We start from the raw sequence: 115343 nt of genomic DNA on the forward strand, positions 1-115343 counted from the left end.
TCTTGTCATTGAACACCTCAGGTCATGGTGGCGACTGTACCACCTAAAATGGTGTCCGGGATGATTAGACCACTACAAAATCATCAGCAACAAACTCAGCCCACGCATCCATCATGGGCCGACGCTGGTCTAGCAAGTCTGTGCGGTGGTATGCAGCTTCTACCTTGTTTTTCACTGTGTGGGCTAACGCTCGTTCAGCGAGATCCCTCGCATAGCCTTGCTCGCTGCACCAGTCCCGAAAGCTGGAACGAAAGCCATGTGCCGTTGCCAGACGGCACGGCAAGCCGTCAGGATCAAGAACTCCAGCATTAAGCGAGTTACATCGTAACGTTGTGTTGTCCTCAGATGTTGCTGAACAAAGGCTGGAATGTCACGCCAAGGCATGGCAGGTTGATGCTCGGTACGAATGGCTTTACTGGGTTGTAGTGGGTGCAAGTGATTTACCACATCGACCGGGTTTGCTTGGCAGTGACCATGCGCCCAGGCCCAAGCCATGACCGCATGCAACCGTTGTTTCACACGGCTGGCAGTTTCAGGGATCTCCAACCAGATAGGCATTAAGACCTCAGCGATCTGTGCAGGAGTGATGGCAGAGATTGAGTACTGGCCAATCATGGGAAATGCGTACTGCTCGAGTGTCGAGATCCATTGTTTGCCGTGTTTGGGATTTTTCCATCCAGGTAGCAGTTTGGAATGAACTTCTCGAGCAGCTGCCTCGAAAGTTGGGATAGAGGGTTTACTCTCTTCAGCACGTTTTAGTTCGAGTGGGTCAAGGCCATTGGCAAGCTGCTCTCGCATCTTCTGTCCTTGCTTGGTGGCATCGGCTATGGATATCTCGGGGTACGAGCCAAGTCCTGTATTTCTGCGTTTACCGGTTACTGGGCTGACATAGCGAAGCACCCAGTTGCCACGACCTTTCGTCGTTGACGGATGAAGTGCAAGGCCAGTCACGCCACCATGTGCAATCGCTTTGTCATCTGGCTTGAGATTACGTGCTTTAGTATCGGTAATAAGTGCCATTGGGAAGATTCCTTGAGAATGTGGCATGCCATGGACTATGCCATCCATCGTGCCATTTAGTGCTGGGTGGCGTCACTTCAAATTGGACGTTGTTGGATGAGTGTTGATGTAACTATATGATTTAAAGTGAAGTTTTTGGGGGTTGTTGGATTTTTCTGGATTTGATTCAGGCGGTCTGTCTCTCCGCCACATACCAAGCCCGACCTGTTTAGCAGGTTGGGCTTTTTCTTTTGGTGATGTGCTGAGGGACTATCCGGCCGCCTGTGTATCTGTGGTCATCGAGCCGGGTTAATGCTGTTGGATGCTCGCCGTGCCTGCCAGGAGTGCAGGCGCTGCTGCGCCCCGATGATGAAGACAAAAAAGACCGGTACGAAGAAGATGGCCAGCAGGGTGCCGCTGATCATGCCGCCAAACACGCCGGTGCCGATGGCGTGCTGGGTCTCCGCGCTGGCGCCACTGGCGAGCATCAAGGGCACCACCCCGAGGGTGAAGGCCAGCGACGTCATCAGAATGGGGCGCAGGCGCAGGCGGGCAGCAGTAACAGCCGCATCAAGCAGTGAGCGCCCTTCGCAGTGCAACTGGCGTGCAAACTCCACGATGAGGATGGCGTTCTTGGCCGACAGACCGATGATGGTGATCATGCCTACTTTAAAGAAGACGTCGTTGGGCATACCGCGCAGCATCACGGCCGCGACAGCACCGAGCAGGCCCAGCGGCACCACCAGCATCACCGAGAGCGGGATCGACCAGCTTTCATAGAGTGCTGCCAGAACCAGGAAGACCACCAGCGCCGACAATAGCATCAGCAGGGGGGCCTGCTCGGCCGACTGGCGCTCTTGCAACGACTGTCCCGTCCAGGCCAATGTGAAGCCTGGCGGCAATTGCGCCACCAGACGCTCAATCTCCGCCATCGCCGCTCCGCTGGAGATGCCGGGCGCGGCCCCCCCGACAATACGCACGGCAGGGAAGCCATCGAAGCGCATCATCTGTTGCGGCGATTCGCGCCATTCCGGTGTCACCACCTCCCGCAGGGGGACCATGCCGCCGCTGGCATTGCGCACCCGCAGGCCGAGCACATCATCGAGCTGCATGCGCGCCGACGCGTCGGCCTGCAGAATGACCTGCTGCATGTGTCCGCCGTTGGGGAAGTCGTTGACGTAGAGCGACCCCATTGCGGCCGACAGGGTACTGCTCACGCTGGCGAACGAGAGTCCCATGGCTTCGGCCTTCTGTCGGTTGATCTCGAGGTGAATGCTCTGGCCGGGAGGCAGATTGTCGGGATACACATCACTGACTACCTGGCTTTTGGCGGCCAGTTCCAGCAGTTGTGCCTGGGCGGCCAGCAGCGCGGCTTCCCCCCGGTTGGCTCTGTCTTGCAGGAAAAGGGTGAAGCCGGAGGCGGTACCCAGCTCGTCGATGGCGGGCGGCAGCAGGCTCATTACCGTGCCTTCAGGAATATTTGCCATAGCCGCTTGTGCCAGATCTGCCTCTTCGGCTGCCGTGGCGCCATGACGCTGATCCCAATCTTTGAGCATGGTGAAGGCCATGGCGGCATTGGGGCCTGCGCCGGAGAAGCTGAAGCCCTGCACCACCAGGTTGGTGTCCAGCGCCTCGCGAGAGGCGACGTGAGCCTCGAAGGCCTTGACCACCTCAAGAGTACGCTCGCTGGTGGCGCCGGTCGGTAGCTGGATGGAGGTCATGAAGTAACCCTGGTCCTCGTCCGGCAGAAAAGAGGAGGGCAGCTGGGCGGCGGCGAGGGCCAGCACGGTGCAGAGGGCGGCAAAGGTTGCCATCATCCGTCCGCTGCGCCCGACCAGCCGGGTTACCCACGCACCGTAGCCTGCCGTGAACCGCTCGAAACCCCGGTTGAAGGCACCGAAGAAGCCGTGCTTCTCATGATGATCCGGACTGACCGGACGCAGCAAGGTGGCGCAGAGCGCAGGCGTCAGGGTCAGGGCGAGGAAGGCCGAAATGAGGATCGACACCGCCATCGACAGGGTGAACTGCTGGTAGATGACCCCCACCGAGCCGCTGCCAAACGCCATGGGGAGGAACACCGCCGTGAGCACCAGGGTGATGCCGATCACCGCCCCGGTGATCTCTTTCATGGCCTGCGACGTCGCCTCCCGGGGCGAGAGCCCCCGGCTGGCCATCAGGCGCTCGACGTTCTCCACCACCACGATGGCGTCGTCGACTATGATGCCGATGGCCAGCACCATGCCGAACATGGTGAGGGAGTTGATCGAAAAACCGGCCAGCAGCATCACCGCGAAGGTGCCAAGCAGAGCGATGGGGGCGACGATGGCCGGGATCAGGGTGTAGCGCAGGTTTTGCAGGAAGAGAAACATCACCAGAAACACCAGCACCATGGCTTCCAGCAAGGTATGGATCACCTTTTCGATGGAGACCTTGACGAAAGGGGCCGAGTCAAAGGGGATCGAATAGGCCATGCCCGCTGGCAGGGTGGGAGCGAGCTGGGCGAGACGGGTGCGCACCGCATCGGCGGTACGCACGGCGTTGGCGCCGGGGGAGAGCTGGATGGCGGCGCTGGTGGCGGCCACCCCGTTCTCCCGGTTGGAAAAGGCGTAGGATTGCGCCCCCAGCTCGACCCGGGCGACATCACCCAGCACCAGCTTGGCGCCATCACCACCGGCTCGCAGCACGATGGCGGCGAATGCCTCGGGGGTCGTCAGTTGGCCTTGAACCGTGAGGGGAACCGTCAGGCGTTGCCCCGGCAGGGCGGGTTCATCACCGAGGCGTCCCGGTGCAATCTGGATATTCTGCTGCTCGATGGCCTGTGCCACCTCGCTGATAGTCAGCCCGTAGGCGGCGAGTTTGGCCGGATCTACCCAGATGCGCATGGCCTGCTCGGCGCCGAACAGCTGCACTCGTCCTACCCCGTCGATGCGGCGCAGCTCCTGCACAATATTGCGTGCCATGTAGTCGTTGAGGGCAACCTCATCGAAGCGGCCATCCGGTGAGGTCATGCCGACCATCATCAGAAAGCCGGATGAGGCGGACTCTACCTGCAGGCCGGTTTGCCGCACCGCTTGTGGCAAGCGAGGTTCGACCGCCTTGATGCGGTTTTGCACGTCCATCTGGGCAAGCTCCGGATCGGTGCCCGGCTTGAAGGTGGCAGTGATCTGCGCGCTGCCCGAGGCGTCCACAGAGGACTCGAAGTAGAGCAGGTTCTTCACTCCCGACAGCTCGCGCTCGATAAGGCTCACCACCGCATCATTCAGGGTCTGCGGTGTGGCGCCCGGATAGGTGGCATAGAGGGTCACCGACACCGGCGCCACCGAGGGATAGCGGGAGATGGGGAGCTTGGGGATGGCGATGACCCCTGCCAGTACGATGAACAGGGCGATCACCCAGGCAAACACCGGGCGATGGATAAAAAACTGCGGCATGGATAACTCTCCGATTCAGCGAATGCCACTGTCAGCCGGTTGGCTGACAGCGGGTGGTTGCCAGGGGGACGCTGTGACCTGAACCCCCAGGGTCAGACGGTCGATCCCTTCGATCACCACCTGTTGCCCGGCACTGAGCCCGGACGCGATGCGGTACTGGCTATTCACCAGTTCAGCGGTATTGACCGGAACCAGCTGTGCCTGCCCCTGGCCATCCACCACCCACACGCTGGTCTGACCCGATGTGCGCACTACCGCCTGCTGGGGCACGGTCAGGGCGTTGGCATAGCGGGCACGGGGGATGCGCGCCTGCACATAGAGGCCGGGCAACAGCCGCCGCTCGGGATTGTCCACCAGCACCCGCAGCAGCACGTCGCCGGTCCCGGCATCGACCTCTATGCCGGAGAAGAGGATGTGCCCCTGCATCCCCAGCGGTGTGCCATTGCTGCCGAGGATCTCCACCGCCAGTTCCGGTGCCGTTGAGCCAGCCTGTTGGCGCAGGGATTCCAGCACCGAGGCCGGTTGGCGCACATCGACGTAGACCTGATCAATCTGCTGGATCCGGGCCATGGGTGTGGCATCGGTGGGAGACACCAGGGCCCCTTCACTCACCAGCGCCTGATCGATGCGTCCGGCGATGGGGGCCTCCACGCTGGCAAATTGCAGGTTCAGCTGGTGCCGGGCCAGAGTCGCCCTGGCCTGGGCTACATCGGCGGCCGCCTGATCCCGCTGGGAGATCGCATCGTCATAGGTCTGGCGGCTGATGGCGTCGGTGCGCAGCAGCGGCTTCAGGCGGTCAATCTGGATGCGGGCGCGGGCCAGCACGGCCTCGGCCCGTTGCAATGCGGCGGCGGCGCTGTCGACATCAGCCTTGAAGGGGGCCGGGTTTATCTGGAACAGCACTGTGCCTGCGCTGATCTCGGCGCCCTGCTCGAACAGGCGGCGCTGCACGATACCGCTGATCTGGGCGCGAATGTCGGCGCTGCGCAGTGCCGCCACCCGGGCGGGCAGATCCTCGCTGATGACAAGCTCCCGACCAGTCAATGTCAGCACCGACACTTGAGGAAGGGCGGGTGCCTCCTGCTCTTGCGGCGCGACATCGCAACCCGCCAACCCGAATGCGGCAATGACGGCGAGCAGGGCGCCCGCATACCGCTGTTTGACAAACATCATCCACTCACCTCGTTAAACCGTCTCTCCGGTGTGATGTGACCGAAGAGTGCATCGAGCGGCTATTATGGCGAGGGGCTATTGCGAATGATTCGAGGCTTTGTGGAGAATCCATGGAGGCGATGATAAAGTTCAACGCCACCTTTTTTCGAGTCCGACCATGTCCCATCTCAATGCTTCCGCCAGCTCGGCGGGCCAGTCACTGGTACTGATTGCAGAGGATGAAGCCGAGATCGCCGACATCCTCGCCGCTTACCTGCAACGTCATGGCTTGCGCTCCCTGCACGCCGCCGATGGCCGTGAAGCACTGGCCATGCATCAGGCATTCAAACCCGATCTCCTGCTGCTGGATGTGCAGATGCCGCAGCTGGATGGCTGGCAGGTACTCAGCGAGATCCGGGCGCGTGGCGATACGCCGGTGATCATGCTGACCGCCCTCGATCAGGATCTCGACAAGTTGATGGGGCTGCGCATGGGGGCGGATGACTATGTGGTCAAACCCTTCAATCCGGCCGAAGTGGTGGCGCGAGTGCAGGCCGTGCTCAGGCGCACCCGGGCCGTAAAGCCTGCCACGGCGAACGTGTTGCGGGTCGGCCAGTTTCAGATCGATCTGGAGAGCCACGAGGCCAGCATTTTCCGCGATGACCAGCAGCAGGTGCTGGAGCTGACCCTGACCGAGTTCAAGTTGCTCGCCTCTTTGATGCGGGCGCCGAAACGGGCGTTCAGTCGCGCCGAACTGCTGACTCACTGCTTGCCGGAGGGGGATACCCAGGAGCGTACGGTGGATAGCCACATCAGCAAGTTGCGCAAAAAACTGGAGACACACGGCATTCAGGGGGTCCCCGCCAGTGTCTGGGGCGTTGGCTATCGCTTCGGGGGCGATGCATGAAATCGGCGCCCGGCCTTCGCAGGCAGATCATCCGTTCTCTGGGCTTGATGACGCTTGGTATCATCTCCCTCGCGGTGATCGGCACCTATGTGTTTTATGGCATAGCCGTGGCGTTTGTGCCGGGCAGCATCTCCGAGACCTGGGTGCCCTCCAGAGTCGAGATGATCTGGATCGGCTCCACCATTCTCATCGCATTGGGGATGGCGCTGTACGTGGCGGTGCGCCTCTCTCGCCGCATCCTGACTCCCCTCAACTCGGTGGCAACCAGCCTGCGCGAGGTGGCCGAGGGCAAACTCGATGCCCGCGTGCCGGAGGATGAGCAGGCGATCGGGGAGACGGCGCAACTGGTGCGCGACTTCAACACCATGGCCGAGCGGCTGCAGAGCATGACCCGCGAGCGGGAGTTCTGGAATGCCGCCATCGCCCACGAATTGCGCACTCCGGTGACCATTTTGCGTGGCCGCTTGCAGGGGCTGGCCGAAGGGGTATTTCCTCCCAGCAGCGAACTCTTCGAGGGGTTGCTGCGTCAGGTGGAGGGGCTCAATCACCTGATCGAGGATTTGCGGGTATTGAGCCTCAACGACAGCGGCCATCTGGAGTTGCAGCGGACCGAGGTCAGGCTGGCCGACGAGCTTGCCGTGGTGCTTGAGGCATTTGCCAGCTCTCTGGCGGCGAGCGGATTTGTGTTGCAGCGGGAGCTCGATAGCGAACTTCATGTCTGCTGCGATCTGTTTCGCATCCGTCAGGCTCTGATGGCGCTGTTGGAAAATGCCCAGAAGCACGCGCTGCCGGGCCTGCTGACCGTGCGGCTGTATCGCTCGGAGAGTGTGTGCGTCCTGAGTGTGGAAGATGAGGGGCCAGGCATCAGCGAGGAGATCGCCGCCTGTATCTTCGATGCGTTTCGTCGCGGAGATCCGTCACGCTCGCGCAAGAGCGGCGGTAGCGGACTCGGACTCGCCGTGGTCAAGGCGATTGCAGAGGCCCACGGCGGCAGCGCAGTTTGCCAATCTACCGGACGGGGAGGGAGCCGATTCGTGCTCTCCTGGCCCATCTCAGCCATGCCCGGTTGCCCTGAAATTTAGCCTGCGGGCGGCAGGTTATAGTGAAGCTATACAGCTGCCAGCACAGGGGCGTTCGACAAGCGACTGCCATAAGGGTTTTCGCCGCTTGTGCCGGGTGAGCAGGAGGGATTGGGACATGGTTCATTTGGCGCGAAATCATGGTTTTTTGCTGTCAAAAATTGAAACCGTTTTCAGAAATCCTTTTCAACTGTGATCCGCTTCAAAGCTTTTTCGGGCGCCAACCTCTAGCATTGGCTCCACGAATTAGGGGCTAGCGCTCCCGATTTTCCCGCTGTGGGAGGTAACCGGATGATCCGGCTATTTCCTTCGTTACTTTCGACGGTCATCATGGATGGCCGTTTTTTTTTGAGTTATTTCACGGTAAAGGGTCGAGCCGCTGGCGCTTTACCGTTAAAATTCCGCTTTTGCACTTGCCCGTGAGTCTTGATGTCTGCGTCCACCCTCTCTTCGGATAGTTATGCCCTGCTCGCCACCCTGCAATTGCAGCGCGTTGCCAGTACCCGTTTGCTGCAAGATCAACTGGCGATGGGCCATGCCCTGATCGATAAACTGACCCGACTGCAGGATGCGGGGCTGGTCAGATTGCGCGGGGAGCAGCAGTGGAGCCTGACCGCCGAGGGGACGCTGGCGCTGATCCTGGGGGTGCGTGCCGGTCTCTGCCCGGAGCCGGACTGGAGCCGGGTGCCCTCATTGACCGGGCAGGATCTCACCCACGCGGTGGTGCGCGAGCTCTGCCGCGGCAAGGCGGGGGAGATCCCGACCTATTTCTCGGCCAGCGATCTGCTGACCCTGCTCGATACCCCGGGCGCTCACCAGTTGCTGGCGGGCTCCAGCCCCGCCTGGCAGCAAATGTTGCTGGAGCACTTCTCGCTGCAACTCTTGCTCGATGCCCCCTATGAAGAGCGCTGGCCGCTGGCCAATGCGCTGGTGCGCTGCGCTCCCGAGGTGCAGGCCCGGGCCAAAGCGTTCGAGGCGGAGTGGCGCTGGCTCTGCGGGGATGGCGAGAGCACATCGCCAACCGGCGAGGACAAGGATGCCGCCCCCGGCTGGCTAGCCCTGCAGGCGCTGGCCCAGCAGAGCCAGAGCGGCCCGCTTGGCGAGCGGCTGCTCACCGCGCTGGGCCAGTGGCAGGAAACCGATGAGGGTGAAGCGGGCCAGTGGCCCCGTTCATTCAGCGCCCTGCTCTGGCTTGGCTGGTTGCAGCAGGCCGATCCCGTCATCGCCAGCGAACAGCGCAAGAAGTGGCAGCGCAGCCTGATCGGTCAGTTTCCCCTGCTTGCCGATCTGCTCAGCCAGTGGGCGGGCGATCGCCACGGTCAGGCGGTCGGCCTGTTCGATACCCTGCAGTTGCCTGTGGAGGAGCTCCACTGGGGCTATCTCTGGCTCGATCTCTGCGCGCTGGCCCGTCACGGTGCCCAGAGCCCGCAGGTGGCCATGTTGCACAAGTGGGACCTCTCCCACCTGCTCGATGCCGAGCCCCATCATCGCCTGATGGCATTTTGTCAGGATCTGCTGCGCATCTTGTTGGGCGAGGCGGCCAAAGGGGCGCCCCTGTGCCAACTGCGCGGCAGTGAGGAGAGTGCGCAAGAGAGCAGTGATGAGCAGGATGATGACGGGGATGAGGATAAAACCGCGGCCTCTGCCAGCTGGCTCAACTGGCTGCAGGGGCTGGGACGCTCCAGTGGCGTGCGCAAGCCGCAGGAGCGGTTGGTGTGGCTGCTCCATGCCGAGGGGCCCGAGCTGGAGTGCAAGATCCAGAAACTGAGCACCAAGGGGGAGTGGACCGCCGGTCGCCGGGTCGATCCGGCCCTGCTCTCTACCCAATATGCCGCCATGCTCGATGAGCATGACTGGGCACTGGTTCGCACCCTGCCACGGGTGATAGGACGGCTGCCGCGGGATGTCTGGGCGCCGCTGGCCGATCACCCCCGCTTGTTCAACGCCAAGGGGCAGAAGCTGCAACTGGCCATCAGCGCCCCCCTGCTGCAGGTGGTGGCCACCGAACAGGGGATGAGTGCGCAGCTCTGCCCCGATGCGGCCGCTCGCGGGGCCCATATCATGCCGCTGGCGCAGGATCTGTGGCAGCTGATCCTCACCCCGCAGCCGCTGCTCGACCGCTTGCCTGCGCTCGAATCCATCCCGCTGCTGCCCGCCGAGGGGCTGGCCGAGCTGCAACGCACCCTGGACGCCATTCCCGAGCTGCCCTGGCACAGTCAGGTTGCGGGGCTTAGCGGCAACGCCGAACTGGCTCCCTGGCCGGGCATTCCTTCGGTGCAACTGGATTGGCAGGATGGTCAGCTGTCGGTCAAGCTGGTGACCCGATTTGAGGATCTGCCGCCCCAGCCCCTTGGCAAGGGGGAGTCGATCGTGCGGCAGGGGATCAAGGCGTATCACTACTGGCAGCGGGATCTCGGGGCCGAGAAGGGGCAGGCCCAGTTGCTGCGCAATCAATTGCCCATCGGCCTGCCCGGCAGCGAGTGGCTGCTGCAGGGGGAACAGGCGCTGGCGCTGGTCAATGCCCTGCCCGAGCTGGTGGATGCCGGTGTGGTCATTCACTGGCATCAGGACAGCGCTCGCCTCAAGAGCCTCGATGAAGCGGCTCTGAGCCTGCGCATCGAGCGGCGGCAGGACTGGTTCCAGGTCGAAGGGGCACTGGCCCTTGATGAGCACCAGATCCTCGACCTGCGCCTTATTTTGCGCCAGATGACCCCGGGCCAGCGCACCGTTCAGCTCGATGAGAAGACCAGCCTGATGCTGAGCGACAAGCTGGTGGAGCGGCTCACCATGCTGGGGGCCATGCTCGATGAAGAGCAGCGCATCAACAACAAGCTGGCCTATCCGCTCACTCGTCTGCTCTCGGTCATTACCACCGAAGGGGATGCAGCGTGGCAATCCCTGCAGCAGGAGTGGCAGCAGGAGGTCGATTGCCCGGACGAGCTGCTTACCTCCCTGCGGGACTATCAGAAGGAGGGGGTGCGCTGGATGGCGACCCTGGCCCATCACGGTTTTGGTGCCTGTCTGGCCGATGACATGGGTTTGGGCAAGACACTGCAGGCGCTTATCGTGCTGCGGATGCGCCAGCACCTTGGCCCTGCGCTGGTGGTGGTGCCCAAGTCAGTGGTCACCAACTGGCAGGAGGAGGTGACCCGTTTCGCCCCCGAGCTGGATGTGGTGGTGTTCGAGAACCCGGCCGAGCGGGAGGGGATCATTCGCGAGGCCAAGGCCGGTCAGGTGATCCTCATCAACTACGGCATGCTTGGCAGCCTGGCGGAGGCGCTCAAGTCCCGCCGCTGGTCCTCCATGGTGCTTGATGAGGCCCAGCAGATCAAAAACGCCGGTACCCAGCGTGCCAAGCTGTTGTTCCAGCTCGACGGCGATTTTCGCCTCGCCCTCTCCGGCACCCCCATCGAGAACCATCTGGGGGAGCTGTGGAGCCTCTTCACCTTTATCAACCCGGGGCTGCTCGGCAGCCTTGGCGAGTTCAAGCGTCGCTTTGGCAAGGCGGTCAAGGATCCCCAGCACATGGCGCTGCTGCGGGCGGTGATCAGCCCCTTCATCCTGCGCCGTCTCAAGCAGCAGGTGCTGACCGAGCTGCCGGACAAGACCGAGATCATCCACCACATCAGCCTCTCCCCCGAAGAGCGCCAGCTCTACGAGGCGACCCGGCGGGAAGTGGTGCAGCAGGTGCAAAGCGCCGATGGTCGCGCCCTGATGCATGTGCTGAGTGGCCTGACCCGGCTGCGCCGTCTATGCTGCTCACCGGAGCTGGTGATGCCCGAGTGGTCGCAAACTAGCAGCAAGCTGGACGAGGCGATGGCCCTGCTGGAAGAGGCGATCGACGGTGGTCATCGGGTGCTGGTGTTCAGCCAGTTTGTCGATCTGCTGAGCCTGCTGCGGGCCCGCATCGAGCAGAAGTCCTGGGATTACTGCTATTTGGATGGGGGCTGCTCCGCCAAGTCCCGTCAGGACTCCATCCTGCGTTTTCGTCATGAGGAGGTGCCGCTGTTCCTCATCAGCCTCAAGGCAGGGGGGACCGGCCTCAACCTCACCCAGGCCGATACCGTGCTGCACCTCGATCCCTGGTGGAACCCGGCGGTGGAAGATCAGGCGAGCGATCGGGCGCACCGGATGGGCCAGACCCAGCCGGTGACCGTGTACCGGCTGGTGTGCGAGCAGACGGTGGAGGAGAAGATTGTCGCCCTGCACGACGAGAAGCGGGCGCTGGCCGATGGGTTGCTGAGCGGCCAGTCCGAGGTGCGCGGGCTGGATGTGGAGAGCCTGCGTGCCCTGCTGATGGGCTGATTGGCGACGCCGCCTTCCACACCACCTATCGATACAGACAAGGGGAGAACATCCAGGATGTTCTCCCCTTTCTTATTTGGGGTGCTGATGCGGGATACATCGTTTATCGCGGCAAGGCGGCCCAGCTATTCCTGATCCAGTCACCCCTGATAGAGATAGAGGTGCAGCCGCTCGATGATGGGCTCGCCGCCAATCTTGCGATCTCGCCGCGCCTGCCGGCTCTTGGGGGGATAGTTGCTCAGATGGGTGACTGCAGGCGGGGTATCCGAGCAGAGCAGCAGGGGCAGGCTCGCCTTGATCTGCTGCTTGCGCGGGGTGCGCTCCAGCCAGAGCAGGTTGATCATCGGGTGGGTCTTGACCGGGCGGCGGATCCGCAGCTCGGCATCGGCGGGCAGACGGCGAATGTCGTACACCTCCTGATCCACCATCTTGCTCCACTCCTCGTTGTTGGAGAGGGCCGGTATGTAGCGGCGGCTGCGCTCCAGCATCTCAAGCACCTGCTCGCGACTGAGGCGATTGATGGTCTGCTTGTCAGCCCAGGTAAAGCCGAGGGATTGCAGCTCCCCCGCCAACAGGGTCAGTTTGCGGTAGACCTGCAGGGTGATCACCCCGGGCAGGGCGGTATGTACCAGCTCGAACTTCTCGTCACGTCCCCCCGCCTGCTGCACCAGCGCCTTGAAATCGAGCTTGTGCTGGTTGATTTGGTCGATCAGCGGTTGCAGCAAGGGGGCTGCGGCGGCAGGAAAGCGCAACCAGCCGGGCAGCCGATGAGTCGCCTTGGTGGAGCAGCCGGGACGGGCGCTGTGATCCCGATAGGCTGCGAGGGTGGCCGCCAGCGCGGCTTCACCGTTGAGATAGCCCACCTCAATTTGCTCGATCGGGTCGTGCTCTTCCCCCTGTGGCACCGGGGGGAGGGGATAGACATGGGCCTCCTGCAGATCGAGCTGGCCAAGCAGATCGGCCAGCTGGTTGAGAGAGGCTTCAATGGCGGCCATCTGTTGACGCAGGGCGGCGGTCGGGGTAAAGGTATCCATCGATGATCCTGTGGTCTGACCCGCTGTTGACGACATCAGGTATGACATCGCTGCGGGTAGCAAAACTACTGTATAAATAAACATACCAGCATGCGGTTGGAGTGCCAAGAGGCACTTTGAGGAGGGGGCAATGTGCGCCTCTGAATGGGGATGTGGTGATGGTTTTATTTATGTTTCAGTGTGTTAAATAAAGATCGCCACAAGATCACTAAATTAACAATCACGTGTAACTCCGCTGTTGCCAGCTGTTCACACCCTGTCCATCCCTGCATATGTAAAGCAGTAAAATGCATATATAGATGGGTGCCATGCAGCACAATATGCTGTGCGACTCTGCTGGCCAACCGTAAAAATAATTATTTGTTTAAAATCAAAGGATTAAAATTAAATCCTGCCGTTTTTAGACATTAGATTTACTAATGTAACGTATCAAAATTCGTCAATTGAGTCGGCCCTGCTCCCTGACTAAGCTTTGCGCATCAAATAAAGCCCAGTGCGTAAACAAATATTTAGAGGAGCCACATCATGGCCAACATGACTTATACCGAAACCGGTTACCAGCATTCCAGCCAATTGAATCTGGTTGCTCGCGTTAAAATGACCGTTCTGACCTGGCTGGAGCGCAGCCGCAGCCGTCGCCAGCTCTCCGAGCTGCCCGAGTACCTGCTCAAAGACATCGGCCTGAACGAAGCTGACCGTTATCAAGAGACCACCAAGCCGTTCTGGCGTGGTTGATCTACCGGGCATGGATGCCTTGTTTTTCTGCTGAGTCGTTTGCTGTTCTGCCCCTGTGGCGCACGGCCGCCAAGTCTGTCATTGTCTGTTTTATATCCCCCGTTTTCCCCCTGTTATTTGTTGGTCCTTTTTCCTCTCCTCTTTATTCCACATTGCTACTGCCATTGCTGTCGTCGTTCGATTGTTATCACACTTGTATCGTTAATGTTTGAATTTGTTTAAAAAACGATTTTAAGCCGCGATGCCTTGCGTATAATCCGGCCATAGTATTCCAGCGCAAGAGGGTGAGACGGATGATTCCCCAGCACGATTTTTTGACCTTGACCCGCAGCCATGAGTGGCAGCTTGAGCCCTTTGAATTTGCCCTGCCCGATGGTGCGCGGGTCAGCGTCTGGGATACCGGCGTGCTCTGTCTGGAGCCTGCCAGTGGCGCGGGCGGCCAGCTCGGAGGGCGCAAGGATATCGTCCTCTCCTGCGGCATCCACGGCAACGAGACCGCTCCCATCGAGATCTGCAACCAGCTGTTGAGCCGTCTGCTCTCAGGTGAGCTGATCGCCCGTCATCGGGTGTTGTTCCTGTTTGGCAATCCGGCTGCGATGAATCTGGGGCTGCGAGAGGTGGAGGAGAACATGAACCGGCTCTTCTCTGGTGCACACAGCAAGGGAGAAGGGCTCTGCAATCGGGAGCGGATCCGCGCCATGCGCCTTGAGCAGTATGTGAGCCGCTTCTTTGCCGATCCGACTCGTCCCCGTTACCACTACGACCTGCACACTGCCATTCGCGGTTCGCGCCACGAGAAGTTTGCCGTCTACCCCTTTCCTCACGAGCGGCCTCACTGCCGCGAGCAGGTGCAGTTCCTCGGCGCCTGCGGGGTGCGTACTATTCTGCTTTCCGCCAGCCCGACCACCACCTTCAGCTACTACAGCTCCCGCCAGCATGGTGCCCATGCCTTCACGGTGGAGTTGGGCAAGGTACGGCCGTTTGGCGAGAACGACATGACCCGCTTTATCGAAACCCGCCAAGCGCTGCAAGAGCTGGTCACTCAGGATGAGGTGGCGCTGGAGCCGTGGCGGGCGGACGATTTCACCCTGTTTGCCATCGATCGGGTGATCACCAAAAAATCGGCGGACTTTCGCTTCCTGTTCGCCAGCGATGTGGACAACTTCACCGAATTCCCCCAAGGGTTCGTGCTGGCCGAGGATGGTGAGCTGCGTTACACAGTCGAGAAGCCGCGTGAGGCGGTGGTCTTCCCCAATGCCAATGTGGCGATCGGTCAGCGCACCGTGCTGATGGTGGTGCCGACAAGGCTCTGGGAATAGCGGTGATAGTTTTGCCTGCAGAGCGGTGATGCATCCGCAGGTGGCGCCAAGCCATTGTTTTAGTCGGCGGCTCAGACACAGCAGCGGTTAGCCGCAGTAATAAAAAACGGGGCCAGTCAGATGACTGGCCCCGTTTTTTATCGGGTTCAAGCGGTGAGGCTTAGCTGTTGTTCTTCACAAACAGGGTCAGCTCCTGGCCGGGCTTGAGGTAATCCCCTTTATCCAGCTGATTCCAGCGCATCACATCGTTGATGGCCACCTGGAAGCGAGCCGCGATGGAGGAGATGGAGTCGCCACGGCGAACCTGATACACCATCGATTTGTCGCTCTTCTTCCCTTGCTTGGGATAGACCACCAGCTTCATGCCTGGTTTGAGCGCCGACTTGGCATTCAGACCATTCCACTTGGCGAGCTCTTCGTGGGAGACGCCGTGCGCCTGGCTGATGCTCCACAGGTTGTCACCCGAGCGCACCTTGTAACTGACCTTGGCCTTCTGGCTGCTGCCACGGCTTGCCAGCTGCTGCGGTTTGCTGGCGGAGCTGGCCTTGCTGCTGACCTGACCGTGGGTCGGGATCACCAGTTGCTGACCGCGACGCAGGTTGTTGCTGCGCAGATTGTTGGCCAGCTTCAGCTCGTTCACGCTGACGCCATGATTCTGGGCGATACGCGACAGGGTATCGCCACTGGTGACCTGATAGGAGCGGGTACGAATACGCTCGCTCTTGGGCAGATCGGCCAGTGCCAGCTCCAGGGTATCGGCATACTCTACCGGTACCAGCAGGCGGTAAGGGCCACGGGGCGACATCACGCCACGGCTCAGGGCAGGATTGACCTCCTTGAGCTGTGAGGTGCGCAGACCTGCCAGTTGGGCGGCCACATTCAGATCGATCTGGCTGCCAGTCTCCACCACTCGCAGCTTCGGCTCGTTGGCGAGCACCGGCAACTGGATATTGTACTTGTCCGCATTACTGATCATGTCAGCCATGGCGAGGATCTTGGGCACATACATCCGGGTTTCGCGCGGCAGATCGAGCGACCAGTAGTCGGTCGGCTTGCCTGCGCGCTGATTACGCTGGATGGCGTTGCGCACCCGTCCTTCACCGGCATTGTAGGCGGCCAGCGTTTGCAGCCAGTCACCGTCAAAGAAGCGGTTCAGGTACTCCAGATAGTCGAGCGCCGCATTGGTGGAGGCCAGCACATCGCGCCGTCCGTCATACCAGTTGTCGTGGCGCAGACCGAAGTTTCTGCCTGTCGCTGGCACAAACTGCCACAGACCGACGGCATTGCTGCGGGATCGGGCATGGGGATCAAACATGCTCTCGATCATCGGGACAGTAATAAGCTCCATTGGCAGCTCACGCCGTTCAATCTCCTCTACCATCAGATAGAGGTAGGGTTCAGCCCGGCTGGCAATGGTCGCCAGATGCTTATCATTGCGCAACAGCCACTCACGTTGCTGGCGGATGCGCGGGTTATCCGGAGTTTCCAGTTGCATATCATCACTGATACGCACCCACAGATTGTCCGTATCTTCCATTTCGTCCAGCTGTTCATCGCCAAACAGGAAATGGGAAGAGTGTTTTTTATGCGCTTTTTTCTTGACCTGGGGGGACTTGATCGGCTCGATTGCCGTTAGCGCCCGGTCATCCTGATGGCTCAGGTTTTGGCAGCCGCTGAGCAACAGCGCTGCCAATAAGGCCGTTCGTACCTTCATCTCGTTCCGGTCATTTTTAGGAAAAACAGCTCGCATCATAAGGGGCAATGGCCCCCTGATCAAGGTTTGTTCAAAAAACGTCCTTCCACTGACGCAGGATGGTGAAGGTATCTACCGGATTTTCCACGCATTTTAGCCCATGTTTTTCAGCAGAAAATTTCACTGAATCCTGTTCGCAGCGCAGAAAAATGTTGAAAGTGCGTTCGTCACCCAGCCGGGTTGGCAGGCTTGGCAGTCCTTGTTGCCGCAGTTTGCTGATCAGCCCGATCTGGCGGCGGATCGCCGGGTTGTCCGGCTCGACCGCATAGGCAAAACGCAGGTTGGAGAGGGTGTACTCGTGGGCACAATAAATGAGTGTCTCATCGGGCAGGGCGGCGAGTCGTTGCAGCGAGTGGTACATCTGCTCCGGCGTCCCTTCAAACAGGCGGCCACAACCGGCCGAGAAGAGGGTATCGCCACAAAACAGCATGCCGTTGCCGTGGTAGGCGATGTGGCCGCGAGTGTGCCCGGGCACATGGATCACTTCGAGGGCGAGGCCGTGCCAGTTGATCTGATCGCCATCTTCCAGCCACTGACCGTGGTGATCCGGCATCGGGTCAAGTTTGGGGCCATAGAGCCGGGCGTGGGGGAAGTGGGCAAGCAGGTCGGTGACGCCCCCGACATGGTCGTGATGGTGATGGGTCAGCAGGATGGCATCGAGCACCAGCCCCAATGCCTCAAGCCGCTCCAGCACGGGTGCGGCATCGCCCGGATCGACCACCAAGCAGTGATTTTCGTGGCGGATCAACCAGATGTAGTTGTCATTAAAGGCTGGAACTGTGATCACTGGATACATGAGTCTGCTTCTCTTTAGGGAGGGTATCTTATATAACAGGATGGCGTTCGAAACCCCGAGTTGAGCCCTATTATGCAGGTGGCACGTACCGAACAACAAATCGAGATCCCGACCAGCTGGTCTGCGTTGCCTATGGGGGACTGGGTGGCGGCCGAGATCCAGGATCGGCTCGACAACTGGTGTCCCAATCTGTTTGGGTATCATCTGCTGAAAATTGGCGCCCTGAGCGCTGAACTCTCCTGCAAACGCTCCTCCATTCGTCATCAGATCGGGGTCGCCCCCGGCGGGCGGCTGCTCGACATGTATGGCGATCCCCTCGATCTGCCGGTGCGGACCGGCAGCGTCGATGCCTGCCTGCTGGCTCATTGCCTCGATTTCTCCGCCGATCCCCACCAAGTGTTGCGCGAAGCCGAAAGAGTGTTGACCGACGATGGCTGGCTGATCATCAGTGGCTATAACCCCATGAGTCTGGTCGGGATCGGTCACTGTGTGCCGTTCTTGCGGCGCAGAATGCCCTGGTCGGCACGGATGTTCACCCCGGGGCGGGTGACGGACTGGTTGCATCTATTGGGATGCGAGGTGATGTTCGACGAGCGCTTTGGTTATTCGTTTATGGGAAAACAGAGTTGGCACAGTTGGTGGCGAGAGAGTATCGGGCGGGATTATTGCAGGGCATTTGCATCGGTATACGTGATTGCGGCCCGTAAACGGCGCTTTCCACTGATCCCGGTGCGGCGGCGCTGGCAACTGCCAAAGTCCCTCGCCACACCGGGAATGGCCCGTCAGGGCTGGTAGCCGGTATCTTCGGCCAGATCCTTGCCGCAGGCGGCCTCTCTGGCCAGCTCGTCGCACCGTTCGTTCTCCGGGTGGCCGGAGTGACCCTTCACCCAGAGCCACTCAATCTGGTGGCGACCCACTTCCGCATCCAGCTCCTTCCAGAGATCGACGTTCTTGACCGGTTGGCGGTTGGCGGTCATCCACCCTTTCTTCTTCCAACCGATGATCCACTGGGTGATCCCCTGGCGGACATACTGGCTGTCGGTGGTGAGGCGCACCTTGCACGGTTCGTTGAGGGTGCGCAGCCCCATGATGGCGGCCATCAGCTCCATCCGGTTATTGGTGGTCAACTTGAATCCGGCGGAAATCTCTTTGCGGTGCTTGCCATAGACCATGACGGCGCCATAACCGCCCGGGCCCGGGTTGCCTAGGCAGGAACCATCCGTATACAAATCAATCTGTTTTAACATGAGGCTTGGGGTAAACTAGCGAGTAAGTAAAGCCGAAGTTTGACATAGATTGGATCATGAACACACCCCAACTGAATCGCCAGATCATTCTGGATACTGAAACCACAGGTATGAATACGGCGGGTGGCCCTGTCTATCTGGGGCACCGCATTATCGAAATCGGCTGTGTGGAGGTGATCAACCGTAAGCTGACCGGTAACCACTATCACGTCTATATCAAGCCTGATCGTCTGGTCGACCCGGAAGCGATCCAGGTGCACGGTATTACCGACGAGTTCCTGCGTGACAAACCGTCGTTCAGCCAGATTGCCGATGAATTCCTCGAGTTCATCCGCGGCGCCGAACTGATCGCTCACAACGCACCGTTTGACGTGAGCTTCATGGACTACGAGTTCAGCAAGCTCGGACTCAACTTCAAAACGGCGGATATCTGCACCATCACAGATACCCTGGCGATGGCGCGGGATCTCTTCCCCGGCAAGCGCAACAACCTGGATGTGCTGTGCGATCGTTACGGTATCGACAACTCCCACCGTACCCTGCACGGGGCTTTGCTCGATGCGGAGATCCTGGCGGACGTCTACCTGCTGATGACCGGCGGCCAGACCAAACTCAATCTGGCCACCGAAAGCAACGAAAACGAAAGCAATCAGGACACCAGTATTCGTCGGTTAGAGAGCAACCGACCCGCCCTCAAGGTGGTGCGTGCCAGCACCGAGGTTCAGGCCCTGCACGAGGCGAGACTGGATCTGGTACAGAAGAAGGGAGGAAGTTGTCTGTGGCGGCAATGAGCAAGTGGTGTGCCGGTCTGCTGTTGTTGCTCTCGCTGGGGGCGACGGCAACCGAGGTATTTGCTCCCTCCGATATTCCGCTGCTGGATAACCGCTTTCGCATCGATTACGGCGTGAAGGAGATCACCTTCATCATCAAGCGCAAGCCGGGCACCCCGTCCGTGATCCTAGTTCGCCCCGATGGCAGCAAGCTTTACGTGGGCAAGGTCAAACCTGCCGATGTGGGTTGGCTGGCGCTGCCGGAGCATGATCTCATTACCCTGCGCAATCCCATGCCGGGCCCCTGGCAGGCGATTGGCGAGGTGGATCCCGACAACCGGGTGCGCATTCTCTCCGATATCCGGCTCGATATCGCCGCCCTGCCGATGCAGCTCTATCAGGGGGAGGTGGTCAAGCTCAAGGCGTGGTTGCTGATCAATGGTCAGCCGCCGAAAGATAAATACTATCTCTCTGATCTTGGCATGACCGTCAAGCTGCAATCGTTCAGCGATGCCGATAAGAAAGAGGTCGTGCTGGATCAAGTACTTGGCCACTATCGCGATGATGGCAAGGGGCTCGACGAAGTGCCGGGCGATGGCATCATGACGGCGGAAGTGACGCTGCAGGATATTCCCGGTGGCAAGTACCGCGCCATGTTCAGCACGGGCAATCAGGTGTTTGTCCGTGCCCGTTATCAGGATGTGCTGCTTTACCCCTATCCGTTCAGTTATAACCTGGCGCCGCCTTCGGATGAGCTGGGTGCCAAGCTCTCACTGCTAATCGACCGTGATGAGCTGGATCCCGCCTCCGTGGTGGTCAAGGGGAGTGTGACCAGCAATGTGGGCGGCCTCTACGAGTTCAGCGAGACCGCCAGCGACCCCAAGCTTGATATCGATCTCTCCAACATCAAGGAGGTCGGTCAGCATGAGGTGAAAGCAACCCTCTATGGCACCACTCGCCTCGGCCGTGAGCTGAAAATCGAGTTGCCGGTGAAAACCTTCAATGTCTTCCCGCCACCGCCGCCTCCTGTAGAGGTGGTGTCGGCCGCAGCTCCTGTATCTAGCGCCGAGGCGACCCATGAAGCTCCGGCAGAGGAGGAAATGGGCTGGCTGATCTGGGCATTGGCGGGTGGTGGTGTGCTGTTGGCGGTATTGGGTGGGGTCGGGTTTGTGGTGATACAAAAACGGCGTGCCCTGAAGCGTGCTCTGGCCGCTGCGCAGGCCGAGAATCAGCAAGCCGGACAACCGGCTGCCAAGCTGGATCTCAATCTGCCAGAGCAGTAACCCTCGTTCTGAAGTGGCGTGATGCCAGATATAAAAAACCGCCCTGATAAGCAGGGCGGTATTTTTGAGTTCATAAACAGAACAAGCTGGCTATCAGTGTTCGCCGATATAGACATCCTTGTTCTGCTCGCGGATCTCGAGGAACTTGTCCAGATTGGCCATCATCAGCTCGACCAGCTGGGGGTCGAAATGCTGCCCCTTCTCCTCTTCAATCAGGGCCAGCACCTTGTCCAGCGGCCACGCTTTCTTGTAGCAGCGATCCGAACCCAGGGCATCGAACACGTCAGCCAGTGCCACAATTCGCCCCTCCAGCGGAATATCGGCCCCCTTCAAACCGCGGGGATAGCCACTGCCATTCCACTTCTCATGGTGATTGCCAGCGATGGTGGCACCAATCTGGAACAGCGCCAGATCGCTGCCGGAGAGCATATCCTGCCCGAGCTGGGCGTGGGTTTTCATGATCTCCCACTCTTCCGGTGTCAGCTTGCCCGGCTTGTGCAAGATGGCATCGGGAATTCCCACCTTGCCAATGTCATGGAGCGGCGAGGCGCGTTTCACCAGCTCGCTCTGCTCTTCGCTCATGCCCATCAGGTGGCAGAACTGTTCGGTATAAAGCGCGACTCGTTTGACGTGCAGCCCTGACTCTTTTGAACGGGTTTCGACCAGTTCGCCGATGCGATAGATGATCTCGCGCTGGTTGTCGGCGATCACTTCGTTCAGACGGATGTTCTCCAGCGCCACTATGATGTTTTCGGTAAAGAGCGTGAGCAGGCTGGTATCGATCTGGCTGAGCTGGCGGGTGGTCTCGATGTGAAACAGCAGGTGGTGGCGCGGATTCTGGCAGTAGAGCACCATCTGGGTGGCGTTATAGACGTTGCTGCGCTTGCTCATGGCCTGGCGCAGGATCTCCGGCGCGTCCGTGAGGAGCATGGCGGGATGGCCGGGGAGCAGGGGCTCCAATACTTGATCCTTCACCTCATAGGCGTATTGCTTGACGTCGTATATCTGGGTTTCCCCCAGATGGAGCAGGGCGCTGAGCTGCTCCTGGGCGCCTTCGACAAACTGGCGCAGGGCCCGTTTCTCAAAGATCCCCTTGGAGGCTTCGATGACTTTTTCCAGCCCCTGACGGTTACTCTCCAGGGTGCGGATATCCCGATATGAGCGCAGGCTGGCCCGCAGCAGGGTGCGCAGCTTCTGGGAGGTGAGCTCGGTTTTATCCTTGTAGTCGTTGATGTCATAGTTGGTGACCACGTCATCTTCCGGCGCCTGGCCGGGTTGGCCGGTACGCAACACGATGCGTACCATCTTGTTTTGCAGATCTTCACGGACGTATTTGACGACATCGAGGCCGGCGTGGTCGACCTCCATCACCACGTCCAGCAGCAACAGGGCAACGTCCGGGGTGGTGGCCAGCAACTCTTTGGCCTGCGCCGCGGAATAGGCATGCAGAAAATCGATGGGGCGATTGTCAAACTCGAATTTGTTCAAGGTGATTTTGGTGATGCGATGCACTTCAGGCTCATCGTCAACAATCATCACCTTCCAGCCCGCTTGCTGTGCGTCGGGGAGGGAGAGATCGTCATCATCAATAATCAGGATCTGGTCATCCATCATACAATCCTGTTTGGCATCCTGTGCTTACATTAACTGCTTCACTAAGGATAGGAAACTTATTGGGAAATAAAATTTGATCTCGAAAAACTATGGTCGAAATAAGCAAATGGAACCCTTTGTAACAGTGGCGTTGTCCGGCTGCTTTCTTTGCCCAATCATGGAGCTAGCGTGCATAAAGCCTATTTCTGGATTGGGGTGTGTATGCCAGTGGTTGGGAATGTTTGAATCCAGTTTGTAGCTATTAGACGAGAAACAATCTTATTTGATAGTGATTCCTATTTGCGTGTAGCATGGGCGACACACTCAACGAGGAGCCCCATCGTGTCCCCATCTCTGCCTCCCAATCGCCCCCGTCTGGTGGCTGTCAAAGCCATTACCCAGATCACCCCCCATTTGCGTCGCATCACCTTTGGTGGCAGCGAACTGGCTGACTATCCCTTTACCTGCGGTGGAGCCCATATCAAGGTGATGCTGGCCCAGCCCTATCAGGTAGAGCCGGTGCTGCCAGCCATGACCCCGAGCGGCCCGCGCTGGAGTGACCCGGCAGACAAGCCGGTGATCCGCACCTACACCATCCGTGCGTTTCGCCGTGATGAGCAGGAGATTGATATCGACTTCGTGCTGCACGGTGACGGTGGGCCCGCCAGCGCCTTTGCCACCCATGCCAAGCCGGGAGAGAAGGTGATCCTCTCCGGGCCGGGTGGTCCTAACCCGATGCTGCAACCGGCCGATCACTACTGCCTGGTGGGGGATCTCACCGCCTTGCCCGCCATCATGGCGATGTGTGAGGTGATGCCTGCCGATGCCAGAGGGGAAATTGCGATTCTGGTGCCGGATCAGGCCGATGCTCAGCCGTTGACACTACCGGTCGGGGTGCGCTGTCACTGGTTTGTCGGCGAGCCCGAGTCCAGTGGCCTGCTGGAGCATGTGATTGCTCTGCCGCTGGTGCGCGATGGTGGCTTCTTCTGGCTGGGTGGGGAAGAGGCGCTGGTGCTGCCGCTGCGCCGCCATTTTCGGTCTGTGCTCGAGGTGGATCGCCAGTCGCTCTACGCCGTGCCGTACTGGCGGCGGGGCAAGAGTGAAGAGGCCTATCACCAGACCCGTCACGATGTGATGGATAATTAAGCGGATGCGAAAGAATACCTGATTCACTCTTGCAAATAAAAATGATTTGCATTTAGTATTGCACCGTCCCGATGTCAGTCGGTACGGCGCTTTTGTTATTGATGGCTGCGAGTGGCATAGCACAACGCAGGGCCTGCCGTAATGCACTGATGTTCGGGGTGATGGGGCATGGACGACTGTTCATGCCAATGAACTCCATCACTTTGCACCGGGTCTGGCGAGGTCAGACAGGGATGTCGGTGGTGTTGGCCCTGGTTGTTTTATGTGGAGTGTTGATGATGCGTACATCATCCCGACGATTTGCAGTGCATCCGCTGGTGTTGTCCCTTTTTGCCCTGCCAGTTCTGGCCCAAGGGACTGCGCCTGTCACCGCTCATGAAACTATGGTGGTGACGGCGAGTAAAACCCGGCACAGCGAGCTGACCGCCCCGGCCAGCGTCTCTGTGGTGACTCGGGCCGAGCTCGACAAGCTCAATGTCAATGATCTGACCGGCGCTCTGAAACAGTTGCCGGGGGTCAATATCAGCCCTGCTACCAGCTACGGCCGCAGCGAGATCAAGTTGCGCGGGCTGGAGGGGGATTACACCCTGTTGCTGGTCAATGGCCGGCGTATCAGCTCCCGCGATGCTCTTACCTCCGGTTATGGCAATGATTTCGATCTCTCCGCCATCCCGATGGCGGCCATCGAGCGTATCGAAGTGATCCGTGGCCCTATCTCCTCCCTCTACGGTGCCGATGCGCTGGGTGGGGTGGTCAATGTCATCTTGCGCCAACCCGGGGAGAAGACCGAAGCGGCGGCCACCTATACCTTCAGCGATCCCACCGATGGTCACGGCGGGACTATCAACAAGGCGAGCGCCTATGTGGGCGGGGCGCTGATCGACAACAAGCTGCTGGCCAACCTGGTGGTAGAAGGGAATCACCGGGATGCCTGGCAGAGCGAGCAGAGCATCAACCCCAAGGCCGATGCCATCGAGCAGCGTGAAAAGCTGGGGATCCTCTCCAACGTCAAATGGTTGATCGATGATCGTCAGGATCTGGATGTAGGGATGAACTACGCCAAAGACGATCGGGAGGCCCACTGGAACAACTACGGCCAGACGCCGCGCAATATCCAGCAGATGGAGCGACTGGGGCTCAATGCCACTCACGTCGGCCGTTGGGATCAGTTCGACAGCCGGGTCGGCTATGCCTTCGAGCAGGTTGACCTGTTTGACGACTCCGAACTGATGACGGCGCTGAGCAAGACCAGCGGCGATGTGAGCCAGACCAACCACACCTTCGATGGCCAGCTGAGCGGTAATCTGGGCAGCCACCTGCTGACCAGCGGTGCCGAGTACCGCATCACCGAACTCAAGCATAACGTCAACCTCAAGGGGGGCGATGTCAGCGTCAACCAGAGCGCGCTCTATCTGCAGGATGAGTTTGGCTTTGGCGATCTGGCGTTGACCCTGAGTGGCCGGGTCGATCACCACGAGACCTATGGCACCGAGTTCAGCCCCCGTGGTTATGCCCTCTACAGCCTGACGGACAACTGGGTGGTCAAGGGCGGCATTGGCAAGGCGTTCAAGGCGCCGACCATTGCCCAGTCCAACCCGGATTATGCGGTAGCCGCCTGTCGCGGTCGCTGCGCCGTGGTGGGCAACCCGGATCTGAAGCCGGAAACCGCCGTCAGCTATGAGCTGGGCACCGCCTATGATGGGTCGTTCTGGGGCGCCGGGGTTACCGCCTTCCACAACGATATCAAGGACAAGATCCAGAGCGAGGCATGGACCGCCACCTGGCGTCCGGCGGTGATGACCTATCAGAACGTCAGCAAGGCCCGCATCAAGGGGGTGGAGCTGAGTGGCTGGTTTGATATTACCGATGCCCTGACTCTCTCCAGCAACGTCACCCTGATCGACGGGGAGGACAAGACCAGCGGCAAGGATCTCTATCGGACGCCGGAGCATACCGCCAACGCCAAGCTGGAGTGGCTGGTCATCGAGAGCCTGAGTACCCAGCTCGGCTGGAACTACACCGGCAGCCAGATCCTCCCGGTTCCGCGCATGAGCGGCACCACCTATGAGACCACCGCCGGATTCCACACCCTGGATGTCGGGGCAGTCTGGAACGCCACCCGGGCACTGGATCTGAAGTTCGGACTCAACAACCTGACCAATACCAAGCGTGACTGGGTTGCCACCGAGGCCGATCAGATCCTCGACGGGCGCACTGTCTATGCCGGTGTGGCCTACAAGATGTAGTGGCTGAACGGGAGCCCGTATTGGCGGGCTCCCGTTGTTGTCACGGCATCACCCCGGGGTGACGGCTTTTATTTCAACCACATGTATTTCAACAACATGCGCATTGCCACCATAAGGAGTTAAAGGGTGTTTAGAGACCAGACCTCGCTGTTCTGGCTGGGATTGTTCCTCCTGTTCATACTGCTTTCTCTTTCGCTCGCCACCGGTGCGGGTGTTTATGGTGCCCGCGAGGTACTCGGCTACCTGATGGGGGATGCCCGCTGGGCTGGCGACGAGAAGCTCGCCATGGTGCTCAATACCTTGCGACTGCCGCGCACCCTCTGCGCCATGGTGGTCGGCGCCTCTTTATCTCTAGCGGCCTCCTTGTTGCAGAGCGCGACCCGCAACCCGCTGGCGGAGCCCGGCCTGCTGGGGGTCAACGCCGGGGCCGTCTTTGCGCTGGTGGTGGGGCTCACCTGGTTCGGGGTGGAGTCCGCCTACGGCTATCTGCTCTGGGCCGGCCTCGGCGCGCTGCTCGGCAACGTGATTGTGCTGGGGCTAGGCATGATGATTGGCCGCTCCAATCCGCTGAAGCTTATTCTGGTCGGGGTGGCGCTCTCCGCCACCTTCGGCGGTCTCTCCAGCTTTCTGCTGCTCTCCAACAAGATGGTGCTGGAGCAGTACCGCTTCTGGAACCTCGGCTCCCTGTCGGCGGCCAATCTCGATGCCATCATTGCCGTGCTGCCCTTCGTGTTGGCGGCGTTTGTCATCACCTTGCTGCTTTGTCGCCAGCTGACCCTGATGCAGATGGGGGACAGTCAGGCCCAGGCGCTGGGGATCCGCCCAAACCGGGTGCGAATTGGCGTGCTGCTGGCCGCCACCCTGTTTACCGCCAGTGCCATCGCCATCGCCGGCCCCATCGGTTTTGTCGGCTTTCTGGCCGCCTACTGTGGCCGATTGGTGGAGCCGGTGAAGCTGTCGGTGCAGGTCTGTTTCTCCGCACTGTTCGGCATGCTGTTTCTGCTGTTGGCCGACATTCTGGCGCGCAGGCTGATCCAGCCGTTCGAGCTGCCAAACGGGGTTATTCTGGCCCTGATCGGTGCACCTGTGCTGATCGCCATCGTTCATCGCGGGGGCTTTCGTACCCTGCTGACCGTCAAGTGAGGGGCTGATGCGTACACCTATCGATATGCTTTGCCTGCGGGCTGGCAACCGCTCTTTGCTGATCCATCTGCCGAGTTGGCGCTGGCTGGCTCTGCTGGCCATGGCGTTGCTGGCGCTGGCTCTGCTGGCCCTGAGCGTTGGCGGCGGCAAGCTTGGCTTGGCCGGGGTGGTCAACACCCTGCTGGGGGAGGGGACGCGGCTTGAGCAGCTCACTCTGTTCAAGATCCGGCTGCCGCGCATCCTTGGGGTGGTGGCGGCGGGAGCGGCCATGGGGCTCTCGGGCTGTCTGGTACAAACTCTGGTGCGCAATCGGCTGGCTACTCCCGATATGGTGGGGGTCAACAACGGCGCATCCCTTGCCATCATCGTCTTCTCCCTCTACCTGACCGTGGGCAGCTGGCCCTGGTGGGCGGCACCCATCGGCGCCATCTTCGCGGCGCTGGTGCTCTATGCCCTCTGCCGCAAACCGGGTGAGCAGGGCTATCTGTTCGTGGTGATCGGTATCGGTCTCTCCGAACTGTTCGAGGCGCTCGGCCAGTTTGTGATGTCCACCCAGGCCTTGCTGCACCTGAGCTCTCTCTATCTGTGGAATATGGGCAGCTTTATCGCCGTGGGTTACAGCACCATCACCCCTATCGCCATCCTGTTGCTGGTGCTCTGCCCGTGGATCGTCTACCTCTCCCGCTCGCTGGCGGTGCTGCGCTTTGGCCCCGAGATGGCCCGAGGGCTTGGCGTCAACGGCGATCGGGTGCAACTGGGCATTCTGGCGCAGGCCATTCTGGTGGCGGCGCTCGGCACCGCCATCGGCGGCCCCGTGGTCTTTATCGCCATGGCGGCCCCCATTCTTGCCTCCTGGCTGGTGAAAGACCGGGTGGTGCCACTCTGGCTGGCGGCGCTCAGCGGCGCCCTGTTGCTGCTTGCCAGCGATACCCTGGTCCGGGTGCTGGCCAGCCCCCACGAGGTGGCGACCGGCATCATGACCCGCATTCTCGGCGGCCTGTTGCTGCTGTTTCTTCTCGTTAACGATCGCCAGAGGGCTGACTGATGACGCTCACCGTAAATCGCCTCCATTTCGCCTATCAGCAGACCCCCATTTTGCGGGATATCTCCTTCAGCGTGCCGAGGGGCAAGCTGGTGGGGATCGTCGGCCCCAACGGCTGCGGCAAATCGACCTTGCTCAAGCTGCTATCCGGCCAGATGAAAGCCCAACGCGGCGAGATCCTGCTCAAGGGCAAGCCGCTCGCCAGTTACCCCATGAAGGGGCTGGCGCGGGAGCTCGCCTATCTACCCCAGCGGCCGACCCTGCCTGCCGGCATTCTGGTGGAGCAGCTGGTGCAGTATGGCCGCCACCCTCATCAGGGCTGGTTCAATCAGTGGGGCGAGGAGGATGCCCGCATGGTGCGCAGCGCCTGCGAGCGGATGCAGCTTGAAAGCATCTGGCAGCAGAGCGCCGCGTCCCTCTCCGGCGGGCAGGCGCAGCGGGCCTGGCTGGCGATGATCCTGGCGCAGGACAGCGACATGGTGCTGCTCGACGAGCCCACCAGTGCCCTCGATATCGGTCACCAGACCGAGGTGATGGAGGCGATCCATCGCATCACTGCCGAGGGCAAAACCGTGCTGCTGGTGATCCACGATCTGGCGATGGCGGCCCGCTACTGTGACGAGCTGATCGCCATCGGCGAGGGGACCATTGCCGCCATGGGCTCGGCCCGGGAGGTGGTGACCAAATCCCTGATCGATCAGCTCTACCACACCAGTGTCGACATTCTGTATGCCCCCGGTGACGGGGCGCCCATTATCGTGCCCCGTCGCCACGAACATGGCCGCACCCTGCGTTCGGCGAGTTGAGTCATATGGGCCTGTTCTGTTGGCCCACCGAGTGTATTTACGCGGCCGATTATCCGTGCCGTGCAACGAGAAGGAGTGAGATGATGAAGCGTTTTGCCGCCCTGGCAGCAGCCATCCTGATGCTGGCCGCGCCGCTGGTTCAGGCGCAGGAGATGCGTGAAGTGACCGATGCGTTTGGCCAGAAGGTGCAGGTGCCAGTCCAGCCAACGCGGGTGGTGGTGCTGAGCGAGCTCGAACTCGACAGCACCCTGACCCTGGGGCTGACCCCTATCGGCGCCGTCAATGGTCGTGGTCAACCCACCTTGCCTCGCTATTTGCTGAACAAGGCGGGCATGGGGATCCAGGTGATCGGCGATCTCGACAGCCCCAATCTGGAGTCGCTGATTGCGCTGGAGCCCGACCTTATCCTGACAGGCCAGACCCGTCCCGAGCTGCTGACTTTGCTGGGGGAGATCGCGCCGACCGTGGTGACTAGCAAGTGGGGGGAGCCGTGGCAGGATAGCTTCCGCCGCACCGCTCACACCCTCAACCGCGACCAGCAAGGAGATACTTTCTTGCTGCAGTATGCCGAGCGGTTGACTCAGGCTCGTAGCAAGCTGGCCAAGCATCAGGGGGAGAGCATCAGCATAGTGCGCTGGAACCCCAAGGGGCCGAGCTTTATGTATCAGGGCACCTTTGCCAGCAGCGTAGTGGAGTCGATGGGGCTGGTACGCCCAAGCAAGCAGCAGGGTACTGGCGCGCCCCACTCACCGGCGCTGAGTCTGGAGTCCCTCAATCTGCTGGATGCCGACTGGCTGGTGGTCGGTACCCTGAGTGCCACCGGTGATGCGGTGGATGCCATGCGTCAGGCGGAGCAGACTCCAGCGTTCCAGCAACTGCCGGTGATCAAGGCCAAGCGCTTTGGCGCTGTGGACGGGTCCCTCTGGACCTCCAGCGGCGGCCCGCAGGCGGCTCTCAAGGTGATCGAGGATGTGGAGCAGTTGCTGTCAACCCGCAGCTGAGTGCTATCGCGTGCCAGAGGTTGACCACACGAACAGGTTGATCAAAAGAAGAGGGAGGCTGATGCCTCCCTCTTGCGTTGTCACTGTCTATCGTGACCTCTTCGGCGAGCCAGAGCCGTTTATTGCGGCTGGATGGCTGTCACTGTGAGCTTGCCGCTCTGGCTTTCGGCATGAAAGTGGATGGCATCCCCCACCTTGAGCCCTTTGAGCTGGGCCGGATCTGCCACTCGAAAGACCATGGTCATGGCGGGCATCTTGAGATTCTCGATCGCCTCGTGCTTGATGCCGACTTTGCCGCTCCCCTCATCAAGGCGGGTAATGACTCCCTTGGTCATCACCATTGCGGCCTGTTCGCTCATCTCACCCGTCTGACTCATCTCGTGCCCTTCATGGTGCATTATCTCTTCGGCTTGCAGGTTGGTGTGGGTGGCAAGGCCAAGCAGCAGGGTCAGCGTTTTGTAGTTCATGATGGTTTCCTTATCGTTCAGTCAATATGGATCGTGAAATCGGGTTATTCGGATTGCGGGTTCGCGCTCTTGCCAAGGCTGCGACTGCGCCACAGGTAATAGGCCGCTGGCAGCACCAAGAGGGTCAGCACCAGCGCGCTCACCATGCCGCCGATCATGGGGGCGGCGATGCGCTGCATCACCTCGGAGCCGGTGCCATGGCTCCACATGATGGGCAGCAGGCCTGCGATAATGGTCACCACCGTCATCATCTTGGGGCGCAGGCGCAGGGCGGCGCCGTGGATCACTGCCCGGTGCAGCCCCGCCTTGTCTGGCTTGCCGCTGGCCACGAGGTCATCCCAAGCATGGTTGAGGTAGACCAGCATCAGCACCCCGGTCTCCACCGCTACCCCCGCCAGGGCAATAAAGCCAACACCTACGGCGACTGACAGGTTGAAGTCGAGCAACCAGAGGGTCCAGATCCCGCCCACCACCGCCAGCGGCAAGGTGGTGAGAATGAGCAGCACCTCCTGAACGCGGCGAAACGCCAGATAGAGCAGCAGCACGATAATGGCGACCGTCAGCGGCACCACGTAGGCGAGGCGCGCCTTGGCCCGTTCCATGTACTCGTATTGGCCAGACCAGGTGAGGGCGTAGCCTGCCGGCAGCACCAGCTGTTTGTTCACCTCTGCCTTGGCCTCATCGACGAAGGAGCCGATATCGCGGCCGCGAATATCGACGTAGACCCAGCCGTTGAGGCGTGCATTCTCGCTGCGCAGCATGGGGGCTTCATCGCTGATGTAGACCCGCGCCATATCCGCCAGCGCGATACGCGCGCCGCTCGGGGTGACCACCGGTAACAGCTCGAGGCTCGCCACCGAGTCACGATAGCTCTGGGGGTAACGCAGGTTGATGGGGTAGCGCTCGCGCCCCTCGATGGTCTGGCCCACCTCCATGCCGCCCACTGCGGTGGCGAGTACCGCTTGTACGTCGGCGATGTTGAGGCCGTAACGGGCCGCTTTGAGCCGGTCGATATCCACCTTGACGTAGCGGCCACCGGCCACCCGCTCGGCGTAGACCGATGAGGCGCCCTCCACCTTGCCAACGATCTGTTCGAGCTGCTGGCCGAGTTGCTGGACCACCTTGAGATCCGGCCCCGCTATCTTGATGCCGACCGGGGTCTTGATGCCGGTAGCCAGCATGTCGATGCGGGTCTTGATAGGGGGCACCCAGGCGTTGGTGAGTCCGGGGAAGCGGATGAGGGAGTCGAGCTCCTCTTTGAGCTTCTCCGGGGTCATGCCGGGGCGCCACTGGTCCCGGGGCTTGAGCTGGATGCTGGTCTCCATCATCACCAGATCGGCGGGGTCGGTGGCCGATTCGGCGCGCCCCGCCTTGCCGAACACGTTCTGCACCTCGGGCACGGTACGAATGAGCTTGTCGGTCTGCTGCAAAATCTCCCGCGCCTTGCCCACCGAGATATTGGCCGCTGTGGTGGGCATATACATGATGTCCCCCTCATCCAGCGGCGGAATGAACTCGGAGCCCAGGTACTTGAGCGGCCAGAAGCCCGCCACTGTCACCACGGCGGCGATGGCCAGGGTGGTTTTCGGACGGGCCAGCACGGTTTTCAGCAGTGGCACATAGCCCTGGCTTAGCCAGCGGTTGAGCGGGTTGGCCTGCTCCGCCAGCACCTTGCCACGGATGAAGTAGCCCATGATCACCGGCACCAGCGTGATGGCGAGCCCGGCCGCGGCGGCCATGGCGTAGGTCTTGGTGTAGGCGAGGGGGTGGAACATCCGCCCCTCCTGCGCCTCCAGCGCAAACACCGGCAGAAAGCTGATGGTGATGATGAGCAGGGAGAAGAAGATGGCGGGCCCCACCTCTATGCTCGCCTCGGTGATGATGCGCCAGCGGTTCTTGTCGGTGAGCGCCTCCCGCTCCATGTGTTTGTGGACGTTCTCGATCATCACGATGGCGCCATCCACCATGGCGCCGATGGCGATGGCGATGCCCCCCAGCGACATGATGTTGGCGTTGATCCCCTGCAGGCGCATCACGATAAAGGCCACCAGAATGGCGATGGGCAGGGTAATGACCACCACCAGTGACGAGCGCAGGTGGAACAGGAAGGCGAGGCAGACCAGCACCACCACGGCGAACTCCTCCAGCAGCTTGCCGGAGAGGTTGTCGATGGCGCGCTGGATAAGGTCGGAGCGATCGTAGACGGTGACCACCTCCACCCCCTCCGGCAGGCTGCTTTTCAGCTCCGCCAGCCGTGCCTTGACTCCGTCTATGGTGTGCTGGGCATTCTCGCCGTAGCGCATGACGATGATGCCGCCCACCACTTCCCCTTCGCCGTTGAGCTCGGCCAGGCCGCGCCGGCTCTGGGGCCCGGTGACCACATCCGCCACATCACCCAGCAGCAGCGGGGCACCGCGTACCGTGGTGCCGAGCGGGATCTGCTTCAGATCCTCCACGCTTTTGAGGTAACCGTTGGAGCGCACCATGTACTCCGCTTCTGCCATCTCGATGACGGAAGCGCCGGTCTCCTGGTTGCCCTGCTTGATGGCGGTCTCGATTAGGGAGAGCGGGATGCCGTAGGCGCGCAGCTTGTCCGGGTCGACCCGCACCTGATACTGGCGCACCATGCCACCCACGGTGGCGACCTCTGAGACCCCTTCCACCGTCTGCAGCTCGTACTTGAGGAACCAGTTTTGCAGAGAGGTGAGCTGGCTGAGGTCGTGCTTGCCGGTTCTGTCCACCAACGCGTACTGGTAGACCCAGCCCACCCCGGTGGCATCGGGGCCGAGCTGGGGGCGGGCGGAGGCGGGCAGATTGGGGGCAACCTGGCTCAAATACTCCAGCACCCGGGCGCGGGCCCAGTAGAGGTCGGTGTTGTCGTCAAACAGCACATAGACGAAGGAGTCGCCGAAGAAGGAGTAGCCGCGCACCGTGGTGGCCCCCGGCACCGCCAGCATGGCGGTGGTGAGCGGGTAGGTCACCTGATCCTCCACCACCTGAGGCGCCTGGCCTGGATAGGAGGTCTTGATGATCACCTGCACATCGGAGAGATCCGGCAGGGCATCCACCGGGGTTTGCTTGACCGACCAGAGCCCCCAGGCGGTGAGCATGAGGGTCAAAAGCAGCACCAGAAAGCGGTTGCCGATGGACCAGCGAATAATCGAGGGGATCATGGCTTGGCTCCCATATTGTGCTGGCTATGGCCCATCCCCTCCATCTCATCTTTTGCCTGCTCAAGAGCATGGCCGCTGGTCGGGGCCTTCTCCTGATGGATGGTGGTGATGCGGTACTCATCCCCCTCCTGCATTACCTGCAGGTGCAGGGTCTGCCCCTCGACCAGCTTGCTGATATCGACCCCGTCGGCGACGGTGAACTCCATCTCCATGGCGGGCCACTGCCACTCGGGGATGGGCTGGTGGGAGACCATCAGGGTACGGTTGGCCAGATCGATGCTTTCAACCTCGCCCTGGGTCCACACCTGTGCAGGGCGCACTGCCGTCATACGCTGGAAGTCCGAATCGATGGCCGATTCGGAGTCGAGCAGGAACTGGGCCGAGCTGACGATGTTATCCCCAGCCTCTACCCCTGCCTTGATGGCAACCTTGTCGCCAAACTGGGGGCCGAGAGTGACGGCGACCGACTTGAAGTTGCCATCCCCCAGCGCCAGCACCAGCCGATCCTGACTGCCGGTGCGGATCACCGCTTCGCTCGGTACCACCAGATGGGGTTCCCCCTGCCCGGTGCGAATACTCACCTTGGCAAACATATTGGGTTTCAAAAACTCGTCCGGGTTGGCAAAGCGCAGCCGTACCTTGAGGGTGCGGGTAGCTGCGTCCAGTGTCGGGTAGAGGTAATCCACCTTACCTTGCCAACTGCGACCGGGGGCATAGTCGAGGGTCATGGTGACCGGATCCCCCACTTTCAGCTGGGCGGCTTGACGCTCGAACACCTCGGCACTGACCCACACCTGCTTGAGGGTGCTGATGTTAAAGAGCGCCGCAGCGGGCTCCACATACTGGCCCTCGCGTACCTTGAGCTCGGATACATAACCGCTGCTGGGGGCGTAAATGCTGATGGTTTCGCGCACCTGACGGGTGCGCTTGAGGGCTGAGATTTGATCTGCCGGTACCTGCAGGGACTTGAGCTTGCCCTCGGCTGCGCGCAGCAGCAGGGGGTTGGCCGTGTTGAGTGCCAGCAGGTATTCGTGCTGGGCGTTGACCAGATCCGGCGCGTAGAGCTCGTAAATAAGGCTCCCCTTGCTCACCTGCTGCCCCTCGCTCTTGATGGCGAGGGTGCGGATCCAGCCTGCCATGCGGGCGTTGACTGCCTCCAGCCTGTCCTCGTCATAACCGACGTAGCCCACCGTCTCGAGCTGCTGGTGGATAGGCAGTCGCTCGACCTTAGCCAGTCGCACCCCCAGGTTCTGCTGGATCTCGGGGCTGATGGTGACGGTGCCCGGCGAGCCGTTTTTTTGTTCCTCATAGACGGGGATAAAGTCCATCCCCATGTTGTCCTTGGCCGGGCCGTCACGCATGTCGCGGGGATCCATGGGGTTGACCCAGTAAAGGGGCATCTTCTCTTTGGCGCTGGCGCCATCGGAGGTCTGTTTGGCGGCCCAGTAGCCGCCACCAGCTCCAAGGGCGAGCAGCAGGGCCGACATCAGGACGGTCTTGTTCATGACTGGCCTCCGGCGCGGATCTGCATGCAGAAAGTGTAAGAGGGTAATGCGCCCGCAAAGGCAGCAACCTTGGACGGTGAAAAGTGGGCTGGTGACATAATACGTCTTCTCTTTTGCAGGCCGACGGTCGGGTGAGGTGCAAGGCATCACCCAAGGGGCTGGCGGCAAACGGGGCGCAGCTGTATCAGTGCGCACGGCTCCCTGTTGCTGGCGGGGCCAGTCGTCACAGGGTCAGGCAAGGCAGCAGAAAACGGACAAGCCGAGGCTTGCCGCTGCCGCAAGAGAAGGACTTTCTAGTGGCGTAACACCGACAGCATCAGATGTCGGCGCGGCCAGGAGGGAGGGTGAGTACCGCGCGATCGCAGGAAGGGATCCCGCAACCAGTTATCAAGCAGTGCAGTTGCGAAGTTGTTGCAAAGTAGCAAGGGAAAGAGCAGCAGAGCGACCAGTACCCCAAGCAGAGTCATCGCGCCGAAGGAGAGAGCATTGACGCCGATCTGCATCTGGCACTCATCGCCCATGGCTGACCCCTCGTCTCCCTGATGGCAGGAGAGGGGCATGACATCGTCCGGGTGATCCATCGCGGGCATTGCATGAGAGATATCGCTATCCGCCATCGCCATGGATGAATCGAACATCACCATCGATTGGGCGCTGCTTGGGGTCGGCTCGGAGGAGAGGGGAGAACCATGCCAGCTGATGCAGAGAGTCAGATTGCAGACGAGCAGCAGCGCCAGCAATAGCCGGGCCAGAGCAACAGAGGGCAATCTTGCAGCAAGCTGGGTGAGTGACAATCCGGGCATCCTTATGGGGCGAGTTGCCAAACTCTAAACCTTGCTCGCAGGAGAAGGTCAAGGCGAGGGCTGGCGCTGTTGTTGCAGATAGATGTCGCTGTATTTCTCCAGCAGCTGATCTATCCACTGCCTCATGCCCGGCGCTTGCAACATGGGTTCCAGCTGTTCGAGGGTGCCAAGATGGGGGGATTGCAGTGAAACAGAAATATAGAGCTCACCGCGCTGCAGTGGCCAGTGCAGATCAGTCATTCCGCTGCTCGGGTAATTTTCGCTCAAAAACAGGCGGCCGGAAGAGCGGCCATAGGGAACGAAGTCGACCCGGTCACTGGCCAGCAGGCCAAATACCTGCTTGAGGGAGTTGACCCTGTAGATACGGGTATTCGCTTGCAAAAAATCATCCATTTCGCTGCCAAGGCTGACGCCTATCATCATGGCTCCCCGCAGTCCGGTCAGATCCTCCCGTCGCTGCAGCAAGCGGCTGCTGGGTTGGCGTACGAACACCGCCATGTCATTGATGGCCATGGGTGTTCGGGTAAAGCGGGAGTAGTGCGCTCTCTCTTCGTTGCGCAGCGCACAGATATTGATGTCGACCTCTCCTTTTGCCACTTTCTGCTGACCGCGGGCCCAGGGGCCCACATAGGAGAGATCCACATTCAAACCCAACCGTTGATAGAGGGTACTGACTACTTCGGCACAAACGCCGATGATCTTGCCATCGCTCAGCCAGTTCCAGGGGGGATAATCGTGATGACCACAGGCGGAGAGGGTTGTGGTCGTCAAGGTCGTCGCGAGCCAGAGCTGAGCCAGCATATCCGGATCCTGTGAAAAAAAGTCTCGATGTGTGTCATTGAAGCACACCGCAGACGAAAAAATACCCCCGCACGAGCGGGGGTAGTTTGTTATCGGTGGAACGCCTAGGTAGAGCGTTACTGCCTGGCGCGCTTTTCCGATCCTCTCATGATGAGCCGGAAGAAAAGCGGGATAAAGAAGATGGCGATAAAGGTGGCCGCCAGCATGCCGCCGATGACCGGCCAGCCGAGGGCGTGACGGCTTGCCGCACCGGCCCCGCTGGAGGTGACCAACGGCACACAGCCGAGGATGAAGGCGAGCGAGGTCATCACGATGGGGCGGAAACGCAGGCGCGCCGCCTCCAGTGCCGACTCGATGAGGCTCATCCCCTCTTCGTGCTTCATCACCGCGAACTCCACGATCAGGATGGCGTTCTTGGCGGCAAGGCCGACCAGGGTCACCAGCCCGATCTGGAAGTAGACGTTGTTGGTCAGCCCCACCAGCCAGGTGGCGAGCAGGGCACCGAACAGGGCGAACGGTACGGCGGTGATCACCGCAAACGGCAGGCTCCAGCGTTCATACTGGGCGGCCAGAATGAGGAAGATCATCACGATACCGAAACCAAAGGCCATGCCTGCGCTGCCTGCGGCCGCTTTCTCCTGATAGGCGGAGCCGGTCCACTCCAGCTTGGCGTCGTTGCCAAGAGCCTCATTGGCGACCTCTTCCAGCGCGGCGATGGCCTGACCCGAGCTGTAGCCTGGGGCGGGCTGGGCCATGATCTTGGCGGCCTGGAAGATGTTGAAGCGTTCGACCAGTTCGGGGCCGGTGGCATCACGCACCGTCACCAGACTGCTGAGCGGGATCATTTCCCCCTTGTCGGAGCGGACATAGACGTTGCGGATGTCACTCTTCTTGGCGCGATAGTCTGCCTCGGATTGCAACTGCACCCGGTAGGTACGGCCGAACTGGTTGAAGTCGTTGACATAGACCTGGCCGAAGGTGGCTTGCATGGTGTCGAACACCGCGTTGATCGGCAGCCCAAGCGCCTTGGCTTTTTCGCGATCCAGGTCGAGATAGACCTGCGGCACGTTGGCGCGGTAGGTGCTGGTGACGCTGGCAAACTCCGGGCGCGCCTTGGCCGCTTCGAGGAAGCGTTGCACTTCGCCTGAGAAGGCCTGGGCGTTGCCGGTGCCACGGTTTTGCAGATAGGCCTCAAGGCCACCTGTGGTGGACATCCCCTGAATGGGGGGCGGGTTGAAGGAGGCGACAAAGCCATCCGCCAGCCCCATCAGGCTCAAGCCCTGGAAGGTCTTGGCCAGTGAGAAGGAGTCCTGCCCGGCCCCATGACGCTCACTCCAGTCCTTCAGGGTAATGAAGGTCATGCCGCTGTTGCTGATGATGGCATTGGAGAGAATGTCAAAGCCCGAGAAGGTGATCACATCCTTCACATGGGGGTTGGCCATGGCGATCTTGTCGAACTGATCTGCCACCGCCTGGGTCCGGCTCATCGCGGCCGCATCCGGCAGCATGACGGCGGAGATGAGGTAGCCCTGATCTTCGTTCGGTACCAGTTCGCCCGGCACTTTCAGGAAGAGGCCGTAGATGGAGAGGATCAGCACGGCGATGATGGCAAAGGCGACCCCCACCCGACGGTTCAGGAAGGCCACACCCCGTACATAGCCGCGGGTCAGCTGGTCAAATTTTTCGTTGAACCAGACGAAGAAGCGGGCCGGTTTGTGGTGTCCCTCTTTCAGCAACACGGCACAGAGGGCCGGGGAGAGAGTCAGTGCCACCAGACCGGAGATGGCGACCGAGACCGCGACCGTGATGGCAAACTGTTTGTACATCACCCCTGTCATGCCGCCCATAAAGGCGACCGGCAGGAACACGGCGCAGAGCACCAGTACGATGGCGACCACCGGACCGGAGACCTCCTGCATTGCGAGGATGGCAGCCTCTTTGGCGGAGCACTTCTTCTCGCTCATGATCCGCTCGACGTTTTCGAGCACCACGATGGCGTCATCCACCACGATACCGATGGCAAGCACCATGCCGAACAGGGTCAGCAGGTTGATGGAGAAACCGAGCACCAGCATGCCGGCGAAGGTCCCGATGAGCGACACCGGCACCGCGATACAGGGGATCAGGGTGGCGCGGAAGTTCTGCAGGAACAGGTAGACCACCACGAATACCAGTACGATTGCCTCGAACAGGGTGTGTACCACCTCTTCGATGGAGATCTTCACGAACTCGGTGGTGTCGTAGGGGATCTGGTACTCGATATCCTGCGGGAAGCGCTCCTTGAGTCGCTCCATGGTGGCGTGTACCGCATCGGCGACCGCGACGGCGTTGGCGCCCGGCTGCAGATAGGTGGCGATACCGATGGCCGGTTTGCCGTTGGCGCGGGCCACCAGATCATAATCCTTGCCCCCCAGCTCGACCCGGGCGACATCGCGGACCCGGATCTTGGAGCCATCGGGCATGGAGCGGACGATGATGTTCTGGAACTCCTTCACATCTTCAAGGCGCCCTTTGGTCTGCACCGTGTAGGTGAAGTCGATGGGGGCCGTGGTGGGCTGGGCACCGATCTTGCCTGCCGCGAACTGGGTGTTCTGCTCGCGAATGGCGCCAATCACGTCGCTCGGGGTGAGCTCGAGCTGAGCCAGTCGATCCGGCCGCAGCCAGATGCGCATGGCATAGTCGGTACCGCCAAACAAGGTGGTATCACCGATGCCGGGAATCCGCTTGAGCTCGTCGATGATGTTGAGCAGGGCGTAGTTCGACAGATAGGTGGTATCAAACGAGCCGTTCGGTGACTGGAGGGTGACCACCTGCAGGATGGAGGTCGATTTCTTCTTGACCGTCACCCCCTGCTTCTTCACCTCTTCCGGCAGCTGGGCCATGGCGGCCGAGACCCGGTTGTTGACGTTGATGGTGGCCTGATCCGGATCGGTGCCGATCTCGAAGTAGACGTTGAGGTTCATCTGGCCGTTGGAGGCCGACCCCGACTGCATGTAGATCATCCGCTCGACGCCGTTGATCTGCTGCTCCAGCGGCGCTGCTACGGTCTGGGAGATCACCTCCGGTGTTGCGCCCGGATAAAACGCCGTGACCGAGACCACCGGCGGGGTGATCTGGGGATATTGCTCGATGGGGAGTGCCCGCATCGCCGCCAACCCGCCCAGCACGATAATGATCGAAATCACGCTGGCGAAGATGGGGCGTTCAATGAAGAACTTGGAAAACATACGGGCTCCTTACTTGGCCGCAGACTGACTGACCACCTTGCCGGTGATCGCCTGCATCTCGTCGGCAGAGACAGGCTTCACCACGGCGCCGGGGCGAGCCTTCATCAAGCCTTCGACGATATAGCGCTCACCAGCCTGCAGGCCGTTTTCGATCAGCACGCCGGAGTCGACTGCCGCGCCCAGTGTCACCGGACGGGGCACCACCTTGTTGTCGGCATCGACTACCATCACCATGCGGTCAGCTTGGGACTGGACGATGGCGCGCGGCGGTACCACGATGGCGTTTTTGCGGGTGCCCAGATCGATGGTCATGCGGACAAACTGGCCGGGCAGTAGTACGCCGTCCTTGTTGTCGAAGATGGCACGGGCACGGATGGTGCCGGTCTGGGGATCGACCCGGTTGTCGGAGAAGTTGAGCTTGCCCGCCTCCGGATAGAGGGAGCCATCGGCCAGACGAATATGGGTGCGCCAGGTGGTGGCATCCTTCGCCTCAATCACCCCTTTCTTTACCGAGTTTTCGAAGTTGAGGCGATCCTGCTCCGAGTAGGAGAAGTTGACGTAGAGCGGATCAAACTGGGTGATGGTGGTGAGCAGGCCGTTGTCGCCGCTGGTGGAGATCAGGCTCCCCTCGGACTGGGAGCTCTTGCTCGCCATGCCGTTGATGGGGGCGGTCACCTGGGTGTAGCTGAGGTTGAGCTCCGCCTCTTTCACCTTGGCCTGAGCGGCCTGATGGCTGGCGATGGCCGCTTCGTAGTTGGCGATGGTGTCGTCATAGTCCTTGCGGCTCACCACCTGACGCTTGAAGAGGGGAATGATGCGATCCCGATCGGCACGTGCCTTGTTGAGACGGGCCTGCTCCTGAGCCAAGGTCCCTTTGGCCTGCTCCAGCGCCACCTTGTAGGGCTCCGGGTCAATCAGAAACAGCTCCTGACCGGCGGTAACCGGCTGGCCTTCCACATAAGTGCGCTTGAGCAGGATTCCACTGACCCGGGAGCGCACATCAATCTCGCGAAAACCGGCGGTCTCTCCCACCATCTCGGTGGTGAGCGGCACATCGGTCAGCTTGACCTCGGCGACCACCACAGGGACGGCGGGCATGGTCTGGGCCGTCTGGGTCGTCTCGCCGCCACAGGCACTCAGACCGCTGATCAGCGCCAGGGTCAGCAAGCTGCGTTTGTAAACCTCTCTTCCGGCATTGGGCACCTTCATCATCACACTCCTGTTGGATCGATTTCGGCTGCTGCGTTCAGCATGTTTCTCCATACACATCATTAACTTCATGATTAAAAAAACAACTTCTTTATGATTGGAATGAGAGATGATAGGGCGGCAACCTTGAACACAACCTTCTCAAAGTGGCAATTAGGGTTGCCGATTGACGAAAAAAGTCTGACTTTTCCGATATGAGTGGGGGTCAGCGGGAATGTTCTGCCCAGGCCTGGGCTCTTCGCAACCGTATCACCCAGCCACTCCTTGCTGTAAAAATAAGGTGCCATAAGGCACCTTTTCTGGATGAGCTTTTTACGCTCTTTTATCGCGGGCAACCGCGAGCCGCTTCACAGTTTACGAATTCGTCGCGGCTCATCGGTTAATCTTGCGCCGCATCAGGCGAAGCAGGCCCAGATGGGAGCGTGGTCGGAGGGTTTCTCGATGCCGCGCAGCTCGTAGTCGATACCGGTCTCGGTCACCTTGTCCTTGAGAGCATCGGAGGCCATGATGAGGTCGATGCGCAGGCCACGGTTCTCGTCAAAGCCTTTGGAGCGGTAGTCAAACCAGGAGAAACTCTCGCACTCGGTGGGATTGGCGGCGCGGAAGGTGTCGGTGAGGCCGAACCTTTTCAGTCGCTCCATCCATTCGCGCTCGATGGGCAGGAAGGAGCATTTGCCATCCCGCAGCCAGCGCTTGCGGTTTGCCTCGCCGATGCCGATGTCGAGATCGGTGGGGGAGATATTCATATCCCCGATCAGCACCAGCTGGTCGTCCGGGGTGTGGTTGGTCTCGAGGTAGTGCTGCAGATCCTCGTAGAACTTCTGCTTGGCCGGAAACTTGGTCTCGTGATCCTGACTTTCACCCTGCGGGAAGTAGCCGTTCATTACCTTGATGAGGGAGCCATCTTCGCGCTCGAAGGTGGCCATGATCATCCGGCGCTGGGCCTCTTCATCATCGGTGGGGAAGCCTTTCTCCACCTTGACCGGCTTCTGCTTGCTCATGATGGCGACCCCGTAGTGGGCCTTCTGGCCGTGAAACTCCACGTGATAGCCCATGGCCTCCACATCGGCCAGCGGGAAGGCTTCATCGTGCACCTTGATCTCCTGCAGGCCGATCACATCGGGCTGGTGCTTGTCGATGATGGCTTGCAGCTGGTGCAGACGGGCACGCAGGCCGTTGATATTGAAAGAGATGATCTTCATGTCCGGGATGCTCATGTCATTTTTATAAGTCGCTATTGGACTAGGAATCGGCGGTGGATGCAAGTTCGGGGGCTGTGACTGGCGCAGCTGCTCGGTAACCTGTTCATGAGCTGTCGCGAGAGGCTGTCAGCAAGGTGAAGCGCAGCGCAGGAACCGGAGCGTATAGATATACGTGAGGATTCCGAGCAGCACATGAGCCTTGATCACGGCCTCGCAGCAAGATCGTGGGCAGGTTGTCAGCGGGTCATCTTCTTGACAAACACCACCACAAACAGCGCCAGTGTAAAGCTGCCGGTGAAGGCCTCGAAGGCGGCGAAGATCCTGGAGAGACCGACCGGGGTAAAGTCGCCATAGCCCAAGGTGGTGAAGGTGACCACGCTGTAGTAGAGGCATTCGAGCAGGAAGATGGCGTTCTGCTCGAAGGGGGCATCCGGCCGGTAGATAAGGTGGTTGCCCGAGAAGTTGAGGCCGCAGAAGAAGTAGAAAATGCTGCAGATGAAGATGAGCAGCAACGAGAAGAGCACCACCCGCATCGGGGCCTCGCCATAGCCGCAGAAGAGATCGACCACCCAGGAGGTAAAACGCTGGGTCGACCAGAACGGCAGTTGCAGGCGGCGCATGGTGAGCTCCTGCTGGATATAGTTGCCGGACATGGTGAAGATCCCCTGTGCCTCGGAGGCTTTGCGCAGATCCCGGTAGGTCTCTTCCGCCTCCTTGAACCAGATGCGCGCCTGTTTGGGATCCCGTTCGCGGCGCCCCTTGCGATCCTGCATCACCCGTTTGCCGGTCTGCATGTTGTCGAGCCGGGTGTTGTGCCAGCGGATGCCGAGCAGGTTGACGTCATCGAGGGTGGCGCACTGGAGGTTGGCATCACTGAGATCGGCCTTCATCAGGCTGCCGCCCTTCATGCGCAGGCCGTAGAGGTGACCACCGCGCAGGTTGGCGCGATAGAGGTTGCACTGCTCCAGCAAAAATCCCTGATCGGACTCCTTGTTGACCAGATTGAGGCCCGCCAGATTGGCCCGTGACAGCTGCAGGCCATGGCAGAGTCCGCCTGCGCGAACGTACTGTTCAAGCGCCTCGGCGGTGTGGGCTTCCTGATGGGTATGGTGGGGATCATGCCAGTGGCAGAGATCGTGATCGCCAGCCTCTTCACTGCAGTGGCGGCCATCGGCCACCAGATAACGACACATCGCCATCTTCGTTTCCCTCGCATTGCCGAACTGGTTTCAGCATAGGCGGGGAAAAGGGGGCGCGGCGGCGTCTTAGCTGAACTGGTTGAACTCCTGACGCAGCTTGCGAAAACGCTCCTGCTGGGCCGGGTTGAGGGGGATGCCGTCGAGCACGTCCAGGGTGTCTTTGCACTCGGCACCAAATTCCGGACTCTTGCGGTTTTTCTGCATCAGTTGCAGCAGCACCTGGATCTTGTTGAGAGCCGCACCGGTATTGGCGGGGGCGCGGCGCAGGGCCTCGCGGAAATGGCCGAGGGCCTGCTCCAGCTCGCCGCTCTGATAGGCCTTGATCCCCAGATCGTTGAGCTGTTGGTAGCGCTGACGCCGCTCCAGCACCGTCTTGTCATCGCGGGTTGCCTGAATGCAGGTGGTGAGCAGCCGATCTTCGTCCTCCGCCAGCAGCCCTTGCAGGCTTTCGGCATATTCGAACTCGCCGAGCTGATAGAGGGCAAGGATGGTCTCGCCAAGCAGGGCGGGGGGCATGGTGGCCGGTTCATCGAGCCAGTTCTGATTGGCGCGATAGAGCATCTTCTTGCCCTTGAGCAGCTCGCCCAGCGCAATCTGTACCCGGGCCTGACAGATCTGCTCGAACACCGGGTAGTTGAACTCCGACATCATCAGCGAATCGCGGATGCGCGACAGGGCCGAATTGACCTGCTTTTGCAGGTTGGCGATGTGGTAGCTGTCGTTGCTGTTGAGGGCGTAGAGGGTCAGGGTCTGGATATAGGCCCCCAGATAATGGGGCGTGCGATGGATGGAGTTGCGCGACAGGTCGATCAGCGACATCAGCACATCCTTGGCCTGGGCGTAGTCATGGCGCTGCAGGCACACCTCCGCCAGCCGACGGGAGAGTTGCACCGACTGGGGGGAGATATCCACCGCCCGCCTGAGCTCCTGCTGCGCCTGCTCGTCATTGCCAAGGGCCAGCAGGGATTCTGCCAGCCAGAGGTGAGCCTCCACCATCAGCGGGGTATTTTTGAGGGTCGCCTGCAGATGGCTGACCGCCTCTTCGTGGAGCCCCAGGGTGTTGCACGCCTTGCCCAGCGTCAGGCGGGCCCAGCTGTTCTCCTGCCCGGCCAGCAGCTGGCGCATCAGGGAGCGCGCCTCCTGCGCCTGACCCAGCTTGAGGTGGGTATCGGCCTGCAGGCAGCGGCAGTAGTTGGCAAAACGGGGCACCGCATCGGCCCGCTCGGCACAGGCGGTAATGAGGGCTGCCAGATTGTCATCGGCCAGCGCGGTAAAGACGCTGGCCAGGGCGTTGCGCCGGGCGAGGGCACGTTTGAGGCGAAACGAGAACTGCTCCTGGGAGAAGGGCTTCATCAGGTATTCGTCGGGTTCGGCTTCCAGCGCGCTCAGTACCATGGCGCGGGAGCTGTCGCCACTCACCATGATCACCACGCTCTGGGGCGGGATCAGGTCTTTGTCGCGCAGGCTTTCGAGTAACTGGCGACCATTCTCGCCAACCCCGAGATCGTAATCGATGAGATAGATGTCGAAACTGCCCTTCTGGCAGCGGCGCCGCGCATCCTCGGCGGTATTGGAGTAGGTGATGTTGCTGATACCCAGATTGAGCAGCATCGCCTTCATCATCACCTGAAACGAGCGCTGCTCATTGACCATCAGAATGCGTTGTGGCTTGGCTGGGCTCTTTTTTTCTGGCTCTTGTTCAGGTGTCTGCATCTGTCTGGGTCGAGGCGCTGCGGGCTGATGAGGGAAAGTGTGCCACCAAAGCGCCCGAAGAGGCAATTGGCCAAGTTGTCGATTGCGAACCATCTCCGTTTGTCCGCCTTTTGCCCGCGATGAGTGAAAGAAAAAGGCCCTGTTGCCAGGGCCTTGAACTCACCGTTTTTTCTCTGCCAGATAGGGAGCAAATTGCGGCGTGTACTCGGCCTTGAACCCCTGTTCGGTCTTGATGATGAGATAGACCGCCAGCTGGTGCTGTTTGGCAAATGCCATCCCCGCTTCAGGCCCCATCACCATCAGCGCGGTATCGAGGGCATCGGCCTCCAGTGCGGTCGGGGTGATGACGCTGGCGGAGACCAGCTTGTGGGTGACCGGCTGGCCGGTGGCGGGGTCGATGATATGGGAGTAACGCTGGCCATCCAGCTCGTAGTAGTTGCGATAGCTGCCTGCAGTGCTGAGCGCCATGCCGTTGGGGATGACGATATCGGAAAACGCTCCCGGCTGATCGGAGGGTTCGACGATGGCCACTTTCCATGGCGAGCCCTTGCTGTTGTTGCCCTTGCTGCGCACCGCACCGGCCACTTCGATCAGGTAGTTGTGTACCCCCTTGTCCTCGAGCAGGGTGGCGATTTCATCCGATGCCGCCCCTTCGCCGAGAGTGGAGAGGTCGAGATAGAGATCCGGGATCGTTTTTTCGAGCAGGAAGTGATCCCCTTGCGGGGTCAGGGTCAGCTTGTCGATGCCCACCTTGTGGCGGGCGGCGGCGATGGCCGCCTCATCGGGCCGCTTGACCGGCCGTTTGTCCGGGCCAAAGCCCCACAGATTGACCAGAGGCCCCACGGTCACATCCAGCTTGCCGTCGGTCAGCTTACCGGCATCCATCCCCTGCTGGACTATGATGGCCATGGCGGGCGGGATGGCAAACGGGGTGTTGGCGGGCCCCTGATTGAAACGGGAGATGAGGGAGCCCGGATCGTAGGTGGAGATCTCCTTGTTCATCCGGGCCAGCAGGCTCTCTACATCGCTTTTGAGGGCGGGCTCCCCACCGGGGTAGCTATCGCTCAGGGTCACCACATAGTAGGTGCCCATGGTCTTGCCCTGAATTCGGGTCTGGGCAGGCGGGGTGGGCTGGCAGCCGGCCAGCGCCAGCAGCAGGGTCAGCAGCAGGCCGCGCAGGGCCGCCACGGGGGTTATCGCAATCATCCGGCGCTCTCATCTGGAGAAGGTTCATATCGGGGCGCTAGCTTAGCCAAGGGGCGCCCTTCGGGCGAGCCCTGATGGGGGGAATCGGAGGGAAAAGGGCAGAAAAAATTAAACATTTTTGAACCTGTGGCGGGAGTGGGTCGTATCGTCCATCCGTGAGGGAGCTAGTGGCGAGTAGAGCACCGTCTGGTGACCTGGCCCGCAGCTTTGGCCAAAAGCCATAGCCGATTGAAGACAATTGAGTAAAATGAAGGTCGATTTAGACGGCATCTTTGCGAAGCGTTCACCGCATCCGCCAAGTCGTTGCCATCCATTGCCAATCAAAGGAGAAGATGATGAAAAAGGCGATTACCCTGCTGTTTCTGAGTACCCTGGCTGCCCCCGTGCTGGCGGATGAGTGTGCACTGGTCATCGAAGGCAATGATGCCATGCAGTACAACCTCAAAGAGATGAGCGTGCCGGCCACCTGCAAGGAGGTGACGGTCACCCTGAACCACACCGGCAAGCTGCCTGTGACCGCCATGGGTCACAACTGGGTGCTGGCCAGCACCGCCGACTATCAGACCGTGGCAACTGCCGGGATGAGCGCCGGGGCCGAGAACGGTTATCTGCCCAAGGATGATCCTCGTGTGCTGGCTCACACCAAGCTGATCGGCGGCGGCGAGAGCAGCAGCGTCACCTTCAAGACTGACGGTCTGGCGGGCAAGGATCTCACCTTCTTCTGCTCCTTCCCCGGCCACTTCGCCATGATGAAGGGCTCCTTCAAGGTCAACTAGGGTGCTGACCGGCATCGAGCCGGTTGCCTCAATAGAAAAGCCGGGATTTCCCGGCTTTTTCATCTCTGCTGTTTGTGTGTGGCGTGGCATGACTGCACACCGCCGACTTTTGCGCTATTTGGCCTGCAGGGTAAAGAAGGCGATGGCGGTCTTCTTCTGGCATTCGAAGTGAATGCTCTCTTCACCGGTCACCACCAGCGTCTCGTTGATGGCCACCTCTTTGCCCTGCACGGCCAGCTGGCCGCTCAGCAGGTGACAGAGGTAGGTCTTCTCTGGCTCGAGGGTAAGGGTCAGCGGGAAGGGGAGGTTCAGCACTCGCACGTTGGCGCTGATGCGATCCGGATTGTAGATAAGCCCCAGATCGGTCACCTCTTTTTTCAGCAACTCGCAGTGGGTCTCCTCATCGCCGCTAAAGTGCGCAGCCTCGAAGGTGGCGTAGGGGTGACCATTGAGCACAAAGCCAGCCCCGCTCACCGGCAGCAAAATGCGCTGATAGCCAGGAAAGGGGGAGAAGGGGCCCGCGCTCTTGATGGGGGCCGAGCTCAGTCGATAGTCAAAGTCGAGTTTGGCAAGGCTGCTCCCTTTGGGGGAGATGAGGATCTGGCTGGTGGTGCCCTGCTGGTTTTTCCAGGGCATCTTCTGGTGGTCAGACTCTTTAATCAGGGTGATCACGGGCACGTCCTTACGATAAAAAACGCAGGGAGCCGGGTACATCAGCCCCGGCTCCCTGATAGAGAGTGGCGATGGTAAAGGCGATCAGCCCTGACCATCCAGCGCAGCCAGCCGCGCTTCCATGGCGGCGAGACGGCTCTTGAGCTCGCTCACTTCCAGCTCCAGCTCGCTCAGACGGTCGGCGGCAGGGGAGGCATAGGCCGCTGCGGGGGCTGCATCCATCATCGCCTGAATATCCACTTCGCCGCTAAACAGGTGGGCGTAGCGGGATTCGCGCTTGCCCGGTTCACGCGGCAGTTTTACCACATAGGGGCCACGCTCGATGAGTTGGGTCAGCACCGCATCCACCTCGGTCACATCATCGAAACTGCAGAGGCGGTTGGTGCGCGAGCGCAGCTCCCCCGGGGTTTGCGGGCCGCGCAGCAGCAGTTCGCAGACAATGCCAAGCTCCTGGGCACTGAATTTCAGCTCGCCAAATTCGGTGTTGCAGAATCTGTGCTGATAGCGGGGCACCCGGGCGTTGAAGCCTGCAGTGTTGACCACCAGCCGCTTGCGGATCAGCTCGTCTACCACGGCGCGGATATCGAGCTCGGAGAGCTCCAGCACCGGCTCGCGGTTGCTCTTCTGGTTGCAGGCGTTGACCAGTGCATTAAGGGAGAGGGGATATTGATCCGGGGTGCAGATCTCTTTTTCAATCAGACAGCCGATGACGCGGGCCTCCAGTGGGCCAAGTACTAACTCCATTTCCTACTCCCTTCCAAATCGAGACATCAAGAGCCCCTATCTTAGTCATGGTCCGCGCCGCGTCTAGCGTTGCGCGCCATTTTTGCGAGCTGATCAGGGCGTTGGCGAAAGGCTCGCCAACGCCAGAGGTCTCCGCTTTTAGCGCTGCCCCTGATAGAAGCGCGCCTTATTGGCATACATGGCGTCGTCCGCCACCCGGCTCAGCTCCGCCAGCGGGGTTTGGTCGCTGCTGCTCCAGCCGATGGCAAATCGCAGCGGGAAGCTGTGCTCCCCATGCTGCACGATGGCGTGCTGCTGGCTTGCCTCCAACCTGCCTGCCAGCTGCTGGCTGGCGAGGTGATCCGCCTCCGCCAGCAGCACGAACTCGTCGCCGCCGATACGGAAAATCTTCTCATCCTGACGGCAGAGGGTGCGCAGCTGGTGAGCCATCTGGATTAGCAGGGCGTCGCCAGCCTCGTGCCCATACTGGTCGTTGGTGCGCTTGAGTCCGTTGAGGTCGAGCATGAAGAGGGCGAGGTGACGCTCCGGATGGCGCGCCAGCACTGCTTGATAGTGGTGGAAGGCCTCTTCGAACGCCTGCCGGTTGGGCAGCCCGGTGAGGTTGTCGGTGCGGGCGACCCGCGCCAGCTCGTCGGTGAAGAGACGCCCCTCGATGCCCACCGCCAACTGCTTGGCAAACAGCCGCAAGATGGCCCTGTCTTCGGACTCCAGCCCTTCGGCGCTCACCATCAGATAGCCAAACAGCACGCCGCTCTGGCTACCGGGCAGGGTCATGATCTTCCAGAGTGCGTTGTCCCACTGGCATTCGGAGTGTTTGACCTCCTCATCCATCAGTTGAGCCAGTTTCTCCTGCAAGGCATCCCGCAAGGGGGCATCGGCCCCCTGGGTCAGGGAGTAGTGGGGCTGGCCATCGCGGCGGATCACCAGCCCCCAGCGGTGGCCGGGATAGAGCTGCGAGAGTTGCAGCAGGGCAGAGCTGGCCAGCTCGGCAATATCGATATCCAGCTGCTGGTGCAGACCGAACTGCAGCCAGGATTGCAGGATATGGCGGCTACGCTCCTCCCGGCTCAGGGCCGAGCGCAGGGCGGTCGTTTGCGAGGCGACCTCTTGCTCCAGTTCGTCGTTGAAGCCGAGCAGCCGCTGGTTGAAGGCCTCTTTCTCGCTATTGGCCTGCTGCAGCTGTTCATTTTGCTGATAGAGCGCCCGCACCTGATCCGAGATGGTGCAGGCCATCTCCTGCAGCAACTGGCGCACCTCGTCGTACTCCACAAAGCGCAGCGGCGCCTGCCGTTGCTGGTAATTGCCCTTGCCATAGCTGCGCACCAGCGCGGCCAGCGAGCGCAGCGGTCGGGTGAGCCAGCGGGTGAGCCAGATGCAGCCGATGGCCACCAGCAACAACATGACGGCGATGCTGACGGTCAGCAACTGTTGGGATTTGTTGAGCTCGCTGACCCTGTCATTGCTGTAGCTGTAGAGGGTGATGGTAGGGGTGATCTCCTGCTCCAGCTGGGGCCAGCCAATGGCCAGGGGCTGCGCCAACTTGCTTGGCTCCCTGTCATCCATGGCGTTCTGGTGAGCCCCTTCGTAGAGACGGTTCTCGCCCTGGGAGATCACCAGATATTCGCTCCCCTTGAGATAGGGCTCCAGCAACTGGGCCATCTGCCGCCAGGGGAGAATGGCCATCACGAAGCCGGAAGGGGTCTGCATCACCCCTGCGCGCTGGTGGTTGCGATAGATGGGGGCCACCAGCGCCAGCCCGCCGCTGCGGTTTTGCTCCATGTCGTCGACCAGCACGGGATCATCGACGGGAAGCAGCAGATGCTTGCCCTGCTTTGCCTCGCGGGTCTTCCCCCAGGCCATCAGCTGCGGCATCAGATTGCTCGACTCGAGGTGGGAGGCCTGGCCATTGATGTACTCCACCACCAACCCCTTGTCATCGATGAGGTAGGCCGATGTGAGCAGGCTGTTGGATTTTATAAAGGTGGCCAGCGCCAGCCGGGCATGGCTGGAGAAGAGGAAGTTGTCGAGGGCCTGATGGAGCACCCGATCCTGGCTGAGCTGATTGATCTGGGTACCGATCAGCTCGCTGCGAAAGCGGGCCTCGCGGGTCATGCTGGTGAGGGCCCGCTCCAGCTGTGACTGCTCACTCTGGGCGATGATCTGGTGCTGACGGATCAGCAGTACCGTGCTGGCCAGCAGCGCCGGCAGCAGGGCAACGGTGAACAGGATGATGATCAGGGTCGGGCCGAGACGAAAGGTGCGATGCTTCATGGTGCTTTGACCTGTCGGTACTGCTGATCGGCCAACTGCTGCATATAGCGGGCTGTGTCGGCGGCACTGATCCCCTCTTTAAAGCGCTCGAACCCTTTCTCCATCGCTTGCCAGGCGATGGACATGGCGCTGTCGGAGGGCATGGGGGTACTGAGGGTGAACTGCTCCAGGAGCACTTTTTCCTGAGGCGTGGGACGGCGGCTGATGGCGGTAAAAGCCTGCTGATTGACCGGCAGCAGCGCCCCCTGATGATAGATGAACTGCTGAATATCCTGACGCTGGATAAAGGCCATCAGCGCCTTGATGACGGGCTGGCGATCCTCATCGTCCATCGCCCAGCGGGAGGCTCCCAACACGTAGGCGCCGCTCATGGAGTGCATGGGATGGCTTTGCCAGCGGGGCAGCAGGGCGACGCCCAGCTTATCCCCCATGTTCTTCACCAGATCATTGAACGCCCAGTCCCCATTGATGAGGTAGGCGCTCTTGCCCTCATTGAAGCGGGCGAGGGCTGTATCATAGTCGCACTCGGGATCGACCCACTGTTCGCTGACGACGGTGCGGTAGGCCTCCAGTGCCTGCACCATGGCCGGGCTGTCGAGGGTGATGCGCCCTTCGGTCACCGGCGAGCCACCAAAGGTGTGTAAAAAGGCGGCGAAGTAGTACATGTCGTGATAGGGCCAGCTGACGGGGTAGACCCCCTTGGTCTTGAGGGCCGGGGTGATAGCAGTCAGTTGCTGCCATTGGGTCACCGGAGTCGAGACCAGCGCCTTGTTGTAAAACAGTATCAGATGGTTGCCCTGCATCATGGGCATGCCCCAGCGTTGCCGATCCAGGGTGACATAACGCAAGGCGTTGGCCATCAGCGCGGGGGAAAACCACTCGGCCGGGACGGGGGCGAGGGTCATCTGGCGATAGAGGCCGATAAAATCGGAGGGGATCAGCATCAGGTCGGGCAGCCCCCTGGCCTGAGCTGCCAGCAGGAGATCCGCCTTGATCTTGCTCGGCTCAATCTGGGTGACCCGTACTCTGTGGTTCCCCTCCTGATTGAAGCGGGCGATCACGTCGTCGATCACGTAACCGGCTTGCTGGGAGTGCCACAGCTCCAGTTCAGGCTCCTGAGCCTGCAGGGGGTGGCTCAATGCGAACAGGCAAAGCAGCAAGAGATGATAAAAAGATCGTTTTCTGCTCATGTTATCATCACCGTTATTCCCTGAATTCCAAGGGAAAAATGTAACAAACTACCGGCAAGATCGGTAGGCTCGGGTGTCAACTAATTGACAGAAACAACAAAAAGCCCGGCGCGTGGGCCGGGCTGGGGGATAAATTGCTTATCCGCATATTCTTCGAGGCATCTATTGTGGATGTTGTTTGAGGATGTCGTATATCTCCTCTTTCAGTTTGAGTTTCTGTTTTTTCAGATCTCTCACCTCGGCGCTATAGTCGCTGGCGTGATGCTTTTCCAACTTTCTAATCTCCGCATCCAGGTCGTTGTGCAAGTCAAACTTCTTCTGGAAATGGACATCACTGCTCTTCAGTTTCGAGATAAGTTCTCTGTACTCTGGGAACATGTAATGGAGCCTCCTTGGTTTCGTTTGATTGTGCCTGTAAGACCAAAGCTACCCCTTAGTGCCGGGGATAAATGTGATCCTGATCGGATTTGGGGGCAATGATTTGGAGTATTCGGCGGGATATTTATAACTTGTTGAATCAAAACAAGATAAGTGATTTATCAATCTGAATGGTGAGCACAAACTGTGCGACAAGTCACAACAGGGGCAGTGTTGGCGTGAGGGCGCAGGATCAAAAAAGGGGCCGAGTGGCCCCTTTTTATGGATGCAGGCAACGTTACTCTTTATCTTCGTCCGCCTGCTCTTTTTTCTTTTTCTTCTCGGGCAGCGGCTTGCCGTCGCGGTGTATCACCTTGCCCGCCTCAAAGCCAATCTGGGCGGCCAGCTCCTCCAGATCCGCCGACTTGGCCTGATCCCCGATAGCGTAGCGATAGTTGGCGATGGAGAGTTTGTCAGCCACCGGCGTGCCCGGGACGATAGGCTCGCGCCAGCCCTGGCCGATGTGGGCCACCAGGGTGCCGTTCATCAACAGCTCGCCGACGATCTCCTGGGTCGGATTGCCCTTGCCGTAGGTGAGACCCTGCGGGTGTTTCTTGCCGACCAGCGGCTCGTTGCTGGCGGGGATCAGCTTGGTGCGGATTAGCCACTTGGGCTGTTTGGTGTTGCCCACCGCCTTGCCGGTCTGGTACTCGTTGATCTTGATGGTCTTGATCATCTGGGCCATGAAGTCCTTGGTCAGCGCCTTCTGGGCGTCGCTGGTTTCATCGATGGCGATGGGGGCCACATACCAGGTCTGGGTGGCTTGAGCCTTGGGAGCGGCAGGGGCAGTTTGCGCCATGGCCAGGGGGCTGAGCAGGATGGCAGCCAGCAAGAGTCCTATCTTCTTCATTGTGATTCCGCTTTTGTTTCAACAAGAATTTTGTTTTGCCAGCGACGACTGCGCCAGCGCCAGAACATGGCCAGACCGCGCACCCACTCGTCGCAGGCCAGCGCCAGCCAGATACCGACCAGTCCATAACCCTGCATGATACCGAGGAAATAGGAGAGTGGCACGGCAATTCCCCACATGGAGAGCAACGCCATGTAGAGGGGGAAACGGGCATCCCCGGTGGCCCGCAGGGCGTTGATCACCACCAGATTGAAGGTGCGGCCGGGTTCGAGGATAAGGCTGATAAGAAACAGTTGCGCCACCTGAGTGATGATGTCGGCATCATCGGTAAAGAGGCTGATGATGGTACGGCCATTGAGGACAGCCGCCACGGCGATGACGCAGGTGACTGCCAGCCCCAGCTTGAGGCTCTTGAGCAGCTGTTGATAGGCGCGATCGAACTGTCTGGCCCCCGCCAGATGGCCGATGATGATCTCGTTGCCAAGGCCGATGGAGAGGCCAAACAGCAAAATAAACAGGCAGATCTGGAAGAAGTAGGACTGGGTCGCCAGCGCCTTGTCACCCAGCAGTCCGACAAAGGCTGTCACCACCATAAACTGCAGCATCCAGGAGAGGTTCTCCCCTGCCGCCGGCAGGCCGATATGGAGCACCTTGCCCAGCATCTCCCGGCTGGGGTGGACGATATCGCGCACCACCAGTCGAATGCCGGTCTTGCGGGCCACCAGCCACACCAGCAGCACCACGCCGATCAGGCGGCCCGCGACCGTGCTGATCGCGACACCGGCGACCCCCAGCTGGGGCAAGCCGAACCAGCCGTAGAGCAGCAGCAGGTTGCCGACGAAGGTGATGAGGTTGACGATCAGGGTCACATACATCGCCTGACGGGTGTGGCCATGGGCGCGCAGGGTGGCTGCCAGACAGAGGGCTGCCGCTTCCGGCAACAGGCAGAGACCGATGATCTGCAAGTAAAGCGTCCCGTCGCTCATCAGGTTGGCAGGCAGGTTCATCAGCGCCAGCATGGTGCTGGCCCCCGCCATCACGCCAATGGCGGCCACCAGACCGATCAGCAGGTTGAAGCCGATGGCGGTGTGGATCACCACCCGACTCTTCTCCCGATCGCCTGCCCCCAGATACTGGGTGATCACCACGCTGGTACCGATGCTGACGAAGCTGAACAAGGTGATGGCGAGATCGAACACCTGATTGCCGACCGCCAGCGCGGCCACTCCCTGATAGGAGACGTGACCCACCATGAAGGTGTTGAGGGCACCGGTCAGAAAGTGCAGGGCGAGATCGATAAAGAGCGGCCAGGTCAGCGCAAAGAGGGTACCCGGGCCTGCGTGGGATTGAGATTGCATGGCATGTCCAACAGCTGGGAGGGCACGGGGGAGTGCCCTCTGGGGGCGCATTTAACACCAAGGCCAAGGCCGGTGCAATCCTTGTGCAGGATTGCATCGGCCAGGGGATCAGGCCAAGGGGTCAGGCAGGCGTGGCGCCCGCCTCCTGTTCGCTTGGCAAGGTGAGGCGCGCCGAGTCGGGCAGGGCATCATCCTGCGGCCAGTTGGAGCGGATGGCATCTGTGGTGCTCTCCACCACCGCCTCATCCTTGAACACCGGCTCGCGATAGCAGCGGGTCAGGCGCAGCGCCTGATACATGTCGGGGCAGAGGATGATCCCTTCATCGCCCACCCGCACGCCCGCCTGCTTTAGCCAGTGGGTCATCTGGCCGTGGCGACCCGCCATCACCATATGGATGCCGCGTCGTTTCAGCTCTTTGTGCAGCTCTCCCACCATGCTCATCACGCTGATGTCCTGATGAGTGAAGCAGGCGACCGCATCGATCACCAGACACTTGGGGGCTCGGGGATCCTGCACCAGCAGGGCCAGCACCCGCCGCTTGAAATAGGGGGCGTTGAAGTAGGTGAGCGGCGAGTTGAAGCGATAGACCAGAATACCCGGGATCGCCTTGGCCTGTTCGTTATCCCCCAGGGTGCGCACCACCCCCTCGTCATCCATGCCAAGCAGCTGGTCGGTGGGGCGCATCACATTGCGCAGGAACTGGAACAGCCCCAGCAACACGGCGAGGGTGATCCCGGGGATCACTCCCATGGTGAGCACGCTGATAAAGGTGACCAGCGCCAGCCAGAAGGCGGAGCGATCGGAGTTACGCAGCGCCCACAGTCCGCGAAAGTCGGTGAGCGAGAGTGAGGCCATTACCAGCACCACCCCGAGGGCAGCGGTCGGGATGTATTTGAGCGGCGCCGTCAGATAGAAGGTGATGAGGGCTATCACCGCCGCAGCGATGATGGAGACCAGCTGGCTCTTGCCGCCGTTGGCGTCGTTGACCGCAGTGCGTGAATCCGCGCCGCTGATGGCGAAACCCTGGGAGACCGCGGAGGCGAGGTTAGCCATACCGAGGGCCCGAAACTCCTTGTCCGCGTCGATTTCGTAACCGTTTTTGGCTGCAAAGCTGCGAGCGGTCAGCATCATGGAGACGAAGCTCACCATGGCCAGGTTAAGGGCGGGCAGCACCAGCTCCCGCATCAGACCGGGGGGAAATTCCGGCATCTGGAACGCGGGCAGGCCGGAGCCCACCGTCCCCAGGGTGGCGATATCAAACTGGCCGAGATTAAAGCCCCACACCAGCGTAGCGGTCACCACCATGGCCACCATGGAGGAGGGCCATGCCGGTTTGTAGCGCTTGGCCAGCAGCAGGGTGAGCAGGGCTACCAGACTCATGGCCAGGGTCGGCAGATGGGTCTGGGTGATATAGGTGGCCCCGCTGGCGATCCGCTCGATGAGGTAACGTTCGCTGAAAGTGAAGCCGAAGATCTTGGAGAGCTGGCCCACCATGATGGTGATGGCCACACCATTGAGCAGCCCCATCAGGATGGGTCGGGAGAGAAAGTCCGCCAGCACTCCCAGCTTGAAGCGGCTGGCAATCAGGCACCAGAAGCCGGTCATGGCGGTCATGGTCATCACCAGTTGCCAGTGACGGGTTGGGTCGCCTGCGGCCAGCGGCGTTACCACGGCGGCGATGACCGCACAGGTGGCGGCATCAGGGCCGACAATCAGCTGGCGGGAGGTGCCAAACAGGGCGTAGACCAGCATAGGCAGGATGCAGGAGTAGAGACCGACGATGGCACCCACCCCGGCAAGCTCGGCATAGGCGATGGCGACGGGCAGCGCCACGGCCGCCACCGAGAGTCCGGCGCGAAGATCTGGCATCAACCAGGCGCGCTGGTAATGCAGCAGGGCGGCGAGGCCCGGTAGCCAGCGTTCGAGAGAGAAGAAGTCGCGCATTATTTAACCCATTGAGTTACAACCAGCTTTTCCCCTAGTGTGCCCAAGGTTATCGAAAGATTGCAATCAGGTTATGGCCAGTTTACCTGAAGGTCAGGCCAGATAGCCTGCCAGCGTTTCTCCTTGATGCGCTGGGTAAAAATCTGTTTGTCCTGGCGACATCTGGGGTTGGCACTCACTTGCAGCGACCAGTTGATGGCAAAGCCGTAGGGGGCGAGCCACTCGAACTCGCCATCCTGGTTCAGGCGCACGCCGATGCAGGTCGGCACTTCGACCCAGTGGCTCAGCGCCTCAAGGCTGCAGGCAAACGGCGCCACCAACTGGCGCGTGTGCATGCGGGCCTGATTGCGCACCTCCCACTGCTGACCCGGCAGCCGTTTGGCCAGCCAGGCTTCGTGTTCAGCCTCGGCCAGCCCTTGCGGAGCGTTTTTATCGAGATAGATCAGGTCGATGTCGTTGAGCGGGGTGGGCACCGCCTTGTGGTGAAGGTGATCCCAGATGAGGTTGCGGATAAAACCGGCCCCCAGCGCCCAGTCGGGCAGATTGAGCTCGGCTGCGGCTTGCAGGCAGGCCATCCGCTGCGGATCGGCCCGCAGCAGGGCTTCGGTCTTGGTTTGGAATTGCTGTTCGAGGGCGGTGTTCAGAGGTTCAGTTGTTGGCATTGCGGCGTAACCAGACATCAATGTAACGGCAGCTCGGCACTATAGTGAGCCCCTCCGCCTGAGTCCAGTTGAAGAAGGCGCGCGCCAGCTGATCGGCAATTCCCTGCACCCGCAGTTCGGGGGGCACGAAGGTGCTGTAGGCGTCGATGGTCTTGGCATCGAGCCGCCGGTAGCGCAGTCTCGACTCTTTCCCCTCCACCATACAGATGAACTGCTGCTGGTTGGCCTGATGGATGATGTCGCTCATGGTGGGCACCTCTGGCATAAAGTTGGGTCTCTCGGCACAACATAACTGTTAGCCAAGGTATAGAACAGATAGTGGATGATGTATCGATTGTTATCAGGATTATTGAGCCAGCTCTTGCTCTCTGACTTTTATCTTGGCACGAATCGATGTGGCGATAATCAGCAAGTTCGGAAGAGGTAAAAATGGACACGGTAATGTTGAAAGTTACCCGGAAGGTGTTGGCTCAAAGTCAGAACAGCCCGGATCAGCGGCAGATTGCGATTTCCGATGCATCATGCTCTGAACTCAAAGCTTTGTTTGAAACGGCAGGTAAAAATAGAAAAATTCGACTCTTGTTGGCCAAGAAAATCTCTTTATGGATGGGGGATACAGGGGCTATTTGGTACAGCCACAACCAAGATAAGAAAGGAGATTTTGAGCGACTCTTTTCATTGTTGGCGCACCATCCCGATGCGCCATTCCAGTTTATTTGTGAGGTTGCGGCCGATAGTCACTAGGCCCAGGCTCGCTCCAGCAGGGTAAGTAACTGCTCACGGTCGGCATCCTTGCGATTGAACAGCAGGGCACCGTCGTTGAGCGCCAGATCGCGGATCTCGGTCAGTAGCGAGCGATCGTTTACCCCTGCCTCGCTCATGGTGCGCGGCAGCTTGACCGCTTGCCACAAGGTGTCGCGCAGGGTGCGAATAGCTGTGATGGTCGCCTCCGCCCGCTGATGGGCCGGGGTGGCAGCAAAGCGCTCTGCCCCCACCAGCGGCAACAGCAGCCGGGCCAGCTCGCTATCCACCTCGGGGCGGTTGTAGTCGAGCACGGTCGGCAAAAAGAGGTTCATGCACAGCCCGTGGGGCAGATGGCAGCGGGCTCCCAGACTGTGGCCGAGGGCGTGCACCAGCCCCACCATGGAGTTGGAAAAAGCCATGCCAGCCAGCGTGGAGCCTTCCGCCAGTTGCAGCCGCAGTTGTTTGTTTTGCTGGTCGTGGATGATTTGCGGCAGGGCGCTGGCGATCTTCTCCACCGCCATCAGGGCCAGCGCATCGCTCACCGGGTTCTTGGCGGTACCGATAAAGGCCTCGATGGCGTGGGTCATGGCGTCCATGGCGGTAGCGGCGGTGATATTGAGGGGCAGTCCCTGGGTCAGGCGCGGGTCGAGCACCGCCAGCTGGGGCAGCAGGAAGGGGGAGGTGAAGGGCACCTTGCGCCCGCTCGCCTCATCCTTGATCACCGCCACCAGAGTCACCTCTGATCCTGTGCCCGCCGTGGTGGGCACCACCGCCAGCGGCTTGAGGGGACGGGTCAGGCAACCGGCGCCCGAGTAGTCGAGCAGATGATCCCCCCCCATGGAAGTGAGAATGTTGACTGCCTTGGCGGTGTCGATGACCGAGCCGCCCCCCAGCGCCACCAGACTGTCGCAGTCGAGCTCGCGATAGCGTTTGGCGATCCGCTCCACCACGGCGGTGGAAGAGTCGGCCGGGATCTCGTCCCAGATGGCGGCGACCGGCAGTTCCCCCTCGGCCAGCACATTGGCCAGCAGGGTGGCAAGGCCGGTGGCATTGACCCCCTTGTCGGTCAGCAGCAGCGGGCGACGGGCCCCGAGGCTGGTCAGCTCGCTGGCCAGTTGCTCCAGCGCCTGTTCACCGGCCAGCAGTTTGACCGGGCAGAAGAAATCGTAATAGCGGCTCATTTCAAGGCTCCTTGCGCGTTAGCCGGTCACCAGACCCAGATAGATGTTACAGGCCCGGCCGATCTTGTTGGTCGGGGCGGGATAGTGGCGCAGCAGAGGCCGCGCGATAAAAGCGGGCAGGATCAGGGACTGCAACTGCTCAAGCCCCCGCACCAGATGCATGGCGACGGTCAGATCTCCTTCCACCAGCAGCCGGTTTTCGCCAAATGCCTGATTGACCCCGAGCCGAAAACTCAGGGCGCGAAAGGCGATATTGGGGTGTTTGAAGCGCACCCGCAGCGGATGGATGGTGGCATGAGGGGCGGCTGGCGCACCGGGATACCAGCGCCCACCCTGCTTGTGCATGTTCATGGCGTAGCCGATGCCGCCCACTTCGAGGCGAATAGCCAACCCGTCCGGCAACGGCGCCAATTCACGGCGCACTGCCTCGTCGGTGCGGGCGGCGCGGCAGAGGGTGCGACCCACCACCCAGAGCAGAGTGGTGATCCAGAGGCGGCGGCCAAGGGCTGCCGCAGGTTCAAACGTCCATGTTGGTATGGAAAGGCGCATGAGGATTGGCTCCTGAGATGGCTGACCAGAAGAGGGCGAACGCACTGGCTTGCCAGTAGTCGTCCTCCCCCAGCTCCGGTTGATCGACAAACAGTGATGCGCAGGCGAGGAACTGGCCCTGACACACCTCCAGCAACAGTGGCGCGGGGGCCTGCATCAGCTCGCCGCTAGCCTGCCCCTTTGCCAGCAGGGCAGGCAGAAAGCGCAGGGCATCGTTCAGGATCTGGCTGCGGGCCGGTCTGGCCAGCAGCGGAGAGTGAAAGAAGCCCAGCACAAATTTGAGCTCATTGGGGTTAGCCTGCATCCACTCCATCGCCAGCAGCCAGTAGTGGCGGGTCTGGTCGTACAGCGGCAGGGCGGGATCCGCTTCATGGATGGCGCTCCCCATCCGGGTCTTTACATCCTGATAGAGGGCGAGGATCAGCGCCTCCTTGCTCGGAAAGTGGTGGAACAGAGTGCCGTTGGCCACCCCGGCCGCCTTGGCGATGCGGGCGGTGGCGGCCCCCTGCAGGCCATCCTCGGCGCAGAGGGCGAGGGCGGCATCCAGGATCTGGCGGCGCTTGTCGGTCATGGTTTGTGGCTGCGGGATAGCCTGGTTCATGGTCATCTCCATCAGCGCAGGAAGAAGGCCATCATCAGCTTCTGGATCCAGCTGTGGTAGGGCGGATGGATCAGGGAGCCGGTGGTGAACTTGCCGCGGGTCAGCACGGTTTTTGCCTTGGAGAAGGTGAGGAACCCCTCGTGGCCGTGGTAGTGGCCCATGCCGGAGGCGCCGATGCCGCCAAACGGCACATCGTCAGCCGCCACCTGAAACAGGCTTTCGTTGATCGCCATGCCGCCGGAGTGGGTCTCCCGGGTCACTCGCGCCTGCAACTCGGGATCGAAGCTCATCAGATAGAGGGCCAGCGGGCGGGGCCGCTCAGCCACATAGGCGAGCGCCTCCTCCAGGGTGTCGTAGGGAATGAGCGGCAGCAGCGGGCCAAAGATCTCCTGCTGCATCACCTGACACTGACTTGGTACCCCGGTCAGCAGGTGGGGCACCAGCAGGCGACGCAGGTCATCGCGGGTTGGGCTGCCACAGGGGTGGAGCTGGGCACCCGCCTTCTCGGCTTCATCGAGCCAGCTGACGAGACGTTGATACTGGCGGTCGTTGATGATGGCGCCGTAGTCGGCGCTATTGAGCCCCTGCGGGTAGAGCTTGCTGAAGTGGCGGCGATAGGCGGCGATAAAGTTATCCACCTCGCTGCGGGGCAGCAGCACATAGTCGGGGGCGACGCAAATCTGCCCGGCGTTGAGGCTCTTGCCGAAGATCATCCGCTCGACCGCGGTGGCGACCGGCATGTCGGGGGCGATGAGACAGGGGCTCTTGCCACCCAGCTCAAGGGTGAGGGGGGTGAGCTGGGGCGCGGCGGCGGCCATCACCAGCTTGCCCACCATGGTGGAGCCGGTAAAGAGCAGGTGATCGAACGGCAGCGAGCTGAACGCCGCCGCCATCTGGGCATCTCCCTCGATGATGGCGATCTCGTTTTCGTCAAACACGCTGGTGAGCATGGTGCGCAGCACGGCGTTGGTATGAGGGGTGAACTCGGAGAGTTTCAGCATTGCCCGGTTACCCGCCGCGATGGCGGTGATGAGGGGGCCAAGGCTCAGCATCACCGGAAAGTTCCACGGCACGATAATGCCGACCACCCCGAGTGGCTGGAAGTGCACCTCTACTTTGGCGGGGGCCAGCAGCAAGCCGGTGTGGCGGCGGTGGGGCTGCATCCAGCGTTTGAGCCGCTTCTGGGTGTAGTTGATCTGCATGATGCAGGGCAGCACATCGGCGATCAGGCTGTCGTAGTGGCTGCGCTGGCCATAATCTGCTGCCAGCGCCTTGCACAGCTGCCCCTTGTGGGCGAGCAATGCCTGTTTGAGTTTGGTCAGCTGCGCCCGGCGCTCGGCCAGGGTTGGCATGGGGTGAGCCAGACTCGCCCGCTTGAGCCGTGCCAGCTGATCCGGCAGGGACAATTTGATGGCGAGGATATCCTCAGGAGTGTGTTGAAGCTGCGCCGCACCCATGTTGTTCTCCGCATGAAAAATGACCGACTGATTAGTCGGTCTAAATCTAGCTGTTTGTTACCGGAATGTAAAGCTGGCAAGCTGTCTGCCGTTCACCACGAGCTGGACGCAAGAGAGAACTGTGTGTCTCCCCACACTTTTGTGGTTTGCTCGTTGGTGACTTATCTAATAAGGGGTAGTTTTTGGCTATTAACCTACACGGAGAGAGCACTATGACCAGGGAACTGAACAGCTTGTTGGCCCGGCTTGAAGATGTGGTTGAGCGGATGCCGGATTGCTTCAACACTTACGAATTTGCCCAGAAGCTTGCGCTGCAATATCAGCCGGAGTTCTTTGCCGCCGGCCACTCGCTGGCCGAGCACGAGGGCAAAGTACTGCGGGTGCTGCACCAGAAGATCGCCGAAGCGCTGGCAGGCAGCGAGATGGTGATTGAAGGGGCTCTGCTCCCCTGCGTCACTCCCTGGGGGGAGAAGGCGACCTCACCGCGTTGGCACCGCAAGCACTGAGGACCCGGTCAGGCAGATCACTGCCAGATAGCAGATAACGAACAACGATAAAGGGCGCGGCGCTGGCAACAGGGCCGCGCTGTTTTTTGTCCAGATTGTCGCCAGCAGCGCTCCCGCTGCCGGGAACAAAGGCTCGCTCTGTGATCCCATGCCGGGATACGAGACCGTCAGCCGGGTAGACTCTCCCTTTTGTCGCAGGGTTTGTCATCGTAGGAATTGCTCATGACCCATAAAATCATTCTGGATACCGACCCGGGTATCGACGATGCCATGGCCATCCTGTTTGCCGAGGCCCACCCCGCCATCGAGCTGCTCGCCATCACCACTGTTTTTGGTAACGCCACCATCGACAATGGCACCCGCAACGCCCTCTGGCTCAAGCAGAAGTACGGCATGAAGGCGGATGTGGCCAAAGGCGCTGCCGCCCCGCTGCTGCGCGAGCCGGTCGGCCCCACCACCATAGTCCACGGCCCGAGCGGCTTTGGCGACATGGAGGCGGGGGAGGTGACTATCGCTCCGGATCCTCGCACCGCCTGGCAATATATTGTCGAGGCGGTGAAAGCCGCGCCGGGGGAGATCACCCTGGTCACTATCGGCCCGCTCACCAATCTGGCGCTGGCGCTACAACAGGCGCCCGAGATTGTCTCTCTGGTGAAACAGGTGGTAGTGATGGGCGGCGCCTTTGGCGTCAACGGCCATCGCGGCAACGTGACCCCCTATGCCGAGGCCAATATTCACGATGATCCCGATGCCGCCGACCGGGTCTTTACCGCCGATTGGCCTGTGGTGATCATCGGGCTGGACGTGACCCAGCAGAGCTTCTTCAGCGGCGACTATCTCGATGCGCTGCGCGACGAGGCGGGGGAGCCGGGCCGCTTCCTGTGGGATGTCAGCCGCTTCTATCTGCGCTTCTACTCCGAGAAGCTGGGGCTCTCCGGTTGCCACGTTCACGACCCGTCCGCCATCGCCTATGTCATTGACCCGACCCTCTTTACCCTGCGCGAGGGGCCGGTGCGGGTTATCACCAGCGGCCCGGCCATCGGCCACACCCTGCAAAAGTTCGATGGCAAACGCCACTCCCACGATGACTGGGCAGCCTATCGCCCGCAGCAGGTCGGGGTGGCGGTGCGCGATGAAGCCTTGCTGGCGCTCTATCGCGAGACGCTGGTGGGCTGGGGCAAGGATTGCTGAGCAAAGAGGCGCTATTGCGCTGACGCGGGGGCTGTGATCGACGCCAAACAATCGGAGCGCACGGCCGCTTATACTGCCTGATATCAAGAGCTTGGGAGGGATGAAGATGGCCTGGATTTCCTTGATAGTGGCGATAGCCCTGATCTGGTGGTTGATGAAGCTGGGGCGTGGTGCCCTGTTCGAAATCCGCCTTGCCCCCGGCAAGGTGGTGGTCAAGCAGGGCAAGGTGTCACCCGCCTTTATTGAGCATGCCAAGCAGATCTTGCGCCATGACACGGTGCGCGGTCGCATTGTGGGGCAGCGTGATGGCGATGGCGTGAAGCTGATCTTCTCCCGATCCATCCCCGAGCCGGTGGCCCAGCGGTTTCGCAATATCTTCCCCTATGGCGATTACCGCCAGCCAACGGCGCCACTGCCGGGGCCAAAATCCCGCAAGGGATAAGCACCGGAACGTGGTTCATCAATAGCAAACGGGCCTCCAATGGAGGCCCGTTTTTTATGGCACTTGGCCAAGAGAGAGCTGACAGCCCTTACTCCTTGCCGTGCAGCTCGCGCTGGGCCTTGACCGCCGCCGCCTTGACGGCAGTGCCTTCATTGCCCCAGGAGGCGCGCAGGGTGTTGACCAGCTCGGCGAGCCGCTCATCATCCATGGTCCAGCCATAGCCCGGCATGTGGTAACCCAGATGGCCGTGGGTGACCGGTGTTTCGGCGCCGTGCAGCAGCACATTGATCAGGCTCGACGGATCGCTCGCCAGCACGGTGCGGTTGTTGACCAGCGAGGGGATGACGTGGTCATTGCCCTGGCCGTTGACCCCGTGACAGGTGGAGCAGTACATGGCGTAGTCCGCCTTGCCGCTGGCACTGGCGTAGGCGCGGGCCCCTTTCTCCGCCACCGGTTCATCTTTCAGATCGGTGAGATAGGTGGCGATGCTGGCCAGATCGGCGTCGCTGAAATACTGGCTGCTGTGAGTGATCACTTCCCCCATGGGGCCCGCGACCGCTTCATGCTGGCTGCGGCCGGTTTTCAGCAGGTCGATCAGCGCCTGCTTGCTGTAACGGCTGCCGCGAATATCGGGGGCATACCAGCCATCCAGCGCAGCACCGCTCAGGTAGACGGGATCCGCCTCGGTCAGCGCTTTCTCCTGCATGCCAAGCCCGCGCGGGGTGTGGCAGCTGCCGCAGTGGCCGGCACCCTGCACCAGATAGGCGCCGCGGTTCCACTCTTCGCTCTTGCCCGCCACCGGGGTGAAGCGGCTGTCATCGTGGTAGACCCAGTTCCAGCCCATCAGCGGCCAGCGCATGTTGAGGGGCCAGGGGATGTCACTCTCCTTGTTGGCGATGGCCAGCGGCTGTACCTCCTTCATCAGGTAGTGATAGAGATCTTCGAGATCCTTATCGCTCATCTTGGCGTAGGCGGTGTAGGGCATGGCCGGATAGAGGCGATGACCATCGCGGGCCACCCCTTCACGCATCACCTTGATGAACTCCGGCAGGCTGTAGTTGCCGATACCGTGGGTCTTGTCGGGGGTGATGTTGGTGGCAAATACGGTGCCGATGGGGGTCGGGAACCCTTTGCCGCCCGCCAGCGGCTGGCTGGTTTCGCTGGTGTGACAGGCGGCGCAATCGCCCAGCTTGGCCACGTATTCCCCCGCCGACATGGCGGGGGCTGCGTTGGCGGCAAGGGCGGGCAGGGCCAGCAGCAAGGCGCTGGCGGTCAGTGACAGGGCGCAGCTCATTGGGCACCTCCCTTGCTCATGGCAACCAGCTCGTTGACGGCGCGCCACGCTTCGTCGATGGCGGCGTGGGCGTAGGGGCTCCAGCCTGCATCCGAGTTGGCGATGGTGATGTTGCCGATCGGCTGGCGACCCAGTTCAATCCATTTTTCGCACTGCGCTTCGTCATCAAACAGGGTGTTGGTGACATAGGAGTAACCGTGAGACCAGCGGTTGACCGTGATGGCGAGGATGTCCTGCTCATGGTTGAAACCGGCGCTGCCGAGCATCCCCTGCAACTGTTCGCGGATCATCTGTTCATGCTGCTCGAACGGCATGCCGAGGATCATGGCGCGCCCCTTGCGGGACTGCTCGCGTGCCGAGAGGCCGCTGCCCGGCAGGGTCGGCACATAGACCATGTGCAGGCACATCGGCTGATCCGGGCTCTTGGGATGCTCGTAGCCACCCATGCTGACCGGATAGTCGAGCTTGACCCGGCTGTAGGGTGCGGCGGGGGAGTAGACCTCGTGTACCCCCAGCTTGACGAAGGCTTGCCAGTTCTTGATCACCACCTTGGTGTAGACCAGCGGCGCCTTGGCATTCTGGCGCAGCGCCTCCTTCTGGGGCTCCGGCATCTCGGGCACCATGTAGGGGATCATCATGTTATAGCCCGCCATGATCGACTGCTTGGCCCGCACCCGGTGCAGTTTCCCCTCCTTGATGTAGGTGACATCCACCGCCAGCTTACCGTCGGCGAGGCGCACGTTTTTGGCCTGCAACGCCGTGCTGCCAAGGCGCAGTTGCACCTTGTGCTCAGGCATGTCGAGTTTGCTGTAGTCAAATTTGGCCAGCACCACATCCTGCATGGTGTGACCCGGCGCCACCTGCGGAATGAGCTTGCGTACCATCAGGCGGGTGAGACCGGCGTTGCCATCGGGGAAGTGGAAGATGTAGGGGTCGTCCAGCTCCGCCTGCTCCTCGGCATCCAGCGGCGTCAGATTGAGGCCGTCGAAACCCGGCAAGGCGCACAGACGCGCATCGGCGCAGGCGGTGGCGTCGATGCCGACCGCCTGGAAGTCGTTGGTGCGCTGCTGGAAGTAAGTGATCGCCCGCTCGCTAAGGCCCACTTTATCGCGCAGGAAGGTGGTGTAGCTGTTGCGGGTCACCCACTCGTCCTGCTGCTCGCGGGTCATGCCGCTCAGGTAGTCGATCTTCGATTCGTGCAGGGCCAACAGGGCGGCCTTGTCGGCATCATCGAGGGGGAAGTCACCGATAAACTCTGCCAGCGGACGGCCATTCAGGCGATCGCGGGGGATGTCGTCCGCCACGTTGTGGCCCGGATCCCCGTTCACTATCTTGTTGACGCCAAAATGTTTCTCGTCGAAATAGACGCCGCGGCTCAGCCCCAGATCCGGATAGAAGGTCTGCTGGAAACCGGCGGCCAGCTCGTCGATATTGACCTCCAGCGCCTTGAGCAGACCGAGCGCCACTGGGCTGTAAACCGAACGCGGTGATTGCAGGGATTCACTGCCGCCATAACCCAGACGCAGGCCATCGGGGGTGGTGAACTCGTTGCGCTTGGCGTGGCCGCCAAAGTCGTCATGGTTGTCGAGCAGCAGGATCTTTTTATCCGCGCCGAGCAGTTGCTGATAGAAGCAGGCGGCGGCCAGACCGCTGATCCCGGCGCCGACGATCACCAGATCGTACTCCCCCTCAAGGGGAATATTGGCAAAATCATACTGCTTGCCGTCACGGGCGATGCTGTGGGCCGGTTCGAAGGAGCCCGGGTGGTTACCGCGCAGGCCGGTGAGGGCGGGCGGGTAGGCCAGGGTTTTATCCGCCAGCGTGCTGCCGCCTTCGGCAGCCTTGAGCAGATTGATGGGGGCGACGCCTGCCGCAATGGTGATGGCAACGCCGTTGAGAAAATCTCTGCGTGTAATACTCATGGCTATCCCTGTGTTAGGAGAAGTAATGAATAAGTGGATTCATTATGGGAGGGAGACACAGATCCTGTTCAGGATTGGGCGCCGAATCTACCGCTATCCTCACGCTGAGTCCATACGATTGCTAATGGATTATTAAGCACCATTTTCCTGCTTGTGACGAGAGTGATGCGCTGATGGGGGTGATTTTCCCTGTTACAGGGCAAATTATCTTCCGGCTCGGTCGGTCAATGATTGCCGCAGCTGATTAGTTTGGGAGGCGTTCGGGCATCATTGTCGACTCGGGGGGATGATCGCGCTAAGCTCTTAACTACTTGTTTTATCGACTCTCTTTTTTTATTCATAGGCATAAAGGCCACTCAGGAGGCGCAATGAACTGGTATATCTCGGTCCTCAAGCAATATGCGGTATTCAGCGGGCGGGCCCGTCGCACCGAATACTGGATGTTCGTGCTGTGCAACGTCATCGTTATGCTGCTGCTGGGCATGGTGGACAAGCTGATCGGCGGCGACAAGGAGCTGATCAGCTCCATCTATTCGCTGGCGGTGCTGCTGCCATCGCTGGCGGTGGCGGCCCGTCGTCTGCACGACACCGACCGCAGCGCTTGGTGGCTGCTGCTCGGGCTCATCCCCATTATCGGCACCCTGGTGCTTATCTACTTTATGGTTTGCAACGGTCAGCAGGGGCCAAACCGCTTCGGTGACGATCCCAAAGCGGCCCCCTCGCAGGGCTTTATCGTCAGCTAACGGGCGCGGCTTGGCCAATCATCGGTCAATAAAAGAGAGGGAGGCATCACGCCTCCCTCTCATTTTCGTGTTGATGGCCGATCAACGCTCAATCAGCGGGGCGGAGCGGTAGCTCCACATGCCGTAGGTGCGCAGGGCGTCGCGGTAGATGCCGAGCAGCTCGCTCTCGCTCGGGGTGGCCAGCTCTTCGAGGTGCTTGTCGGGGTAGCTGACGCTCGCCACCTTGATGTTGGCCGGGCCAATCTGGTCGCAGGCGATTTCCAGCACCGTCTGGCCGCGGCGCACATGGCTGGCTGAGCTTACCAGCACCGCATAGTCAATCTGGTGGCGGGCGAGGGCATAGGCGCTGTAGAGGGCGTTGTCCACCGTGCTGGTGGCGTAGTTCTCTTCAATCAGGCGGCTGCGGTCGATGCCGTGGTTGGCCAGCCAGTCAGCCATCAGCTTGCCCTCGGTCTGGCGGTTCTGGGGCACGCCGCCGGTCAGGATGATCAGCGCTTCCGGGTCGGCCTTGGCCAGCTCAAGGGTGGTTTGCAGGCGGCCCAGCAGGATCTTGTCCATGCTGCCGTCGGGATTGAGGGCGTAGCCCAGGGTGACGATGGCGCGTTTGCCCTCCCTGCTGGCCTTGACCTGATCCTCGGTCAGTCCGGTCTGCAGCGGGGCGGCGGTGATCCGCTGCACCCGGGCGATGATCTCCTCCAGATCGGCGGCGCGGCCACTGTTGCGATCCGCCACTTTCGCCAGATAGCTGCGGGAGGCATCCTTGTTGCCCTTCACCAGCTGCCAGATGGCGAGATAGCTGTTGATGTCTAGATCATCGGGGGCGACGGCCTGCGCCTGCTCCAGCAAGGTGATGGCGCGGCTCAGGTTGCCGTTGTAGATCTGGGCGTTGGCCGCCGAGATGAGCAGGTCGGTGCGGTAGGGTTCCAGCTGGTAGGCGGCCAGCAGCCGCTCGGTCACCAGCTCCATATTGCTCGGCATCTTGGCGGTAAAACCGGCGTGGGAGATCTTGGCTGGCGACTTGTAGATCTGCAGCGCTTCGCCGAGCAGCATGTCCACCGCCTGGCGTTTGCTGATCAGGGTATTGAGGTCGTGCTCCATCTGCATCGAACTCTCGGCCGCTTGCAGGGTGAGGGGCGAGAGCGCGAGCAGGCCGCCGAGGGTGAGGGCAAGAAGGGTCTGTTTCATCAAAAGGTCCTCTGTCGGGCTGAATCGCGCCGTGGCGCAGCGGTTTGCGGGCCGATGCGACGAGGCAAATGTGCGTCAATTCAGTCTGTTAGTGCCAAAGAGGGGGCAATATACCAGTTAACGGTGCGGCAAACTGTGAGTCGGGGCGAGTCGTCGGGTGATGCCACACCTGTGGCCGCAAAAGTGGCCGCAACGGATCAGCTGCCATCTGAAAAGGGCAGGGGGAGCGTGACTCCCCCTGCTGGGAGGGGCGTTGGCCCCTCCCTCTATCGCGATTCAAGAGAGATGGGGAGTCAATCCATCTGTTGGCGAGTGTTCGCAGTCAGTTCCACATCGGGGAGATGCGGGCTTCCAGCGTCTCTTGCTGCTCTTCGGGCATATCGCTGAAGAAGTTGAGCTGGGTCTGCTCCTCCACCTCGCGCACCGAGACCCGGTAGTCGGCGATCTGGCTGATGGGCACTTCTTCCTGCGGCATGATAAAGGCGATGGCCTGCAATTTGGCCGGGTCCATCACGATCTTGTAGTAGGCGCTCGGGATCGCCACACCCTGACCGATGGACTCTTCAGAGCCGGTAAAGATGGGGCCGGTGATCACCTGCACATCCTTGCGGGAGACCGCCCACTTGTTCACCTTGTCCTCCAGCACGCGCCACGCCTTCTGGTTGAGCACCCCGATCTGCGGTGTCATGTTGCTCAGTAGGAAGCTCTCTTTCATGGTGTTCTTGTTCGATTTCATGTCCCCCGCCGGGGCCTGATGACCACGGTCGTAGCCCGAGCCCTTGTAGTCGGAGAGGGTGGCGCGGTAGGCAACCGGGATCTCCCTGTCCTCGGCGAAGGCATCCTTGCGGGGCACTGTGCCCTGTGCGCTCTGGGCTGTCATCCGGTAGGAGACCCAGTCCGCCACCTTGTAGTCGTAGTTGTAGCCGACCGCATACCCTTCACGGCAGAGCTTCTGATCCGATTCGGAGGGCAGACCAAAGCGCACGTGCTCGCCGCACGCCCAGTGGGCCGCCAGCAAGGGGGTAGCAGTGAGGGTGAGGGTAACAGCCAGAACCAATTTATTGATTTTTATCATTTTTGTGATGCTCCAGTTTAGTAGGCGGAGCCATTTGACATGAGATCTGACCAGCGCTTCAATTGCTGTTTTTTTACACGTCACCGTTCTGTGACGGCTCGCCAAGATCCGTGATGTGACTGGTTAATATGTTTTAAATCAGTGGCTTGGTCGGTGGGATGATATGCGGTTGCTCGGCAGGCAACGAAAAGGAGCCCGCGATGGGCCCCTTGTGCTGGTTGGTCTGACTGCTATCAGGCGGCGTTTGCCTTGTTGCCTAGAGTGCGGGCCAACAGTGCTTCCGGATTGTGAATCGCCTCTTTGGTTTTCACATCGATGACCTCGATATTGGTGAAGCGCTCGCGGTTCTTGATCGCCACATCGTGGGCGAAGATGACGCAGTGGGCGTTGGCGACATCCTTGGCGGTGATGCGGTTGATGATGCCGTTGGCGCCCTGGGTCTCGACCTTGATCTTGATCCCCTGCTGGGCAGCGGCCTTCTGCAGGCTCTTGGCGGCCAGGAAGGTGTGGGCTACGCCAGACGGGCAGGCAGTGATGGCCAGTACGTCTGCTTCCCCTTCCGCTTCAATGACTTCGAAGCTGGTTTGGGTGGTGGTTACATCATCTTCTTCGCTCACCGGCTTCTTCAGCAGGTTGACGATGATGGCAGTGGTCAGGGCGCCGAGGATGGTACCCAGGATGTAGCCCATCTTGCCTTCAACAACCGGCAGGACAATCCAGCCACCCCAGGGGGCGTGGTTGATACTGTGCATCATGAAGCCGGTGATGTTGCCGACGATGCCGCCTGCGACGATGGCTGGGATAACACGCATGGGGTCAGCAGCGGCGAACGGGATAGCACCTTCACTGATACCGATCATGCCCATGATGGCGGCCGCTTTACCGGATTCACGCTCCTCTTTCTTGTAACGCTTCGGAGACATGAAGGTCGCCAGTGCCATACCCAGTGGCGGTACACAGATGGCGATACCGACACCACCCATCAGCCAGGGCTGGGTGTTGACCTGAGTCTGGGCAAACAGGGTAGCAACCTTGTTGACCGGGCCGCCCATATCGAAGGCGGTCATACCACCGAGAATGGCACCCAGCATCACTTTACCTGAGCCCGCCATGCTGGAGAGCCAGTGGTTCATCCCTTCCATCATGGCGGCGATCGGGGCACCGATCCCCCACATCACGATGCCACACACCAAGAAGGTACCGATCAACGGATAGATGAAGATGGAGCCGAGGGAGGTCATGGAGTCAGGCAGCTTGATCCGTTTGAGCTGATTGACCACGAAACCTGCGATAAAGCCCACCAGAATGGCGCCGAGGAAACCGGTTTGATAGTGCTGTACGGCAATCCAGGAGCCGATCATGCCCGGGGCCAGGCCCGGCTTGTCAGCCAGCGAGTAGGCGATGTAGCCACCCAGTACGGCGGTAAACAGGGTCAGACCGGCGATACCCATGGTGGCCATGTCTTTGAGGAAGCCCGCTTCCGGCACGGCGCCCTTGCCGCTCATCATCACCGACAGTGACAGCAGCACACCGCCTGCCACGATGAAGGGGATCATGTGGGAAGTACCAAACAGCAGGTGCTGCTTCATGGTGTTGAGGCGATCCTTGAAGGTGCGCTCTTCGGGGGCCGCCGGGGCAGTGGCTGCCGGTTTGGCGGCTGGCGCCGGTTTTTCCGCTTTCGGGCCTTGCTTGAGCAGGGTCAGGGCTTGCTCGACAGTGGTGGCCGCCTTCATCTGCTCGATAAAACCCGGCTCCAGCAGACGGGTAGAGAGCTCCGCCAGCACCTCGATGTGGTGGTTGGCACCACCATCCGGGGAGGCGATCATGAAGATCAGCTGGGTCGGTTTGCCATCTTCGGCACCGTACTCGATACCCTGACGGCTGACACCGATGGCAATGGCCGGACGACTGACCGCCTTGCTCTTGGCGTGGGGCAGGGCGACACCCTGCTCGAAGCCGGTGCAGTCCAGCTGCTCGCGGGCCCAGATATCCTTGACGAATTGCTGTTGATCAGACACTGCGCCATCGCGAGCCAGCATCTGTGCCATCTCGTCGAACAGGGCCTCCTTGCTGGTGGCCTTCAACTCCAGGCAGATGAGTCTGCCGTTGGTCATGGTGGGTAACATATTACACTCCTGGCTCCGTTGCCGAGCCGCATGATGGGGGGAACAATTGACCTGGATATTGTTCTCCCGTTGGCGCGGTGCCGAAATCGGACAAATGTGCCGTTTACTGGATTTTTGTGCTGTGCAAGTCGCCATGTGACCCAGCTCGCATATCATCATGAAAGCCAATTCATACCGATGCTTTTATTTTTTTAAATAAAAACAATGAATTGTTAATTGGTTTTGCTACTTGCATGAGTGCGACGAAAAGGTTTCGCCTTCGGAGGTATGGAGATTTGTGTGCTACTTTGAGGGCGGAAAATGTGAAGGTGCTGGCAAAACGCGTTGAGAGAACAATCAGAAAGAGGGAGAGCAGCTCTTGATGTGAGTCAATCCATCTACTGATCACTTGTTATGTGCAGCATTGGTGTCTTCGGGTTTTGTATGGTTTCTTATTTGACAAAGCCCGCCACTTTTATGGATGGCGGGCTGTTTAGTGCTTCAGCCTTATTGAGCTGATTAATGAGGGGAGGAGAATCGGGCGCTATGTCCGAAACTTGCGTACAACCTCCTGCAGTTGTGTTGCCAACAGGTTGAGGTCGTTGCAAGCCTGAGCCATTTGTTTGGCGCCGGTCGCCACTTCTTCCGAGGCATTGCTGATGTTGACTACATTACGATTGAGCTCCTCGCTTACCGCGCCTTGCTCTTCGGTTGCGGTGGCAATCTGAATATTCATGTGGGAGATACTGTTAACCGAGCTGCTTATTTCGGCTATAGAGGCTCCCGCTTCGCGAGCTGTGTGGACCGTCTCGGACATCATATCCTGACTCTGTTGCATAGTGACGCCCGCTTCGTTAGCACGCTGCTGCAGTTCGGAGATGATGTGGTTGATCTGGGAAGTGGAGTCTTGGGTTCGTTTGGCCAGAGTGCGGACTTCATCTGCTACCACGGCGAAACCACGACCTTGTTCACCGGCTCGGGCTGCCTCGATTGCCGCATTCAGTGCCAGCAGGTTGGTTTGCTCGGCAATCCCCTGAATGACTTCAAGCACCATGCCGATATTTCGGCTGTCATCACCTAGCTGGCGGATCACCAGAGCAGTCTCTTCGATGGCGGTAGCCACCTTTTCAATCCTGCCGATTGAGTCATTGACGGTTTCACTGCCTTGTGCGGCTGTGTCGCTGGCCGACGTCGCTGCGCTGGCGGCGTCGTTGGTGTTGCGGGCCACCTCCTGTACCGTGGCTTGCATCTCGTTCATGGCTGTGGCCAGCTGATTGAGCTCATGCTGCTGGGCGCCCATGTTGTTGGCCGATTGCTGTGCCACCGCGCTGATCTCTTCGGCGGCCGCGCCCAGCTGCACTACCGAGCTGGAGACCTCGTTGACCAGCATGCGCAGATTGGATTGCATCTCGTTGAACCCCTGAGCCAGCTTACCCAGCTCGTCATGGGAGAATTGCTTCATGTCGAGTTGGCTGGTGAGGTTGCCTGCCGCTACCTGGCGGGTCTGCTCCAGCAGGGTCATCACAGGATTGCGGATCTGCCGGATCAGCAGCCAGGCCACAATAACGACGAACAGCAAGGTTAGCGCGCCGACTGTAGTGCTCAGCAGTTTGGCCCGTTCATAGGAAGCCTCACTCTGCTTGGTCAGCAGGTTGGCGACCCGATCGTTCTCCTTGCGAAGCTCCAGACCATCCTGTCCTGCCTGCTCGAGGGCAGCGCGGGATTCGTTTTTGATCAGCGACTGCATCTTGGCAATATCTCCCTGCCGTATGGCTGTTTCCAAGTCACCATGGGCTGAAAAATATTTGGCTGCTGCAGTTTTCAGCTCTGCAAACATGTTGCGATCTCGCTCCGACACAAAAGGCATCGATCCATACCGTTGCTCGGCGGCCATGTACTGACTCTTTGCCGCTTCGAAAGACTGTGTGCTGCTGTTGAGGGAGTCGAGATCCTTGCCCAGTGCATCTATCACCATATTCAGTTCGGCACGGCGCGCGTCCAGCAAGGACACATGCATCTGGCTGGATGCCCGGATGGAGGGAACGATATTGTCGCTGACCTCACTGGCGTCACGGTAAATATTGGAGAGTTGTAAAGTGGCAAACCAGGCAAAACCCAGCATCAACAAAGCGAGAGTGGTAAACGCCATGGTCAGCTTTTGCCCAATTGTCATTTTTGTCAGCATATATCCTCTTTTATCTATTTTTGTCAGGGGATCTTTGTGTGAAATTTATAGCGGCGAATAGATGTGATACCTTAAAAATAAATCAAATAAAAGAGATCTTAATCACAGAGGGTATTTAAGGTCTATTTCTTTACTGCAATGATGTTTGGCTGGCATATCAAAAAATAAATATCAAATCTCTCATTATCCTGCCTTTAAATTGATTGGATTGTCAGTTAATGCGGCCTGGCTTTTTTACGGATTACGTCAATTTAAAGTAGAGTTAAAAATAAATCTGTTTATATATCAGTGTTTTAATGTTGATTTCTTATGCTGTTATTCTCAGCAAAGATCGAATGGTCTGCTTGAAATTAAATTATAGAACGACTAAAAAATAGGGCCGCATCTCGAAAGTTCAAAAGAGATTCCTTTCGTTTTCATTACCAATGGTTCTGTATGACTACGTGTGCCAAATGTTTACAGACCGAATGATGATGGCTGGGGAAAGGTTTAATTATTATGCATCTATGCGCTGTTTTAGTTTTCATCAGGGGGTGAAAATAGTAGAGGGTAGAGTTGTTATTTTTATTGCCTCCATTTTAGCCGGATACTCAGAGTGTTGCCGTTGCTTGTGCAGGCTGGAATTTTCTTCGTTTCAGCAAACCAAGTCATCTGCATCAGGGGAGCGCCAAGCTCAGGCGACAAACCTGTGGAGCTGGTTGTAGGCAGGATGCAGTCAGGGATGGGCTTCAGAGTGATATGCCTGAAGGAAGGTAGGCATAAGAGAGCAGTAGAGATACAGACGGACTTGACTGGTAGGCCATATTGCTCTGTTGGGAGGGGGAGGCATATTCCCCCTCCAACGAGAGTCGGCTCTTATGCTGATTAGCAGCGGTTGCCGGCGCGGGCGACCCGCCCTTCGGCCAGCAGTTGATAACTGCCAGTCGCTGCAGGAATAAAAGCTGATTGCCCCTTTTCCAGACGCAGTGACTGTTCGCCCTGCTTGAGGGTCACTGTGTCATCGATGGCAAACAGGATCTCGGCGCTGGCAGTGGTGAGCTGATGCTCGCCAGCCGGGTAGACGCTGAAGGTGAAGTCAGGTACCGGTACCTCGAAGTGCTGCACCGATCCTTCAACATGGGGAGCAAGCAGGATCTGGTCATCCGGCTTGGCCAGGCAGCGGGTGCAGTCCAGCAGTTCTGCCACATCGATGTATTTGGGGGTGAGGCCGGCGCGCAGCACGTTGTCCGAGTTGGCCATGATCTCGAGACCCGTGCCGCGCACATAGGCGTGCGGGGTACAGGCATCGAGGAACATCGCCTGACCTGGCTCAAGCGTCACCACGTTCAACAGCAGCGGCGAGAAGAGGCCCACATCTCCCGGGTACTGGGCCGCCAGACTGGTGATGAGGGCAAACGTCTCCTCATCCTGATGGGCGGCGGCATAGGTCAGCAGCCCTGCAAGCGCCTCTTCCTTGCGCGCCCCTTCCAGTACCAGCAACTGGTGGAAGAAGTGCTGCAGGCCCGCTTCGTTCTGGCTGGCGGCAAGGGCTGCGGTCAGATCGGCGATGGCCGCCAGATTGACCCGCTCGAACAGTGCCAGAATGGCGGGGATGGCGCGAAAGCCGTTCATCGCCTGATAGGGGGTGAGGGCAAAGACCAGCTCCGGTTTGTGGTTTGGATCCTTGTAGTTGCGATTGCTCGCCTTGATATCGATGCCTGCGGCCTCCTCTTTGGCAAAGCCCGCTTCGGCCTGAGCCTTGCTCGGGTGCACCTGAATGGAGAGAGCCTTCTCGGCACACAACACCTTGAACAGGAACGGCAGGCAGCCAAAACGGGCGAAGGTGGCCTCACCCAGCGCGGCGGCCGGAGCCCTGTCGATCACCGAAGAGAGCTTTTGCACACTGCCCGCCAGCGTCACCTCGGAGCAGCCGTTGGGGTGAGCCCCCATCCAGAGCTCGGCCTGGGGTTTGCCTTGCGGGTTGGGAATGCCAAACAGGGTGGTGAGGGAGTCATGACTGCCCCAGTCATAGCCTTGAATCGGGTTTTGCATCAACAGAAAGGAGGGCAGATCGCTACTGCTCATAAGGGACGCCTCGTCTAGTTTGAAGAAAATCGGGTGCAGAAAAGGGTGGCATTACTGCTGTGGACCGGACTATAACATGGGCGGTCATGCGCGCCGCAACCGCTTGCCTCTCTCTTGATCAGGATCACCATGTCTCTCATCTTCAGCCAACTGCTCGACGGAGCCCTGAGCGAACAGGTTCCATTTGACCAAATCTGGTTTGCCAGTGAACAGGGGGTGCCACCCAGTTTCAGCTATCAGGTCAACTTTCCCCGCCTCGAGCTGGTCTTTAGCGGCGAGTATCTCAACCAGATCTGGGATAGGGAGGAGGGGGTCAGAGAGATCAGTGTATTGCCGGGGCAGGCGCTCTATATCCCTCCCAACGGCTGGAACAAGCCGCTCTGGACCACCGACTGCTCGGTGCTGAGCCTGCTGTTTGGCAAACGCCAGCTGGGGTTCAGTCTGGTGAGCAAGCGCCGTGAAGATCCGGACTTTTTCGATGTGCAAAAGCACAGCATCATGGCGCGGGCGGGCCATGTGATCGAACACATTTTGGCGGCGCTGAACGTACTGACCGAGGATCCTGGTCGCTCCCCCACCGATGATCACCTGCTGCAGGCCCTGCTGGCGAGTGCCCGTCAGCTGTTGCTGGAGTCCGCCACGGATCGGCCACGGGGGGCAGAGCTCTTTCACGGGATCTGCATCTATATCCAGGAGAACTTTCACCGTCCCATCACCCGTGACTCCATTGCCCACCGCTTCAACGTTTCAGCCAGCCATCTCTCCCACCTGTTCCGCGAGCAGGGTCATATGCGCCTTGCCGATTACATCAGCTGGGTGCGGATCGATCGGGCCAAATTCATGCTGAAAAAGTACCGCTTTCGTCTTGAAGAGGTGGCCAGTCGCTGCGGTTACAGTGACGTGAACTACTTCTGCCGGGTGTTCAAACAGAAGACCGGGTTGACCCCTTCCCAGTACCGCTCCCTGAGTCAGCCGCAGGCGGTGGCCAGCGAGCTGGAGGGATAACTGGGCGAGGTCGGAGAGGCGTGGTGACGGCGTACTGGCGAGTGGCTACCTCTTTGGTCTGACATGCTTTCTTGTCGTTTTATTATGAAAATGAATGGGCTAAGATGGCCGCGCGCAACAAACAAGTTGATAACAAACGGAAGTTAGGAGATGCCGATGGAAAGCAAAGTAGTAATCCCGACCCAGGGTCAGAAAATCACAGTCGATGCCAACGGCAAGCTGCAGGTTCCCAACCATCCGATCATTCCGTTTATTGAAGGGGATGGCATCGGTGTTGACGTAACCCCGGCCATGTTGAATGTGGTGAATGCTGCGGTCGAGAAAGCCTACAAGGGCGAGCGCAAGATCGCCTGGATGGAGATCTATACCGGCGAGAAATCGACTCATGTCTATGGCGAAGGTGCCTGGCTGCCGGCCGAAACCCTGGATTTCATTCGTGAATATTGCGTGGCCATCAAGGGCCCGCTGACTACTCCGGTCGGTGGCGGTATTCGCTCTCTCAACGTAGCCCTGCGTCAGGAGCTGGATCTCTACATCTGCCTGCGTCCGGTCCGTTACTACGAGGGCACCCCGAGCCCGGTGAAACGTCCTGATCTGACCGACATGGTGATCTTCCGCGAGAACGCCGAAGACATCTACGCCGGTATCGAGTGGAAGGCCGACAGCGCCGAAGCAAACAAGGTGATCGCCTTCCTGCAAAACGAGATGGGCGTGAAGAAAATTCGCTTCCCCGAGTCCTGCGGGATCGGCATCAAGCCCATGTCCAAAGCCGGTACCGAGCGTCTGGTGCGTGCCGCCATCGAGTATGCCATCGACAACGATCGCGATTCAGTGACTCTGGTGCACAAGGGCAACATCATGAAGTTCACCGAAGGTGCCTTCAAGGATTGGGGCTATGCTCTGGCTCAGAACGAGTACGGTGCCCAACTGATTGACGGCGGCCCCTGGTGCTCTTTCAAGAACCCGAAAACCGGCAAGACCATCGTCATCAAGGATGTCATCGCCGATGCCTTCTTGCAGCAGATCCTGCTGCGTCCGGCCGAGTATGACGTCATCGCCTGTATGAACCTCAACGGCGACTACATCTCCGACGCGCTGGCCGCGCAGGTAGGCGGTATCGGTATCGCGCCGGGGGCCAACATCGGTGATGGCGTGGCCCTGTTCGAGGCGACCCACGGTACTGCACCTAAGTATGCCGGTCAGGACAAGGTCAATCCGGGCTCCCTGATCCTCTCCGCCGAGATGATGCTGCGCCACATGGGTTGGGTCGAAGCGGCCGATCTCATCATCAAGGGGATGGAAGCGGCGATCCGCAACAAGACCGTCACCTATGACTTCGAGCGTCTGATGGAAGGGGCCACCCTGCGCTCCTGCTCCCAGTTTGCTCAGGACATGATCGACCAGATGTAATCTGCTGCTTGCCAGAAACGCAAAACCGGCGCCATGTGCGCCGGTTTTTTTATCGCGAAAGAGTGCAGGGGCTTATTGCGCCTGCTCTACGTGTTGCTGATAGCGTTGCTGCCATTTGCTGGTTTCTGCTTCATCACCCTGGGCCTTCCAGAAGGCGCAGATGGTGTTGGCAAGTTCCGAAGCCATCGCGTGATCTCCGTCACGTCGACTCATCAGATAATCTCCCAGCCAGCTTTGATATTGTTTCATTACCCGATCTCCTTATCTCATGTGCCCTTGAGGGTGCCCACCTTGACGGGAGCCTGTCGGCTCATCCTGGGGGGAACATCATCAGGCATGATGGTGCAAAGCCACGACCCGAGCAGAGAGCCAGATGGGCAATCTGGCGGCGAACGTGACGCGAGATGTCAAAAAATGAGCGCCATTTTAGCACAAACTGACCAACTTGGGGAAATTGTCGCCATGGATTGCGACATAACTGCCCCATCCCCTTGTTCCCAAAACAGAAAACCCGCCGTGATGGCGGGTTTATTTGCAGATAAATGTGGCAAAACAGCCTAGATCTTGGCGCTGGCTAGGTACTTTGCCATCTCCTCGGCGGGCACCATGCCACCGCCGGTGGCCCATACCAGATGGGTGGCCTGCGTCATGGTTGCGGCATCGAAACCGCGCCCGGTGAGCCACTCGGGATTGGCAGCCACCCGCCACGGGCCGACCATACCTGCCAGAGCGGAGGGCTCGAGTGTTATCTGCTCATCGCGCGCCAGCAGTCCCAGCAGGTCATACATCTCCTGATCGCTCAGGGTGTAGAAACCCGCCAGCAGCCGCTCCATGGCGCGGCCGACGAAGCCGGAGGCGCGACCTACCGCGAGGCCGTCGGCTGCGGTGAGGTTGTCGATGCCCAGATCCTGCACCGCAATGGCATCGTGCAATCCGGTGTGGACCCCCAGCAACATGCAGGGGGAGTGAGTGGGCTCGGCGAAGAAGCAGTGGACGTTGTCTCCAAACGCCAGTTTGAGACCAAAGGCAACGCCGCCCGGGCCGCCACCCACGCCGCAGGGCAGGTAGACAAACAGCGGGTGGTCGGCATCCACCTTGATACCCATCTGGTCGAACTGCTTTTTCACCCGCTCGCCCGCCACCGAGTAGCCGAGGAACAAGGTGCGGGAGTTCTCGTCGTCGATAAAGAAGCAGTTGGGATCCCGCTCGGCCTCTTTGCGCCCCTGTTCCACCGCCACCCCGTAATCTTCGGCATATTCGACCACGATGACGCCGTGTTCACGCAGCTTGCGCTTCTTCCACTCCCGCGCATCGGCTGACATGTGGACGGTGACGGTAAAGCCGAGCTTGGCGCTCATGATGCCGATGGACATGCCAAGGTTGCCGGTGGAGCCCACTGCGATGCTGTACTGGCTGAAGAACTGGCGAAACTCGTCGCTGAACAGTTTGCGATAGTCATCCTCTTCCCGCAGCAGACCAGCCTTGATCGCCAACTGTTCGGCGTGAGTCAACACCTCGTAGATACCGCCTCGCGCCTTGATGGAGCCGGAGATGGGCAGGTGGCTATCTTTTTTCAGCAGCAGCCTGCCGGTGACTTCAACGCCATAACGCTGGTTGAGCGTAGCCTGCATCGCCGGAATAGCGGCGATCTCGGACTCCAGAATACCTTTGCTGGCGCGGGTCTCGGGGAAGGCTTCGCACATGTAGGGGGCGAAGCGGGCCAGCCGAGCGGAAGCGTCCGCCACATTGTTGTTATCGAGCCCCACATAGGGCAGACCGGCAGCCAGAGTGGTGGTGTTGGGGTTGAACCAGGTGACTGGCTCAAGCGCGATCAGGGATTGCACTAGTGGAAATTGCGCTGTGAGCTGTTGGACGTCGATGTTTTTCATAGTGTTCTCGGTCTTGTTACACGATATAGGAGAGCAGGAAAGTACCGGCCAGCGCCATCAGGGAGGCGACCAAGGTGGCGGTGGTGTAGTACTTGAGCGTTTCGTTCAGGGTGGCGCCGCAATACTGCTTGACCAGCCAGAACAGGGAGTCGGTCACCATGGTGCAGCCAATGGCGCCGGAGCCGATGGCCAGGGTCATGATCTCCGGGCTGATATCTGGGTAGTGCACCATGATGGGGGAGACGATGGCGGTGGCGCCCATCATGGCGACGGTGGCGGAGCCCACGGCGGCGTGCAGCACGATAGCCACCAGCCAGGCGAGCAGAATCGGGTGCATATCCAACTGTGAGAGGATAGTGGCCAGAGAGTCGCCCAGCCCGCTGGTTTTGAGCACGCCGTTGAAGGCGCCACCCGCCCCGATGATGAGCAGGATATTGGCGATGGAGGAGAAGCACTCCTCGGTCTTGTTGAGCAGCCCTTCCATCTTCATCTGCTGGCGGATCCCCAGCAAGTAGTAGGCGGTGAAGGCTGCGATAAACATGGCGGTGATGGGGTTGCCGATAAACTCCAGCACGGTGTAGAGGTGGCTGGCGTGCTCCATATTGAGCTCGGCGACCGTCTTGGCCAGCATCAGCAGGATGGGCAGCAGCACGGTAAAGAGCGAGGCGCCCAAAGTCGGGAGCGTTGCTTCATCGCTGGCCCTGATGTCGGCAAAGGCATCGGGTACCACCTTGAACGGGAGCCGGTTGCCCAGCAGTTTGAGGAACAGCGGGCCGCCCACCAGCGAGGCAAACAGCCCGACCGCGAGGCCATAGACGATGACGGAGCCGACGTCAGCCCCCAGCTGATTGGTGACGTAGAGGGCTGCCGGGTGCGGCGGCACTATGCAGTGCACGGCCATCAGGGCGGTGCAGAGCGGAATGGCCAGGGTCAGCAGCGAGGTTCTGGTCTTGCGGGCGATGGAGAAGGCGAGCGGGATCAGCAGCACTACCCCGACTTCGACAAACAGGGTGATGCCGCACACCAGACCCACCAGTACCATGATGACATCCGGCGAAAGCCAGCGGCATCTCTGCAGGGCGAGGCCGATGCGCTCCGCCGCGCCCGACACCTCCATCATCTTGCCGAGTATGGTGCCAAGGCCGATGACGGCGGCGAGAAAGCCGAGCGTGCCGCCAATGCCCTCTTCCATGGCGCTGACTATCTTGAGGGGCTCCATCCCCATCAGGGTGCCCACATAGAAGCTGGCCAGCAGCAGGGCAAGAAAGGGGTGGATCTTGCCCTTCACTATGGTGACCACGATAAGAACGATGCTACTTAGCAAGGTAGCGATGACCCATACCTCTGAACTCATACTGCGCCTCGACATCTGTTGTGTGTGATTGTTTATGCGCTTATTGAATGAAAATGAGGCGGGGCTGACAAATGATGAAATCGACCACTTGGGTGATCTGAGGTGATGCAAAGGCGCTGCATTGGTCACAATTTATCGAAATCACATCCTTTGGGTCTTTTGACTTCATCCTGAAGGCGGCCTGTGGGTGTATCATAGGTGGCCATTGCGAAGAGGGGGATGAATGTATAACGGGGATAATTACATATCGCGCAACAAGCTGCTGAGTGGCTACCAGCTGGCCAAGCTGCACACCTTCGAGGCGGCCGCCCGTCACGGATCCTTTGCCATGGCGGCCGATGAATTGTCGCTGAGCCCCAGTGCCGTGAGTCACCGGATCAGCGCGCTGGAAGAGGAGCTGGGGTTCAAGCTCTTTGAGCGTTTTCACCGCAAGGTGGTACTGACGGCGGATGGGCAGCGGGTGTTCTGGGCGCTCAAATCTTCGCTGGAGTTCATCAATCAGGAGATCCTGGAGATCAAGAATCAGGAGCTCTCCGGTACCCTGACCATCTATTCGCGTCCCTCCATCGCCCAGTGCTGGCTGGTGCCAAGACTGGCCGACTTCTCAAGATTGCATCCCCAGATCGAGCTGAACATTGTGACTGGCAACGAGAACATCAATCTGCACGGTTATGGCATCGATCTGACCCTCTACTTCGATGAGAAGGTACCGGAGCGGCTCGCCATCCACCATCTGATGGATGAGTTCATGCTGCCGGTCTGCAGCCCGGAATATGCCGAGCAGCACGGGCTTGTCGGTAATCCCGCCAACTTGTCTTTGTGCCGTCTGCTTCATGATCGGCAGGCATGGGGATTTGACTCGGATACCGATGAATGGAGCTGCTGGGCTCGCCACGCCGGGGTCAGCCTCGAGGCATGCCAGCTGAGCATGGGTTTTGATCGCTCGGATCTCGCCATCATCGCCGCCATGAATCACGCCGGGATCGCCATGGGGCGCAAGAATCTGGTGAGCAAGCGACTGGCACGCAACGAGCTGGTGGCCCCTTTTACCGGGCTGGAGATCAAGTGCGAGCAGCGTTATTACATGGCGACCCTGCCCAATCGGGCGTGTCCCAAGATCCAGACCTTTATCGACTGGGCGCAGGAAATGGCTGCCGAGATGGAATGAACAGAGGCCGGTGCGCAAGAGCAAAATGAAGATGGTAAAGCGCGAGTGAACGAAGGTAGCGGTTTAACGTAGCGAGAAAATTGGGTGAGAGGGGTTGGCTGATGGTGGTTGGTCGCGAGTGGCCTTGCTGCCAACCGTGGCTGGCAGCAAGGGAGCGGTCGGGATCAGGTGGTCTTTTCCAGATGGTTCTGATAAATCTGCTGCCACTTGTCCAGTTCGTTTTCATCACCCTGCTGCTGCCAGAACTCGCAGATGGAACTCGCCATCTCGCATGCCATGGCGTGGTCACCGTCACGGCGACTCATCAGGTATTGCCCCAGCCAGCTTTGATACTGTTTCATTGCACGATCTCCTTATCTATTTAACCCTTGATACTGCAGCTGTGGGACACCCGTCCGGCAGTGTTGCGCCACACTCCACTTTCGCCGCGCGTTGCTTGTTATCGCCGCGCTTGTTGTCAATCAGGACAGAGAGCGTATGAGAAAGCGGCGAAAGTGTTAAAAATTGGCCACCACCTTATCACAAAATGGTGTGATATGCAGGCTTTGGGGCCAATTGAGTTATAAGCGCGGGTTGTGTGTCCCGACATAGCGACAGGGATTGACGGAGAGTATCGGCACGCAACTTGTGCCGCAAGCAGGCGTGTGGCCGGTTACTGGGTCACCCGACGTGCCTGCCAGTAGCGACTGTTCCAGTAGACGTTGTCGAGGCGGGAGCGGATCACTCCCTTGCTGGTGGAGGCGTGAATAAACTCGCCGGCACCTGTGTAGACCCCCACATGGTACTGTTGCCAGCCGGTTTTGAAGAAGACCAGATCCCCGTGTTGCAGCCGGTAGCGATCCACCGGTTTGCCAATGTTAGCCTGAGATTCGGTGGTTCTTGGCAGGTTGAAGCCCAGCACCTGACTGTAGGCGAGCTGGGTGAAGGCGGAGCAGTCTAGCCCGGCGCGGCTGGCGCCGCCCATGCGGTAGGGAACACCGCGCCACTGTTGGTAGAAGCCATCAAAGGCACTGCTCTGCCGGGGGGCCGGAGGCGGCTCCGGCGTGCTGGAACAGGCGGCCAGCAGCAGAGTCAGCAGGGATAGCAGCAGCTTGCGATACATCGGACTCTCTCCACGGACGGGTCTACCAAACGAGACATTTATCGAACGCCATATCCTGCCAAATCGTTCTGGGGGCAGGAGTGCACGCGACAACTTTTCCATCATAAACAGGGATCTGGCTCCAGACCTAGTCTCCGAGAGGAAAAATGTGGCGGGGAACTGAAAAACGCCAACCCGAGGGCTGGCGTTTGTTGTCACTCGTTGTGGCTGATCAGCGGTTTAAGCAGCTCGGCCAGTTTGTAGAAGGTCTGTACCCGGGTGGTGCTAGGGCGCCAGACCAGCCCGATCTCGCGATAGGAGGTCTCTCCCGGCAGCGGGATGGCCACCAGATCGGAGTTGGTAAGAATGCCGGCATCGATGGCCATCTGCGGCAGGAAGGTGGTGCCAAGACCCGCTTCCACCATCTGTACCAGGGTGTGCAGGCTGGTGGCGGCGAACGGGTTGATCTTGCTCTTGTCCCGCAGGCGACAGGCGCTCACTGCGTGCTCGGTGAGGCAGTGCTCCCGCTCCAGCAGGAAGATGCTCTGGTTGGGCAGCTCCTTGTAGTCGAACGGGGTATGCAGACCGGCCGCCATGCTGGCGGGCATCACCATGTGGAACGGATCCTGGCCGACGGTCTTGCAGTGAAATCCACCGATCTCGATGGGCAGGGCAAGGATCAGCAAGTCGAGCTGACCCTGTTCCAGCTGCTTGAGCAGATTGCTGGTGGTGTCTTCACGCAGCAACAATTCGAGGTCAGGATAGGTTTTGCTGCACTCTTTCAGCAGCTTGCTCAGCAGGAAGGGGGCGATGGTGGGAATGCAACCCAGACGTACCGTCCCCTGCATCACGCCGCCCTGATGTTGCCCGAGCTCCATCAGATCCCGCGCATCGGAGAGCAAATTGCGAGCGCGCTCGACGATTTCCATGCCGACCGGGGTCATAATGAAGCTCTTGTGGTCTCGCTCCACCAGTTGCAGGTTCATCATGTCCTCCAGCGTCTGGATCCCGGTACTCAGGGTCGACTGGCTGACATGACAGGCCTTGGCGGCGCGGTTGAAGTTTTTGTGCTCATCGAGAGCGACCAGATATTGCAGCTGTTTGAGGCTGGGCCAACGTTGCATAGAAAAACCCGATTAATGCTATCTATTTAATTTGATTTAACTAATCTACCACCGGGTCTATAGTTTGTCGCTTGAATTAGATGGACTTGGCTCTAGGTAGCCCAATCCTCACTGGATTGTTCACTTCACATAAAGAGGAATTGAATATGGTATTGGTAGGCCGTCCCGCACCCGATTTTACCGCCGCAGCTGTTCTGGGTAATGGCGAGATCGTTGATTCATTCAACCTGTCATCCCACATCAAAGGCAAAGCTGCCGTTGTCTTCTTTTATCCGCTCGATTTCACCTTCGTCTGCCCGTCCGAGCTGATTGCCTTCGATCACCGTTATGAAGAGTTCCAGAAGCGTGGCGTGGAAGTGATCGGTGTTTCCATCGATTCCCAGTTCTCCCACAACGCATGGCGCAACACCAAAGTGGAAGATGGCGGTATCGGTCAGGTCAAGTACCCGCTGATCGCCGACGTGAAACACGAAATCTGCAAAGCCTATGACGTTGAGCATCCGGAAGCCGGCGTGGCGTTCCGTGGTTCCTTCCTGATCGACAAGAACGGTGTCGTTCGTCACCAGGTTGTCAACGATCTGCCGCTGGGTCGTAACATCGACGAGATGCTGCGCATGGTCGATGCCCTGCAATTCCACGAAGAGCACGGCGAAGTGTGCCCGGCTCAGTGGGAAAAAGGCAAAAAAGGTATGCAAGCCTCTCCTGACGGCGTTGCCAAGTACCTGTCCGAGAATGCTGACTCCCTGTAATCGGGCTGCACTCTCCTTGAAGAACCGGCGTCTTGGCGCCGGTTTTTTTATACCTGAGATTTATCCATCCTCTGACATAGTGGCCACACTCTTCTTGTTCCATCGTTCCATCGTTCCATCGTTCTCCTTGCTACTCCAAGCTGCCGTTCGCTGGCGTACTCGTCGTTTCGAAATGAGGTGCTGATCCGAATGGCTGGGTGGGGGATATACCGACAGACAATCGCCATAAAAAAAGCGCGCCATAGGCGCGCTCAGTTCACAAGCGGAGGTGTTATTCCTCAAAGATCCCGAAGTGATCCTTGGCGAAATTGACCCGCTGTTCCACGTTCATCTTCACCTGTCCCAGTTTTTCGATGGTCTTGAGGTTGGGCACCAGGCCGCGACCGTTGGCGATCTGGATGGCAAGACCCGGACGGGCGTTGAGCTCCAGCAGCATGGGGCCGCGGAACTTGTCCAGCACCATATCGGTACCGATATAACCCAGACCTGACATCTCGTAGCAGGAGGCGGCCAGGGTGAGCAGGGTATCCCAGTGGGGCACCTTGAGCTCATAGAGATCGAGGCCGGTGTCCGGATGGTGGCGCAGCGGATTGCCAAACTGCACCGCCCGCAGGGCACGACCGGTACGCAGGCACAGACCCACCCCCACGGCGCCCTGGTGCAGGTTCGCCTTGCCATCGGAGGCTGCGGTGGAGAGGCGCATCATCGCCATCACCGGGAACCCCTTGAAGATGATGACTCGGGCATCGGGTACCCCTTCAAAAGAGTAGCCGTCGAACACATCATCAAAGTTGATGAGGCCTTCGACCAGTGCCACGTCTGGCTTGCCGCCGAGCGAATAGAGCCCCGCCAGAATGTTGGAGACATGGCGCTCCAGATCCTGACCGTTGCTGGCACTGCCGTTGGGCTTGTAGAAGAGGCCATCTTCCTGACGCAGGATCACCAGGATCCCCTTGCCGCCCGAGCCGCGCGCCGGCTTGATGCAGAAGCCTGGCCAATCCTTGACCAGCTCGGTAATGCGACCCACGTCGTGCTGGGCGCGGATGGTGCCGATGAGTTCCGGCACCGTTACGCCCGCATCCAGCGCGATACGCTTGGTCTGCAGCTTGTCATCCACCAGCGGATAGAGGCTGCGCGGATTGTAGCGGCTGATGTAGGAGTGGTTGCGCTTGTTCATGCCGAGGATGCCTGCCTGCGACAGGCTCCACGGGGTGGTGTACTTTTCCCAGAACCACATCTGTTACTTGTCCTTACCCGGGGTGGCACCAGATTTCATCTCGTCCACCAGCGGCTTGAAGCGCTTCAGTTCGCTCAGCTTGTAGCCGGTGTAGTTACCCATCAACAGCACGGTCGCCATCAGCACCAGCTGCAGGCCGAGGAAGTTGAAGGTGAGGTGACGAATGAGCTCGTTATCCATGGCCAGATAGGCGATGACGGCAACCAGCAGAGAGCCGCCGCCCTGGCGGAACACCTCTTTCGGGCCCTCTTCTTCCCACAGGATGGACATCCGTTCGATGGTCCAGGAGAGGATGATCATCGGGAAGAAGGTGATCTTCATGCCGTCGGTCAGCCCCAGCTTGAAGGCGAACGCGGAGAAGATACCGATCATCGAGATAACCATGATGATGATGGCCGATATTCGGGCGACCAGCAGCAGGTTAAGCCGAGACAGATAGGAGCGAATGATGAGACCGGTGCCGACGATCAGCAGGAAGCCGATGAGACCGGTGACCAGCGAGGTCTGGATAAAGGCGACCGCGATCAGCACCGGCATAAAGGTACCGGAGGTCTTGATCCCCACCAGCACCCGCAGGAACACAACCATCAGCACGCCGATCGGGATCAGCAGCAAGCCCTTGAACAGGGTCTGCTCTTCCAGCGGCAGGCTGTGGATGGAGAAGTTCATCATCTCTGATTTTTCGAACTTCTGCGCCAGTGCAACGCTGACCGGCTGCTCCTGCTCGATCATCGAGAAGCTGACACGGGAGTTGTGACCACCGGTCACGTCCAGCAGGGCGCCGGAGTTGTATTCCCACAGCAGCAGGTTGGCCGGACGACCCTGTTCACCGGTTTGCGGGTTGAACAGCTTGTAGTCGGTCGGGCTGTTGAATACCTGCAGGTAATCCACCAGCTCCTGACGACGGCGGCCATCTTCCAGATTCAGGGCATGCACCACGCGGGTGGGGACGTCAGCATTGTTGAGCAGCTCGGCGATCAGGTTGGCACGGCTCTTGTGCTTTTTCAGCAGCTCGGCGTTCTGCTCCTGCTTCTCGATCTCCTTGATGATCTCGCGAGTCAGGGTGTAGCCGTCGGCAGAGCGCTCCTGGGCCCGCTCGAGGATCTGCTTCATCGCGGTGGCATAAGGTTCACTCTCGATCTGCTTCTCGATGGCAGGCGGCTGCGGATTGGCGGCCGGTTTGGCGTGGGCATCCGCCATCATGTCGACGCGGTAGTAGAGCTCCTGACGGCCGGAGGCGGTGCGGATGGACCACTCGGCGCGGGCATCACCATCTTTCTCGACGAAGGAGAGGCCGTAGCCGGGGCTGGCGGCGTTCTCGTTCATCAGGGTGAAACCGGGCTGGGTGCCCGGAATGGCCAGGGAGGCGATCACCGGCTCACCGGTCGCCTCGAACTCCAGCTTGGCTTCGATGGACCAGATCTGGCGCTTTTCACCGGGCGTCAGCGGCACATCCAACGCGATATGGTGATAAATCGTCATCCCCAGGCCGACAATGTACAGCAGGGCTACCAGCAAATAGAACGGCTTACGGGAAACCATGGATTATTTCACATCCTTGAGCTTGGGTTTGGGTTGGATATATTCGCGGGCCACATCAACCACGGCGATGTCTTTCAAAAATTCGCGACCCAGCAGCACAGGGAAGGTCATGTCGCTACGGTCTTTCAGGGTAAATTCGGCTTTCTCGGTCATGTCGCCAATGCGCACGGCCAGACGCACCACCGGACGGCGGTCCAGATCGTCGGCAGAGGCCTGACGCACCCGTACATGGCGTACCAGCGGCGCTTCGATCTGGATCTTGTCGTCCACTTCCTGATGGCTCAGGAAAAAGCGCACCCAGTTTTTGCCGTTGCGCTCGAAAATGGTGATCTCCTGCGCACTGATGGAGGAGGTGGTCGCACCGGTATCGACCCGCGCCTGGAAGGCGTCGTTGGCCGCATCAACCCAGATCCACTCGGCTTCACCGACCATCAGCTTGCCATCGATGGTGTGACCCTGATTGGGGGCCGGGCACTTCTCGGTGGGGATGGCCATCGGCTTGGGCGGCTCGGAGGGGAGGGTGGCGAGCTTGTGGTCTACTTGCTTGACGGACTCTTTCATATTGGTGACATCTGTGTTGAGCTGAACCAGCAGGTGCTGTTGCTGCACATACTGCTTCTGTTGCTGTTCCATGGATGTTTGCAGGCGCTGCTCGCTCTGGCTCAGCTCGCTACGAAGCTCGGCCAGCGTCAGAGCAGGGACCTGAGGCGCTTTTTCCATATTGACACACCCGCCGAGACTAAGCAGGGAGAGCAGGGTCATTCCTTTTAATTTGCTTTTCATGTCATTCATTTAACTGTGCTTCCTGGAATTGGGTCAGTGTAACTTCCTGAATCGCCATCGGCTAGTCTTTGGCCTTGCGGGCAATCAGTACGGCACGTTTCGGCGCCGGGTGTCCTTCTACCGTGAGTGCCGGATTGTCTGGATCCAGATAGTCACTCAGGGATTCATTAATCATCCAGTCGGTACGACGCTGTTCGTCGGTGCTGGTCATATTCTCGTCTACTATCCGCACGTCGGTGAAGCCGCAGCGCTCGACCCACAGCTTGAGGGCGCGGCTTGAGGGAATAAACCAGACGTTGCGCATCTTGCCGTAACGGTCAGTGGGCATCAGCACGTCGTTGACCCCACCATCAATCACCAGCGTCTCCAGCACCAGCTCGCCATCATCTTTCAATTGATTGCGCAGCTGCTCGATGTGCTCGATGGGGGATTTGCGGTGATAGAGCACCCCCATGGAGAAGACGGTGTCAAAGGCACGCAGCTCCGGCAGCTCCTGAATACCGAGCGGCAATAGATGGGCGCGCTGATCATTGCCCGCGAAGTGGCGAATGGCCTCGAACTGGCAGAGGAACAGCGGGCTAGGGTCGATACCGACCGCCAGCTTGGCCCCTTCACCCACCATGCGCCAGAGGTGGTAGCCGCTGCCGCAACCCACATCCAGCACGTAACGCCCTTCGAGCGGGCTGATATGGGGCAGCACCCGATCCCACTTCCAGTCAGAGCGCCACTCGGTGTCGATGTGGATGCCGTGCACGGTGAACGGCCCCTTGCGCCAGGGCATGAAGTGGCGCAGCAGGCTCTCGACCTTCTTGCGCTCCCCTTCGCCAAGGCTCTCGGCTGAGCCAATCTCGACCCGGCTTTTCAGCTCGATGTTGCCGGGGGAGACCACCGGCAGCTTGTTGAGGGCGCGATTCCAGCGCGGCAGATCGCCATGCTGGTTGTCATGTTGCCAGGCATGCAGCTGGGCGGGCAGGGTATGCAGCCAGTGGCTCAGCCGGTTTTTGGCAATCAGTTGATAGAAATTGGCAAAGTCGATCATGGCTGGGTGTCGCTGGATTTGATGGCAATCATGGAGCCGAAGTTAAAGCATTGGAACCAGAGATCCTGATGGACGAAACCGGCATCCCGCAGACGGGCCTGATGCACCGGCAGGCTGTCGGTGCGCATCACGTTCTCAAGGGCGGTGCGTTTCTGGCTGATCTCCAGCTCGCTGTAGCCATTGGCCCGCTTGAAGTCGAGATGCAGATCGATGAGCAGCTCGTTGACCGGTTCATCTTCGAAGCGGAACTTCTCGCTCAGGATCAGGATCCCGCCCGGGCGCAGCCCATCGTGAATACGCTGGATCAGGGCGGCCCGTTTCTCTGGCTCGACAAATTGCAGGGTGAAGTTGAGCACCACCACGGAGGCGTTCTCGATCTCGATGTCGCAGATATCCGCCTCTACCAGCTCCACCGGCACCTCGGATTTGAAACCGGAGAGGTGGGCGCGGGCGCGTTCGATCATCGGGTGGGAGAGATCCACCGCGGTAATGCGGCAGCCGGGCTGGCTGACATGGCGACGCATCGCCTGGGTCGCGGCGCCCAGTGAGCAGCCGAGATCATAGAGTCGGCTCTCGGGTTGGGCGTAGCGGGCGGCCATCATGCCGATGGCAGAGATGATGTTGCTGTAACCCGGCACCGAGCGCTGGATCATATCGGGGAATACGTCGACGACCTGTTCGTCAAAACAGAAGTCGCCCAATCGGGCGATCGGGGCGGCAAAAATTTGGTCTTTGGTCTGCATGCTGGCGCAACCTGACAGTCGGGACATCACCCGGCTGTATTGTTCAATTGAGTCGTTGGATGATACCCATCAGAGTAGGTCAATCATCTGTTTACGAACGGGGTGGCTGGTCGTGAAATCCTTTGGACCGCTCCTGCTCGTACGGGCCATGTTCCGGACCCTTACTTGGGGCGGTAGTGTAGAGGATTGATGGCCGTTTGTCTTGACGCCAGGGCTTGCCACGCCACAAAAAAGCACTTTTTTTGCAGCGAAACGATGGCCGCAGAATGGGTTGGCTAAAAGCGCAGCACTCCCTGCCGTGCGCGATCGTTTTCCCCCGGCCAGGGGGCCATCTCCTGCCCCAGCAGACGACTTACCTGACGGGCCAGCTCGGGGGCTTGGGCGTTGTCGGCGGTGTGGATGTAGAGGTAAAGATCCTTGCCCTCGGCCAGCCACTGGCGCCAGTGGGGGAGCCAGCTGGGCAGGAAGGGGTGATTGGCCGCCGGATCCGGCAGGCCGATAAAGCGCACCATGGGGGCGTTGGCGGTGGCCAGCAGATGCACCGGCAGGCGTGGTTTCTTGCCCTGGGCATCGACAAGGGCTGGCGTGGTTGCTGGCACCGAGAAGAGTGGCCGGCTGTCGAGCATCACCCGGTTCACTCCCTGTTCCATCAGCAGCCGGTTCAATGCCCGCTCGGCCTCCCCCTTGGCGAAGAAATCAGGATGACGCACTTCGAGGGCGTAGCGAAACGCCCGTGGCAGCCGATCAATGAAGGCCGCCAGTCTGGCCAGCCCCTGTGGCCCGAAACGGGCGGGCAACTGCAGGGTGAGCAGCCCCAGCTTGTCGTGCAGCGGCGCAAGCAGCTTGATAAAGTCGGCTACTTGCTTGTCTGCGCTCACGAGATCGCTCTGGTGGCTGATGGCTTGCGGAAATTTGAAGTTGAAACGAAAGTGATCGGGCACCGCATCGGCCCAGCGCTGTACCGTGTCCGGTGTCGGCAGGGCGTAGAAGGTGGTGTTACCCTCCACCGAGTTGAACACGGTGGCGTAGTGGGCGAGGTGTTCGGCAGGCTTGGCGCCAAGGCCCAGCAACTGGCCGGGCCAGCTGGGGTGGGACCACTGCGGCAGGCCCAAATAGAGGCTCATGATGGCTATTCTCTTCGCTCTTGGTGCATTCGTGCCGATTTTTTACCCGCTTTTTGCCATCGAGTGCAAAAAACTGGCGAAAGGAGGCTGCTGGCCATTTTACCCAAAAGGGGGTTTTCCTCTATAATGCCAGCCCTTTTGTTTTTCAATTTCTTGTGACCCATGCCTATCTACGAATATCGTTGCGACGTCTGTGGCCATGAATTGGCAAAACTGCAAAAGCTTTCCGATGCCCCCCTGACCGACTGTCCGGCCTGTAGCAAGCCGAATCTGGTCAAGCTGATATCGGCGGCAGGCTTCCGGCTCAAGGGAACCGGATGGTACGAGACTGATTTCAAACCGGGTAAGAAAAAGAATCTGGCCAGCTGTGAGACAGACGGTGCTTGCCAGTCGTGCCCGGCGGCCCAAGGTTAACCGTCTCTCTACAATTTCGAAGGAAGAAGTCCATGCGCTCTATCTATTGCGGACAGGTCAATGAGGCCCATGCAGGGCAGACCATTACATTGTGCGGTTGGGTTCATCGTCGTCGTGATCTCGGCGGTCTGATCTTTATCGATATGCGCGACCGGGAAGGGATCGTTCAGGTGTTCTTCGATCCGGACAAGCCGGAGGCGTTCGCCCTGGCCTCCGAGCTGCGCGGCGAGTTCTGCATCCAGGTGACCGGCGTGGTACGCACCCGTCCCGAGTCCCAGCGCAACAGCGACATGGCCACTGGCGCCATCGAAGTGTTCGCCCACGAACTCAACATCATCAACCGTGCCGAGCCGCTGCCGCTGGACTTCAATCAGGTCAACAGCGAAGAGATCAGCCTCAAGTATCGTTACCTGGATCTGCGTCGTCCCGAGATGGCCAAGTACCTGAAGACTCGTGCCAAGGCCAGCGCCTTCGTACGCCGCTTCATGGACGAGCACGGCTTCCTCGATATCGAGACCCCGATGCTGACCAAGGCCACCCCGGAAGGTGCCCGTGACTATCTGGTGCCGAGCCGCGTGCACAAGGGCAAGTTCTACGCTCTGCCGCAATCACCCCAGCTGTTCAAGCAGTTGCTGATGATGTCCGGCTTCGATCGCTACTACCAGATCGTCAAGTGCTTCCGTGACGAAGACCTGCGTGCCGACCGCCAGCCGGAATTCACCCAGATCGACGTGGAGACCTCCTTCATGACCGCGCCGCAGGTGCGTGAAGTGATGGAAGAGATGATCCGCAAACTGTGGCTGCACATCCTGAACGTGGATCTGGGCGACTTCCCGATCATGACCTTCGACGAAGCCATGCGTCGCTACGGCTCTGACAAGCCGGATCTGCGTCTGCCAATGGAGCTGGTCGATGTGGCAGACCTCTTGACCGCCGTCGAGTTCGCCGTGTTCGCCGGCCCTGCCAACGATCCGAAAGGCCGTGTGGCAGCCCTGAAAGTGCCGGGCGGCGCCGAGCTCTCTCGCAAGCAGATCGATGAGTACACCAAGTTTGTCGGCATCTACGGTGCCAAGGGCCTGGCCTGGATGAAGGTCAACGAAGCGGCCAACGGTATCGAAGGCGTGCAGTCTCCGGTTGCCAAGTTCCTCTCTGACGCCATCGTGCGCGAGATCCTGGCCCGTACCGGCGCAGCCGACGGCGACATCATCTTCTTTGGCGCTGACAGCAAGAAAGTGGTCTGCGATGCCATGGGCGCCCTGCGTCTGAAAGTGGGTCGCGATCTGGGTCTGCTGGAAAACAGCTGGAAGCCGCTGTGGGTTATCGACTTCCCGATGTTCGAGGAAGATGGCGAAGGCGGTCTGGCTGCCATGCACCACCCGTTCACCGCGCCGAGCAACATGAGCCCGGCCGAGCTGAAAGCCAATCCGGTGGGTGCTTACGCCAACGCCTACGACATGGTGATCAACGGCTACGAAGTGGGTGGCGGCTCTGTCCGTATCCACAACAGCGAGATGCAGTCCACCGTGTTCGACATCCTGGGTATCACCCCGGCCGAGCAGCGCCTGAAGTTCGGCTTCCTGCTGGATGCCCTGAAGTACGGTACCCCGCCGCACGCCGGTCTGGCCTTCGGTCTGGACCGTCTCAGCATGCTGCTGACCGGCACTGAAAACATTCGGGACGTCATTGCCTTCCCGAAAACCACTGCGGCCGCCTGTCTGATGACCGACGCCCCCAGCCTTGCCAACGCCGCCCAACTGGGCGAGCTGGCGATTGCAACCACCGTCAAGGGTGATGAGTAAGCCCTTCCGGGCACCGGAGGTCGCGTAGCGGCCTCCCTGTTCCCCTTGCGTTAGCAATGACGTGTGTTACTGAAATTTCAAAAATATAACGGAGAGTCTCTATGGCAGGTCACAGTAAATGGGCCAACATCAAACACCGCAAGGCCGCTCAGGATGCCAAGCGTGGCAAGATCTTCACCAAGCTGATCCGCGAAATCACTACCTCCGCGCGTCTGGGTGATGCCGATCCGGCCAACAACCCGCGTCTGCGTGCTGCGGTGACTGCCGCCCTGACCAACAACATGACCCGCGACACCATCAACCGTGCCATTCAGCGTGGCGCCGGTGGTGGCGATGGCGAGCAGCTCGAGACCATCGTATACGAAGGTTACGGCCCGGCCGGCTCTGCCGTCATGGTTGAGTGTCTGACTGACAACCGCAACCGTACCGTAGCCGAAGTGCGTCACGCCTTCAGCAAGTGCGGTGGCAACCTGGGCACCGACGGCTCCGTCGCCTATCTGTTCAGCAAGAAAGGTCTGCTGACTTTCGTTGGCGTGGACGAAGATGCCCTGATGGACGCCGCACTGGAAGCGGGTGCCGATGACGTGGTGACCGAAGAGGATGGCACCATCGAGGTGTACACCACCCCGAACGACTTCGGTACTGTGCTGGATGGTCTGGAAGCTGCCGGCTTCAAGGCCCAGAGCGCCGAAGTGACCATGATCCCCTCCACCGAAGCCGAGCTGGATGCTGAAACTGCACCCAAGCTAATGCGACTGATCGACATGCTGGAAGATCTGGACGACGTGCAAGAGGTTTACCACAACGGCTCCATCTCCGATGAAGTCGCTGCGACCCTCTGATCGCTGAATCGTGCTCTCCCGATGGCAGCCAGATGGCTGCCATTTTTTTATCTTTGCATCATGGTAACTGCTGATGTGTCAGTTGAGCACCCGGTGCAACAACTCTCTCCACTGACACTCTTTCCCGCTTTCTCTGCGCATTATCATGGCTCTGTTCCTGCCAGTCGGTTGGCCCGCACGTACGCCAGTCGGCAGTTCTGCTGCGTTGCGTTAGCGAGGCTCCGCTTATCCTGTTTATCACACCTTTAGCTCTTGAGATGGCGTTGGCTGCTCACATCTGCCCGTCAGGGTAATTGCTTTGCGGGTAGGGGAGAGGAGGTGATGGAGCGTGCTCTTGTTATCAGAGGGGGCCATCAATACAGAGTCACAGGTTGGGATGTCGATAACGGATTGGTTGGGGCTAGTTGGTTGGTTGGTTGGTTGGTTGGTTGGTTGGTTGGTTGGTTGGTTGGTTGGTTGGTTGGTTGGTTGGTTGGGAAGTTAGGGGCTGCACTACCGCAATCGGCTGGAGAGAGGATCGCTGTGATAAGTGGCAGATAAAAAAAGCCCGCGCAGTGCGCGGGCTTGTTATCTCAGGACTGGTTATCAGGCCTTGGATTTCTTCTTGCCTTCAACCTTGGCTTCAACCGGGGCAGCAGTTACCGGAGCGGCTTCGGTGAACGGACGACCGTAGTAGGAGTCCAGCAGAACCTGCTTCAGCTCGCTGATCAGCGGGTAGCGCGGGTTGGCGCCGGTGCACTGGTCATCGAAAGCTTCGATAGCCAGCTGGTCAACCTTGGCCAGGAAGTCAGCTTCAGTCACGCCAGCTTCGCGGATAGAGGCCGGGATACCCAGGGTAGCCTTCAGCTCGTCCAGCCAGGTCAGCAGCTTCTCGATCTTGGCGGCGGTGCGGTCACCGGCAGCAGTCAGACCCAGGTGGTCAGCGACTTCGGCGTAACGACGACGAGCCTGCGGACGGTCGTACTGGGAGAACGCAGTTTGCTTGGTCGGGTTGTCGTTCGCGTTGTAGCGGATGACGTTGCTGATCAGCAGGGCGTTAGCCAGACCGTGCGGAATGTGGAACTCGGCACCCAGTTTGTGAGCCATGGAGTGGCACACACCCAGGAAGGCGTTGGCGAACGCGATACCGGCGATGGTGGCAGCATTGTGCACCTTCTCACGAGCGATCGGGTCGTTGGCACCGTTCTGGTAGCTGGACGGCAGGTACTCTTTCAGCATTTTCAGGGCTTGCAGCGCCTGGCCGTCGGAGTACTCGTTAGCCAGTACGGAAACATAGGCTTCCATGGCGTGAGTCACGGCATCGATACCACCGAAGGCACACAGGGACTTCGGCATACCCATGACCAGGTTGGCATCAACGATGGCCATGTTCGGGGTCAGCTCGTAGTCAGCCAGCGGATACTTCTGACCAGACACTTCATCGGTTACTACCGCAAACGGAGTGACTTCAGAGCCGGTACCGGAAGTGGTGGTGATACAGACCAGTTCGGCCTTCACGCCCATTTTCGGGAACTTGTAGATACGCTTGCGGATGTCCATGAAGCGCATGGCCAGATCTTCGAACGCAGTGTTCGGGTGCTCGTACATCACCCACATGATCTTGGCCGCATCCATCGGTGAACCACCGCCCAGCGCCAGGATAACGTCCGGTTTGAAGGAGTTGGCCATCTCGGCACCCTTGCGAACCACAGCCAGGGTCGGGTCAGCTTCTACTTCGTAGAACACTTCCACTTCCATATTCTGTGCTTTCAGCAGGCTGACCAGTTCATCGGCGTAGCCGTTGTTGAACAGGAAGCGGTCAGTTACGACCATGGCACGCTTTTTACCTTCCAGGTCGCTCAGAGCGATCGGCAGGGAACCACGACGGAAGTAGATGGATTTCGGAAGTTTGTGCCACAGCATGTTTTCTGCCCGTTTTGCGACTGTCTTCTTGTTGATCAGGTGCTTCGGACCCACGTTTTCGGAGATGGAGTTACCGCTCCAGGAGCCGCAACCCAAGGTCAGGGACGGAGCCATTGCGAAGTTGTACAGGTCACCGATACCGCCTTGGGTAGACGGAGTGTTGATCAGGATACGCGCGGTCTTCATCTTGTCGCCGAAGTACTTGATGCGGTCAGCGTTGCGGTCCTGGTCGGTGTACAGACCTGATGTGTGGCCGATACCACCGATGTTGACCATGTCACAGGCCATATCAACGGCGTTTTCGAAGCTGCTAGCACGGAACATACCGAGCAGCGGGGACAATTTCTCGTGAGCAAACTCATCTTCTGCACACAGCTTGACGCCTTCACCGATCAGGATCTTGGTATCAGCCGGTACAGTCACGCCTGCCATCTCGGCAATCTTGGTGGCTGGCTGACCAACGATGTTGGCGTTCAGGGCACCGTTGATCAGGATGACTTTACGTACCTTGTCAGCATCTTCTTTGGAGAGCACGTGGCCCTTGTGGGATGCAAAGCGCTCTTTAACCTGGTCGTAGATGGCATCAACAACGATGACTGCCTGCTCGGAAGCACAGACCACGCCGTTATCGAAAGTCTTGGACATCAGGATGGAGGCAACGGCACGCTTCACGTCGGCGGTTTCGTCGATAACGATAGGTACGTTACCGGCACCCACACCAATAGCAGGCTTACCGGAGGAGTAGGCTGCTTTCACCATGCCCGGGCCACCGGTGGCCAGGATCAGGTTGATGTCTTCGTGCTTCATCAGGGCGTTGGAGAGCTCAACAGACGGTTGGTCGATCCAGCCGATGATGTCTTTCGGTGCACCAGCGGCAACAGCTGCATCCAGTACCAGCTTGGCAGCGGTATTGGTGGAGTTCTTGGCACGGGGGTGCGGGGAGAAGATGATGGCGTTGCGGGTCTTGAGCGCGATCATGGATTTGAAGATCGCAGTGGAGGTCGGGTTGGTGGTCGGAACGATACCACAGATGATGCCTACCGGCTCGGCGATGGTGATGGTACCCATCTGATCATCTTCGCTCAGAATGCCGCAGGTCTTCTCGTCTTTGTACTTGTTGTAGATGTATTCGGAGGCGAAGTGGTTCTTGATAACCTTGTCTTCGATGATACCCATACCGGATTCTTCCACGGCCATCTGGGCCAGGGGGATACGGGCGTTGTTGGCGGCCAGGGCGGCGGCACGGAAGATCTTGTCTACCTGCTCTTGAGAGAAGCTGGCGAATTCACGCTGGGCTTCCTTAACGCGGGCGACCAGTGCATCCAGTTCAGCCAAATTGGTTACTGCCATGTTTATCTCCTGATTATTTGAAAACTGTTTAGTAAGACGTTGGCAATGCCCGGCAATTATAGTCGCCCTGTCAAGACGGTATCGTTGCAACAGCTTTTTCACATGCCTTACTAAATCGCTTTCTGAGTCGATTATAGAGCGGGGCTGACTCAGAAAAACTTGATCTGGATCATGTGTAACAAAAGAACAAAAGAAATTTTATTTCACAATCCTTGTTTGACTGATGTTATCGGAATGTGCATCAAAGGGAAAGGTAAGAGACTTGTTAATGCAGAGTAATAAACCACATTTATCAAGTGGTTAATTGCACTCGGCCATAGTATTACAGAGCTATTTTGGCGGTATAGGTTAGCAAATATGAGTGAATTGGTTTCAAAATCACCGACAAACGCACTTTATTCCAGCGTTTGTTGCAAAAATGATTGTTGTTTTAATCCATGACTAATCCGCTTTATTCCCCAAGGAGGCTATTTCTGCCCGCTTTCCCGGTTTTTGCATTGTTGCTCTCTTGCCGAGTCAATGAAGTGATGTCTGGCCTGAAATAGTGGGAAGGCAAAGCCTGGATCCTCTCGAGTCGCTTGGTCATTCGGTCAGTCATCATCGGACTCTCTGGTCATGATTAAGCAGGCTTGCGCTCACTTTTCAAACGCGTGTCGGGCGGTAGAAAGGGCTTTTGGCATCGGTTTATGCCAGTTAGCGCGGATGCATTAGATGAACTAACTAAAAAACCCTCGAAATGGTGAGATTATTTGATTGGTGCCCGCTCTGGCTATGATGTAAATTTACGCACGAAATTAATGGACTGGCCCGCTGGGCCCGAAACTCTATTGGAAGGCGCCTATGGCAGCAATTGACGTCTCGTTGTATCTGAAGTTTTTTGTCGGTTTGTTCGCAATTATCAACCCGCTTGGTTTGTTGCCGGTGTTTGTCAGTCTGACCAGCCACCATACCCAGGCCGAGCGGATGAAAACCAATACCACCGCCAATATCGCGGTGATGGTGATCCTGCTGGTCTCCATGTATATGGGGCAGCTGATCCTCGACGGTTTCGGTATCTCGCTGGCGTCGTTCCGGATCGCCGGTGGGTCGCTGATTACCCTGATTGCCTGGTCGATGCTGCAGGGCAAGCTGGGCGAGGTGAAGCACAACAAACAGGAGAAGGGTGAACTGGCGGTGCGCGAGTCTATCGCCGTGGTACCGCTGGCGTTGCCGCTGATGGCGGGTCCCGGTGCCATCTCCTCGGTGATTGTCTATGCCAGCCAGAGCCACTGGCAGCAGCTGCTCGGCATGTCAGTGGTTGTCGTGGTCTTCTCCTTCTGCTCCTGGCTCATCTTCCGCGCCGCGCCGCTGCTGTTCAAGATCATGGGCAACACCGGCATCAACGTGGTGACCCGTATCATGGGTCTTATCATGATGTCGCTGGGTATCGAGATCATGGTGGCCGGTATCAAGGGGGTTTTCCCCAGTCTGATGTGAGCCAGCTCCGCTTTATGAAAGCCGGTCCTCGTGACCGGCTTTTTATTGGTTGCTTTTTGCCCTGTCTTTTCTAGAATCGGTCGTTTGTGTGAAAAATGAGCGCTTTGCTGGTGTTTTAATACTGAAAAAGCGCACGCCAGCTGATTTTTTGACCAGAAAATGACGATTACCCTGACAATATCTGTTGCATTATCGGAATTGGCAGGGAATTATGCTGGGAGCGGGTTTTAACCCCGTCACTTTAAAAAACGCATGGAATGTTCTTGTTGGAGTAGGGAAATGACTCATAAAAAAACAATGATTAACACATTGCTGATGGCTGCACTGTTTGGTGGCGTCAATGTGGCTCAGGCTGCCGATGTCCCGGCGGGAACCAAGCTGGCTGAAGTCCAGCAACTGGTAAAAGGCAACGGCTCAGAGCCTGCGACCCTTGACCCGCACAAGACCGAAGGAACGGTCGAATCCAATATCCTGCGCGACCTGTTTGAAGGTCTCGTTGCATCCGGCCCGAAAGGGGAAATTCTCCCGGCTGTGGCTGAATCCTGGGAAACCAAGGATAACAAGCACTACGTCTTCCACCTGCGCAAAGATGCCAAGTGGTCCAACGGTGACCCGGTCACTGCCCACGATTTCGTTTTTGCTTTCCAGCGTGCCGTTGATCCGAAAACCGCCTCTCCTTACTCCTGGTATCTGGAGATCCCGACCATCGCCAATGCCTCCGAGATCATCGCAGGTAAAAAGCCGGCTGATACGCTGGGCGTGAAGGCGACCGACGACTACACCTTCGAAGTGCAGCTCGAGAAAGCGATCCCTTACTTCGTCAGCATGCTCTCCCACACCACCACCTATCCGGTACCGAAGAAGGTGATCGAGAAGTTCGGTGACAAGTGGACCCAGCCGGAAAATATGGTATCCAACGGTGCCTATACCCTGAAGAACTGGGTGGTGAACGAGCGCGTCGAAGTGGAGCGCAACAAGCACTACTGGAACGATGGCAAGACCGTCATCAACAAGGTGGTCTATCTGCCCATCCAGTCTACCAACGCCGATCTCAGCCGCTATCTGGCGGGCGAAGTGGACATCACCTATCAGATGCCCATCGAGCGCTTTAAGCAGATGAAGAAAGAGAAGCCGGACGAGCTGAAAGTGACCGGTTATGTTGGTACTTACTACTACCAGTACAACGTCAAGAAGAAGCCGTTTGACGATGTGCGTGTCCGTACTGCGCTCTCCTATGCCATCGATCGCAACGTGATCGCCGACAAGGTGATGGGTCAGGGTCAGACGCCGGGTTACACCCTGGTGCCGGACTTCGTCGATGGCTTCAAGCCGGTAGCGCCCGAGTGGTCTAAGATGACCCAGGCCGAGCGTGATGCCAAGGCCAAGGCGCTGCTGCAAGAGGCCGGTTTCGATGCCAGCAAGCCGCTGAAGTTCGAGCTGCTTTACAACACCGATGACAACCACAAGAAAGTGGCTGTGGCCGTGGCCTCCATGTGGAAGAAGCTGGGCGTGCAGGTGAGCCTGGTCAACCAGGAGTGGAAAACTTACCTGGAAACCAAGAAACAGGGTCAGTTTGATGTAGGTCGTGCCGGCTGGATCGCCGACTACAACGAAGCCTCCTCCATGCTGGATCTGATGCAGACCACCCACGGCAACAACGACGGCAAGTACTCCAATCCGGAGTTCGACAAGCTGATGGATTCATCCCGTGATCAGGTTGATGTGGCGGCCCGCAACAAGCTCTACGTCCAGGCTGAAGAGATCCTGGCCAAGGATATGCCGATCGCCCCCATCTACCAGTACGTGACTGCCCGTATGGTCAAACCCTATGTAGGCGGCTATCCGGCCAACCCGCTGGATAACCTCTACAGCAAAGATATGTACATCATTGCTCACTGATTTAAAGCAACAAGTCGCATAACAAGCAGGGCCCGCCGGACGGCGGGCCTTTATTACAACCGCGACCATTTGGAAGCAGTACAGGACAGGAAATGTCTATGTTGAAATTCATTTTTAAACGGCTATTGGAAGCGATCCCGACTCTGCTGGTCTTGATCACCGTCTCTTTCTTCATGATGCGTTTCGCCCCGGGTAACCCCTTTACCAGCGAGCGTTCACTGCCCCCCGAAGTCATCGCCAACATCGAGGCCAAATATGGGCTCGACAAACCCATTGGCATGCAATATCTCACCTACCTGGGCAACTTGGTGCAGGGTGATTTGGGCCCCTCTTTTAAATACAAGGATTTCACCGTCAATGATCTGGTGAGTCAGGCGCTGCCTGTTTCCGCCAAGATCGGGACCACGGCCTTCTTCTTCGCCGTGCTGCTGGGGGTCACCTTCGGCACCATAGCGGCACTGAAACAGAACACCATCATCGACTATCTACTGATGTCGTCGGCCATGGCCGGGGTGGTGATCCCGGGCTTTGTGCTGGCGCCCTTGCTGGTGCTGTTTTTCAGTATTCATCTGGGTTGGTTCCCTGCCGGTGGATGGCAGGGTGGTGGCATCCAGTTTATGGTGCTGCCGGTGTTCGGCATGATGATGTACTACATCTCTGCCATCTCGCGGATCATGCGGGGCAGCATGATCGAGACCATGAACTCCAACTTCATCCGTACCGCCCGTGCCAAGGGCTTGCCGCTGCGCCACATCATCCTGAAACACGCGCTGCGTCCGGCCATGCTGCCAGTGGTCTCCTATCTGGGCCCGGCCTTTGTCGGCATCATCACAGGTTCCGTGGTGATCGAGACCATCTTCGGCCTGCCGGGGATCGGTCAGCTGTTCGTCAACGGTGCCCTTAATCGTGATTACTCCATGGTGCTCGGTCTGACCATTCTGGTCGGCGCCCTCACCATCACCTTTAACGCAGTGGTCGATATTCTCTACGCCTTTATCGATCCCAAGATCCGTTACTAATTCGGGAGTTCATCATGGTTGTTTCAACTGAAAAACGCGATGCCGTCGAGGCGTTCGCGCAAAAAGTGGAAGTGGTGGAGGGGCGCTCCCTGTGGAAGGATGCCCGTCGCCGTTTCCTGCGCAACAAGGCGGCCCTGACCAGCCTGATCATTCTGACCATCATCGGTCTGGCGGTCATCTTTGGCCCCCATTTGTCCCAATACACCTTTGACGATCCGGACTGGGGCGCCATGCAGTCGCCGCCCGATATGGAAGCGGGTCACTACTTTGGTACCGACAGCCTGGGGCGCGATCTGTTCGTGCGCACCCTGCTGGGCGGTCGCATCTCCCTGATGGTCGGCATCATGGGCGCCATGGTAGCGGTCATCATCGGCACCCTGTATGGCGCGGCTTCCGGCTTTATCGGCGGGCGGGTCGACAGCCTGATGATGCGGGTACTGGAAATCCTCAACGCCTTCCCCTTCATGTTCTTTGTCATCATGCTGGTCACCTTCTTTGGCCGCAATCTGGCGCTCATCTTTATCGCCATCGGGGCGGTGAGCTGGCTCGACATGGCGCGTATCGTGCGCGGCCAGACTCTCAGCCTCAAGAGCAAGGAGTTTATCGAGGCAGCCCACGTCTGTGGCGTCTCCAAGTGGAAGATCATTACCCGCCATATCGTACCGAACGTACTCGGTATCGTGGCCGTCTACGCCACCTTGCTGGTGCCGGGCATGATCATGTTTGAATCCTTCCTGAGTTTCCTGGGCCTTGGGGTTCAGGAACCGATGACCAGCTGGGGTGCCCTGCTGGATGAAGGCTCCAAGTCGATGGAAGTGGCCATCTGGCAACTGCTGTTCCCCGCCTGCTTTATGGTGGTGACCCTGTTTTGCTTCAACTTCCTCGGGGATGGTCTGCGTGACGCCCTCGATCCGAAAGATCGTTAATCGAGCATCGGATTGACAGGAAAGCATCACGAAAGATCGATAAGGAGTTTTTATATGAAGTTACTGGATGTGAAAGATCTGCGGGTCGAGTTCAAGACCCCGGACGGCAATGTGGTGGCGGTCAACGACCTCAACTTTTCTCTCTCTGCGGGTGAAACCCTGGGGATCGTCGGCGAGTCCGGCTCCGGCAAATCCCAGACGGCCTTTGCCATCATGGGGCTGTTGGCCAAAAACGGCATTATTACCGGTTCCGCCAAGTTTCAGGGTGAGGAGATCCTCAACCTGCCGGAGTCCAAGCTCAACAAGATCCGCTCCGAGAAGATCGCCATGATCTTCCAGGACCCCATGACCTCGCTCAACCCCTACATGAAGGTGCAGGATCAGCTGATGGAAGTGCTGATGCTGCACAAAGGGGTGAGCAAGGCGGAAGCGCTCGAAGAGTCGGTACGGATGCTCGATGCGGTGAAGATCCCCGAAGCACGCAAGCGGATGGGGATGTATCCCCACGAGTTTTCCGGCGGCATGCGCCAGCGGGTGATGATCGCCATGGCGCTGCTCTGCCGGCCGCAACTGCTGATCGCCGACGAACCGACTACCGCACTCGACGTGACCGTACAGGCCCAGATCATGACTCTGATGAACGAGCTCAAGCGCGAGTTCAACACCGCCATCATCATGATCACCCATGACCTTGGCGTGGTCGCCGGTATCTGCAACAAGGTGCTGGTGATGTATGCCGGTCGTACCATGGAGTACGGCAAGGTAGACGATATCTTCTATCGCCCGAGCCACCCCTACACCGAAGGCCTCCTGCGCGCCATTCCTCGTCTCGATACCGAAGGGGAAGTGCTGCCCACCATCCCAGGCAATCCGCCCAACCTGCTGCGTCTGCCCACCGGTTGCCCCTTCCAGGAGCGTTGCCACCGTGTGAGCGAGATTTGCGGCCAGCAGTCACCGATCCTGATCCCGTTCAACGACGGTCGGGAGCGTGCCTGTCACTGGGTTTCGGATGCCATGAACAAGGGGGCCAACTAAATGGGTGCCGAGAAGAAATTGCTGTTGGAAGTGTCTGACCTCAAGGTGCACTTCAGTATCAAGAGTGGCAAGGCGTGGCCATGGGCCAAGCCGTCCGATTTGAAGGCGGTCGATGGGGTTACCTTGCGTCTCTATGAGGGTGAAACCCTCGGTGTGGTGGGGGAGTCCGGCTGCGGCAAATCTACCTTTGCCCGCGCAATCATCGGTCTGGTACCGGCCACCGATGGCAAGGTGGTGTGGCTGGGTGACGACCTTACCAAGCTAGATCAGAATGCCCTGCGCGAGAAGCGCAAAGAGATCCAGATGATCTTCCAGGACCCGCTGGCTTCTCTGAACCCGCGCATGACCATCGGCGACATCATCGCCGAGCCGCTCATCACCTTCTATCCCAACCTGCCACGGGAAGAGGTGAAAGAGAAGGTGCGCGCCATGATGAGCAAGGTGGGGTTGTTGCCCAACCTGGTCAACCGCTATCCGCACGAGTTCTCCGGTGGCCAGTGCCAGCGGATCGGGATTGCCCGGGCGCTGATCCTCGAGCCCAAGATGATCATCTGCGACGAGCCGGTGTCGGCGCTCGACGTCTCCATTCAGGCGCAGGTGGTCAACCTGCTCAAATCCCTGCAAAAGGAGATGGGGCTGTCGCTCATCTTCATCGCCCACGACCTGTCGGTGGTCAAGCATATCTCCGATCGGGTGCTGGTGATGTATCTGGGCAACGCCGTTGAGCTGGGGACCCGCAAGGAGATCTTTGCCAACCCGTTGCATCCCTACACCAAGGCGCTGATGTCAGCGGTGCCAATTCCGGACCCTGAGCTGGAGCGCAACAAGGTAATCCAGATCCTGGAGGGGGACTTGCCCTCACCGATGAACCCGCCGTCCGGTTGCGTGTTTCGCACCCGCTGCCCGGTGGCTGGCCCCGAGTGCGCCAAGACCCGCCCCGTGCTGGAGGGGAACTTCGATCACGCGGTCTCCTGCCTCAAGGTCGACCCGCTCTGATGGGGATGTGTTGAACCTGCTTGCGGGGCTCCTTGATGGGGCCCCGATTTATTTTTGACGGCAGTGAAGATGCCTCTTGGCGTTATCTTTTACCGCTGCTACTATCCGCGCAACAAGGGGAGTAACTTCTCGCCGGTTTGTCGTCATTACGGTGCACCCATATCCTGCAGTGCACCCGGCAGCCGGGCAGTCGATGCAAATCAGCTGTAAGTGAGACCTTGCCGAGAGGCAAGGTGTATCTGCTCCAAACGCAAACCCACGCCTCTCGGTCGTGGGTTTTGTCGTTTTTGGGAGAAGTGAACATGGGTGAATGGTGGATGTGGACCGGTTTCTTCAGCATAGTGCTGGTCCTGTTATGGATAGACATACGCTTTGTCGGTGGCGGCAAGTCACACAAGGTGTCCCTCAAAGAGGCGGGTGTCTGGTCCCTCATCTGGGTCAGCGTGGCGCTGCTCTTCAACCTGGCTATCTGGCTCTGGCTGGATCACAGCGCGGGCCGTGAAATCGCCAACCAGAAGGGGTTGGAGTTCCTCACCGGCTACCTCATCGAGAAAGCGCTGGCAGTGGACAACGTCTTCGTCTGGCTGATGCTGTTCGGCTACTTTGCCATTCCGGCCGAGTTGCAGCGCCGGGTGCTGCTGTACGGGGTGCTGGGTGCCATCGTGATGCGTGCCGGTATGGTGTTCGCGGGCAGCTGGCTCATCGAGCAGTTCCACTGGATCCTCTATCTGTTCGGCGCTTTCTTGCTGCTGACCGGCGCCAAGATGCTGTGGGCGGCCGACAAGGAGCCTGATCTCGCCAACAATCCGCTGCTGGGCTGGATGCGCCGTCGCTTCAAGGTGACCGAGACCCTGGAAGGGGAGAAGTTCTTCGTCTGGCGTGACGGTGTGCGCTATGCCACTCCGCTGCTGCTCATTCTGGTGTTGGTGGAGGTGAGCGACCTCATCTTCGCGGTGGACAGTATCCCGGCCATCTTCGCGGTGACCACGGATCCCTTCATCGTGCTGACCTCCAACATCTTCGCCATCATGGGTCTGCGTGCCATGTACTTCCTGCTGGCCGGTGTGGCTGATCGCTTCGCCCTGCTCAAATACGGTCTGGCGCTGATCCTGATGTTTATCGGGGTCAAGATGCTGCTGCTGGATATCTTCAAGATCCCGACCGGCATAGCACTGGGCGTAGTCGCGTTGATCCTGCTGGCATCCATGGGGCTGAGTCTGTTTGTGACCCGTAAAAAGGCCGCTTGAGCGCGGCAGACAATGAAGCAATAACAACAAGGGCTCCCGCGGGAGCCCTTTTTCATATCGCGTGATCAGCGTTTGATCTTCTTGGGGTTGGTGTAGCCCCAGATGGTGTACATGTCCGCCAGCAGGGCGCCGTTGTACTCCTCCAGATCCGCCTGTTTCACTTCGGCGTCACCCTGACGGCCAAACAGCACCACCTCGTCGCCGGGTTTCACCCCTTTCAGATCAGTCACATCCACCATGATGGTGTTCATGGAAGTCTTGCCGACCACCGGCACCTTCTGACCCTGGATCAGCACATAGGCTTTGTTGCTCAGGGAGCGGCGATAACCATCGGAGTAGCCTAGCGGCAGGTTGGCGAGCCAGGAGTCACGCTTGAGAGTAAAGGTGCGGTCATAACCGACGGTGTTGCCCGCTGCATAGTGGTTGACAGAGGCGACCTGGGTCTTGAATGCCATCACCCGCTTGTATTCGGTGTGGGAGGGGATGGAGTCACCGTAGAGCAGGCCACCCGGGCGCACCATGTCGAAGTAGGCGTCCGGCACGGCCAGGGTGGCGAAGGAGTTGGCGGCGTGGATGGTGATCTTGCTGCGATCCAGCTTGCCCGCTTCCAGCAGCCACTGGGAGTCCAGTTTGAACTGGGCCAGCCCCATCTTGACGTCCTCTTTCTCCTCAACCGGGAAGTGGGTCATGATGCCGACCGGAGTGATCCCCTTGAGCTTGAGCATAGCCAGCGCATCCTGCTTGGCATCGGCCAGACGCAGGTCGATGCCGTTGCGGCTCATGCCGGCGGAGTTGAGTGCAATATGCACCGGAATGGTGGTGTGGTGGCGCTGGGCGATATCGGCGATGCCCTGGGCACTCACCAGACTGCCGATCAGCTCCTCCATCTTGTAGGGCAGGGCCTGCTCTACTTCATCCGGGGTGGCAGCACGCACCCGCATCAGACGGCCGGTAAAGCCCTTCTCGCGGGCGACGCGCGCCTCTTCGTTGCTGGCGATGCCGATGCAGGGGATATTGGCCTTGACCACGGAGGGGACCAGCAGGTCGATGCCATGACCATAAGCGTCGGCCTTCATGATGGCGCAGATCTGCGGGCCCTTGTCGCCTAGGCGATCCTTGAGGGTCTGGATATTGTGTTCAAAGGCGCCCAGATCCACTTCCAACCAGGCGTTGCTGGCGGTTTGCTCCTGGCCGTTGCGATGATCCGTCGCAAGGGGCAGATAGGGAGCCGCAACGGCTTGGCCCGCGAGCAGGCCGAAGATCAGGGTAGCCAGCAGAGTTTTCTTGTGCATGGTGATTCCTTTTTGTTATTCGCGTTGGATAGTTTGGACGGGGTCGGACACATTGGTGATGGTTTAACCACAACTTGTTGTTATTATTATGATCTTTGTCACTCTCAACAGGCGCTGACTGGTTGGGAGTCTACCGCAACACGGGTTCGGCCGACACTCGTCAGGGGAAGAAAATGGTCAATTTTGAGTTACGTTTGCCACCACCGCTGATCTTCCTGCTCTGTGCCGGGGCCATGTGGTGGCTAAGAGGGGAGAGCCAGCCAGGCATCTGGGCAATGACGCTGATGGCTATGCTGGTCGTGGCGGGGGCCATCATGGGCTTTGGTGCCCTGCAACGGTTTCGTCACCATCAGACCACGGTCAGCCCCACCAAGCCGCAGCACACCAGCCGTCTGGTGACCTGTGGCGTCTATCGTGTCAGCCGCAATCCCATGTATCTGGGTCTGCTCTGCTGGCTGGCCGCCTGGGGCTGTTATCTCGGTGGTATATGGGTCTGGGTTGGGCCGATCGTGCTGGTGGCCTGGCTGACACGCTTCCAGATCATGCCGGAGGAGCGGCTGCTGCGCGCCCGTTTCGGTGACGAGTATGTGGCGTATTGCCAGCGCGTTCGCCGTTGGTGCTGACTTGCTGTGATCTGCGTGAGCTGAGAGATAAGTCGGGTCAGCCGTGCTGGATAAAGAGAACCCCGGGCGGGCCCGGGGTTCTCGAGGAACTGGTTAGAAAAAATCGCCCTTCTCGTCCTTGGTGGGTTCGAGGCTCCAGCCGGTGGCATCGCTGCTGCTGGCAATCTGCCCCTTCTCCTTCCACAGCTTGATCTTGAGGCGCAGGTTGTTGGCCGAGTCGGCGTTCTTCACCGCCTCTTCTTCCTCAATCACCCCTTCCACCACCAGATCGAACAGTGCACTGTCGAAGGTAACCATGCCGAGGGCCTTGGATTTTTCCATCACCTCTTTGAGGCCGCCAAATTCGCCGCGCTTGATCATGTCGCGGATGGTGTGGGTGCCGAGCATGATCTCAACCGCGGCCCGGCGGCCACCATCGGTGGTTTTTACCAGCCGCTGGGAGACAAAGGCCTTGAGGTTGTTGCCCAGATCGTTGAGCAGTTGCGGACGGCGCTCCTCGGGGAAGAAGTTGATGATGCGGTCCAGCGCCTGGTTGGCGTTGTTGGCGTGCAGGGTGGAGATGGCAAGGTGGCCGGTTTCGGAGAAGGCCAGCGCATGCTCCATGGTCTCGCGATCGCGGATCTCGCCGATAAGAATGACATCCGGCGCCTGACGCAGGGTGTTTTTCAGGGCTGCGTGGAAGCTGCGGGTATCCACGCCAACCTCCCGCTGGTTGATGATGCTCTTGCGGTGGCGATGAACGAACTCCACCGGATCTTCGATGGTGATGATGTGGCCGCCGCTGTTGCGGTTACGATGGTCGATAAGCGCCGCCAGCGAAGTGGATTTGCCCGAGCCGGTACCGCCGACAAACAGCACCAGGCCACGTTTCTCCATGATGGTGTCGAGCAACACTGGCGGGAGTTTGAGATCTTCAAAGCGGGGGATGTCGGTCTTGATGTTGCGGGCCACCAGAGAGACTTCGTTGCGCTGCTTGAAGATGTTGACCCGAAAGCGGCCGATCTGGGGCAGGGAGATGGCAAGGTTCATCTCCAGATCCTTCTCGAACTGCTGCTTCTGCTCGCCATCCATGATCTCGGCGGCGATCCGCGCCACTTCACCCGGCTCCAGCGGCGTTTCGTTGAGGGGGCGCAGGCCGCCGTTAAACTTGGCGCAGGGGGGCGCGCCGGTCGACAGATAGAGGTCTGAGCCATCCTGCTTGGCCAGGATCTGTAACATGTCTCGCAATTCCATTTTTTGCCTCGTCGATCAATGAGATGCCATGAGCGGGATGATATTGAGTGTACAGCCTCAGGCGCCGGTCAGTTTCTCGCGAAAGACAAAAAAGACCGCACCGAGAATGCAGAGCCCTGCCCAGAGATAGTCCCATTTCAGATCTTCCTTGAGATAGAAGATAGAGAAGGGGACGAATACGGTGAGAGTGATCACTTCTTGCAGGATTTTAAGTTGGCCCACGCTCATCACCGTATGGCCGATGCGGTTGGCAGGCACTTGCAGCAGGTATTCGAACAGGGCGATACCCCAGCTCACCAGGGCGGCAATGATCCAGGGTTTATGGTTCATGCTCTTGAGGTGAGCGTACCAGGCGAAGGTCATAAAGACGTTGCTGCAGAGCAGCAGACCGATACTGGTGAAAATCGGGTTCATAGGGTTCTCCTTGAAAATCCGGCGCATTTTATCCCTGAACCACGGGTTTTCATACGTGGTGCGGGAGGGTATTTTTAACCAACAGGATAAGCCGTGCGAGGTATGCGACGGGATGGGCAAGTTATGCGGGATAGTGTTGTTACTGTTATTTGCCATACCGGTGCGTGCGGCCCCGACGCTGACGGTGGCCACCGATCTGTGGCCGCCATTTCGCATCCTGCAAGCGGATGGCCGGTTGCAGGGGCTCGACATGGACATCCTGCGCCGGTTGCAACAGGCGAGCGGCATTGAGTTGCAGGTACGGCGGATGCCGTGGGGCAGGGCGCTCAAGCAGATGCAGACCGGCCAGGTCGATCTGATGATTGGTCTCGCCTATACCGCCGAGCGGGCGCAGTTCATCGACTATCTGCAGCCTGCCTACTATCAGTGCTGGCCCGCGTTTTATGGTCAGCCGGTCAATGTGGCCCGGATCCACCAATACCGCGATCTGCAGGGGGTGAAGGTGGGCTATGTGCTCAACTCCGCCTACTTTGAGCCCTTCAACTCTGACAGCCGCCTCGACAAGCACGGAGTACCCACCGAAGATCAGCTGCTGCGCATGGTGCAGCGTGGTCACCTGCCGCTGATGATTGGTACCGACTGTCAGGTGGACTATGCCCTGAGTCAGGGAAATGCCAGCCGGATAGGCAAGGCGGACTACCGCCCCGCCACGCCGGTGACCCTCTATCTGGGGATGAGCAAGCACTCACCTCACCAGTCGCTGCGCCAGCCCTTGCTGGTGGCGCTGCAAAATCTGGTGGCCAGCGGCGAGATAAGCGTGATGGCTAAGCGTTACCAGCCTTGACCTTGGGTGGCAAGCCACTGTTATCATGCCCTTTTCCTGCTTCTCCCCCAGCGCTGCGACAGGGCCGGGGGGAAGCCTTGTTATTCGGGGATCCTCCTTGTACCTCTCCCTTATCGCCCGCCAGCAGCGCTGGCAGCGGCGCTGGCTCTGTGGCCTGACGCTGCTGACCCTGCTGCTGTTTCTCTTCTCCCTCGTCTGGGGCGAGTTTGTGCTGCTGCCCTGGCAGCCCCTTGGCGATCTCGAACAGCGCATCCTGCTGGAGCTGCGCCTGCCGCGCGCCTTGCTGGCCCTCTTGGCTGGCGCAGCCCTTGCCTGTGGCGGCGCCGTATTGCAGGTGATGCTGCACAATCCGGTGGCCGAACCCGGGCTGCTTGGTGTCTCGAGCGGCGCTGGCCTTGCCGCCATGGTGGCGATGGCGGTGGCCAAGTCCCTCGGCCTCTATCTGCCCGGCTGGGGGCTGTCGCTGGCGGCCTTTGGTGGCGCCTTGCTGGTGACCATGCTGCTCATTCGGCTGGCTCGCCGGGCGCGTCTCGGTCATGCTCGCTTGCTGTTGTTTGGCGTCGCCATCGGTATTCTTACCAATGCCGCCATGACCTGGTTGATGTACTTTGCCGACGACGGCTCCTTGCGTGAATTCATGTTCTGGATGATGGGCAGCCTCTCTTACGGCAGCCAGCAGTTCAGCTGGTGGTGGCTGGTGCTGCCGCTTACCCTGGGCTGGCTCTGCTGGCAGGGCAAGGCGCTGCAACAGTTGTTGTTGGGGGAGACCCAGGCCCGCCTGATGGGGATGGATGTCGACAAGATGCGGGTGCGGCTGGTGCTGGCGGTCTGTCTGCTGACCGGTGTGGCGGTGTCGTTGTGTGGTGTCATCGGTTTTGTCGGGTTGGTGGTGCCCCATCTGCTGCGGCTCTGCGGTGGCAGCGATCAGCGCTTTCTGCTGCCTGCCTCGGCGCTTGGCGGCGGGGCCCTGCTGCTGGCGGCCGATCTGGTTGCTCGATCCACCCTGAGCGCGGGGGAGTTGCCTATCGGCGTCATCACCGCCTCGGTGGGGGCGCCGCTCTTTATCTATCTGCTATTGAGGCAAACTGCCGATGGTGCTGCATGAATATCTGCATGATTTGGTCGGGGCGCGCAGTCTCCTTATTTACCCGTTGTTGAGGCAAGATGCCGATGTCACCCGCTGATCCCATGCCGGTTTCTTCTCGTGCTGCTGCGCCGCTGCTGGAGGCGCGCGCACTCGCCATTGCCGGACGGCTCTCTCCCCTAGATATCCGCTGGCATGGCGGCCAGTTGGTGGCACTGCTTGGCCCCAATGGCAGTGGCAAGTCGACCCTGCTCGGGGCGCTGGCGGGGATTTTACCCGCCGATGGCACAGTGCTGCTGGGGGGGGAAGTGCTTACTGACATGAGTTGGCCCGAGCTTGCCAAACGGCGTGCCATGCTGCCCCAGCGTCAGCCCCAGCTGTTTCATATTCCGGTGTTTCAGGTGTTGAGCCTGGGGCTAGATGAGATGGTTGCACCTGCCAGACAGAACGAGGCGATAAATGCATTGTGCGAGGCATTGGAGCTGGAAGCTTTGCTGGCTCGTGACTTCAGCCGGTTGTCGGGGGGCGAGCAGCAGCGGGTGCTGATTGCCCGCACCCTGCTGCAGGTGTGGCCGAGCCTCAATCCGACCGGCAAGGTGCTGCTGCTGGACGAGCCGCTGGCGGGGCTCGACCTGCATCACCAGCTGGCGCTATTGCGCTTGCTGAAAACCCTGGCCGGGCAGGGCTTGCTGGTGGTGCTCGCCATCCACGATATCAATCTGGCCATCGACTGGGCCGACCGAATTATCTGCCTGCAAGGGGGCGCGGTGGTGCGCGAAGGGGGTGTCCAGCTGGTGGATGAGGCACTGCTGGCGCAGGTATTCCAGATCCGCACCGACCGCATCGAAGCGGCAGGGCGCGTATGGTTTATGCCCAGTTTGTAAGTAGGGTGTACAGGAAAGAGGGCGCATGTAGGGCCGATTAGCGAAGCGTAATCGGCCGACAGCAAGAAGAAGGGGCCAGTATCAAAAATACCGGCCCCTTTGGTTTTATTCACAGTTCAAGCCTGTTTGCTCAGGCGTACCTGCGCGGCTTCTGCCAGCATCGCCAGCAGGGTTTCGGTGTCGCTCCATGACAGGCAGGCATCAGTGATGCTCTGGCCGAAGGGTGATGTCGCAGTCGTTACCGCAGGTTTGCTTTGTTCAACCGCACCAGCGCGGCCTCGGCCAGCATCGCCAGCAGGGTTTCGGTGTCGCTCCATGACAGACAGGCATCGGTGATGCTCTGGCCAAAGGTGGCGGCGCAGCCGTTCTCCACATCCTGACGCCCTTCCACCAGGAAGCTTTCTGCCATGATGCCGGCGATGCCGGTACGGCCGCGGCGCAGCTGATCGCAGATATCTTGCGCCACCAGCAGCTGACGGCGGTGATCCTTCATGCTGTTGCCGTGGCTGAAATCGACCACCAGACGCTCCGGCAGGCCCACATCGGCCAACGCTTCACAGGCTTCATCGACACTGGCGGTGTCGTAGTTGGGTCGGTGGCCGCCACGCAGGATCACATGACCAAAGGGGTTACCGGCGGTGCGGTAGATGGTCATCTTGCCGTCCTTGTCCGGCGAATAGAAGATGTGGCTGTGACGGGCGGCGCGCACCGCATCGATGGCGATGCGGGTATTGCCGTCGGTGCCGTTCTTGAAGCCAACCGGGCAGGAGAGAGCCGAGGCCATCTCGCGATGTACCTGGGATTCGGTGGTACGTGCGCCGATGGCGCCCCAGGTGATGAGGTCGGCAATATACTGGCCGGTCACCATATCGAGGAACTCGGTGGCGGTGGGCATGCCGATCTCGTTGATGTCGACCAGCAGTTTGCGCGCCAGTTTCAGCCCTTCGTTGACGTCGAAGCTGCCATCGAGGCGCGGATCGTTGATGAGCCCTTTCCAGCCGACGATGGTGCGCGGCTTCTCGAAATAGGTGCGCATCACGATGCAGAGGCTCTCTTTATACTGCTCGCGCAGGGCGTTGAGGCGCTGGGCATACTCGCGAGCAGCAGCGGGATCATGAATAGAGCAGGGGCCGACAATGACCAGCAGGCGCTGATCGTCTCCGGCCAGAATGGCTTCCACTTCGCGACGGGCATCCAGCAGATTCTGGGCAATGGTATCGGTGATCGGAAACGCGTGTGCAAGCTCGCTCGGAGTGATCAGTGACTCCAGGCGACGGGTGCGCAATTCATCTGTGTGAATGGACATACAACTCAAGTCTCGAGTGGGTGGTGTCAGCCGCAAGGGGCGAAAAAGCAAAGGGATAAAATAAAGCAAAAGTCCCCTGATTGAAACCT

The 115343-nt window shown here is 59.6% G+C and carries 95 protein-coding genes and 2 pseudogenes; 38 read left to right on the forward strand and 59 right to left on the reverse strand.

Translation table 11 applies throughout. From position 1 onward, the window contains the following. Positions 1–183: 183 nt before the first annotated feature. The 3 genes from NOM06_RS10230 to NOM06_RS10240 all read right to left on the reverse strand — a co-directional run bounded on the left by NOM06_RS10230 (position 184) and on the right by NOM06_RS10240 (position 5603). Positions 184–1020 (reverse strand): integrase arm-type DNA-binding domain-containing protein, encoded by an 837-nt coding sequence (locus tag NOM06_RS10230; RefSeq protein WP_255911467.1) that lies wholly within the window; start codon positions 1018–1020, stop codon positions 184–186. 275 nt (positions 1021–1295) lie between these two features. After that, the gene (locus tag NOM06_RS10235; RefSeq protein ID WP_255911469.1) at positions 1296–4430 is read right to left on the reverse strand and encodes a multidrug efflux RND transporter permease subunit; all 3135 of its coding nucleotides are present in this window, start codon (positions 4428–4430) and stop codon (positions 1296–1298) included. A gap of 15 nt (positions 4431–4445) precedes the next feature. After that, positions 4446–5603 (reverse strand): efflux RND transporter periplasmic adaptor subunit, encoded by a 1158-nt coding sequence (locus tag NOM06_RS10240; RefSeq protein WP_255911471.1) that lies wholly within the window; start codon positions 5601–5603, stop codon positions 4446–4448. A gap of 157 nt (positions 5604–5760) precedes the next feature. Between NOM06_RS10240 and NOM06_RS10245 the strand changes: the two genes are divergently transcribed. From NOM06_RS10245 to NOM06_RS10255, 3 genes are all read left to right on the forward strand, one after another. Continuing rightward, positions 5761–6489: a response regulator gene (locus NOM06_RS10245; protein ID WP_255911473.1), complete on the forward strand. Its 729-nt coding sequence runs from the start codon at positions 5761–5763 to the stop codon at positions 6487–6489. Next, entirely contained in the window at positions 6486–7571 is a 1086-nt protein-coding gene (locus NOM06_RS10250) for an ATP-binding protein (protein ID WP_255911475.1), read from the forward strand. Before NOM06_RS10245 ends, NOM06_RS10250 begins: the two co-directional genes overlap by 4 nt. A gap of 426 nt (positions 7572–7997) precedes the next feature. Then, complete coding sequence (locus NOM06_RS10255; protein WP_255911477.1) at positions 7998–11873, forward strand: DEAD/DEAH box helicase; 3876 nt, start codon at positions 7998–8000, stop codon at positions 11871–11873. Between the two features lie 140 nt (positions 11874–12013). Here the strand turns inward: NOM06_RS10255 and NOM06_RS10260 are convergent, their stop codons facing one another. Next, positions 12014–12907 carry a DNA replication terminus site-binding protein gene (locus NOM06_RS10260; RefSeq protein ID WP_255911479.1) on the reverse strand — a complete coding sequence of 298 codons (894 nt, stop codon included), beginning with the start codon at positions 12905–12907 and terminating at the stop codon, positions 12014–12016. A 525-nt stretch (positions 12908–13432) separates the two neighbouring features. Here NOM06_RS10260 and NOM06_RS10265 point away from each other — a divergent pair. Together NOM06_RS10265 and astE are read left to right on the forward strand one after the other, a co-directional pair. Further along, positions 13433–13642, forward strand: coding sequence for a DUF1127 domain-containing protein (locus tag NOM06_RS10265; RefSeq protein WP_005337823.1), 210 nt, complete (start codon positions 13433–13435; stop codon positions 13640–13642). Between the two features lie 293 nt (positions 13643–13935). Further along, on the forward strand, positions 13936–14961 hold the full coding sequence (gene astE, locus NOM06_RS10270; RefSeq protein WP_255911481.1) for a succinylglutamate desuccinylase: 1026 nt from the start codon (positions 13936–13938) through the stop codon (positions 14959–14961). 160 nt (positions 14962–15121) lie between these two features. Here the strand turns inward: astE and NOM06_RS10275 are convergent, their stop codons facing one another. Together NOM06_RS10275 and gloB are read right to left on the reverse strand one after the other, a co-directional pair. Further along, a complete protein-coding gene (locus NOM06_RS10275; RefSeq protein WP_005361719.1) occupies positions 15122–16675 on the reverse strand; it encodes a LysM peptidoglycan-binding domain-containing protein in 1554 nt (517 codons plus the stop codon). A gap of 70 nt (positions 16676–16745) precedes the next feature. Further along, on the reverse strand, positions 16746–17510 hold the full coding sequence (gene gloB / locus NOM06_RS10280; protein WP_005337817.1) for a hydroxyacylglutathione hydrolase: 765 nt from the start codon (positions 17508–17510) through the stop codon (positions 16746–16748). Between the two features lie 72 nt (positions 17511–17582). On the opposite strand from gloB, the gene NOM06_RS10285 reads away from it, so the two are divergent. Beyond that, the gene (locus tag NOM06_RS10285; protein WP_005361718.1) at positions 17583–18305 is read left to right on the forward strand and encodes a methyltransferase domain-containing protein; all 723 of its coding nucleotides are present in this window, start codon (positions 17583–17585) and stop codon (positions 18303–18305) included. Here the strand turns inward: NOM06_RS10285 and rnhA are convergent. Then, entirely contained in the window at positions 18293–18757 is a 465-nt protein-coding gene (gene rnhA / locus NOM06_RS10290) for a ribonuclease HI (RefSeq protein WP_255911483.1), read from the reverse strand. The two genes, NOM06_RS10285 and rnhA, sit on opposite strands and share 13 nt — an antisense overlap. 56 nt (positions 18758–18813) lie before the next feature. Here rnhA and dnaQ point away from each other — a divergent pair, with 56 nt between their 5' ends. Continuing rightward, entirely contained in the window at positions 18814–19548 is a 735-nt protein-coding gene (gene dnaQ / locus NOM06_RS10295; protein WP_064336501.1) for a DNA polymerase III subunit epsilon, read from the forward strand. After that, positions 19545–20810, forward strand: a complete 1266-nt coding sequence (locus NOM06_RS10300) for a TIGR03503 family protein (RefSeq protein ID WP_255911587.1) — start codon at positions 19545–19547, stop codon at positions 20808–20810. Before dnaQ ends, NOM06_RS10300 begins: the two co-directional genes overlap by 4 nt. Before the next feature lie 93 nt (positions 20811–20903). Here NOM06_RS10300 and NOM06_RS10305 read toward each other — a convergent pair whose 3' ends face one another. After that, on the reverse strand, positions 20904–22421 hold the full coding sequence (locus NOM06_RS10305; RefSeq protein WP_005361714.1) for an HD domain-containing phosphohydrolase: 1518 nt from the start codon (positions 22419–22421) through the stop codon (positions 20904–20906). 324 nt (positions 22422–22745) lie between these two features. Here NOM06_RS10305 and NOM06_RS10310 point away from each other — a divergent pair, with 324 nt between their 5' ends. From NOM06_RS10310 to NOM06_RS10335, 6 genes are all read left to right on the forward strand, one after another. Then, on the forward strand, positions 22746–23549 hold the full coding sequence (locus NOM06_RS10310; protein WP_255911485.1) for a siderophore-interacting protein: 804 nt from the start codon (positions 22746–22748) through the stop codon (positions 23547–23549). Between the two features lie 278 nt (positions 23550–23827). Beyond that, positions 23828–25795, forward strand: a complete 1968-nt coding sequence (locus NOM06_RS10315) for a TonB-dependent receptor domain-containing protein (RefSeq protein WP_255911589.1) — start codon at positions 23828–23830, stop codon at positions 25793–25795. Between the two features lie 126 nt (positions 25796–25921). Next, positions 25922–26938, forward strand: coding sequence for an iron ABC transporter permease (locus NOM06_RS10320; protein ID WP_255911487.1), 1017 nt, complete (start codon positions 25922–25924; stop codon positions 26936–26938). 7 nt (positions 26939–26945) lie between these two features. Continuing rightward, on the forward strand, positions 26946–27983 hold the full coding sequence (locus NOM06_RS10325) for an iron chelate uptake ABC transporter family permease subunit (RefSeq protein ID WP_255911489.1): 1038 nt from the start codon (positions 26946–26948) through the stop codon (positions 27981–27983). Then, positions 27983–28786, forward strand: a complete 804-nt coding sequence (locus tag NOM06_RS10330; RefSeq protein ID WP_255911491.1) for an ABC transporter ATP-binding protein — start codon at positions 27983–27985, stop codon at positions 28784–28786. The genes NOM06_RS10325 and NOM06_RS10330 overlap by 1 nt, the downstream gene beginning before the upstream one ends. An 83-nt stretch (positions 28787–28869) precedes the next feature. Beyond that, on the forward strand, positions 28870–29787 hold the full coding sequence (locus NOM06_RS10335) for an iron-siderophore ABC transporter substrate-binding protein (RefSeq protein ID WP_255911591.1): 918 nt from the start codon (positions 28870–28872) through the stop codon (positions 29785–29787). A gap of 119 nt (positions 29788–29906) precedes the next feature. On the opposite strand, the gene NOM06_RS10340 is transcribed toward NOM06_RS10335, so the two are convergent. From NOM06_RS10340 to NOM06_RS10390, 11 genes are all read right to left on the reverse strand, one after another. Next, a complete protein-coding gene (locus tag NOM06_RS10340) occupies positions 29907–30254 on the reverse strand; it encodes a copper-binding protein (RefSeq protein WP_255911493.1) in 348 nt (115 codons plus the stop codon). Positions 30255–30298: 44 nt separating this feature from the next. Then, complete coding sequence (locus NOM06_RS10345; protein WP_255911495.1) at positions 30299–33427, reverse strand: efflux RND transporter permease subunit; 3129 nt, start codon at positions 33425–33427, stop codon at positions 30299–30301. Then, positions 33424–34932 carry an efflux RND transporter periplasmic adaptor subunit gene (locus NOM06_RS10350; RefSeq protein WP_255911497.1) on the reverse strand — a complete coding sequence of 503 codons (1509 nt, stop codon included), beginning with the start codon at positions 34930–34932 and terminating at the stop codon, positions 33424–33426. Before NOM06_RS10350 ends, NOM06_RS10345 begins: the two co-directional genes overlap by 4 nt. A gap of 293 nt (positions 34933–35225) precedes the next feature. After that, positions 35226–35726 carry a hypothetical protein gene (locus NOM06_RS10355; RefSeq protein ID WP_255911499.1) on the reverse strand — a complete coding sequence of 167 codons (501 nt, stop codon included), beginning with the start codon at positions 35724–35726 and terminating at the stop codon, positions 35226–35228. 57 nt (positions 35727–35783) lie between these two features. Further along, positions 35784–36536 (reverse strand): ABC transporter substrate-binding protein, encoded by a 753-nt coding sequence (locus tag NOM06_RS10360; RefSeq protein WP_255911501.1) that lies wholly within the window; start codon positions 36534–36536, stop codon positions 35784–35786. 116 nt (positions 36537–36652) lie between these two features. Beyond that, a complete protein-coding gene (locus NOM06_RS10365) occupies positions 36653–39763 on the reverse strand; it encodes an efflux RND transporter permease subunit (protein WP_255911503.1) in 3111 nt (1036 codons plus the stop codon). Positions 39764–39772: 9 nt separating this feature from the next. Further along, positions 39773–40972 (reverse strand): efflux RND transporter periplasmic adaptor subunit, encoded by a 1200-nt coding sequence (locus NOM06_RS10370; protein ID WP_255911593.1) that lies wholly within the window; start codon positions 40970–40972, stop codon positions 39773–39775. Positions 40973–41367: 395 nt separating this feature from the next. Further along, positions 41368–42174 (reverse strand): exodeoxyribonuclease III, encoded by an 807-nt coding sequence (xthA, locus tag NOM06_RS10375; protein ID WP_255911505.1) that lies wholly within the window; start codon positions 42172–42174, stop codon positions 41368–41370. Positions 42175–42410: 236 nt separating this feature from the next. After that, on the reverse strand, positions 42411–43373 hold the full coding sequence (locus tag NOM06_RS10380) for an ion channel (protein ID WP_255911507.1): 963 nt from the start codon (positions 43371–43373) through the stop codon (positions 42411–42413). A gap of 66 nt (positions 43374–43439) precedes the next feature. Continuing rightward, positions 43440–45086, reverse strand: coding sequence for a tetratricopeptide repeat-containing response regulator (locus NOM06_RS10385; protein WP_042056451.1), 1647 nt, complete (start codon positions 45084–45086; stop codon positions 43440–43442). 159 nt (positions 45087–45245) lie between these two features. Next, complete coding sequence (locus NOM06_RS10390) at positions 45246–46292, reverse strand: FAD:protein FMN transferase (RefSeq protein WP_255911509.1); 1047 nt, start codon at positions 46290–46292, stop codon at positions 45246–45248. Positions 46293–46627: 335 nt separating this feature from the next. Here NOM06_RS10390 and azu point away from each other — a divergent pair, with 335 nt between their 5' ends. Next, entirely contained in the window at positions 46628–47068 is a 441-nt protein-coding gene (gene azu, locus NOM06_RS10395; RefSeq protein ID WP_005337768.1) for an azurin, read from the forward strand. A gap of 114 nt (positions 47069–47182) precedes the next feature. On the opposite strand, the gene NOM06_RS10400 is transcribed toward azu, so the two are convergent. The 10 genes from NOM06_RS10400 to NOM06_RS10445 all read right to left on the reverse strand — a co-directional run bounded on the left by NOM06_RS10400 (position 47183) and on the right by NOM06_RS10445 (position 57424). Further along, complete coding sequence (locus tag NOM06_RS10400) at positions 47183–47740, reverse strand: HutD family protein (RefSeq protein ID WP_040067916.1); 558 nt, start codon at positions 47738–47740, stop codon at positions 47183–47185. An 84-nt stretch (positions 47741–47824) separates the two neighbouring features. Continuing rightward, the gene (locus NOM06_RS10405) at positions 47825–48484 is read right to left on the reverse strand and encodes a YceH family protein (RefSeq protein WP_005337766.1); all 660 of its coding nucleotides are present in this window, start codon (positions 48482–48484) and stop codon (positions 47825–47827) included. A 138-nt stretch (positions 48485–48622) separates the two neighbouring features. After that, the gene (locus tag NOM06_RS10410) at positions 48623–50755 is read right to left on the reverse strand and encodes a diguanylate cyclase (RefSeq protein ID WP_255911511.1); all 2133 of its coding nucleotides are present in this window, start codon (positions 50753–50755) and stop codon (positions 48623–48625) included. Further along, the gene (locus NOM06_RS10415; RefSeq protein WP_255911513.1) at positions 50752–51945 is read right to left on the reverse strand and encodes an extracellular solute-binding protein; all 1194 of its coding nucleotides are present in this window, start codon (positions 51943–51945) and stop codon (positions 50752–50754) included. The genes NOM06_RS10410 and NOM06_RS10415 overlap by 4 nt, the downstream gene beginning before the upstream one ends. Before the next feature lie 162 nt (positions 51946–52107). Then, a complete protein-coding gene (locus NOM06_RS10420; protein WP_005337763.1) occupies positions 52108–52323 on the reverse strand; it encodes a YdcH family protein in 216 nt (71 codons plus the stop codon). 277 nt (positions 52324–52600) lie between these two features. Beyond that, complete coding sequence (locus tag NOM06_RS10425; RefSeq protein ID WP_255911515.1) at positions 52601–53212, reverse strand: hypothetical protein; 612 nt, start codon at positions 53210–53212, stop codon at positions 52601–52603. Then, positions 53209–54570: an MATE family efflux transporter gene (locus NOM06_RS10430; RefSeq protein ID WP_255911517.1), complete on the reverse strand. Its 1362-nt coding sequence runs from the start codon at positions 54568–54570 to the stop codon at positions 53209–53211. Before NOM06_RS10430 ends, NOM06_RS10425 begins: the two co-directional genes overlap by 4 nt. Positions 54571–54691: 121 nt before the next feature. After that, positions 54692–56515 carry a SulP family inorganic anion transporter gene (locus NOM06_RS10435; RefSeq protein WP_255911519.1) on the reverse strand — a complete coding sequence of 608 codons (1824 nt, stop codon included), beginning with the start codon at positions 56513–56515 and terminating at the stop codon, positions 54692–54694. A 71-nt stretch (positions 56516–56586) separates the two neighbouring features. After that, the gene (locus NOM06_RS10440; RefSeq protein ID WP_255911521.1) at positions 56587–57177 is read right to left on the reverse strand and encodes a nucleotidyltransferase family protein; all 591 of its coding nucleotides are present in this window, start codon (positions 57175–57177) and stop codon (positions 56587–56589) included. After that, the gene (locus NOM06_RS10445) at positions 57164–57424 is read right to left on the reverse strand and encodes a GNAT family N-acetyltransferase (protein ID WP_005337747.1); all 261 of its coding nucleotides are present in this window, start codon (positions 57422–57424) and stop codon (positions 57164–57166) included. The genes NOM06_RS10440 and NOM06_RS10445 overlap by 14 nt, the downstream gene beginning before the upstream one ends. Before the next feature lie 194 nt (positions 57425–57618). Here NOM06_RS10445 and NOM06_RS10450 point away from each other — a divergent pair, with 194 nt between their 5' ends. After that, entirely contained in the window at positions 57619–57921 is a 303-nt protein-coding gene (locus NOM06_RS10450) for a hypothetical protein (protein ID WP_255911523.1), read from the forward strand. Here the strand turns inward: NOM06_RS10450 and NOM06_RS10455 are convergent. From NOM06_RS10455 to NOM06_RS10470, 4 genes are read right to left on the reverse strand one after another with little or no spacing between them, the layout of a single operon-like run. Continuing rightward, positions 57918–59102 carry an iron-containing alcohol dehydrogenase gene (locus tag NOM06_RS10455; protein ID WP_255911525.1) on the reverse strand — a complete coding sequence of 395 codons (1185 nt, stop codon included), beginning with the start codon at positions 59100–59102 and terminating at the stop codon, positions 57918–57920. The genes NOM06_RS10450 and NOM06_RS10455 overlap by 4 nt on opposite strands. A gap of 18 nt (positions 59103–59120) precedes the next feature. After that, a complete protein-coding gene (locus NOM06_RS10460) occupies positions 59121–59651 on the reverse strand; it encodes a hypothetical protein (protein WP_100653396.1) in 531 nt (176 codons plus the stop codon). Beyond that, complete coding sequence (locus tag NOM06_RS10465) at positions 59620–60252, reverse strand: TetR/AcrR family transcriptional regulator (protein WP_255911527.1); 633 nt, start codon at positions 60250–60252, stop codon at positions 59620–59622. The genes NOM06_RS10460 and NOM06_RS10465 overlap by 32 nt, the downstream gene beginning before the upstream one ends. A gap of 11 nt (positions 60253–60263) precedes the next feature. After that, positions 60264–61709: a coniferyl aldehyde dehydrogenase gene (locus tag NOM06_RS10470; RefSeq protein WP_255911529.1), complete on the reverse strand. Its 1446-nt coding sequence runs from the start codon at positions 61707–61709 to the stop codon at positions 60264–60266. 212 nt (positions 61710–61921) lie between these two features. Between NOM06_RS10470 and NOM06_RS10475 the strand changes: the two genes are divergently transcribed. From NOM06_RS10475 to NOM06_RS10485, 3 genes are all read left to right on the forward strand, one after another. Next, the gene (locus NOM06_RS10475) at positions 61922–62215 is read left to right on the forward strand and encodes a hypothetical protein (protein WP_005353197.1); all 294 of its coding nucleotides are present in this window, start codon (positions 61922–61924) and stop codon (positions 62213–62215) included. A 222-nt stretch (positions 62216–62437) separates the two neighbouring features. Beyond that, positions 62438–63406, forward strand: coding sequence for a nucleoside hydrolase (locus tag NOM06_RS10480; protein WP_255911531.1), 969 nt, complete (start codon positions 62438–62440; stop codon positions 63404–63406). Positions 63407–63512: 106 nt separating this feature from the next. Further along, positions 63513–63848, forward strand: a complete 336-nt coding sequence (locus tag NOM06_RS10485) for a DUF3634 family protein (protein ID WP_005353195.1) — start codon at positions 63513–63515, stop codon at positions 63846–63848. 88 nt (positions 63849–63936) lie between these two features. Here NOM06_RS10485 and NOM06_RS10490 read toward each other — a convergent pair whose 3' ends face one another. Next, entirely contained in the window at positions 63937–65142 is a 1206-nt protein-coding gene (locus NOM06_RS10490; RefSeq protein WP_255911533.1) for a cytochrome c, read from the reverse strand. Continuing rightward, a complete protein-coding gene (locus NOM06_RS10495) occupies positions 65139–67064 on the reverse strand; it encodes an FAD/NAD(P)-binding protein (RefSeq protein ID WP_255911535.1) in 1926 nt (641 codons plus the stop codon). The genes NOM06_RS10490 and NOM06_RS10495 overlap by 4 nt, the downstream gene beginning before the upstream one ends. A gap of 368 nt (positions 67065–67432) precedes the next feature. Here NOM06_RS10495 and NOM06_RS10500 point away from each other — a divergent pair, with 368 nt between their 5' ends. After that, a complete protein-coding gene (locus NOM06_RS10500) occupies positions 67433–67807 on the forward strand; it encodes a DUF805 domain-containing protein (RefSeq protein ID WP_019446635.1) in 375 nt (124 codons plus the stop codon). Positions 67808–67888: 81 nt separating this feature from the next. On the opposite strand, the gene NOM06_RS10505 is transcribed toward NOM06_RS10500, so the two are convergent. From NOM06_RS10505 to manA, 5 genes are all read right to left on the reverse strand, one after another. Beyond that, positions 67889–68992 (reverse strand): ElyC/SanA/YdcF family protein, encoded by a 1104-nt coding sequence (locus NOM06_RS10505; RefSeq protein WP_255911537.1) that lies wholly within the window; start codon positions 68990–68992, stop codon positions 67889–67891. Positions 68993–69314: 322 nt separating this feature from the next. After that, positions 69315–70067 carry a DNA/RNA non-specific endonuclease gene (locus NOM06_RS10510; protein ID WP_255911539.1) on the reverse strand — a complete coding sequence of 251 codons (753 nt, stop codon included), beginning with the start codon at positions 70065–70067 and terminating at the stop codon, positions 69315–69317. 233 nt (positions 70068–70300) lie between these two features. Further along, positions 70301–72193, reverse strand: coding sequence for a PTS fructose transporter subunit EIIC (locus NOM06_RS10515; RefSeq protein ID WP_255911541.1), 1893 nt, complete (start codon positions 72191–72193; stop codon positions 70301–70303). Between the two features lie 523 nt (positions 72194–72716). After that, entirely contained in the window at positions 72717–74357 is a 1641-nt protein-coding gene (locus tag NOM06_RS10520) for a methyl-accepting chemotaxis protein (RefSeq protein WP_255911543.1), read from the reverse strand. 864 nt (positions 74358–75221) lie between these two features. Continuing rightward, entirely contained in the window at positions 75222–76421 is a 1200-nt protein-coding gene (manA, locus tag NOM06_RS10525; protein WP_255911545.1) for a mannose-6-phosphate isomerase, class I, read from the reverse strand. A 129-nt stretch (positions 76422–76550) separates the two neighbouring features. Between manA and NOM06_RS10530 the strand changes: the two genes are divergently transcribed. Together NOM06_RS10530 and icd are read left to right on the forward strand one after the other, a co-directional pair. Then, positions 76551–77426, forward strand: a complete 876-nt coding sequence (locus tag NOM06_RS10530) for an AraC family transcriptional regulator (protein WP_164979925.1) — start codon at positions 76551–76553, stop codon at positions 77424–77426. A 156-nt stretch (positions 77427–77582) separates the two neighbouring features. After that, positions 77583–78836, forward strand: coding sequence for an NADP-dependent isocitrate dehydrogenase (gene icd, locus NOM06_RS10535; protein ID WP_043821327.1), 1254 nt, complete (start codon positions 77583–77585; stop codon positions 78834–78836). A gap of 72 nt (positions 78837–78908) precedes the next feature. Here icd and NOM06_RS10540 read toward each other — a convergent pair whose 3' ends face one another. The 3 genes from NOM06_RS10540 to dsdX all read right to left on the reverse strand — a co-directional run bounded on the left by NOM06_RS10540 (position 78909) and on the right by dsdX (position 82079). Then, on the reverse strand, positions 78909–79085 hold the full coding sequence (locus NOM06_RS10540) for a hypothetical protein (RefSeq protein ID WP_005337712.1): 177 nt from the start codon (positions 79083–79085) through the stop codon (positions 78909–78911). Between the two features lie 308 nt (positions 79086–79393). Next, positions 79394–80725 carry a D-serine ammonia-lyase gene (locus tag NOM06_RS10545; RefSeq protein ID WP_255911547.1) on the reverse strand — a complete coding sequence of 444 codons (1332 nt, stop codon included), beginning with the start codon at positions 80723–80725 and terminating at the stop codon, positions 79394–79396. A gap of 16 nt (positions 80726–80741) precedes the next feature. Further along, a complete protein-coding gene (dsdX, locus tag NOM06_RS10550) occupies positions 80742–82079 on the reverse strand; it encodes a D-serine transporter DsdX (RefSeq protein ID WP_255911549.1) in 1338 nt (445 codons plus the stop codon). 223 nt (positions 82080–82302) lie between these two features. Here dsdX and dsdC point away from each other — a divergent pair, with 223 nt between their 5' ends. Then, a complete protein-coding gene (gene dsdC, locus NOM06_RS10555; RefSeq protein ID WP_255911551.1) occupies positions 82303–83247 on the forward strand; it encodes a DNA-binding transcriptional regulator DsdC in 945 nt (314 codons plus the stop codon). 164 nt (positions 83248–83411) lie between these two features. Here dsdC and NOM06_RS10560 read toward each other — a convergent pair whose 3' ends face one another. The 3 genes from NOM06_RS10560 to NOM06_RS10570 form a co-directional block, all read right to left on the reverse strand. Next, the gene (locus NOM06_RS10560; protein WP_005337704.1) at positions 83412–83588 is read right to left on the reverse strand and encodes a hypothetical protein; all 177 of its coding nucleotides are present in this window, start codon (positions 83586–83588) and stop codon (positions 83412–83414) included. A 311-nt stretch (positions 83589–83899) separates the two neighbouring features. Next, on the reverse strand, positions 83900–84349 hold the full coding sequence (locus tag NOM06_RS10565) for a C40 family peptidase (protein ID WP_236288186.1): 450 nt from the start codon (positions 84347–84349) through the stop codon (positions 83900–83902). Between the two features lie 194 nt (positions 84350–84543). Further along, a complete protein-coding gene (locus NOM06_RS10570) occupies positions 84544–85452 on the reverse strand; it encodes a hydrogen peroxide-inducible genes activator (RefSeq protein WP_255911553.1) in 909 nt (302 codons plus the stop codon). Between the two features lie 146 nt (positions 85453–85598). Between NOM06_RS10570 and NOM06_RS10575 the strand changes: the two genes are divergently transcribed. Next, the gene (locus tag NOM06_RS10575; protein ID WP_005337701.1) at positions 85599–86201 is read left to right on the forward strand and encodes a peroxiredoxin C; all 603 of its coding nucleotides are present in this window, start codon (positions 85599–85601) and stop codon (positions 86199–86201) included. 271 nt (positions 86202–86472) lie between these two features. Here NOM06_RS10575 and NOM06_RS10580 read toward each other — a convergent pair whose 3' ends face one another. The 6 genes from NOM06_RS10580 to NOM06_RS10605 form a co-directional block, all read right to left on the reverse strand. Continuing rightward, a complete protein-coding gene (locus tag NOM06_RS10580) occupies positions 86473–87438 on the reverse strand; it encodes an alpha-L-glutamate ligase-like protein (protein WP_255911555.1) in 966 nt (321 codons plus the stop codon). Between the two features lie 3 nt (positions 87439–87441). Next, the gene (locus NOM06_RS10585) at positions 87442–88980 is read right to left on the reverse strand and encodes an inactive transglutaminase family protein (protein WP_255911557.1); all 1539 of its coding nucleotides are present in this window, start codon (positions 88978–88980) and stop codon (positions 87442–87444) included. A 3-nt stretch (positions 88981–88983) separates the two neighbouring features. Further along, entirely contained in the window at positions 88984–89772 is a 789-nt protein-coding gene (locus NOM06_RS10590) for an ATP-dependent zinc protease (protein WP_005337698.1), read from the reverse strand. Between the two features lie 52 nt (positions 89773–89824). Beyond that, entirely contained in the window at positions 89825–90802 is a 978-nt protein-coding gene (gene cmoB / locus NOM06_RS10595; protein WP_013723597.1) for a tRNA 5-methoxyuridine(34)/uridine 5-oxyacetic acid(34) synthase CmoB, read from the reverse strand. Further along, complete coding sequence (gene cmoA, locus NOM06_RS10600) at positions 90799–91545, reverse strand: carboxy-S-adenosyl-L-methionine synthase CmoA (protein ID WP_255911559.1); 747 nt, start codon at positions 91543–91545, stop codon at positions 90799–90801. The genes cmoB and cmoA overlap by 4 nt, the downstream gene beginning before the upstream one ends. 275 nt (positions 91546–91820) lie before the next feature. After that, positions 91821–92669, reverse strand: coding sequence for a DUF72 domain-containing protein (locus NOM06_RS10605; protein WP_255911561.1), 849 nt, complete (start codon positions 92667–92669; stop codon positions 91821–91823). Positions 92670–92831: 162 nt separating this feature from the next. Here NOM06_RS10605 and NOM06_RS10610 point away from each other — a divergent pair, with 162 nt between their 5' ends. From NOM06_RS10610 to NOM06_RS10620, 3 genes are all read left to right on the forward strand, one after another. Continuing rightward, positions 92832–93083 carry an FmdB family zinc ribbon protein gene (locus NOM06_RS10610; protein ID WP_005337686.1) on the forward strand — a complete coding sequence of 84 codons (252 nt, stop codon included), beginning with the start codon at positions 92832–92834 and terminating at the stop codon, positions 93081–93083. Between the two features lie 32 nt (positions 93084–93115). Continuing rightward, positions 93116–94882, forward strand: a complete 1767-nt coding sequence (gene aspS, locus NOM06_RS10615; protein ID WP_005361614.1) for an aspartate--tRNA ligase — start codon at positions 93116–93118, stop codon at positions 94880–94882. A gap of 101 nt (positions 94883–94983) precedes the next feature. Continuing rightward, complete coding sequence (locus NOM06_RS10620) at positions 94984–95724, forward strand: YebC/PmpR family DNA-binding transcriptional regulator (RefSeq protein WP_005337681.1); 741 nt, start codon at positions 94984–94986, stop codon at positions 95722–95724. 237 nt (positions 95725–95961) lie between these two features. Here the strand turns inward: NOM06_RS10620 and NOM06_RS20925 are convergent. The 3 genes and pseudogenes from NOM06_RS20925 to adhE all read right to left on the reverse strand — a co-directional run. Further along, a pseudogene (locus tag NOM06_RS20925) lies at positions 95962–96186 on the reverse strand (PT domain-containing protein); the annotation flags it as partial. After that, positions 96138–96260 (reverse strand): annotated as a pseudogene (locus NOM06_RS20930) (PT domain-containing protein); the annotation flags it as partial. The pseudogenes NOM06_RS20930 and NOM06_RS20925, both read right to left, overlap by 49 nt. A gap of 49 nt (positions 96261–96309) precedes the next feature. Continuing rightward, on the reverse strand, positions 96310–98976 hold the full coding sequence (adhE, locus tag NOM06_RS10630; protein ID WP_019446648.1) for a bifunctional acetaldehyde-CoA/alcohol dehydrogenase: 2667 nt from the start codon (positions 98974–98976) through the stop codon (positions 96310–96312). Between the two features lie 840 nt (positions 98977–99816). Between adhE and NOM06_RS10635 the strand changes: the two genes are divergently transcribed. The 7 genes from NOM06_RS10635 to NOM06_RS10665 all read left to right on the forward strand — a co-directional run bounded on the left by NOM06_RS10635 (position 99817) and on the right by NOM06_RS10665 (position 107574). Continuing rightward, positions 99817–100452 carry a YchE family NAAT transporter gene (locus NOM06_RS10635; protein WP_005337678.1) on the forward strand — a complete coding sequence of 212 codons (636 nt, stop codon included), beginning with the start codon at positions 99817–99819 and terminating at the stop codon, positions 100450–100452. Between the two features lie 279 nt (positions 100453–100731). Next, positions 100732–102351 carry an ABC transporter substrate-binding protein gene (locus tag NOM06_RS10640; protein ID WP_026035101.1) on the forward strand — a complete coding sequence of 540 codons (1620 nt, stop codon included), beginning with the start codon at positions 100732–100734 and terminating at the stop codon, positions 102349–102351. A gap of 98 nt (positions 102352–102449) precedes the next feature. Beyond that, positions 102450–103370 (forward strand): oligopeptide ABC transporter permease OppB, encoded by a 921-nt coding sequence (oppB, locus tag NOM06_RS10645; protein ID WP_005337672.1) that lies wholly within the window; start codon positions 102450–102452, stop codon positions 103368–103370. A gap of 14 nt (positions 103371–103384) precedes the next feature. After that, entirely contained in the window at positions 103385–104296 is a 912-nt protein-coding gene (oppC, locus tag NOM06_RS10650) for an oligopeptide ABC transporter permease OppC (protein WP_005337670.1), read from the forward strand. Between the two features lie 54 nt (positions 104297–104350). Beyond that, the gene (locus tag NOM06_RS10655; RefSeq protein ID WP_255911563.1) at positions 104351–105331 is read left to right on the forward strand and encodes an ABC transporter ATP-binding protein; all 981 of its coding nucleotides are present in this window, start codon (positions 104351–104353) and stop codon (positions 105329–105331) included. Further along, positions 105332–106327: a murein tripeptide/oligopeptide ABC transporter ATP binding protein OppF gene (gene oppF, locus NOM06_RS10660; protein WP_005347159.1), complete on the forward strand. Its 996-nt coding sequence runs from the start codon at positions 105332–105334 to the stop codon at positions 106325–106327. 302 nt (positions 106328–106629) lie between these two features. After that, positions 106630–107574 (forward strand): TerC family protein, encoded by a 945-nt coding sequence (locus tag NOM06_RS10665; protein WP_005337664.1) that lies wholly within the window; start codon positions 106630–106632, stop codon positions 107572–107574. A gap of 65 nt (positions 107575–107639) precedes the next feature. Here NOM06_RS10665 and alr read toward each other — a convergent pair whose 3' ends face one another. Further along, positions 107640–108866: an alanine racemase gene (alr, locus tag NOM06_RS10670; protein WP_088869323.1), complete on the reverse strand. Its 1227-nt coding sequence runs from the start codon at positions 108864–108866 to the stop codon at positions 107640–107642. Between the two features lie 173 nt (positions 108867–109039). Here alr and NOM06_RS10675 point away from each other — a divergent pair, with 173 nt between their 5' ends. Beyond that, positions 109040–109489 (forward strand): isoprenylcysteine carboxylmethyltransferase family protein, encoded by a 450-nt coding sequence (locus NOM06_RS10675; RefSeq protein WP_255911565.1) that lies wholly within the window; start codon positions 109040–109042, stop codon positions 109487–109489. A 93-nt stretch (positions 109490–109582) separates the two neighbouring features. Here the strand turns inward: NOM06_RS10675 and tapW are convergent, their stop codons facing one another. Both tapW and NOM06_RS10685 read right to left on the reverse strand, forming a co-directional pair. Next, positions 109583–110722, reverse strand: a complete 1140-nt coding sequence (gene tapW, locus NOM06_RS10680) for a type IVa pilus ATPase TapW (RefSeq protein ID WP_005361600.1) — start codon at positions 110720–110722, stop codon at positions 109583–109585. A gap of 57 nt (positions 110723–110779) precedes the next feature. After that, positions 110780–111136 (reverse strand): DMT family protein, encoded by a 357-nt coding sequence (locus tag NOM06_RS10685; RefSeq protein WP_005337656.1) that lies wholly within the window; start codon positions 111134–111136, stop codon positions 110780–110782. A 112-nt stretch (positions 111137–111248) separates the two neighbouring features. Here NOM06_RS10685 and NOM06_RS10690 point away from each other — a divergent pair, with 112 nt between their 5' ends. The 3 genes from NOM06_RS10690 (at position 111249) to NOM06_RS10700 (ending at position 113948) form a co-directional block, all read left to right on the forward strand. Next, positions 111249–111980: an ABC transporter substrate-binding protein gene (locus tag NOM06_RS10690; protein ID WP_255911567.1), complete on the forward strand. Its 732-nt coding sequence runs from the start codon at positions 111249–111251 to the stop codon at positions 111978–111980. 97 nt (positions 111981–112077) lie between these two features. Next, the gene (btuC, locus tag NOM06_RS10695) at positions 112078–113085 is read left to right on the forward strand and encodes a vitamin B12 ABC transporter permease BtuC (RefSeq protein ID WP_255911569.1); all 1008 of its coding nucleotides are present in this window, start codon (positions 112078–112080) and stop codon (positions 113083–113085) included. A 65-nt stretch (positions 113086–113150) separates the two neighbouring features. After that, positions 113151–113948 (forward strand): ATP-binding cassette domain-containing protein, encoded by a 798-nt coding sequence (locus tag NOM06_RS10700; protein WP_255911595.1) that lies wholly within the window; start codon positions 113151–113153, stop codon positions 113946–113948. Between the two features lie 238 nt (positions 113949–114186). On the opposite strand, the gene NOM06_RS10705 is transcribed toward NOM06_RS10700, so the two are convergent. After that, entirely contained in the window at positions 114187–115254 is a 1068-nt protein-coding gene (locus tag NOM06_RS10705; protein WP_106844008.1) for a 3-deoxy-7-phosphoheptulonate synthase, read from the reverse strand. Between the last annotated feature and the right edge of the window lie 89 nt (positions 115255–115343).

It is taken from the genome of Aeromonas sp. JL9 (genome assembly GCF_024436075.1).
Lineage (GTDB): Bacteria > Pseudomonadota > Gammaproteobacteria > Enterobacterales > Aeromonadaceae > Aeromonas > Aeromonas veronii.

What these genes read in the sequence shown, in the direction of transcription:
- dsdX (WP_255911549.1), bottom strand. Translation starts at nt 82,079, where the DNA reads ATGAGTTCAGAGGTATGGGTCATCGCTACCTTGCTAAGTAGCATCGTT.
- oppC (WP_005337670.1), top strand. Translation starts at nt 103,385, where the DNA reads ATGGTTGTTTCAACTGAAAAACGCGATGCCGTCGAGGCGTTCGCGCAA.
- NOM06_RS10255 (WP_255911477.1), top strand. Translation starts at nt 7,998, where the DNA reads ATGTCTGCGTCCACCCTCTCTTCGGATAGTTATGCCCTGCTCGCCACC.
- azu (WP_005337768.1), top strand. Translation starts at nt 46,628, where the DNA reads ATGAAAAAGGCGATTACCCTGCTGTTTCTGAGTACCCTGGCTGCCCCC.
- NOM06_RS10385 (WP_042056451.1), bottom strand. Translation starts at nt 45,086, where the DNA reads ATGCAGACACCTGAACAAGAGCCAGAAAAAAAGAGCCCAGCCAAGCCA.
- NOM06_RS10410 (WP_255911511.1), bottom strand. Translation starts at nt 50,755, where the DNA reads ATGAAGCATCGCACCTTTCGTCTCGGCCCGACCCTGATCATCATCCTG.
- NOM06_RS10450 (WP_255911523.1), top strand. Translation starts at nt 57,619, where the DNA reads ATGTTGAAAGTTACCCGGAAGGTGTTGGCTCAAAGTCAGAACAGCCCG.
- NOM06_RS10705 (WP_106844008.1), bottom strand. Translation starts at nt 115,254, where the DNA reads ATGTCCATTCACACAGATGAATTGCGCACCCGTCGCCTGGAGTCACTG.
- NOM06_RS10545 (WP_255911547.1), bottom strand. Translation starts at nt 80,725, where the DNA reads ATGAAAAACATCGACGTCCAACAGCTCACAGCGCAATTTCCACTAGTG.
- NOM06_RS10455 (WP_255911525.1), bottom strand. Translation starts at nt 59,102, where the DNA reads ATGAGCCGCTATTACGATTTCTTCTGCCCGGTCAAACTGCTGGCCGGT.
- NOM06_RS10495 (WP_255911535.1), bottom strand. Translation starts at nt 67,064, where the DNA reads ATGAGTATTACACGCAGAGATTTTCTCAACGGCGTTGCCATCACCATT.
- NOM06_RS10610 (WP_005337686.1), top strand. Translation starts at nt 92,832, where the DNA reads ATGCCTATCTACGAATATCGTTGCGACGTCTGTGGCCATGAATTGGCA.
- NOM06_RS10415 (WP_255911513.1), bottom strand. Translation starts at nt 51,945, where the DNA reads ATGAGCAGAAAACGATCTTTTTATCATCTCTTGCTGCTTTGCCTGTTC.
- NOM06_RS10405 (WP_005337766.1), bottom strand. Translation starts at nt 48,484, where the DNA reads ATGGAGTTAGTACTTGGCCCACTGGAGGCCCGCGTCATCGGCTGTCTG.
- NOM06_RS10245 (WP_255911473.1), top strand. Translation starts at nt 5,761, where the DNA reads ATGTCCCATCTCAATGCTTCCGCCAGCTCGGCGGGCCAGTCACTGGTA.
- NOM06_RS10540 (WP_005337712.1), bottom strand. Translation starts at nt 79,085, where the DNA reads ATGAAACAATATCAAAGCTGGCTGGGAGATTATCTGATGAGTCGACGT.
- NOM06_RS10435 (WP_255911519.1), bottom strand. Translation starts at nt 56,515, where the DNA reads ATGCGCGACTTCTTCTCTCTCGAACGCTGGCTACCGGGCCTCGCCGCC.
- icd (WP_043821327.1), top strand. Translation starts at nt 77,583, where the DNA reads ATGGAAAGCAAAGTAGTAATCCCGACCCAGGGTCAGAAAATCACAGTC.
- NOM06_RS10380 (WP_255911507.1), bottom strand. Translation starts at nt 43,373, where the DNA reads ATGGCGATGTGTCGTTATCTGGTGGCCGATGGCCGCCACTGCAGTGAA.
- NOM06_RS10665 (WP_005337664.1), top strand. Translation starts at nt 106,630, where the DNA reads ATGGGTGAATGGTGGATGTGGACCGGTTTCTTCAGCATAGTGCTGGTC.
- NOM06_RS10480 (WP_255911531.1), top strand. Translation starts at nt 62,438, where the DNA reads ATGACCCATAAAATCATTCTGGATACCGACCCGGGTATCGACGATGCC.
- oppB (WP_005337672.1), top strand. Translation starts at nt 102,450, where the DNA reads ATGTTGAAATTCATTTTTAAACGGCTATTGGAAGCGATCCCGACTCTG.
- NOM06_RS10275 (WP_005361719.1), bottom strand. Translation starts at nt 16,675, where the DNA reads ATGAAGGTACGAACGGCCTTATTGGCAGCGCTGTTGCTCAGCGGCTGC.
- NOM06_RS10420 (WP_005337763.1), bottom strand. Translation starts at nt 52,323, where the DNA reads ATGTTCCCAGAGTACAGAGAACTTATCTCGAAACTGAAGAGCAGTGAT.
- xthA (WP_255911505.1), bottom strand. Translation starts at nt 42,174, where the DNA reads ATGAAGATCATCTCTTTCAATATCAACGGCCTGCGTGCCCGTCTGCAC.
- NOM06_RS10470 (WP_255911529.1), bottom strand. Translation starts at nt 61,709, where the DNA reads ATGGGTGCGGCGCAGCTTCAACACACTCCTGAGGATATCCTCGCCATC.
- NOM06_RS10520 (WP_255911543.1), bottom strand. Translation starts at nt 74,357, where the DNA reads ATGCTGACAAAAATGACAATTGGGCAAAAGCTGACCATGGCGTTTACC.
- NOM06_RS10335 (WP_255911591.1), top strand. Translation starts at nt 28,870, where the DNA reads ATGAAGCGTTTTGCCGCCCTGGCAGCAGCCATCCTGATGCTGGCCGCG.
- NOM06_RS10345 (WP_255911495.1), bottom strand. Translation starts at nt 33,427, where the DNA reads ATGATCCCCTCGATTATTCGCTGGTCCATCGGCAACCGCTTTCTGGTG.
- tapW (WP_005361600.1), bottom strand. Translation starts at nt 110,722, where the DNA reads ATGGAATTGCGAGACATGTTACAGATCCTGGCCAAGCAGGATGGCTCA.
- NOM06_RS10265 (WP_005337823.1), top strand. Translation starts at nt 13,433, where the DNA reads ATGGCCAACATGACTTATACCGAAACCGGTTACCAGCATTCCAGCCAA.
- NOM06_RS10325 (WP_255911489.1), top strand. Translation starts at nt 26,946, where the DNA reads ATGCGTACACCTATCGATATGCTTTGCCTGCGGGCTGGCAACCGCTCT.
- NOM06_RS10230 (WP_255911467.1), bottom strand. Translation starts at nt 1,020, where the DNA reads ATGGCACTTATTACCGATACTAAAGCACGTAATCTCAAGCCAGATGAC.
- NOM06_RS10490 (WP_255911533.1), bottom strand. Translation starts at nt 65,142, where the DNA reads ATGAGCTGCGCCCTGTCACTGACCGCCAGCGCCTTGCTGCTGGCCCTG.
- NOM06_RS10240 (WP_255911471.1), bottom strand. Translation starts at nt 5,603, where the DNA reads ATGATGTTTGTCAAACAGCGGTATGCGGGCGCCCTGCTCGCCGTCATT.
- NOM06_RS10575 (WP_005337701.1), top strand. Translation starts at nt 85,599, where the DNA reads ATGGTATTGGTAGGCCGTCCCGCACCCGATTTTACCGCCGCAGCTGTT.
- NOM06_RS10235 (WP_255911469.1), bottom strand. Translation starts at nt 4,430, where the DNA reads ATGCCGCAGTTTTTTATCCATCGCCCGGTGTTTGCCTGGGTGATCGCC.
- NOM06_RS10365 (WP_255911503.1), bottom strand. Translation starts at nt 39,763, where the DNA reads ATGTTTTCCAAGTTCTTCATTGAACGCCCCATCTTCGCCAGCGTGATT.
- NOM06_RS10285 (WP_005361718.1), top strand. Translation starts at nt 17,583, where the DNA reads ATGCAGGTGGCACGTACCGAACAACAAATCGAGATCCCGACCAGCTGG.
- NOM06_RS10485 (WP_005353195.1), top strand. Translation starts at nt 63,513, where the DNA reads ATGGCCTGGATTTCCTTGATAGTGGCGATAGCCCTGATCTGGTGGTTG.
- cmoA (WP_255911559.1), bottom strand. Translation starts at nt 91,545, where the DNA reads ATGCAGACCAAAGACCAAATTTTTGCCGCCCCGATCGCCCGATTGGGC.
- NOM06_RS10585 (WP_255911557.1), bottom strand. Translation starts at nt 88,980, where the DNA reads ATGGTTTCCCGTAAGCCGTTCTATTTGCTGGTAGCCCTGCTGTACATT.
- NOM06_RS10515 (WP_255911541.1), bottom strand. Translation starts at nt 72,193, where the DNA reads ATGTTACCCACCATGACCAACGGCAGACTCATCTGCCTGGAGTTGAAG.
- NOM06_RS10605 (WP_255911561.1), bottom strand. Translation starts at nt 92,669, where the DNA reads ATGAGCCTCTATTTGGGCCTGCCGCAGTGGTCCCACCCCAGCTGGCCC.
- NOM06_RS10315 (WP_255911589.1), top strand. Translation starts at nt 23,828, where the DNA reads ATGCGTACATCATCCCGACGATTTGCAGTGCATCCGCTGGTGTTGTCC.
- NOM06_RS10300 (WP_255911587.1), top strand. Translation starts at nt 19,545, where the DNA reads ATGAGCAAGTGGTGTGCCGGTCTGCTGTTGTTGCTCTCGCTGGGGGCG.
- NOM06_RS10510 (WP_255911539.1), bottom strand. Translation starts at nt 70,067, where the DNA reads ATGATAAAAATCAATAAATTGGTTCTGGCTGTTACCCTCACCCTCACT.
- NOM06_RS10655 (WP_255911563.1), top strand. Translation starts at nt 104,351, where the DNA reads ATGAAGTTACTGGATGTGAAAGATCTGCGGGTCGAGTTCAAGACCCCG.
- NOM06_RS10685 (WP_005337656.1), bottom strand. Translation starts at nt 111,136, where the DNA reads ATGAACCCGATTTTCACCAGTATCGGTCTGCTGCTCTGCAGCAACGTC.
- NOM06_RS10305 (WP_005361714.1), bottom strand. Translation starts at nt 22,421, where the DNA reads ATGGATGACCAGATCCTGATTATTGATGATGACGATCTCTCCCTCCCC.
- dsdC (WP_255911551.1), top strand. Translation starts at nt 82,303, where the DNA reads ATGTATAACGGGGATAATTACATATCGCGCAACAAGCTGCTGAGTGGC.
- NOM06_RS10360 (WP_255911501.1), bottom strand. Translation starts at nt 36,536, where the DNA reads ATGCTGGCTCAGCTCTGGCTCGCGACGACCTTGACGACCACAACCCTC.
- NOM06_RS10700 (WP_255911595.1), top strand. Translation starts at nt 113,151, where the DNA reads ATGTCACCCGCTGATCCCATGCCGGTTTCTTCTCGTGCTGCTGCGCCG.
- NOM06_RS10635 (WP_005337678.1), top strand. Translation starts at nt 99,817, where the DNA reads ATGGCAGCAATTGACGTCTCGTTGTATCTGAAGTTTTTTGTCGGTTTG.
- NOM06_RS10560 (WP_005337704.1), bottom strand. Translation starts at nt 83,588, where the DNA reads ATGAAACAGTATCAAAGCTGGCTGGGGCAATACCTGATGAGTCGCCGT.
- cmoB (WP_013723597.1), bottom strand. Translation starts at nt 90,802, where the DNA reads ATGATCGACTTTGCCAATTTCTATCAACTGATTGCCAAAAACCGGCTG.
- NOM06_RS10690 (WP_255911567.1), top strand. Translation starts at nt 111,249, where the DNA reads ATGGGCAAGTTATGCGGGATAGTGTTGTTACTGTTATTTGCCATACCG.
- NOM06_RS10430 (WP_255911517.1), bottom strand. Translation starts at nt 54,570, where the DNA reads ATGCAATCTCAATCCCACGCAGGCCCGGGTACCCTCTTTGCGCTGACC.
- aspS (WP_005361614.1), top strand. Translation starts at nt 93,116, where the DNA reads ATGCGCTCTATCTATTGCGGACAGGTCAATGAGGCCCATGCAGGGCAG.
- NOM06_RS10565 (WP_236288186.1), bottom strand. Translation starts at nt 84,349, where the DNA reads ATGTATCGCAAGCTGCTGCTATCCCTGCTGACTCTGCTGCTGGCCGCC.
- NOM06_RS10500 (WP_019446635.1), top strand. Translation starts at nt 67,433, where the DNA reads ATGAACTGGTATATCTCGGTCCTCAAGCAATATGCGGTATTCAGCGGG.
- NOM06_RS10425 (WP_255911515.1), bottom strand. Translation starts at nt 53,212, where the DNA reads ATGAAGAAGATAGGACTCTTGCTGGCTGCCATCCTGCTCAGCCCCCTG.
- NOM06_RS10350 (WP_255911497.1), bottom strand. Translation starts at nt 34,932, where the DNA reads ATGAACAAGACCGTCCTGATGTCGGCCCTGCTGCTCGCCCTTGGAGCT.
- manA (WP_255911545.1), bottom strand. Translation starts at nt 76,421, where the DNA reads ATGAGCAGTAGCGATCTGCCCTCCTTTCTGTTGATGCAAAACCCGATT.
- NOM06_RS10620 (WP_005337681.1), top strand. Translation starts at nt 94,984, where the DNA reads ATGGCAGGTCACAGTAAATGGGCCAACATCAAACACCGCAAGGCCGCT.
- NOM06_RS10250 (WP_255911475.1), top strand. Translation starts at nt 6,486, where the DNA reads ATGAAATCGGCGCCCGGCCTTCGCAGGCAGATCATCCGTTCTCTGGGC.
- NOM06_RS10530 (WP_164979925.1), top strand. Translation starts at nt 76,551, where the DNA reads ATGTCTCTCATCTTCAGCCAACTGCTCGACGGAGCCCTGAGCGAACAG.
- NOM06_RS10340 (WP_255911493.1), bottom strand. Translation starts at nt 30,254, where the DNA reads ATGAACTACAAAACGCTGACCCTGCTGCTTGGCCTTGCCACCCACACC.
- NOM06_RS10260 (WP_255911479.1), bottom strand. Translation starts at nt 12,907, where the DNA reads ATGGATACCTTTACCCCGACCGCCGCCCTGCGTCAACAGATGGCCGCC.
- NOM06_RS10475 (WP_005353197.1), top strand. Translation starts at nt 61,922, where the DNA reads ATGACCAGGGAACTGAACAGCTTGTTGGCCCGGCTTGAAGATGTGGTT.
- rnhA (WP_255911483.1), bottom strand. Translation starts at nt 18,757, where the DNA reads ATGTTAAAACAGATTGATTTGTATACGGATGGTTCCTGCCTAGGCAAC.
- dnaQ (WP_064336501.1), top strand. Translation starts at nt 18,814, where the DNA reads ATGAACACACCCCAACTGAATCGCCAGATCATTCTGGATACTGAAACC.
- adhE (WP_019446648.1), bottom strand. Translation starts at nt 98,976, where the DNA reads ATGGCAGTAACCAATTTGGCTGAACTGGATGCACTGGTCGCCCGCGTT.
- astE (WP_255911481.1), top strand. Translation starts at nt 13,936, where the DNA reads ATGATTCCCCAGCACGATTTTTTGACCTTGACCCGCAGCCATGAGTGG.
- NOM06_RS10505 (WP_255911537.1), bottom strand. Translation starts at nt 68,992, where the DNA reads ATGAAACAGACCCTTCTTGCCCTCACCCTCGGCGGCCTGCTCGCGCTC.
- NOM06_RS10580 (WP_255911555.1), bottom strand. Translation starts at nt 87,438, where the DNA reads ATGTGGTTCTGGGAAAAGTACACCACCCCGTGGAGCCTGTCGCAGGCA.
- alr (WP_088869323.1), bottom strand. Translation starts at nt 108,866, where the DNA reads ATGCACAAGAAAACTCTGCTGGCTACCCTGATCTTCGGCCTGCTCGCG.
- oppF (WP_005347159.1), top strand. Translation starts at nt 105,332, where the DNA reads ATGGGTGCCGAGAAGAAATTGCTGTTGGAAGTGTCTGACCTCAAGGTG.
- NOM06_RS10390 (WP_255911509.1), bottom strand. Translation starts at nt 46,292, where the DNA reads ATGATTGCGATAACCCCCGTGGCGGCCCTGCGCGGCCTGCTGCTGACC.
- NOM06_RS10330 (WP_255911491.1), top strand. Translation starts at nt 27,983, where the DNA reads ATGACGCTCACCGTAAATCGCCTCCATTTCGCCTATCAGCAGACCCCC.
- NOM06_RS10570 (WP_255911553.1), bottom strand. Translation starts at nt 85,452, where the DNA reads ATGCAACGTTGGCCCAGCCTCAAACAGCTGCAATATCTGGTCGCTCTC.
- NOM06_RS10675 (WP_255911565.1), top strand. Translation starts at nt 109,040, where the DNA reads ATGGTCAATTTTGAGTTACGTTTGCCACCACCGCTGATCTTCCTGCTC.
- NOM06_RS10440 (WP_255911521.1), bottom strand. Translation starts at nt 57,177, where the DNA reads ATGCCAACAACTGAACCTCTGAACACCGCCCTCGAACAGCAATTCCAA.
- NOM06_RS10460 (WP_100653396.1), bottom strand. Translation starts at nt 59,651, where the DNA reads ATGCGCCTTTCCATACCAACATGGACGTTTGAACCTGCGGCAGCCCTT.
- NOM06_RS10465 (WP_255911527.1), bottom strand. Translation starts at nt 60,252, where the DNA reads ATGAACCAGGCTATCCCGCAGCCACAAACCATGACCGACAAGCGCCGC.
- NOM06_RS10445 (WP_005337747.1), bottom strand. Translation starts at nt 57,424, where the DNA reads ATGAGCGACATCATCCATCAGGCCAACCAGCAGCAGTTCATCTGTATG.
- NOM06_RS10370 (WP_255911593.1), bottom strand. Translation starts at nt 40,972, where the DNA reads ATGAAGGTGCCCAATGCCGGAAGAGAGGTTTACAAACGCAGCTTGCTG.
- gloB (WP_005337817.1), bottom strand. Translation starts at nt 17,510, where the DNA reads ATGTATCCAGTGATCACAGTTCCAGCCTTTAATGACAACTACATCTGG.
- NOM06_RS10590 (WP_005337698.1), bottom strand. Translation starts at nt 89,772, where the DNA reads ATGAATGACATGAAAAGCAAATTAAAAGGAATGACCCTGCTCTCCCTG.
- NOM06_RS10640 (WP_026035101.1), top strand. Translation starts at nt 100,732, where the DNA reads ATGACTCATAAAAAAACAATGATTAACACATTGCTGATGGCTGCACTG.